The sequence below is a fragment of the Pseudoalteromonas sp. SWN166 genome (genome assembly GCF_015864485.1).
Taxonomy (GTDB): domain Bacteria; phylum Pseudomonadota; class Gammaproteobacteria; order Enterobacterales; family Alteromonadaceae; genus Pseudoalteromonas.
This window is the reverse complement of sequence record NZ_JADYXB010000009.1, coordinates 1-115,343: the sequence shown is the minus strand read 5'-3', so window position 1 is coordinate 115,343 and position 115,343 is coordinate 1. Positions and strand designations below refer to the sequence as shown.

Annotated in this window: 110 protein-coding genes (1 of these 110 running past the window's edge); 57 read left to right on the top strand and 53 right to left on the bottom strand. The window is 39.4% G+C overall.

The annotated features are described in order from the left end of the window. Window positions 1–545: the beginning of a cytochrome-c oxidase, cbb3-type subunit I gene (gene ccoN / locus I6F49_RS07910; protein WP_166420780.1), read on the bottom strand. 889 nt of this gene lie to the left of the window's left edge; 545 of the gene's 1,434 nt are visible here — the first part of the coding sequence; its start codon is at window positions 543–545; the stop codon falls past the left edge of the window. Between the two features lie 340 nt (window positions 546–885). Here ccoN and I6F49_RS07905 point away from each other — a divergent pair, with 340 nt between their 5' ends. The 3 genes from I6F49_RS07905 (at window position 886) to I6F49_RS07895 (ending at window position 6,076) form a co-directional block, all read left to right on the top strand. Next, a complete protein-coding gene (locus I6F49_RS07905; protein WP_197179631.1) occupies window positions 886–1,311 on the top strand; it encodes a hypothetical protein in 426 nt (141 codons plus the stop codon). 617 nt (window positions 1,312–1,928) lie between these two features. Then, on the top strand, window positions 1,929–4,616 hold the full coding sequence (locus tag I6F49_RS07900) for a TonB-dependent receptor (RefSeq protein ID WP_197141469.1): 2,688 nt from the start codon (window positions 1,929–1,931) through the stop codon (window positions 4,614–4,616). Window positions 4,617–4,723: 107 nt separating this feature from the next. Continuing rightward, entirely contained in the window at window positions 4,724–6,076 is a 1,353-nt protein-coding gene (locus I6F49_RS07895) for a hypothetical protein (RefSeq protein ID WP_024599138.1), read from the top strand. A 48-nt stretch (window positions 6,077–6,124) separates the two neighbouring features. Here I6F49_RS07895 and I6F49_RS07890 read toward each other — a convergent pair whose 3' ends face one another. The 8 genes from I6F49_RS07890 to I6F49_RS07855 form a co-directional block, all read right to left on the bottom strand. Continuing rightward, window positions 6,125–6,379: a hypothetical protein gene (locus I6F49_RS07890; RefSeq protein WP_010554066.1), complete on the bottom strand. Its 255-nt coding sequence runs from the start codon at window positions 6,377–6,379 to the stop codon at window positions 6,125–6,127. A 19-nt stretch (window positions 6,380–6,398) separates the two neighbouring features. Beyond that, on the bottom strand, window positions 6,399–7,235 hold the full coding sequence (locus I6F49_RS07885; RefSeq protein WP_197179629.1) for a peptidoglycan binding protein CsiV: 837 nt from the start codon (window positions 7,233–7,235) through the stop codon (window positions 6,399–6,401). Further along, on the bottom strand, window positions 7,235–10,708 hold the full coding sequence (gene mfd / locus I6F49_RS07880; protein ID WP_197179627.1) for a transcription-repair coupling factor: 3,474 nt from the start codon (window positions 10,706–10,708) through the stop codon (window positions 7,235–7,237). Before mfd ends, I6F49_RS07885 begins: the two co-directional genes overlap by 1 nt. Before the next feature lie 71 nt (window positions 10,709–10,779). Then, the gene (locus I6F49_RS07875; RefSeq protein WP_197119469.1) at window positions 10,780–11,673 is read right to left on the bottom strand and encodes a carbon-nitrogen hydrolase; all 894 of its coding nucleotides are present in this window, start codon (window positions 11,671–11,673) and stop codon (window positions 10,780–10,782) included. Then, window positions 11,670–12,725, bottom strand: a complete 1,056-nt coding sequence (locus tag I6F49_RS07870) for an agmatine deiminase family protein (RefSeq protein ID WP_197119470.1) — start codon at window positions 12,723–12,725, stop codon at window positions 11,670–11,672. The genes I6F49_RS07875 and I6F49_RS07870 overlap by 4 nt, the downstream gene beginning before the upstream one ends. A 57-nt stretch (window positions 12,726–12,782) precedes the next feature. Then, window positions 12,783–13,391: a PilZ domain-containing protein gene (locus tag I6F49_RS07865; RefSeq protein WP_197160858.1), complete on the bottom strand. Its 609-nt coding sequence runs from the start codon at window positions 13,389–13,391 to the stop codon at window positions 12,783–12,785. A gap of 240 nt (window positions 13,392–13,631) precedes the next feature. Next, a complete protein-coding gene (locus I6F49_RS07860) occupies window positions 13,632–14,399 on the bottom strand; it encodes a haloacid dehalogenase type II (RefSeq protein WP_197179625.1) in 768 nt (255 codons plus the stop codon). Beyond that, entirely contained in the window at window positions 14,399–15,049 is a 651-nt protein-coding gene (locus I6F49_RS07855; RefSeq protein WP_197179623.1) for a peroxiredoxin-like family protein, read from the bottom strand. The genes I6F49_RS07860 and I6F49_RS07855 overlap by 1 nt, the downstream gene beginning before the upstream one ends. 122 nt (window positions 15,050–15,171) lie before the next feature. On the opposite strand from I6F49_RS07855, the gene I6F49_RS07850 reads away from it, so the two are divergent. After that, window positions 15,172–16,059, top strand: coding sequence for a LysR family transcriptional regulator (locus I6F49_RS07850; protein WP_197179621.1), 888 nt, complete (start codon window positions 15,172–15,174; stop codon window positions 16,057–16,059). On the opposite strand, the gene I6F49_RS07845 is transcribed toward I6F49_RS07850, so the two are convergent. Further along, window positions 16,039–16,554, bottom strand: a complete 516-nt coding sequence (locus tag I6F49_RS07845; RefSeq protein ID WP_197179619.1) for a DUF2937 family protein — start codon at window positions 16,552–16,554, stop codon at window positions 16,039–16,041. The genes I6F49_RS07850 and I6F49_RS07845 overlap by 21 nt on opposite strands. A 120-nt stretch (window positions 16,555–16,674) precedes the next feature. Between I6F49_RS07845 and I6F49_RS07840 the strand changes: the two genes are divergently transcribed. From I6F49_RS07840 to I6F49_RS07830, 3 genes are read left to right on the top strand one after another with little or no spacing between them, the layout of a single operon-like run. Beyond that, the gene (locus I6F49_RS07840; RefSeq protein ID WP_197179617.1) at window positions 16,675–17,241 is read left to right on the top strand and encodes an RNA polymerase sigma factor; all 567 of its coding nucleotides are present in this window, start codon (window positions 16,675–16,677) and stop codon (window positions 17,239–17,241) included. After that, window positions 17,238–18,317, top strand: a complete 1,080-nt coding sequence (locus I6F49_RS07835; protein ID WP_197179615.1) for a FecR family protein — start codon at window positions 17,238–17,240, stop codon at window positions 18,315–18,317. The genes I6F49_RS07840 and I6F49_RS07835 overlap by 4 nt, the downstream gene beginning before the upstream one ends. A 9-nt stretch (window positions 18,318–18,326) precedes the next feature. Then, entirely contained in the window at window positions 18,327–21,362 is a 3,036-nt protein-coding gene (locus tag I6F49_RS07830) for a TonB-dependent receptor plug domain-containing protein (protein ID WP_197179613.1), read from the top strand. Between the two features lie 73 nt (window positions 21,363–21,435). Here I6F49_RS07830 and I6F49_RS07825 read toward each other — a convergent pair whose 3' ends face one another. The 7 genes from I6F49_RS07825 to I6F49_RS07795 form a co-directional block, all read right to left on the bottom strand. Next, window positions 21,436–21,831, bottom strand: coding sequence for an ExbD/TolR family protein (locus tag I6F49_RS07825; protein WP_165739724.1), 396 nt, complete (start codon window positions 21,829–21,831; stop codon window positions 21,436–21,438). 314 nt (window positions 21,832–22,145) lie between these two features. Then, a complete protein-coding gene (locus I6F49_RS07820) occupies window positions 22,146–22,589 on the bottom strand; it encodes a ferritin-like domain-containing protein (RefSeq protein ID WP_197179611.1) in 444 nt (147 codons plus the stop codon). 178 nt (window positions 22,590–22,767) lie between these two features. After that, window positions 22,768–23,706, bottom strand: a complete 939-nt coding sequence (locus I6F49_RS07815) for a LysR family transcriptional regulator (protein WP_166420792.1) — start codon at window positions 23,704–23,706, stop codon at window positions 22,768–22,770. 16 nt (window positions 23,707–23,722) lie between these two features. After that, complete coding sequence (gene aceK / locus I6F49_RS07810) at window positions 23,723–25,441, bottom strand: bifunctional isocitrate dehydrogenase kinase/phosphatase (protein ID WP_197179609.1); 1,719 nt, start codon at window positions 25,439–25,441, stop codon at window positions 23,723–23,725. A 103-nt stretch (window positions 25,442–25,544) separates the two neighbouring features. Then, window positions 25,545–26,024, bottom strand: coding sequence for a DUF4124 domain-containing protein (locus I6F49_RS07805; protein WP_197179607.1), 480 nt, complete (start codon window positions 26,022–26,024; stop codon window positions 25,545–25,547). Between the two features lie 103 nt (window positions 26,025–26,127). After that, window positions 26,128–27,624 carry a DUF3413 domain-containing protein gene (locus tag I6F49_RS07800; RefSeq protein WP_197179605.1) on the bottom strand — a complete coding sequence of 499 codons (1,497 nt, stop codon included), beginning with the start codon at window positions 27,622–27,624 and terminating at the stop codon, window positions 26,128–26,130. A gap of 5 nt (window positions 27,625–27,629) precedes the next feature. Further along, window positions 27,630–27,842: a DUF1414 domain-containing protein gene (locus I6F49_RS07795; protein ID WP_007375276.1), complete on the bottom strand. Its 213-nt coding sequence runs from the start codon at window positions 27,840–27,842 to the stop codon at window positions 27,630–27,632. Between the two features lie 62 nt (window positions 27,843–27,904). On the opposite strand from I6F49_RS07795, the gene yejK reads away from it, so the two are divergent. Further along, window positions 27,905–28,921 (top strand): nucleoid-associated protein YejK, encoded by a 1,017-nt coding sequence (gene yejK / locus I6F49_RS07790; RefSeq protein WP_197179603.1) that lies wholly within the window; start codon window positions 27,905–27,907, stop codon window positions 28,919–28,921. 470 nt (window positions 28,922–29,391) lie between these two features. On the opposite strand, the gene rne is transcribed toward yejK, so the two are convergent. Further along, a complete protein-coding gene (gene rne, locus I6F49_RS07785) occupies window positions 29,392–32,550 on the bottom strand; it encodes a ribonuclease E (protein WP_197179601.1) in 3,159 nt (1,052 codons plus the stop codon). 772 nt (window positions 32,551–33,322) lie between these two features. Between rne and rluC the strand changes: the two genes are divergently transcribed. Together rluC and I6F49_RS07775 are read left to right on the top strand one after the other, a co-directional pair. Further along, a complete protein-coding gene (gene rluC, locus I6F49_RS07780) occupies window positions 33,323–34,282 on the top strand; it encodes a 23S rRNA pseudouridine(955/2504/2580) synthase RluC (protein ID WP_197179599.1) in 960 nt (319 codons plus the stop codon). Then, window positions 34,279–34,941, top strand: a complete 663-nt coding sequence (locus tag I6F49_RS07775; RefSeq protein ID WP_197179597.1) for an HAD-IA family hydrolase — start codon at window positions 34,279–34,281, stop codon at window positions 34,939–34,941. Before rluC ends, I6F49_RS07775 begins: the two co-directional genes overlap by 4 nt. A 9-nt stretch (window positions 34,942–34,950) precedes the next feature. Here the strand turns inward: I6F49_RS07775 and I6F49_RS07770 are convergent, their stop codons facing one another. Beyond that, window positions 34,951–35,550 (bottom strand): Maf family protein, encoded by a 600-nt coding sequence (locus I6F49_RS07770; RefSeq protein ID WP_197179595.1) that lies wholly within the window; start codon window positions 35,548–35,550, stop codon window positions 34,951–34,953. Between the two features lie 131 nt (window positions 35,551–35,681). Between I6F49_RS07770 and yceD the strand changes: the two genes are divergently transcribed. From yceD to I6F49_RS07700, 14 genes are all read left to right on the top strand, one after another. Next, entirely contained in the window at window positions 35,682–36,206 is a 525-nt protein-coding gene (gene yceD, locus I6F49_RS07765; protein WP_197179593.1) for a 23S rRNA accumulation protein YceD, read from the top strand. Window positions 36,207–36,215: 9 nt separating this feature from the next. Further along, on the top strand, window positions 36,216–36,386 hold the full coding sequence (gene rpmF, locus I6F49_RS07760) for a 50S ribosomal protein L32 (protein ID WP_002962381.1): 171 nt from the start codon (window positions 36,216–36,218) through the stop codon (window positions 36,384–36,386). 12 nt (window positions 36,387–36,398) lie between these two features. Continuing rightward, window positions 36,399–37,439 carry a phosphate acyltransferase PlsX gene (plsX, locus tag I6F49_RS07755; RefSeq protein WP_197120176.1) on the top strand — a complete coding sequence of 347 codons (1,041 nt, stop codon included), beginning with the start codon at window positions 36,399–36,401 and terminating at the stop codon, window positions 37,437–37,439. Between the two features lie 52 nt (window positions 37,440–37,491). Further along, window positions 37,492–38,418, top strand: a complete 927-nt coding sequence (gene fabD / locus I6F49_RS07750; RefSeq protein ID WP_197179591.1) for an ACP S-malonyltransferase — start codon at window positions 37,492–37,494, stop codon at window positions 38,416–38,418. Between the two features lie 11 nt (window positions 38,419–38,429). Beyond that, entirely contained in the window at window positions 38,430–39,176 is a 747-nt protein-coding gene (gene fabG, locus I6F49_RS07745; RefSeq protein ID WP_165740127.1) for a 3-oxoacyl-ACP reductase FabG, read from the top strand. 250 nt (window positions 39,177–39,426) lie between these two features. Further along, window positions 39,427–39,663: an acyl carrier protein gene (acpP, locus tag I6F49_RS07740; RefSeq protein ID WP_002962377.1), complete on the top strand. Its 237-nt coding sequence runs from the start codon at window positions 39,427–39,429 to the stop codon at window positions 39,661–39,663. 214 nt (window positions 39,664–39,877) lie between these two features. Beyond that, entirely contained in the window at window positions 39,878–41,116 is a 1,239-nt protein-coding gene (fabF, locus tag I6F49_RS07735) for a beta-ketoacyl-ACP synthase II (RefSeq protein ID WP_165727327.1), read from the top strand. 59 nt (window positions 41,117–41,175) lie between these two features. Next, window positions 41,176–41,991, top strand: a complete 816-nt coding sequence (gene pabC / locus I6F49_RS07730; RefSeq protein ID WP_197179589.1) for an aminodeoxychorismate lyase — start codon at window positions 41,176–41,178, stop codon at window positions 41,989–41,991. Then, entirely contained in the window at window positions 41,985–42,977 is a 993-nt protein-coding gene (gene mltG, locus I6F49_RS07725; protein WP_197179587.1) for an endolytic transglycosylase MltG, read from the top strand. Before pabC ends, mltG begins: the two co-directional genes overlap by 7 nt. 5 nt (window positions 42,978–42,982) lie before the next feature. Next, window positions 42,983–43,609: a dTMP kinase gene (tmk, locus tag I6F49_RS07720; RefSeq protein WP_197179585.1), complete on the top strand. Its 627-nt coding sequence runs from the start codon at window positions 42,983–42,985 to the stop codon at window positions 43,607–43,609. Window position 43,610: 1 nt separating this feature from the next. Further along, a complete protein-coding gene (locus I6F49_RS07715; protein WP_197179583.1) occupies window positions 43,611–44,525 on the top strand; it encodes a DNA polymerase III subunit in 915 nt (304 codons plus the stop codon). 11 nt (window positions 44,526–44,536) lie between these two features. Beyond that, on the top strand, window positions 44,537–44,863 hold the full coding sequence (locus I6F49_RS07710) for a PilZ domain-containing protein (RefSeq protein ID WP_002962367.1): 327 nt from the start codon (window positions 44,537–44,539) through the stop codon (window positions 44,861–44,863). A 115-nt stretch (window positions 44,864–44,978) separates the two neighbouring features. Next, window positions 44,979–45,758, top strand: a complete 780-nt coding sequence (locus tag I6F49_RS07705) for a TatD family hydrolase (RefSeq protein ID WP_197179581.1) — start codon at window positions 44,979–44,981, stop codon at window positions 45,756–45,758. Window positions 45,759–45,762: 4 nt separating this feature from the next. Next, entirely contained in the window at window positions 45,763–47,622 is a 1,860-nt protein-coding gene (locus tag I6F49_RS07700) for an alkaline phosphatase D family protein (RefSeq protein WP_197179580.1), read from the top strand. 304 nt (window positions 47,623–47,926) lie between these two features. Here the strand turns inward: I6F49_RS07700 and rsmF are convergent, their stop codons facing one another. Beyond that, window positions 47,927–49,378, bottom strand: a complete 1,452-nt coding sequence (gene rsmF / locus I6F49_RS07695) for a 16S rRNA (cytosine(1407)-C(5))-methyltransferase RsmF (protein WP_197179578.1) — start codon at window positions 49,376–49,378, stop codon at window positions 47,927–47,929. Between the two features lie 265 nt (window positions 49,379–49,643). On the opposite strand from rsmF, the gene I6F49_RS07690 reads away from it, so the two are divergent. The 8 genes from I6F49_RS07690 (at window position 49,644) to I6F49_RS07655 (ending at window position 63,006) form a co-directional block, all read left to right on the top strand. Continuing rightward, window positions 49,644–50,336, top strand: a complete 693-nt coding sequence (locus tag I6F49_RS07690; protein ID WP_197179576.1) for a GntR family transcriptional regulator — start codon at window positions 49,644–49,646, stop codon at window positions 50,334–50,336. Window positions 50,337–50,445: 109 nt separating this feature from the next. Next, window positions 50,446–51,324, top strand: a complete 879-nt coding sequence (gene prpB, locus I6F49_RS07685; RefSeq protein ID WP_197179574.1) for a methylisocitrate lyase — start codon at window positions 50,446–50,448, stop codon at window positions 51,322–51,324. A gap of 48 nt (window positions 51,325–51,372) precedes the next feature. Then, window positions 51,373–52,500, top strand: coding sequence for a bifunctional 2-methylcitrate synthase/citrate synthase (gene prpC / locus I6F49_RS07680; RefSeq protein WP_197179572.1), 1,128 nt, complete (start codon window positions 51,373–51,375; stop codon window positions 52,498–52,500). A 159-nt stretch (window positions 52,501–52,659) separates the two neighbouring features. Next, on the top strand, window positions 52,660–55,269 hold the full coding sequence (gene acnD / locus I6F49_RS07675) for a Fe/S-dependent 2-methylisocitrate dehydratase AcnD (protein WP_197179570.1): 2,610 nt from the start codon (window positions 52,660–52,662) through the stop codon (window positions 55,267–55,269). A gap of 11 nt (window positions 55,270–55,280) precedes the next feature. Then, window positions 55,281–56,447, top strand: a complete 1,167-nt coding sequence (gene prpF, locus I6F49_RS07670) for a 2-methylaconitate cis-trans isomerase PrpF (RefSeq protein WP_197179568.1) — start codon at window positions 55,281–55,283, stop codon at window positions 56,445–56,447. 482 nt (window positions 56,448–56,929) lie between these two features. Continuing rightward, on the top strand, window positions 56,930–59,962 hold the full coding sequence (locus tag I6F49_RS07665) for a hypothetical protein (protein WP_197179566.1): 3,033 nt from the start codon (window positions 56,930–56,932) through the stop codon (window positions 59,960–59,962). A 62-nt stretch (window positions 59,963–60,024) separates the two neighbouring features. Continuing rightward, window positions 60,025–61,116, top strand: a complete 1,092-nt coding sequence (locus I6F49_RS07660) for a hypothetical protein (RefSeq protein ID WP_197179564.1) — start codon at window positions 60,025–60,027, stop codon at window positions 61,114–61,116. A gap of 9 nt (window positions 61,117–61,125) precedes the next feature. Beyond that, complete coding sequence (locus tag I6F49_RS07655; RefSeq protein ID WP_197179562.1) at window positions 61,126–63,006, top strand: hypothetical protein; 1,881 nt, start codon at window positions 61,126–61,128, stop codon at window positions 63,004–63,006. Between the two features lie 78 nt (window positions 63,007–63,084). On the opposite strand, the gene I6F49_RS07650 is transcribed toward I6F49_RS07655, so the two are convergent. Further along, window positions 63,085–63,726 (bottom strand): CPBP family intramembrane glutamic endopeptidase, encoded by a 642-nt coding sequence (locus tag I6F49_RS07650; RefSeq protein ID WP_197179560.1) that lies wholly within the window; start codon window positions 63,724–63,726, stop codon window positions 63,085–63,087. Between the two features lie 89 nt (window positions 63,727–63,815). Then, complete coding sequence (locus I6F49_RS07645) at window positions 63,816–64,391, bottom strand: inner membrane-spanning protein YciB (protein ID WP_197179558.1); 576 nt, start codon at window positions 64,389–64,391, stop codon at window positions 63,816–63,818. Between the two features lie 191 nt (window positions 64,392–64,582). On the opposite strand from I6F49_RS07645, the gene I6F49_RS07640 reads away from it, so the two are divergent. Both I6F49_RS07640 and I6F49_RS07635 read left to right on the top strand, forming a co-directional pair. Continuing rightward, complete coding sequence (locus I6F49_RS07640) at window positions 64,583–64,852, top strand: HU family DNA-binding protein (protein ID WP_077538106.1); 270 nt, start codon at window positions 64,583–64,585, stop codon at window positions 64,850–64,852. A 926-nt stretch (window positions 64,853–65,778) separates the two neighbouring features. Next, window positions 65,779–66,357, top strand: coding sequence for a type 1 glutamine amidotransferase domain-containing protein (locus I6F49_RS07635; protein ID WP_197179556.1), 579 nt, complete (start codon window positions 65,779–65,781; stop codon window positions 66,355–66,357). A gap of 110 nt (window positions 66,358–66,467) precedes the next feature. Here I6F49_RS07635 and trpA read toward each other — a convergent pair whose 3' ends face one another. The 6 genes from trpA to I6F49_RS07605 are packed head-to-tail and all read right to left on the bottom strand — an operon-like array spanning window position 66,468 to window position 73,056. Then, window positions 66,468–67,289, bottom strand: a complete 822-nt coding sequence (trpA, locus tag I6F49_RS07630) for a tryptophan synthase subunit alpha (RefSeq protein WP_121954218.1) — start codon at window positions 67,287–67,289, stop codon at window positions 66,468–66,470. Beyond that, window positions 67,286–68,470 carry a tryptophan synthase subunit beta gene (trpB, locus tag I6F49_RS07625; RefSeq protein WP_010554212.1) on the bottom strand — a complete coding sequence of 395 codons (1,185 nt, stop codon included), beginning with the start codon at window positions 68,468–68,470 and terminating at the stop codon, window positions 67,286–67,288. The genes trpA and trpB overlap by 4 nt, the downstream gene beginning before the upstream one ends. Before the next feature lie 7 nt (window positions 68,471–68,477). Then, window positions 68,478–69,842 (bottom strand): bifunctional indole-3-glycerol-phosphate synthase TrpC/phosphoribosylanthranilate isomerase TrpF, encoded by a 1,365-nt coding sequence (gene trpCF / locus I6F49_RS07620; RefSeq protein ID WP_197179555.1) that lies wholly within the window; start codon window positions 69,840–69,842, stop codon window positions 68,478–68,480. Further along, window positions 69,835–70,872 carry an anthranilate phosphoribosyltransferase gene (gene trpD, locus I6F49_RS07615; protein ID WP_166421535.1) on the bottom strand — a complete coding sequence of 346 codons (1,038 nt, stop codon included), beginning with the start codon at window positions 70,870–70,872 and terminating at the stop codon, window positions 69,835–69,837. Before trpD ends, trpCF begins: the two co-directional genes overlap by 8 nt. A gap of 11 nt (window positions 70,873–70,883) precedes the next feature. Then, the gene (locus I6F49_RS07610; protein ID WP_166421536.1) at window positions 70,884–71,486 is read right to left on the bottom strand and encodes an aminodeoxychorismate/anthranilate synthase component II; all 603 of its coding nucleotides are present in this window, start codon (window positions 71,484–71,486) and stop codon (window positions 70,884–70,886) included. A gap of 1 nt (window position 71,487) precedes the next feature. Further along, window positions 71,488–73,056: an anthranilate synthase component 1 gene (locus I6F49_RS07605; protein WP_197179552.1), complete on the bottom strand. Its 1,569-nt coding sequence runs from the start codon at window positions 73,054–73,056 to the stop codon at window positions 71,488–71,490. 463 nt (window positions 73,057–73,519) lie between these two features. Between I6F49_RS07605 and rnm the strand changes: the two genes are divergently transcribed. The 5 genes from rnm (at window position 73,520) to I6F49_RS07580 (ending at window position 77,116) form a co-directional block, all read left to right on the top strand. Beyond that, a complete protein-coding gene (gene rnm, locus I6F49_RS07600; RefSeq protein WP_197179550.1) occupies window positions 73,520–74,374 on the top strand; it encodes an RNase RNM in 855 nt (284 codons plus the stop codon). Then, window positions 74,371–74,991 carry an L-threonylcarbamoyladenylate synthase gene (locus I6F49_RS07595; protein ID WP_166421539.1) on the top strand — a complete coding sequence of 207 codons (621 nt, stop codon included), beginning with the start codon at window positions 74,371–74,373 and terminating at the stop codon, window positions 74,989–74,991. Before rnm ends, I6F49_RS07595 begins: the two co-directional genes overlap by 4 nt. Before the next feature lie 6 nt (window positions 74,992–74,997). Then, window positions 74,998–75,834 carry a segregation and condensation protein A gene (locus I6F49_RS07590; protein WP_197179548.1) on the top strand — a complete coding sequence of 279 codons (837 nt, stop codon included), beginning with the start codon at window positions 74,998–75,000 and terminating at the stop codon, window positions 75,832–75,834. A gap of 147 nt (window positions 75,835–75,981) precedes the next feature. Further along, window positions 75,982–76,533, top strand: a complete 552-nt coding sequence (locus I6F49_RS07585) for a cytochrome b (RefSeq protein ID WP_197179547.1) — start codon at window positions 75,982–75,984, stop codon at window positions 76,531–76,533. A 1-nt stretch (window position 76,534) separates the two neighbouring features. After that, window positions 76,535–77,116, top strand: coding sequence for a YceI family protein (locus I6F49_RS07580; RefSeq protein ID WP_197179545.1), 582 nt, complete (start codon window positions 76,535–76,537; stop codon window positions 77,114–77,116). A gap of 76 nt (window positions 77,117–77,192) precedes the next feature. On the opposite strand, the gene I6F49_RS07575 is transcribed toward I6F49_RS07580, so the two are convergent. Next, window positions 77,193–78,044: a TIGR02285 family protein gene (locus I6F49_RS07575; RefSeq protein WP_197179543.1), complete on the bottom strand. Its 852-nt coding sequence runs from the start codon at window positions 78,042–78,044 to the stop codon at window positions 77,193–77,195. 139 nt (window positions 78,045–78,183) lie between these two features. Next, window positions 78,184–78,351 (bottom strand): hypothetical protein, encoded by a 168-nt coding sequence (locus I6F49_RS07570; protein ID WP_002961566.1) that lies wholly within the window; start codon window positions 78,349–78,351, stop codon window positions 78,184–78,186. A 370-nt stretch (window positions 78,352–78,721) separates the two neighbouring features. Between I6F49_RS07570 and I6F49_RS07565 the strand changes: the two genes are divergently transcribed. Then, window positions 78,722–79,273, top strand: a complete 552-nt coding sequence (locus I6F49_RS07565; protein ID WP_197179541.1) for a hypothetical protein — start codon at window positions 78,722–78,724, stop codon at window positions 79,271–79,273. Here the strand turns inward: I6F49_RS07565 and I6F49_RS07560 are convergent. Further along, window positions 79,270–80,073: a M61 family metallopeptidase gene (locus I6F49_RS07560; RefSeq protein ID WP_197179539.1), complete on the bottom strand. Its 804-nt coding sequence runs from the start codon at window positions 80,071–80,073 to the stop codon at window positions 79,270–79,272. The genes I6F49_RS07565 and I6F49_RS07560 overlap by 4 nt on opposite strands. 187 nt (window positions 80,074–80,260) lie before the next feature. On the opposite strand from I6F49_RS07560, the gene icd reads away from it, so the two are divergent. Continuing rightward, entirely contained in the window at window positions 80,261–81,529 is a 1,269-nt protein-coding gene (gene icd / locus I6F49_RS07555; RefSeq protein ID WP_197179538.1) for an NADP-dependent isocitrate dehydrogenase, read from the top strand. A gap of 12 nt (window positions 81,530–81,541) precedes the next feature. Here icd and I6F49_RS07550 read toward each other — a convergent pair whose 3' ends face one another. The 3 genes from I6F49_RS07550 to I6F49_RS07540 all read right to left on the bottom strand — a co-directional run bounded on the left by I6F49_RS07550 (window position 81,542) and on the right by I6F49_RS07540 (window position 83,626). Further along, window positions 81,542–81,973, bottom strand: a complete 432-nt coding sequence (locus I6F49_RS07550) for a hypothetical protein (RefSeq protein WP_197179536.1) — start codon at window positions 81,971–81,973, stop codon at window positions 81,542–81,544. Window positions 81,974–82,397: 424 nt separating this feature from the next. Beyond that, window positions 82,398–82,604, bottom strand: coding sequence for a hypothetical protein (locus I6F49_RS07545; protein ID WP_008169332.1), 207 nt, complete (start codon window positions 82,602–82,604; stop codon window positions 82,398–82,400). 74 nt (window positions 82,605–82,678) lie between these two features. Then, window positions 82,679–83,626, bottom strand: coding sequence for a LysR family transcriptional regulator (locus tag I6F49_RS07540; protein WP_197179534.1), 948 nt, complete (start codon window positions 83,624–83,626; stop codon window positions 82,679–82,681). 381 nt (window positions 83,627–84,007) lie between these two features. Here I6F49_RS07540 and aceK (I6F49_RS07535) point away from each other — a divergent pair, with 381 nt between their 5' ends. The 4 genes from aceK (I6F49_RS07535) (at window position 84,008) to lepB (ending at window position 87,967) form a co-directional block, all read left to right on the top strand. Continuing rightward, window positions 84,008–85,780, top strand: coding sequence for a bifunctional isocitrate dehydrogenase kinase/phosphatase (aceK, locus tag I6F49_RS07535; RefSeq protein WP_197179532.1), 1,773 nt, complete (start codon window positions 84,008–84,010; stop codon window positions 85,778–85,780). 64 nt (window positions 85,781–85,844) lie between these two features. Beyond that, window positions 85,845–86,807 (top strand): zinc-binding dehydrogenase, encoded by a 963-nt coding sequence (locus tag I6F49_RS07530; protein ID WP_197179530.1) that lies wholly within the window; start codon window positions 85,845–85,847, stop codon window positions 86,805–86,807. Window positions 86,808–86,909: 102 nt separating this feature from the next. Continuing rightward, on the top strand, window positions 86,910–87,164 hold the full coding sequence (locus tag I6F49_RS07525; RefSeq protein ID WP_002963210.1) for a DUF2999 family protein: 255 nt from the start codon (window positions 86,910–86,912) through the stop codon (window positions 87,162–87,164). Window positions 87,165–87,316: 152 nt separating this feature from the next. Further along, window positions 87,317–87,967 carry a signal peptidase I gene (lepB, locus tag I6F49_RS07520; protein ID WP_197179528.1) on the top strand — a complete coding sequence of 217 codons (651 nt, stop codon included), beginning with the start codon at window positions 87,317–87,319 and terminating at the stop codon, window positions 87,965–87,967. 80 nt (window positions 87,968–88,047) lie between these two features. Here the strand turns inward: lepB and I6F49_RS07515 are convergent, their stop codons facing one another. Further along, window positions 88,048–88,695 carry a bifunctional 4-hydroxy-2-oxoglutarate aldolase/2-dehydro-3-deoxy-phosphogluconate aldolase gene (locus I6F49_RS07515; RefSeq protein WP_197179526.1) on the bottom strand — a complete coding sequence of 216 codons (648 nt, stop codon included), beginning with the start codon at window positions 88,693–88,695 and terminating at the stop codon, window positions 88,048–88,050. Window positions 88,696–88,824: 129 nt separating this feature from the next. Next, window positions 88,825–90,846 carry a methionine--tRNA ligase gene (metG, locus tag I6F49_RS07510; protein WP_197179524.1) on the bottom strand — a complete coding sequence of 674 codons (2,022 nt, stop codon included), beginning with the start codon at window positions 90,844–90,846 and terminating at the stop codon, window positions 88,825–88,827. 187 nt (window positions 90,847–91,033) lie between these two features. Between metG and apbC the strand changes: the two genes are divergently transcribed. Further along, window positions 91,034–92,110 (top strand): iron-sulfur cluster carrier protein ApbC, encoded by a 1,077-nt coding sequence (gene apbC / locus I6F49_RS07505; RefSeq protein ID WP_197179516.1) that lies wholly within the window; start codon window positions 91,034–91,036, stop codon window positions 92,108–92,110. Between the two features lie 6 nt (window positions 92,111–92,116). After that, entirely contained in the window at window positions 92,117–92,701 is a 585-nt protein-coding gene (dcd, locus tag I6F49_RS07500; protein WP_197179513.1) for a dCTP deaminase, read from the top strand. A gap of 229 nt (window positions 92,702–92,930) precedes the next feature. Here dcd and I6F49_RS07495 read toward each other — a convergent pair whose 3' ends face one another. Continuing rightward, window positions 92,931–93,854, bottom strand: coding sequence for a GlxA family transcriptional regulator (locus I6F49_RS07495; RefSeq protein ID WP_197179511.1), 924 nt, complete (start codon window positions 93,852–93,854; stop codon window positions 92,931–92,933). 99 nt (window positions 93,855–93,953) lie between these two features. Here I6F49_RS07495 and I6F49_RS07490 point away from each other — a divergent pair, with 99 nt between their 5' ends. Continuing rightward, window positions 93,954–94,517, top strand: coding sequence for a cysteine hydrolase family protein (locus I6F49_RS07490; RefSeq protein ID WP_024592527.1), 564 nt, complete (start codon window positions 93,954–93,956; stop codon window positions 94,515–94,517). Between the two features lie 48 nt (window positions 94,518–94,565). Here the strand turns inward: I6F49_RS07490 and I6F49_RS07485 are convergent, their stop codons facing one another. Both I6F49_RS07485 and I6F49_RS07480 read right to left on the bottom strand, forming a co-directional pair. After that, on the bottom strand, window positions 94,566–95,348 hold the full coding sequence (locus I6F49_RS07485) for a CLCA_X family protein (protein ID WP_165727525.1): 783 nt from the start codon (window positions 95,346–95,348) through the stop codon (window positions 94,566–94,568). 24 nt (window positions 95,349–95,372) lie between these two features. Beyond that, window positions 95,373–95,969 carry a tRNA-uridine aminocarboxypropyltransferase gene (locus I6F49_RS07480; protein ID WP_010554237.1) on the bottom strand — a complete coding sequence of 199 codons (597 nt, stop codon included), beginning with the start codon at window positions 95,967–95,969 and terminating at the stop codon, window positions 95,373–95,375. A gap of 137 nt (window positions 95,970–96,106) precedes the next feature. On the opposite strand from I6F49_RS07480, the gene I6F49_RS07475 reads away from it, so the two are divergent. Further along, window positions 96,107–96,451 carry an Hpt domain-containing protein gene (locus I6F49_RS07475; protein WP_007582543.1) on the top strand — a complete coding sequence of 115 codons (345 nt, stop codon included), beginning with the start codon at window positions 96,107–96,109 and terminating at the stop codon, window positions 96,449–96,451. A 105-nt stretch (window positions 96,452–96,556) separates the two neighbouring features. Further along, window positions 96,557–97,774, top strand: coding sequence for a pyridoxal phosphate-dependent aminotransferase (locus I6F49_RS07470; protein ID WP_197179509.1), 1,218 nt, complete (start codon window positions 96,557–96,559; stop codon window positions 97,772–97,774). Between the two features lie 75 nt (window positions 97,775–97,849). Here I6F49_RS07470 and I6F49_RS07465 read toward each other — a convergent pair whose 3' ends face one another. The 4 genes from I6F49_RS07465 to I6F49_RS07450 form a co-directional block, all read right to left on the bottom strand. After that, the gene (locus I6F49_RS07465) at window positions 97,850–98,317 is read right to left on the bottom strand and encodes a glycine zipper 2TM domain-containing protein (protein ID WP_197179507.1); all 468 of its coding nucleotides are present in this window, start codon (window positions 98,315–98,317) and stop codon (window positions 97,850–97,852) included. An 87-nt stretch (window positions 98,318–98,404) separates the two neighbouring features. Next, window positions 98,405–99,025 carry a penicillin-binding protein activator LpoB gene (gene lpoB / locus I6F49_RS07460; RefSeq protein WP_197179505.1) on the bottom strand — a complete coding sequence of 207 codons (621 nt, stop codon included), beginning with the start codon at window positions 99,023–99,025 and terminating at the stop codon, window positions 98,405–98,407. Between the two features lie 11 nt (window positions 99,026–99,036). Continuing rightward, window positions 99,037–99,462, bottom strand: a complete 426-nt coding sequence (locus tag I6F49_RS07455; protein WP_007582549.1) for a YcfL family protein — start codon at window positions 99,460–99,462, stop codon at window positions 99,037–99,039. An 8-nt stretch (window positions 99,463–99,470) separates the two neighbouring features. After that, the gene (locus I6F49_RS07450) at window positions 99,471–100,835 is read right to left on the bottom strand and encodes a COG3014 family protein (protein ID WP_197179504.1); all 1,365 of its coding nucleotides are present in this window, start codon (window positions 100,833–100,835) and stop codon (window positions 99,471–99,473) included. 656 nt (window positions 100,836–101,491) lie between these two features. Here I6F49_RS07450 and I6F49_RS07445 point away from each other — a divergent pair. Further along, complete coding sequence (locus tag I6F49_RS07445) at window positions 101,492–102,361, top strand: DMT family transporter (protein ID WP_197179503.1); 870 nt, start codon at window positions 101,492–101,494, stop codon at window positions 102,359–102,361. 23 nt (window positions 102,362–102,384) lie between these two features. Here the strand turns inward: I6F49_RS07445 and I6F49_RS07440 are convergent, their stop codons facing one another. The 7 genes from I6F49_RS07440 to I6F49_RS07410 all read right to left on the bottom strand — a co-directional run bounded on the left by I6F49_RS07440 (window position 102,385) and on the right by I6F49_RS07410 (window position 109,041). Continuing rightward, a complete protein-coding gene (locus I6F49_RS07440) occupies window positions 102,385–103,071 on the bottom strand; it encodes a M15 family metallopeptidase (protein ID WP_197179502.1) in 687 nt (228 codons plus the stop codon). Further along, on the bottom strand, window positions 103,071–104,201 hold the full coding sequence (gene dapE / locus I6F49_RS07435; RefSeq protein ID WP_197179501.1) for a succinyl-diaminopimelate desuccinylase: 1,131 nt from the start codon (window positions 104,199–104,201) through the stop codon (window positions 103,071–103,073). The genes I6F49_RS07440 and dapE overlap by 1 nt, the downstream gene beginning before the upstream one ends. Then, a complete protein-coding gene (locus I6F49_RS07430; protein WP_166421401.1) occupies window positions 104,201–104,545 on the bottom strand; it encodes an ArsC family reductase in 345 nt (114 codons plus the stop codon). The genes dapE and I6F49_RS07430 overlap by 1 nt, the downstream gene beginning before the upstream one ends. A 4-nt stretch (window positions 104,546–104,549) precedes the next feature. Continuing rightward, the gene (locus I6F49_RS07425; RefSeq protein ID WP_166421400.1) at window positions 104,550–105,047 is read right to left on the bottom strand and encodes a PTS glucose transporter subunit IIA; all 498 of its coding nucleotides are present in this window, start codon (window positions 105,045–105,047) and stop codon (window positions 104,550–104,552) included. A gap of 3 nt (window positions 105,048–105,050) precedes the next feature. Continuing rightward, on the bottom strand, window positions 105,051–105,437 hold the full coding sequence (locus I6F49_RS07420; protein WP_197179500.1) for an ACT domain-containing protein: 387 nt from the start codon (window positions 105,435–105,437) through the stop codon (window positions 105,051–105,053). A gap of 227 nt (window positions 105,438–105,664) precedes the next feature. Beyond that, complete coding sequence (gene pta, locus I6F49_RS07415; protein ID WP_197179498.1) at window positions 105,665–107,824, bottom strand: phosphate acetyltransferase; 2,160 nt, start codon at window positions 107,822–107,824, stop codon at window positions 105,665–105,667. A gap of 2 nt (window positions 107,825–107,826) precedes the next feature. Then, window positions 107,827–109,041, bottom strand: a complete 1,215-nt coding sequence (locus I6F49_RS07410) for an acetate kinase (protein WP_197179496.1) — start codon at window positions 109,039–109,041, stop codon at window positions 107,827–107,829. A gap of 284 nt (window positions 109,042–109,325) precedes the next feature. Here I6F49_RS07410 and yfbV point away from each other — a divergent pair, with 284 nt between their 5' ends. Continuing rightward, window positions 109,326–109,772, top strand: a complete 447-nt coding sequence (gene yfbV / locus I6F49_RS07405) for a terminus macrodomain insulation protein YfbV (RefSeq protein WP_166421415.1) — start codon at window positions 109,326–109,328, stop codon at window positions 109,770–109,772. Here the strand turns inward: yfbV and I6F49_RS07400 are convergent. Genes I6F49_RS07400 through xthA form a run of 3 tightly spaced genes read right to left on the bottom strand, consistent with a single transcriptional unit; the run spans window position 109,756 to window position 112,015 of the window. After that, entirely contained in the window at window positions 109,756–110,559 is an 804-nt protein-coding gene (locus tag I6F49_RS07400; RefSeq protein ID WP_197179494.1) for a putative RNA methyltransferase, read from the bottom strand. The two genes, yfbV and I6F49_RS07400, sit on opposite strands and share 17 nt — an antisense overlap. After that, window positions 110,556–111,203 (bottom strand): energy-coupling factor ABC transporter permease, encoded by a 648-nt coding sequence (locus tag I6F49_RS07395; protein WP_197179492.1) that lies wholly within the window; start codon window positions 111,201–111,203, stop codon window positions 110,556–110,558. Before I6F49_RS07395 ends, I6F49_RS07400 begins: the two co-directional genes overlap by 4 nt. Before the next feature lie 5 nt (window positions 111,204–111,208). Then, a complete protein-coding gene (gene xthA / locus I6F49_RS07390) occupies window positions 111,209–112,015 on the bottom strand; it encodes an exodeoxyribonuclease III (protein ID WP_166421394.1) in 807 nt (268 codons plus the stop codon). 240 nt (window positions 112,016–112,255) lie between these two features. Between xthA and I6F49_RS07385 the strand changes: the two genes are divergently transcribed. The 5 genes from I6F49_RS07385 to I6F49_RS07365 all read left to right on the top strand — a co-directional run. Beyond that, complete coding sequence (locus I6F49_RS07385) at window positions 112,256–112,687, top strand: exonuclease III (RefSeq protein ID WP_197179484.1); 432 nt, start codon at window positions 112,256–112,258, stop codon at window positions 112,685–112,687. A gap of 226 nt (window positions 112,688–112,913) precedes the next feature. Then, window positions 112,914–113,435 (top strand): EF-hand domain-containing protein, encoded by a 522-nt coding sequence (locus tag I6F49_RS07380; RefSeq protein ID WP_165721507.1) that lies wholly within the window; start codon window positions 112,914–112,916, stop codon window positions 113,433–113,435. A 151-nt stretch (window positions 113,436–113,586) separates the two neighbouring features. Further along, complete coding sequence (scpB, locus tag I6F49_RS07375) at window positions 113,587–114,177, top strand: SMC-Scp complex subunit ScpB (protein WP_024590449.1); 591 nt, start codon at window positions 113,587–113,589, stop codon at window positions 114,175–114,177. Beyond that, window positions 114,174–115,046 carry a 23S rRNA pseudouridine(2605) synthase RluB gene (gene rluB, locus I6F49_RS07370; RefSeq protein WP_007582584.1) on the top strand — a complete coding sequence of 291 codons (873 nt, stop codon included), beginning with the start codon at window positions 114,174–114,176 and terminating at the stop codon, window positions 115,044–115,046. The genes scpB and rluB overlap by 4 nt, the downstream gene beginning before the upstream one ends. Window positions 115,047–115,182: 136 nt before the next feature. Beyond that, window positions 115,183–115,343: transposase domain-containing protein (locus tag I6F49_RS07365; protein WP_197179482.1), on the top strand; the 161-nt coding region annotated here is incomplete at its 3' end.

Below are 115,343 nucleotides of genomic sequence, written 5' to 3'. Positions count from 1 at the left end.
ATGCTGTTTACAATATGAAGCACTGCAACAGTAATAATAAAGCCAGCGTAGAACCAGTTAGCAACATAAATGTGCGACACTTTACGCTTAATTAAAGTACCAAAAAATACAACTGCGTAAACAATCCAAACCACAGCGATTAAAATATCGATTGGCCATTCAAGTTCTGCATATTCTTTTGAGCTAGTAATACCTAAAGGTAGCGTTATTACAGCTAATACAATAACTAGCTGCCAACCCCAAAAAGAAAAGGCGGCAAGTTTGTCTGAGAAAAGACGCGTTTGACAAGTACGTTGTACGACGTAATAAGACGTCGCAAAAAGTGCACTAGTACCAAATGCGAAAATTACTGCGTTCGTGTGTAACGGACGTAGTCGAGAGTAAGTTAACCATGGTGTATCAAAGTTAAGTGCTGGCCAAGCTAATTGGGCAGCAATCAGAACCCCAATACTCATGCCAACGATGCCCCAAATCACTGTCATAATAGCGAATTGGCGTACAACCTTATAGTTATACTCAGTTTGTGATGCTACTGTTTGGCTCATTTTCTGGCTTCCGCTGCAATAAATGCGTTTAGAAATGAATTACCCACCTTTAAAAGTGGGGCCTACTATTTTCCCCAAGCGTGTTATCTAAAACTTTCAGTACATGAAAGCTTCAGAAAAAAAACTTGAGAAACCCTTATTTTTTGCGGGTGAAATGATAAATTTTTTGGCCTAAAAAAGATAGATCAATTACATAAAATTATGACATCAATCAAACTTTGTGAGCTTGTTGTTTATTTTTTGATACAGTTTGTGCCTAATTTGGCCTAATAGTAACACTCGCACTTGTTATTTACAGTCACGATTATTAGTATTTGCTTTTATTTAGTGCGAAATTGTTATGCTTATATATAGGTTAAGTTTATTCACTGTGGTATTTTTTTTATTAACAGCGTGTGATTTTTCTAAAAATACAGATGAAAAATTTCTTAAAAACGCCCAATGCGAAGCCAATGAGCCGTGTACTTTTTCAAATGATGTTAAAGTATGGTTAAGCGAGAAAAGCCTTTCCCCCGAAACCCCATTTACTATCTTTAGTGACTTACCTGCAAACGTTACAATTGAAGATGCTAAGCTTAAAGGCATTACTATGTATATGGGCTACATTCCTCAACAATTTAAAAAACATAATGATCTTTGGCAAAGTAATGCAATGGTTGGCATTTGTTCCGAGCAAAATATGCTCTGGAATTTAGAGTTAACCGTTAAAGATAATGCCACCTCAGTAATACAAACTCTCAATTATTCTTTTTACGTAACTTATTAAAGTTGCGGCTGCAAACTCTTGCATACAGCTTACATTTTTGGTGTGAGTTCGTTTCTTATACCGATTATTTGAGTGACAAGATCAATAAAATTGCCTTTTTAGGTTTTGATACTGATAAAGCTTCAATGGTGAATGAGTGCTCTAAAAAAGTTCAACTTTAATTGCGACTGAATAAAAAATCTAATCAAAAAACGTCCTAAAGTAGCTAAATCAGACTATTTAATCGCTAAGCATGCATAAATATGGTTAGTAATTAACATTTAGTTTTGCGGTTTTAATAATGCACTGTGATTAACTTGTTAATTTATCTAAATTTGGTACATCATTCGATTAATTACATTTAATTACAAAGTGGTGCGGTTTGATTTCATCTGTATTGCTTAAATTTTTATTTGAACTCAATGCCTTGATATGGTTATGTATTTATTTGTTAACAATGAAACAAGTTGTAACGTATGTTCCTAATAAAGTTGTTCTATTTTGTTGTTATATATAAAATAAACAGTCGTTAAGTTTTCGTTCAGTTAAAAGCGCCTAAGTTGCCCGCCTAACTCACTATTCTTATAACAAGTGAGCATTACCAATAAAGGTAAATTTTCAACAAGTAGGGTTCTTTCATGAAAAAATCAACTCTTGGCTTAGCTGTAATTACAGCGATACCAATGTTTTCAAGTGTGCAAGTTTTAGCGGCTGACGAAGCAGTAAAATCAATCGAAAAAATTCAAGTGACGGGTTCTCGTATTAAGCGTTCTGACATGGAAACCGCTAGCCCAGTTACACTAATTGGTGCAGATGAGATCAGAGCTTCTGGCGCTACATCGGTTGATAGTGTTCTTCAGCAAATGACCGCTACTGGCGGCGCAATGACTAATCCAGGCGTTAACAATGGTTCTGGCGGTGGTGCATCAATAGATCTACGTGGTTTAGGTTCACAACGTACATTAGTACTTGTAAACGGCCGTCGTATGATCAACTCAGGTACTGGCGCAGCTTCTACAGTTGATTTAAACACTATCCCAGTTTCTATGATCAAGCAGATAGAAGTACTTAAAGATGGCGCATCTGCTGTTTATGGTACTGATGCTGTTGCTGGTGTTGTGAATATCATTCTAAAAAATGATTTTGAAGGCTTAGATTTAAACGTTAACTCAGCAATGACATCAAAGCACGATGCATCTGAAACATCTATCGACTTTACAGTTGGTACTTCATTCGATAAAGGTAATATTGTATTTGGCGCTCAGTACACGAATCGTGGAGAAGCTAGCCAAGGCGATCGTGGTTTTGCTAACTGTCCTTTATTTGAAGGTGAAAACGGTCTTTTCTGTGGTGGTTCATCATTTAGTGAAGGCGGCCATATCTATAACGTAAACACTACAGGTATTACTAATAGTGAAGGCGAAGTAGAGCAAAAAGGTTTAGCAAACGACAGCGGTTTAAGCAACCGTGGTGGTAGTTTACATCGTTTTACTGATGCAGCAGATGCTTACAACTACGCAGAGCAAAGCTACTTATACACGCCAATGGAACGTTTAAACCTTACTGGTATGGGTACTTATGAGTTAAGCGACGATACTAGCTTTTTCAGTGAGTTTACTTACACTAAACGTTGGTCAGAACAGCAATTAGCTCCACAGCCTATTAATTTTGGTTTTAATTATAACGAAAGTATGGGTAATAGTTTATTAGGCCAAACGTATGATAAACGTCAAGTTGCTAATGGTGCATTTGTAGAAGATGCTAATGGTAATTTTGTAACAACACCAACTAACTACGCTTACAATGACAATATTAGCTACCGTCGCCGTATGACTGAAAGTGGTGCACGTGGTTTATCTCAAACAGTAGATACAGTACGTATTGTTGTTGGTGCTGAAGGTGTGATCAGTGATTACTCTTGGGATTTCTCTGCTAACTTTGGTCGTAATGATTCAGTAGATAAATTAAGTAACCTACATAATGTTTCTGCTATTAATACTGCAATTTCAGCAGGTACATTTAATCCATTAAATGAAGCTGATTGGGCTTTATCTAATGTACAAGACTACATTTACACAGAGCAAAACTCAGGTGGGAGTCAGTTATTCATTTTGGCAGCATCACTTTCAGGTGAAATGTTTGAAATGCCAGCAGGTTATGCAGCGTTTGCTGCAGGCGTTGAGCGCCGTCAAGAAAAAGCGTTTTATACACCTGACTCAATTTCTGCACAAGGCTTAGGTAATGATCCTCGTGTTGATGCAACTAGCGGTGGATTTGATGTAAACGAAGCCTACGTTGAATTTGCAATTCCACTACTTGCTGATGCACCTTTTGCTGACGCAGTTGAGCTTAGTGCAGCTATTCGTGCATTTGATTACAGCACGTTTGGTTCAGACGAAACTTGGAAGCTAGGTTTAACATGGCGTGTAAATGACGAACTAATGCTACGTGGTGTTCGTTCAACAGCATTCCGTGCTCCTACAGTTGATGAGCTTTACTCTGGTAACGCTCCATCTTACGAGCAAGTTAGCTACCCAGGCGCAGATAGCCAAGCTGAAGTAACAGTCGGTGGCAACATCAACTTAACTCCAGAAGAAGCAGATACGCTTACTGTTGGTGTTGTTTACGAGCCAGAATGGTTGGATGGCTTCTCAATGACTGTAGATTACTACGACATTGAAATCGAAAACGCTATTTCTACTTACAATAACCAATATGTTGTTGACCAATGTATCGGTAATGCAAACAGCAGTACTAATGCAATTTGTACAAGTACTTCTGCTGTGTTCCAAGCTGATGGCCGTATTGTTTTCAATAACCAATTACGTAATATTGGTTCTGAGAAAACGTCTGGCATCGATTTAAACCTTACTTATGCGTTTGATGCATTAGGTTTAAGCTGGAAAACAGGCTTAGATACAACTTATTTAGATGAGTATGTTGTTGATACAGGCGCAGTAGTAGATTACTCAGGCTTTATCACTGGTGGTGCTGGCGGTTACGCAGATATTAAATCTAACTTTAACTTAAACGTTAAAGGTGACAACTGGGATGCTACATATGAAGCGCGTTATATTGCTGGAATGGACAGCTTTGCATGTATCGGCGATGATACCTGTTTAGCTCCTGAAACACCTTCAATTGTATATCACGATATTAGTGCTTCTTACATGATCAATGATGTGTTAACTGTTTCTGCAGGCGTTAATAACATGTTTGATAAAGAGCCACCGTACTACTCAGGTAATAATGATTCAAACACTGACCCGTACACTTACGACACATTAGGTCGTCGTTTATTTGCTGGTATCAATATTAAACTATAATATCTAGCACATTAACCGTATTAAGGCTCAGTATTTACTGGGCCTTTTTTATTGAACAAAACAAAGGAGACAAGTACACTAAAACGATATTTTAGAAGGAGAACTGATTGTTAAAACAAGATGAAAACTTATCTTTTGTCATTGAGCCAGAACTAACTCCTCGTTCTGAACAGCGCATAGATCTGTATTTTTCTATCCCTAATGAAATGGGGATTAATCCGCAAACGCTTACCGAAGAATCATATTTTAATAACCACTTCAAATCTCATTTAGCGTATAACGCGAATAATATACACTTGCCTTTGGTTCGAAGCCGCTTTGTGAGTAAAAATAAAGGTGAGCAACAAGATTATCGTCAAAATCTTAACTTATTTTGTTATCAAGTACGTTTAGCCCTTGATGCCGATATAAAAGACGCGTTAAAAATTGACGAAGCCGAAGACTTTTATAAACGTGCTAACGAAGTATATGAACAAAGTGAGGGGCTTTTAAAAAAGCTGCGCCGCTATACACCAGATGACGAAAAGCTACTGCCATTTTTTACCAATGCTGATAACTATTTAAGTTGGCATGTTGAGCAATCTTTTTTAAAGCTTTTAGATGAAGGGCCCCGTAGTAGCGATTATGCAAAAGAACGTAACGATTTAATGCAGTTTTGTAAAAACGAAAATGCGTACCGGGCCGACAAAAACTATAATTCTGAAACCACAATGCAAGACGCTAATCGAATAACAAATAAAATGCGCTTGTTACAACGCTTAATTGAGCACGGCGTAATATTACAGCGTCAAACGCGGTTTCTTAATAGCTACCTTAAGCGATTAGTTAAGGGCACTGTAACAGCTGTTATCATGGCCTTTGTGATGGTAGTAATACTTAATGCTCGCTCAACATTTACTGAAGTCACCGCGACGCTTATTTTAATTTTAGGGGTTATTTACGGGCTACGTGAAATATTTAAAGAAGATATTACGCGTATGATTTGGCGAGCTATTGTACAAGGGCGACCTAAGTGGCGATTTAGTTTTAAAAATAGTATTACCAAAGACAAAATAGCGAGTCAGCTAATTTGGCTTGAATACACACGCTTTAAAAAAATCCCTAAAGAAGTAAAGTCTATATTTTCAAAACGTCGACAGCAAAATAAACAAGCTGCGCAGTGGTTACATTTTGCAAGTGAAACGCGTGTAAGTGCAAAAGAATTTTTACCCGGTTACGATACCTTGCAACAAACTCTGCAATTTAGTCTTGCGCCATTTGCGCGTTATTTAAAACGTGGTGAAGGGAAGTTATATCATTTAGACAGTAATAAAATATCTAAACAGGCGGTTGAGCGGCGCTACCAACTTAACATGGTGCTTGTGCTGACTGAGGAAGATAGAACACTTTACCAACGCTATAAAATAACGTTAAATCGCAGTAAAATCGTCAATATTGAGCTTATTTACTCGAAAAAGTAAGCTTATGAATAAAAAAGGGACTGATAAAATCAGTCCTTTTTTTTAAATTTATTTATTAGCTAAACCATGTTTACTATATAAAGTTACTTTGTCTGACACTAGCGTGATCTCGATATTTTTCGCTTCATCGCCCCACACACAATTAGTATGCAGTGTTTTTTCAACACAGTTATCAGCACTGCCTAAAATGGTTTCAACTTCAGTCTTATCCATACCTACTTTAATTTTTTCGTAGCTTTCAAGGCTTACTTTAGAACAAGCCGCAAGGCTTAATGTAGCTGCGATGATAAGGAGTTTTTTCATTGTTATATCCTACTTAGTATTAATGTTTGAATTTTCTGATTTGGACGATCATGCCCATTCGTGGGTGGTCAAAGTAATGTACTTCACCACTTATTACACGTCTAAACTGAGAAAAGCGGGCTGACTCTATATCGCCATTTTCTAGCTTTTGGCTAATATCAAAATTAGCTGTAATGTATAAATAATGTCGCAAGTGTATTTTAAATAAACCGTCTAGTTCCCACTCTGCTTTTGATTGGTCTGGGTCGTTAAATAGTTCAGGTTGTGAATTTAATAAACTTACAAAATCAGGATTTGAATAGCTAGGGGTTACGTTGGAATCACTTTTAAGGTGTTTACCTGCTATTAAATGCATACTTGGTGCACGCGATTTACTTGCGCCTTCAAAGCGCCAACCAGTATGTAGAATAGGTGATAATCCTTTGCGATCTAGCTGTTGGTACTGCGCTTTAAATTGCAGTTGTTCTGGCGCTAATAAATAAGTTTGCTGCATATCATCTTTAGCGGGGGCTAGAGGTGTGACAGGTAGCTCATCATAGCTTTGTATGTAGTCTGTACTGTCACTGCATACACCCGATTGCGGGTTTGAATTAACTAAGGAATCGGTAAAAGAGCGTTTTTGAAAACGCTCATCGCCATCTATACAGGCTTGCATTGCTTGCTCTGTGTAAAGTGGCGTCATTAAATCTAGAGAATTTTTATCCTCAATAGCTTTGTGCTTAAGGGTAAAGTCTTCTTGTAAATATGGAGCAGGGCGCTGTTTAAATACCAGCACCTCAACCTCAAACCAACGCTCTGCAAATGCAGTGCTACTAAATAAGCAGCATAAAATAACAAGCGATTTTTTTAGCAACATTAATGGCTAACCTTTTTTTCGAAATCTGCAATCATTGCAGTGACCATTTTTAAGCGTTCGCGGGCATTAGCCTCACTAATAGCAAAGCGCAGTTTATTCGCGCCATCCATTTTGTACACCTTAGGCGCACTTTGTATCAAACCTATAATGAAGCTAGGGTTAACCTTGGTATCTTGGCTAAACTCAAAGTAACCGCCTTTAGGATTAGCCTCAATTTTTGTAATGCCTAAATTACTGGCTTGCATTTTAAGTTGCTGCAGGCTAAACAAGTTTTTAGCAGCATCTGGCAGTAAACCAAAACGGTCTATCAACTCAACTTGCAGTTCATCCATGTCATCAAGGTTAGCACAACTTGCAACGCGCTTGTACATACCTAAACGTGCATTTACATCGTGTATGTAATCATCAGGTAATAGTGCAGCAAGTTTTAAATCCACTTCGGTTTGCTTTTTAAGTAGGTTTTCAAGTGTTGGTTCTTTACCTTCACGTAGCGCATTTACAGCTTGCTCGAGCATTTCCATGTACAAGCTAAAACCGATAGTTTGCATTTGACCTGATTGATCGTCGCCAAGTAACTCACCCGCACCACGAATTTCTAAATCGTGTGTTGCTAGGGCAAAACCTGCGCCTAAATCTTCTAACGATTCGATTGCTTGTAAGCGTTTACTCGCATCTTTAGAAAGGGCTTTTGGGTCACCAGTCAGTAAATAAGCATAGGCTTGATGATGGCTTCGGCCAACTCGCCCACGTAATTGGTGTAACTGTGCAAGGCCGAGTTTATCTGCTCTATCCATAATAATGGTGTTGGCTGTAGGTACATCGATACCGGTTTCTATAATCGTGGTACATACCAACACGTTGTATTTTTGATGATAGAAGTCAGTCATTATTTGCTCAAGTTCTTGCTCGCGCATTTGACCGTGAGCTGAGGTTACGCTTGCTTCAGGCACCCATTCACTGATCTCTTGTGCAACACGCTCAATAGTTTCTACATTGTTATGTAAAAAGTAAACTTGGCCACCGCGTTTAATTTCACGCAGTACCGCTTCGCGTATTAGTTCTACATCGCGTTGGCGTACAAAGGTTTTAACCGCTAAACGTTTAGCTGGCGGGGTCGCGATAATTGATAAATCACGCATGCCACTCATAGCCATATTAAGTGTACGCGGTATTGGCGTTGCAGTGAGTGTAAGTATGTCTACATCGGCACGTAGTGCTTTAATCTTTTCTTTTTGGCGTACACCAAAGCGATGTTCTTCATCAACAATGAGTAAACCTAAGTCGTTAAACTTAATGTCTTGCTGAATAAGTTTGTGCGTGCCGATAACTATATCGAGCTTACCGTTGGCCATTTTCTCAAGCGTGTCTTTTTGTTCTTTAGTTGAGTTGAAACGCGAAAGTACACCAACTTCAATAGGAAAATCAGCAAAACGGTCTTTAAAGTTTTCAAAGTGTTGTTGAGCCAGCAAAGTGGTAGGCACTAAAATTGCCACTTGTTTATCATCGTTCACCGCTACAAAAGCAGCACGCATGGCTACTTCTGTTTTACCAAAGCCTACGTCACCACACACTAAGCGATCCATCGCTTGCTTTGATTGCATATCACCTAATACGGCTTCTATGGCGCTTCGCTGATCATCAGTTTCCTCAAACGGGAAGCTATCGCTAAATTGACGATATGCAGGGGCATCTAGGGTAAATTTATTACCAGGTTTTGCTTGGCGTTGTGCATAAATGTCGAGTAATTCGGCGGCGACATCGCGGACTTTTTCAGCCGCTCGTTTTTTAGCTTTTTCCCATGCATCTGAACCAAGCTTATGCAGCGGGGCGCTGGCTTCTTCACCACCAGAGTAACGACTCAGCATATGCAATGCAGATACTGGCACGTACAATTTAGCTTCACTTGCGTAAGTAATCGTAACAAACTCAGTAACTACACCTGCAGCATCAATTGTTTGCAAACCTTGGTAACGCCCAACACCATGATCGAGATGCACAACAGGTTGACCTTCCTTAAGCTCGGCTAAGTTACGGATTAGTGCATCTTGGCTGGCTTCGTACTTGTGCTTGCGGCGTCTACGCTGAGATACTTTAATGCCAAGCAGTTCTTGCTCGGTAATAATAGAAAGGCTGGGCTTAGTACCCAGTACCACACTTTGCTCAAGCGGGCTTACTATTAAACCCACATCACTCGCGCTTTTTGTAAATTGTTCGAGTGTTTCAAATTCTTTAAATTTTAAACCGCTTGGTTTTAAAATGCTCAGTAATGATTCGCGACGACCATCCGATTCAACACTGAGTAATATGCGGCCTTTTTTCTTTTTTTGCTCTGCTACATAATTTATAAACGCGCCATAAGGTTCATGCTGTTTATGATCGATTCGAATAGCCGGCAGTTCGTTAACGCTTAAGTTTTTATTACCTGCTTTAGTTCCGAGTTTTGCAAGGGATAAACGAATACGTGCAAAGTTACCTAAATTAGAAAACAGCTCTTCAATAGGCTGATAAAGCGTATTGGGCTCAAGTAATGGGCGAAGTGGGTCAACTCTGCGGTTTTCATAGCGTACATTTACATCATGCCAAAAGTTATCTGCCGCATGCTCTAAATCACCTAGTTGCATAACGGTTGTTGTATCTGGCAGGTAGTCAAAAATAGTGGCTAGCTTTTTAAAAAACAGCGGCATGTAGTATTCAATACCTGCAGGCCAGTTACCTTTACTTACTTGCATGTATACCGAGTCTTGCTGTGAGCTTGCACCAAACTTTTCACGGTAGCTTATTCTAAAGCGCTCAATATCGGCTTCATTTGTAGGAAATTCGTGTGCTGGAAGTAGCTCAATTTTATCTACTTTTTCATCAGAACGCTGCGTTTCTACATCAAATAAACGAATAGTGTCGAGTTCGTCATCAAAAAAGTCGAGTCTGAATGGATGCGGGCTACCCATCGGGTATAAGTCAACGATAGAGCCGCGTATAGCGTATTCGCCGTGCTCCATTACTTGTTGAACATTTAAATAACCGGCTTGCTCTAAATTATCACGAAAGTTATGTGTGTCTAGCTTGTCACCTACTTTAAAGTTGATTGTTGAACCATAAATAAATGAGGCTGGGGCTGTGCGCAACATTAAGGTAGATACAGGTACAATTAACACACTTTGTTGTTCTTTTTTTAAGGTGTTTAAAGTGGCTAAACGGGCTGAAATAATATCTTGATGGGGAGAAAAGTGATCGTATGGCAGAGTTTCCCAATCAGGAAATACCATTACTGGGTTATCGGGTAATAAATATTCTAATTCTGTTTCAAGGCGTAGTGCGCTTGGTGTATCAGGCGTAACAATCAAGACTAAGTTGTCTTGTTGTTTAACGCCTTCAGCAATGGCAATACTTAAACCACTTCCGCTTAGCTGGCCCCATTGAATTTTATCTTTTTGAGATTTTACCCAAGGCAAGGCTGCCCATTGCTCAAACGCCATTTATTACTCCATTTATAGTTGGCTCTTAGCAAGTAAGAGCCATTATATTATTTAACCAGAGCGCAGGTTACTTAGTCTCGGTATATTTTTGTTAGGTCTTTGTAGTGATCAATTCGTCGATCACGTAGGAACGGCCAAATACGTCTTACGTTTTCTGAGCGTTTTTGATCAATTTCTACCACTAAAATTTGCTCATCAGTATTATTAGCCTCGGCTAGTAACTCGCCTTGTGGGCCTGCAATGAACGAATTACCCCAAAACGCAATACCATCGCTTTGTCCGCTTGGGTCACTTTCATGGCCTACGCGGTTACAACTAATTACTGGTACGCCATTGGCAACAGCATGAGCACGCTGGCTAATAACCCAGGCATCTTTTTGACGAGTTTGCTCAGCAACGTCGTCATTTATATCCCAACCGATAGCAGTAGGGTAAATTAATACCTCAGCGCCTGCCATCGCCATTAAACGCGCCGCTTCAGGAAACCATTGATCCCAACATACTAGCACGCCTAATTTACCTACCGAGGTTTGAATCGGCTCAAACCCGATATCACCAGGGGTAAAGTAAAATTTTTCGTAAAAGCCAGGATCATCAGGAATGTGCATTTTGCGGTATTTACCGGCAATGCTACCGTCTTGCTCTAATACAACTGCGGTGTTGTGATAAAGACCCGTTGCGCGTTTTTCAAATAAAGAGGCCACAATTACAATGCTTAGCTCTTTAGCAAGCTCACCTAAGGCATTACTGCTAGGGCCCGGAATGGTTTCAGCTAAATCAAATACGTCAACATTTTCGGTTTGGCAAAAATAGAGGCTTCGATGTAACTCTTGAAGTACAACCAGTTTAGCACCTTTTTGAGCGGCTTCACGAATGGCAGTCATTGATTTTGCCATATTTTGTTCAGCACTATCGCTGTTGCTTTGTTGCACTAATGCAACGGTTAATTTTGCAGGGCTTGTCATTGTGCTGCTCCAGCTAAAAATCCACGAGGTAATTGCATTGTAATACAGTGCAGGCTGCCAAATTGTTCAATTATTGGCTGGCAATTAACGCCAATAATAATGTGTTGTGGGTATGCTATTTGAACTTGCGCTAGAGCACGTTCATCATTGGCATCATTATACGTTGGCACAAGCACCGCATTATTAATAATTAAGTAGTTAGCGTAGGTAGCCGGTAAGCGTGTTTGCTCATCGTCATAAGCGGCTTTTGGCCACGGTAACTTAATTAAGTTATATGGGGTGTTATCGGCTGTTTTAAAGGTTTTTAGTTGTTTTTCCATCGCATCAAGTGCGCTGTAGTGCTCATCAGTTTCATCGTCGCACTTTACATATACAAGGGTATTATTTGGTGCAAAGCGCACTAAGGTATCAATGTGGCTGTCGGTGTCATCGCCCGCTAAATAGCCATGATCAACCCATAAAAAGCTCGTTGCGCCTAAGTGCTCTTTTAAAAGTACTTCTATGTCAGCAGGGTTTAAATCTGGGTTACGATTTTTATTGAGTAAACATTCGCTGGTTGTTAGCAACACACCATGCTCGTTTATTTCAATACCGCCACCTTCAAGCACCATATCGAGCGCTTGATATTGATTTTTTTTGCTACTTAGCTCTTTTACCAATGTACGATTAATTTGATTGTCTAATGCACTTTCAAACTTGTTGCCCCAACCATTAAAAGTAAAATCATAAATTTTTAATTGCTCTGGTGAGTCAATGGCGGCGCAAGTAAGCGGACCATGATCGCGTGCCCACGTATCGTTAGTAGGCGTTACTACAAAATGAACACGATTAAGAGAGATGCTAGCGCTATTTAGCAATGCTGTAATATGCATTTTTAAGGCACTGTTATGCGCCACAATAACAAGCTGTTGCTGCGTTGTTATATGTTTAGCAAGCTCAACATACACAGGTTCTACACGTGCTAAATTATCAGCCCAATCGGTGTCTTTATGAGGCCACGTAAGCATAACAGCGTCTTGCTGGGCCCATTCTGGTAAAAGTCTAAAGTTCATGAATTTTATATACTAATTAAGATGACACTAGTTTAGCATTTTACAAAAAGATGTCAGCTAATTATCGTTGTTTGAATCATCTTGGGCTAGTTCTAATTCTTGACGTTTTTTAAGTTGGCGGGTTTGAGCATGTAAACTCGCTCTAACAATTAGTTCTTGGTCAGTGGTTCTAATAGCGGTGAAAAGCAGGGTGTATTGATAATGTTCGCTATCTTGCTTTTCTACTGCCACAACTTCAGTGTAACAGTACACAGCAGAGGCTTCATGGTGCAAAAATAGCTTAGTTCTGAATGATTGGCCAATTGAGTGTACTTCGGGTGATGTAAAGCGAATACCGCCGCCACCATAACTATCACATTGAATTGCGTTATCTTGGGCTTGTTCTGAGGCCAAAATATGGCTCATTATTAAATCTATTTTACGTGACTGCGCTTGTAAAAATGCAGCTAGCTCTTGTGCTATATCGCCTAAGTTACGCAATGGGCGTAACGAGCTTTGCTCAAGTTCACTTACTTCATTAGCTAATCTAAATAATGGGGGGATGTCGTCTTCAAGCTCAAGCTGCGATTTAGGGACTTGTTCGTTCGATACGGCGAATAAATTCACTCTTATACTTTCATTAATTTGAAAGTACTGCTCAAACTCACCTAATCTTTCACTATTCATTATATTCTCCACCACGTATTTATTTAATAGTAGCGTTGTGAGTACTAAATTGCTAGCAGATAAAATAACTCATAACAGGCTAAATACATTGTTTAAATTCAATTTTTTAAGACTTGAATCTGCCAGATACTAATTATGAAAATAAACACACTAAAATTCTAAATAATTTTAACGGTCATAAAAAAGCGGCCAATGTCATCCTAACATTGGCCGCTTGGGTATTGATTCATCAGCGCATACTTATTTAAGTAGAGCGGCTAATTCATGTAAATCTTTCACAACGTGATCTGGCTTTTTAGCTAATGGGTAAAGTGCTTTACCTGGGCGAGCAATAAACGTAGTTTGTAAGCCTGCCTCTTTTGCGCCTGCAACATCCCAACCATGGGCTGCAACCATCATTGCTTCATTTGGTGCTACGTTTAACTTTTTAAGTACCCACTCATAAGCACGTAAATCAGGTTTATAAATTTTAATATCTTCAATGCTGTAACGCGCATCAAAGTAAGATGTTAAACCTGCGCTTTCAAACTGCGCCTTTACACCCTTGTTTGAAGAATTAGTCAGGCTTACTAATTTATAGCCCTGTGCTCTAAGTTTTGCCAGTCCTTCTTTAACATCAGAATGTGGTGGCAAAGTTAGAAGTGGTGTAACAATCGCTGTTTTGGCTTGTTCACTTGTAATATCAATATTATTGTTTTGCGCAACCATAAGGAGTGATGCCACGCCGATTTGTCCGAAGTCGTGATAACTACCGCTTACAGTATCTACTAGTGAATGGTGCAACATAGTTGAAAACCACAGTGGTAATAAATCTTCACGTCCGCCTAGTGCTTTACCAATAGAGGTACGCATTGACGTTAAATCAAGTAGGGTTTCGTTTACATCAAAAATAAGCACTTTAGGCTTTGTTTGTTCTTTTGCTTCATCAGCGACTGCATAACCTGATACAAGGCTTGTGCCTACAAGTAGTGAAAGAGTCAGTGTTTTTAACGATTTTAAAATAGACATTAGTTATTCTCCGATTCAAGTGCTGCCATAATATCAATAGGTTCTGCGCGTAGGGTGTAGTCTTCGTTTAAAAATGCGTATGTAATAGCACCTTCTTGGTTTATCACATAAGTAGCCGGTAGCGGCAATTTAAAGCTTTTATCGCCGTAGTAGTGTTCAAAATCAATACCAAACTTGGTATATAACGCTTGAATACGCTCATCTAGTGTAAACAATAAGCCAAATTGCTCAGCTACTTTATTGCTAACATCTGAAAGCACGTCAAATTCGAGGTCGTTTTTTTGTGCTGTTGAGAGTGTTTCATCAGGTAACTGCGGTGATATTGCTATTAATTGAGCACTTTGAGTTTTAAATTGCGGTAAGTAATCGTTCAGTGCTTTTAGCTCTAAATTACAATATGGGCACCATCCACCACGATAAAAGCTAATAATTACCGGGCCTTTTTTTAATAAATCTGCAAGCTCAATGTTTTCGCCTTGATGATTGGCTAAGCTGAAGTTTTCTACTTTTTGACCAACTTGCAACGCATTGTCTTTAATATGCTGTGCAATAAGTTCTTCGTTTGTAGTGTTCATTAATGCCAAAACGTCAGCCGGTAATTTGGCATCTTTTTGTACGTTGTAGGCATCTATTTGCGCTTTTAAACTCATGATTGAACCTCAATAATTAGACTATTTGCAATTATAGTGTTTTACATTTTTAAATAAACATTGCAAAACTGAAAGCTTCATTCGAAAATATTAAACATTGAAAAGTGCACAATGGCATCTTTATGTATAATTTAAGCGACTTAGAAACATTTATAGCCGTAGTTGAAAATAAAGGCGTGCTTGCAGCTGCGCGTGAGCAGCGTTTATCGCCAGCAACCGTAAGCCATCGCTTAAGTAAATTAGAGCGAGAGCTGGCTACAGTACTTGTTTTTAGAGACAGCAGACGAGTACGGTTATCTCCAGCCGGAGAAATATTTTACGCACGAGTTGGCGCTATAATTGAAGCACTGCACGATGCTGAGCATAGTATTGGTGCACGAAGCTCATCAGTGAGTGGTTTATTGCGCGTAACCATGCCGCCTTGGATTTTTTCAAAATATGTAATGCCTAGACTTAATGAGCTGGAGCACGCTTATCCAGAGCTAAAACTTGATTTTTTAATAACGGATCATTTTGTAAACGTGGTTGATGATGCACAGGACGTTGCTATTAGAGTAGGGCAATTAAATGACTCAGGGCTGCTTTCTCGTAAAATAGTAAACAATAGCCGCATACTTTGCGCAGCTCCTAGCTACATAAAAAAATATGGCATGCCTGAAAATTTAACGCAATTGAGCGAGCATTATTGGGTATGTTTACCGTGGCAACGACAGTTAAAGCTTTTTGACGAACATAAAAAAATTCATACTTTTAATGCTAAAACCCGTTTTACTATCTCAAACTCCGATAATATGACCCAAGCTGCTATTGCAGGCCATGGTATAGCTATTAAATCTAAAATAGCGATTAATGAAGATCTTAAAAACGGTATTTTGGTTGAGGTTATGCCAGGGGTAATGGCACAAGATGATGCACCAGTGTGGTTTTTACGTCCGCAAAATAGTTTAACTACCCGCAAAACCGATGTTTTTTATGACTTTATGAAATCGTTATTTTTGAGCTGCGAATAAGCGTTTAAATGAGCGCTTTGCTCCAGTTAAAAATAAATAACCAGTAAGTTCTGCTAGTACGGCAATAAAAATAGCTGCAACAATAGCGGCTATAATAGAGTCTTTTTTTAAAATAATTTGACCTTCAAAGCGTTGCCATACTTGTTGCTTTATATCCTTCATGCCACTGATCATAGTAAATATATACGGAGATTGAGCAAACCGATTCACAGCGACTTGTAAGTCTTGTTGTCGATTGTAAAGTGTACTGATATTACTTGCCCCCTTATTCACAATCCCATCATCAATATTTTTATAGTGTTTTATTAGCTTGTATAAATCATTATTAAAATACTTAGCAGCATCGTTTTTAAATGGTGCAATTGCATTATTAGCTTCAATTAATTGGGCTGATAAGGCCTGGCCAAAATCGCTCACAAATGCAGGGATTTGCACCCCAAGTAGTAAACCAAATGCAAAGAAACTAAGGCGGATATAATCTAAAAATTTACTCATTTATCTTCCTATCCATTTAAATAACCCAAAGTTAACATTTGAGCTTGTTTTTATATCAAAAACTCGTAATCTATTGGTAATAAAAATAACAACAAAAATAACAACAGGTGTATGTTAAGGATGACGAAAAAAGTAAAGTTCACGTCAACATTTGTTGATATTTCTAAGCAGCTCAAACGCTTTGTATCGCGCATTGTTCAACCCGACGATGTAGAAGATATTGTGCAAGAAACTTTTGTAAAAAGCTACGAAGCTGATTTAAAGCAAGACATACAGTTTACCCGCAGTTACATGCTTAAAACAGCAAAACACCTAGCACTTAACCATATAGCTAAGTGGGACAATAAATTTAATGATTCGTTAGAAAACGATAACGAATTACCCGTACTACTCAAATCAATGAAGCTCGAAGATGAATATACATCTAAAGAGCGCTTTTTACTTTTTTGTAGAGCTACTGAGCAACTAAGCTCATCGATTCGTAAATGCTTTATATTAAAAAAAGTGTACGGCATGAGCCAAAAAGAGATAGCAGACCAAATGCAGTTAAGCCAAAGCACTGTTGAAAAACACATTGCCAAAGGATTGTTACAAACCATGTTGTACATGCGTGAACATGAGCAAAGCTCTCAAACGCACCCTAAAGCTCAAGCACACCCTATATCAGTTAAGAGGGTCGCAGAATGAGTAATGTTCATCAATTTAATTCAAAAGATTTAATTTTAGAAAAGTCATGTGATTGGATAAGCGCGATTGATCGTGGTTTAACTGATGATGAAAAAGAGCAATTTAAATTATGGATGATGCAAAGCATCGCCCATCAAGACTCTATATACGAGCTTGCTCAGCTTTGGGATGAGCTTTCGGTATTAAATGAATTAAGTCATTTATTTCCTCAGCGTAACAATACTAAAGCATCAAAAAATAAGTGGATGTTTTCTTACTCAATTGCAGCGAGTTTATTTGCAGCACTAATGGTATGCAGCTACTTATTAATTAATTTAGAAAACGGCTATAACCAAGAGCTTGCAAAAGTTAACTACACTAAAATTTACAAAACAAAAGTAGGCGAGCAAGCAACGTATGTATTGCCAGACGGCACCATAGTGCAACTTAATACTAATAGCTTACTAGAAGTTGCGTACAGCAAAGGTCGTAGGCAGTTACTGCTAAGCCGCGGAGAAGGGCGTTTTAATGTAGCAAAAGATGCTACGCGCCCGTTTAGTGTTATGGCCGGCGACAAAAGCTTTACTGCACTCGGTACCGTGTTTAATGTACAGCGTAATACCTCATCAGATTTAGAGCTTGTTGTTACCGAAGGCAAAGTGATGATCACCGACCCTAGTGTAGCGGTTGACGCAAATGACTTTAAAGATTATCAACTTGCAGATAACAGCACGCAAAAAATTCGTCAAATTAATGCCAATATTGTTACCTCAGGCGAAAAAGTAATTATAGAGCAAAGCGTTACAAAACCAATTACCCAGCTTTCAATGAACGACGTACAACGCGATTTGGCATGGCAAAATGGCATGCTTATTTTTAATGGAGAAGAGCTAAGTGATGCGTTAAATGAAGTAAGTCGCTATACCGCCACACGTTTTGAGCTTTCATCAGACGAGCTCGCCAGTATTAAAGTAGCTGGGGTATTTAAAGCAGGTGACGTTGAAGGTTTACTAGAGAGTTTACAGACTAATTTTTCTATTGATCATGAGCGTTTAGGTGAGCATGTAGTAACGCTAAAACACCATACAGAATCATAAGTAGACGTTATGAAAATCAGACTAATGCTAGCTAAAGTTGCACCTATAAAGATTAAACGTAAAAAAAACATTAAAAAAAAGAAACAAAAGCATAGAGGATTTTTGTTTGTCAGCTGTTTATATAAGTTGCGCAGTAACCAAACGCATTTATTGAGTGGATTGAGTGTGCTTGTACCGGCTATTTTTAGCTTGAGTGTACAAGCCGCAACTCAAACCACTGGGCAAATGGTGCAATTTGATATAAAAGCGCAGCGAGCAGACAAAGCCTTAATTGAATATGCTAAACAAACAGAGCAAACCGTGGTGTTTTCTTATGAGTTGGCAAAGCAGTATGATGCAAATTCAGTTTATGGATTTTACACTCAGCTAGATGCCCTAGAGGCATTACTAGGTGGGACTGAGCTCGATGCGGTTGTTGATCAAAATGGTTTACTGAGTATAAAACTCAAACAAATCAACAGGAATGATAACAACATGATGAAGCTTTCAGCGGTCAGTGCAGCAGTATTACCAGCTTTACTTGCAGTAAATTCGCAAGGTGTAAACGCAGCAGAAGAAGTCGCTCAAGAAAAAATTGAAAAAATTGCTATTGTCGGTAGCCGTGTAGCAGGACGTTCAGTTGAAGATTTACCCGTTCCAGTAGATATCTTAAGTGCAGAAGCGCTTGAAAATACAGGCCAAACAGAAGTTGGTCGTATGCTACAGTCTATCGCCCCTTCATTTAACTTTTCAAGCTCTGCAATTAGTGACGGTACTGATGCTTTAAGACCTGCGACACTTCGCGGTTTGGGCCCCGATCAAACATTGGTTTTAATTAACGGCAAACGTCGTCACCAAGCAAGTATTATTCATATTAATGGTTCTGTTGGGCGTGGTACCGCAGGTACTGACATGAATGCAATTCCAGCCTCTGCAATTAAACGCATTGAAGTATTACGTGATGGCGCTGCTGCTCAGTATGGTTCTGATGCAATTGCAGGTGTTATTAATATTGTGCTTAAAGATGGTAGCGAAGGTGGTAAAGCGGCTATTAACTACGGTCAATATTCTGAAGGCGATGGCGAAACCATTAACCTTGATTTTAATAAAGGCTTTGCGCTAGGTGATGACGGTTATTTAAATACAACTATCAATTACCGTGACCGTGCACCGACTAACCGTGCAGGTTTACATGGCTCTTGTCAGTTTTATGGTTGTACAGAACTAAGTGACGGTACTTTACTTGCTGGCGATCCGCGTGAGCTGACAGCCGATCGTGATACTTTTAGAATTGGTGATGCTGATTCGCAGCAGTTTGGTTTAACAATTAATACCGGTTACGAGTTAGGTGATGGCGAGCTTTACGGCTTTATTACTTACTCAACACGCGAAAACGAGTCGGCTGCATTTTTCCGTCATAACGCAAATGCTGGTGGTAACCCTGTACTGCAAGATAACGATGCGACTATACCGCTAGGCTTCTTACCAAAAATTAATACAACTATCGACGATATCTCGTACAACTTTGGTTATAAAACTGAGTTTGATAACGATGCAAGCCTTGATTTATCATACACCTACGGTGAAAACAGCATTGATTACACGACAAGTGACACTATCAATGCCTCATACGCTAACTTTTTACGTTATGACCAAGGTTTAAGTGCTGCTGATATTCGTACAACTATCCCACGTGAAGCGTACGCTTACGGCATGGAATTATCACTGCAAACAATCAATATTGATTTTACGCAAAACTTTGATGATTATTCTTTAGCAATGGGTGCTGAAATCCGTACTGACGAATATCGCATTTTAGAAGGCAATGAGTACGCATACCGCGATTACGATACAACCAACGGTGTAAGTATTTACAACGGCTTAAGTGGTGGTGTTGGCTCTGAAGATGCATCAGGTGGTTCACAAGGGTTTGGTGGTTCAGCTCCTGCATCATCAGTTGATGAATCGCGTGATGTAATTTCATTTTACGTAGATGCAGAAGCTTATGTGATTGAAGATGTAATTTTATCGGGTGCACTTCGCTACGATAACTACAAAGGCTTTGGTGATACAGTAAACTTTAAGCTTGCTGGTAACTGGTCTGTAACCGACGATATTTCACTACGTGGTGCATTAAGCTCAGGTTTTAGAGCGCCTTCAATGCAGCAGCTTTACTTTAATAACGTAAGTACGCAATTTGTTGTTGGTACTAATGGTAATTTAGTTGCAGAAGAGGTTGGTACATTTAGAAATGATTCAACACTTGCGCAAAGCTTAGGTATTCCAAAGCTTAAAGAAGAAAAATCACAAAACCGTAGTTTAGGTATTGTATATAACGTTACAGATAATATTAATGTAACCGTTGATTACTACTCAATTGATATTGACGACCGTATTGTAATTAGTGACCGCTTAGGTAAAGGTTTATCTACAAGCCTTGATGCTGCACTGAATAGTGCGGGTGCTGGCGTAGGTCAGTTCTTCTTAAATGGTGCTGATACAGAAACTCGTGGTGTTGATTTTGTAGCAACGTGGAACACTGAAGGTTTAGGAGGCACGCTTGATTTTACACTTGCAGCTAACTTTACTAAAACAGATGTTGTATCGTTATTTTCGCCTGCTGGCTCAAGCCTTGAGACAGTAAATGTAGACGATATATTTTCAGCTGAAGACATCTCTATTATTGAAGAGTGGCAACCAGAGGATCGTATTAACTTAAGTGCGCTTTATCAACGTGACGATTGGACAGTTAACCTTTCACTTAATCGTTTTGGTGAGTACACAGTAGAAGATGGTGGTCGTCAAACGTATGGGGCAGAGATTTTAACTGACGTTAAAGTTAACTACTTCGTTACTGAAGATTTGTCGGTAAACATTGGTGCAAACAACTTGTTTGACGTTTATCCAGATAAAAACGAAATAGGTAACTCTCGCTCAGGTACTATTGTAGATGCTAGTGGCAACACAGTAATAAGTAGTTCAGGTGTGTTTGACTACTCACGTCGCTCGGCTCCATTTGGTTTTAACGGTGCTTACTACTACGTAGGTGCAGAATACCGTTTTTAATTAATAACACTCCCTTTCGTTATTTAACTCAAAGGGCCGTAAGGCCCTTTTTTTGGTTTTAGCTTGGATTGATTTATTGAGAAATCAAACTTATTGAATAATCATCGTATTGCTTAATATTATTCATTACACTCATTAAAGTATTATGTGTACTGTTTTCGTCTGCGGTTATAAGTACCGTACTTATTTCATATTTAGCCGCGAACATCGCTAAATTAGTCGCAACTTGCTCTAAATCAATTAACCTCCCTGAAAAATATACTCCGTTACTTTCATCAATTCTAAATAAAGCATTTTTAACAGGCTTATCTATTTGAGGGCTGTCGAGTGGCCGGTTTAATTCAATAGCCACAGGTTTTACAAAAGATGTAGTTACAATAAAGAAAATTAGTAATATGAACACTATGTCTAACATCGGGGTCATATCTACATCAGCATTATTTTGCAGTTTAGTTAGTTTACTTTTCATATTAGACCTTATTTTTAATTAAATGCTGCGGCGCCACAGCAAGGTTTTAGGTACCTATTAACAAAATTAGCACAGCAAAAATAAAGCGTAGTTAAATAAATATTCTAATAACATTAAATATTTGTATTCATTATGTATTTAAAATGTGGCGAAATAAGGTTGTGTTTATACCAATTTGCTTATATATGGGGTCTATTTAACATCGTTATAGTGTAATTTAATTCGTTAAATTGCTTAAATATCTATGCAGGTTGGTATTAGAGGCAATAAAAAACCCAGCGCTAGGCTGGGTTCTATTTATGCGTTATGTAAGCTTAATGCTTTTGCATACGGCTCATTTCTGCATGGCAGCTTTGCATTGTTAATAATGTTTTAGCGAGTGCAGCTTCGCAATCAGCCGGTTGTGGTTTATCCATAGCGGCTTTAATTTCTGCAAGCGTTTTATCTTCTACTTCTTCAAGCTCTTTTACATAGGTGCTGTCGTTATGTGAGGTGAATGTAGTAAGTAAGGCTGTATATGCACGTCGTGCTTCAACTGCGAAGGATGAACCATCTTCGCGTTCGCCTTTTTCGTTAATTGCATAGGGCTGCAAGCGCTCAACACTCACTTTTCGGGCATCTATCATACGCTGAAAAAGGGCGCCAATAGCTGGGTCTTCAACTTTTTCCTGTGCTTTTTGATAAAAATCGATGCCGCTGTTCATAACTTGAATGATGTCAGTAATATGATTTACTTCTGATCCTTGATGGGTGTTCATAATGACCTCTTTAATTAAATGAATGTATAGTTAAATTTAATTAAAGCAAGGTGTGTTCCAAGTTAACGCCTTGTTTTAAGTCTTTGCTTTTTAACGTTTTATTTTTTATTTTTGGAGTTGCTAGGTTAACAGATCAAGTATTAACCTAGCAATTTTTACATCATATTGTGTAATAAAGTTATTTTAGCTCTTCAGCTACTTCAGCTACTTTTTGACGTAACCAAATGTGACTCGCATCGCGATGTAACAGTGGGCTCCAAATCATATCAAGCTCAAAAGGAGGAATAGGGAACGGCGGCTCTAAAATTTTAAGCCCCGGATCATCTAAATATATATTTGCGGCTTTTGAAGGAAGGGTCGCAATCAAATTTTTCTCTTTAGCTAAATGAATCGCTACATGGTAGTTACGCGTAAAAGTGGCAATGTTACGATGCTTACCAAAGTGAGCAAGTGCTTCGTCAACCCAACCAAGTTTTTGCACATCTTTAGGGTCCATACCTACACCTACGCCAAAACCTGTTTTACTCACCCATATATGGCGTGCTTTTAAGTAGCTGTCGAGGCTAAAGTTTTCAATAATAGGGTTGTCGGCCTTAACTAAGCAGCAAAAACTGTCTTTCCAAATGCGTTTATGATGAAAAGACTGAGGTAAGTTTTCAAAACGGTTGATTGCCATATCTACTTTACCGTTTTCTACGTCATGAAAGGTTACATCACTTGGGGTAAGTATATCCAAAGTAGTGTCTGGAGCTTCGTCGTGCAATTTACTAAGTAGTTTTGGGGCTAATGTACTTGCCGCGTAATCACTGGCCATGATTCTAAACACACGTTTACTTTGGCTTGCCTCAAATTCTCGATTAGGTGCTAGAGTTTCTTCAAGCGTCATTAATATGCCACGTATTACAGGCTGTAACTCCAAAGCGCGCTCTGTCGGGACCATACCATCGCTGGTACGAACTAAAATAGGGTCGTTAAATAAGTTACGAAGTCGTTTAAGGCCATTACTCATTGCGGGCTGCGTAATGCTCAATTGATTAGCAGCGCGTGTTACGTTGCATTCTCGAAGCAATGTATCGAGGTAAACGAGTAAATTTAAATCTATTTTACTTATATTCATTGTGTGTCCTTTGCGTTTACCAGTGATGGATAAATCGCTGTGCTGTCGGGTAAGGGTAAATATGACTTACCTGCCCATTTTTTATATTTTGTTGCGCCTGCTTCCAAAAGCTAACATCTATAAGCTCCGGGTGAGTGCTGAGAAAAAACTTTTTATACATAGGGTTTGGCATTACAAATGTACATAACTGCTCTGGAAATACGTCTTGCGGCGCAACCGAGTAGCTTTGTTCATCCATTAAATAATCGTCGTAGCTCTTTGCTTTTGGTAATGCTCTAAAGTTCATATCTGTTAGGTACTGAACTTCATCGTAATCGTAAAAAATAATACGTTTGTGCTTACTTACACCAAAGTTTTTTAACAGCATATCGCCAGGAAATATATTAACGGCAATCATTTCTTTTAGGGCCTGCCCGTATTCTTCAATCGCGTCTGCGGCACTTTCTTCATCAGCATTTTCTAAAAATAAATTGAGTGGTGTCATGCGCCGTTCAATATATAAATGTTTGATGATCAACCATTCGCCTTCAATTACCATTGATGAGCCAATTGTTTTATGTAATTGCGCAAGTAAATTACTATCAAAACGCGCTAAAGGAAATACGACGTTAGAATACTCTATGGTATCGGCCATTCTGCCAACGCGATCATGGTTTTTTACTAGTTGATAACGCTTTAACACGGTATCACGACCAAAGGGCTTACTTTCACCAAATTTGTCTTTTATTACTTTAAAAACATAACCAAATGAGGGAAGGGTAAATACCATCATCACCATACCGGGAGTACCCGGTGCAATTGTAAACTCATCACTAGAGTGAGATAAGTGATTTAAAAACTCTCGATAAAACTCAGTTTTACCCTGTTTATGGAAACCCACTGCGTTATAGAGCTCAGCAAGCGTTTTGTTTGGCATAAGCTGATTCAAAAACCGGACAAGTGCTGAAGGTGCGTGAGTCTCGACCATAAAGTAGGCGCGGGCAAAGCCAAAAATAACACGCATTTGAGATGACTTAGTCAAAAGAGCATCTAAATATAACCCGTTATCTTCATCGTGCAATACGGCGATTATAAAAGGCTGAACGCCACTTTTTGAAACAACACGACCAACAATATAAGCTGCTTTATTACGATAAAAAGGTGTGTGCAAAATATCAAAGCGCATTTGCCAAGGTTGGTGATGTGTATCGGGGGCTTGTTTATAAAATGCTTTTACAAGAAGGCGAATATCACGCTCTAAATTTACAAATGGGGCTTTAAAATCAAAATGATTAATAATGCGTTTTATTGTTGGCTTTAGGCCATCAACTACTGGGAAGTACGTTCTATATTCAGCCTCTACAGGCACCGAAGGCGCATCTTTTAAAGTTGCTTCTACAAATATAAAGTCATTATGAAAATAGCGCCTATGGTACAGCCGGCAAAATACAGAGTTATAAAAGGTTTCGGCGAGTTCTGCTTGAGGGTGGAAGCATAAAAAATGTTGATATATTTTTTTAACTTCAAGCCATAGGCTTTCATCAAGCTGTTCTGTTGGGGTTTCTTTTTTTAGGGCTTGTGTGGTTTCGTTAACACGATCATCATAATAGCTGATACGCAAACGGCTGATATCATTAATTGCTTGCCAATCTTTTTTTGCAAAGGCGAGGGGGGCTTTGGCTGTTGTTTTTTGAAATAATTGATAGTGCTTTTTAAAACCCGTTAAAATTAATTCAGCAATATGGCGAGGCTGCATTTGCACTCCTTAATAGTCCCTAGAGCTTATACTCTATAGTGTTAAGGGTATGTTATTTTAAGTTTAAAACCAAGATAAATATTACACGCTATTTAATGAGAAATTATTGGTATTTAGCTATCTTTTTTTCGAGAGTTTTAATCTGCTTAGCGATGGCCGGTGTGTCTTTTTTATACTCTTTATTAATCATTTTTAGTTTTTTAGTAATATCTTTAGTAATACGTTTTTTATCATCAACGGCTAGAATATGATTTAACCGTTCTTGTTGTTTATATTCAGCACGCTGCTTATTACGATCAAGTATTGTGAGTTTGTGGTTATTACTGCGTAACTCTGCCTGTAAGCCTGATAGGAGTCTTTCACGTTCAAGCTCATTTAGTTGTTTAGTGTAATCAACTTTTGGGCCTGAATACTGATTACCCGTCGTGTTAACTTTATAAGTTGTTGCTTCGTCGTCACAGGGAAGTTGAGAAAAGGTAGTGCCTTTTTCTGTTACACATTTATAGTAAGTGGTATCGCTAAAGCTAAAAAAACTGATAAGTAAAAAGCTAGAATAGAGGATATAGCGAAGAGTTTGAAACATGTCTGTCATCCTTGATTTTTATATTTTGGCTAGCAAAACAATATAAAACTATAACCTAGCTTGGCGATATAGCAAGCTAGGTTATTAGACAGCACACCCAAGGTTATTGGGTAAAGGTTTTGAGCTTTTTAATGCTCTGTACTAAAAATGGGATGTCGAGTCTTTGTTCAATAGAAAACCCTTCGGCTGCAGATATGTTTTTAAAGTTACCATCTGAGTCAATCAAAGTAATTCTATCTTTTTTATAGGCTATAACTACGCCTTGTGAATAATTAACGCCCATATCATCTTTTTTCTTGTATAAGTTAACGCCCAGCATTGTTTGCTTAGCAATGGCTTTACAATTTAAATATTGGCCAACACTTGTAGCAATTAAATCGCTAGGTTGAATAAGTCCATCTACTTTAGAAATACGTTTGTCAGAGCTATATAAAGTTGATGTTGTTACTACTTCTTGCTTGTTGTTGACAAGACTAAAAGCAAAAACCTGCGTTTTATCATCTCGTACAGTAGGGGTGTTATTACCTTTAATAACTCTAATTGCGCTAGCACTATGTGCTTGATCATTAATAAAACTAAGTTCTTCCACGCCAGTTACTTCAATGCTACGGCGTTGACTTTGCCATACAGGAAGTGTTTGCTCAGCTAAAATTGCTGCCTTATAAAAGGCGGGCAAACCATATACTAGGCTAAATAGCGTATCGTCGTGATTTGTTGGCTGTAAAAACTGCTCTGTTTTGTGCAAGTTTTTATTACCGTCCACAAATTCAGCAAGTTGTTGCTGGGTTTCAAATACAAAAATATCAACATTGGCTTGTGTGTAGTCTTCGCACTTTTCGAGCGGGCTTGGCATTAGATAATTAATATTTTGATTATTAATTTTTACGTTATGTGCTTGCTCATAGCTTTCTATATCAAGTAAGTCATTTTTAGCCAGTAGGCTTTTAGCTGTTGTAGGATACGAAAGCGGTAATACGTTATCTTGTTTGGTAATATCAAATTTTAAATTAGCATCAGCCCAAATATGAATACTATGACTAAAAGCAAAACAAATAATTAGAAATGAGATAGCGTATCGAGCAAATTTGAACTGTTTCAAGCGTTCAAGGTGGTGCCATGTGTAATTACTCATAAGCAGCTGAAAGCCTAAAATAAGTAAAACAATACCACTGGCTAAAATTGTGGTTAAGGCAGGTGAGCTTGTTAAACGATGCCACAGTAGAGAAATAATCTCAGGTGAAGCAGATATACTTAGATGATAACCCAAATTAACATACACATAAGCATCAAGAGTAAGCAAAGATGCGCCTAGCGTGGCTATAACAGCGGCCATGCCACGTATGTGTCGTGGGTAGGGGAATATTAAACTAAGCGGAAATACCGTCAGCACAAACGCTAAGAAGGCGATAAAACTAGTATGGCTCAGCCATGTAACTAGCATATAGGTAATGCCTAAAAAGCTTGTAGGTGGCGAGTCTGCAAATAAATAGCTTAAGCTAATAAATAGCGCTAAGCCAATGTTGGCAAAGGTAAACCAGTGCCCCCAGCTTAGCAACTGACTCGCTTTTGATGAAAACTGATTGTGCTGCGATAAATTCATAGAGTTTATTTAACCGACTGTGATAGAGCTTTTGCAAAGTTCTCAGTTACGGCTTGTCTTTTCCCTGTTGGTACATGCTCTTTTAAGATATGCGTGATAGAATTTCCTAAACACATAAGGCTTAAATCTACCGGCGCATTGTGTTTAGTTAGCACATCAATAAGCTGATCGACGATTTGTTCTACTTCTTCATTAGAGTATTTTGATAAGATTGGCATCAGTTGGTTCAATAAAATAGTTATATTCTCGTATTTTAACACTAGAGGCGTGAAAAACAAAGATGACAACAGACGTTAAAAAATTAGTCGTTCATTATGTAGACAAAAAAGACGACGATACGCAAATTCACCTTCGAAATGATGAGATGGTAATTAACGATAAAGTAGCCGTTTTTATCGAACAATTACATCATGCATACAATGGTAAGCCAGGTAAAGGTTACTGTGCTTTCAGTGGTGATAAAAACAGTGTTGTAGCATCTGCAATGCAAAGCTACCGTAACGATGAGCTAGGTTTTTGGCATATGACCGAACAAGCCTCAACGGTTTTAAAAGAAGAGCTAGATAAATATGCATTTAGCGAAACAGGCTATTTAGTATTTTGTCATTATCAGTATGTTGCTACCGATTACATGTTAATTGCGATGATTAACATTAAAGAGCATTACTCTATGACTTCAGAGCTAGATTTAGCTGCTTCTCGTCATTTAGATATATCTCGCATGCAACTCGCTGCTCGAATCGATTTAACAGCGTGGGATACGCAAGCAGAAGACAATCGTTATATTTCGTTTATTAAAGGACGTGCGGGTCGTAAAGTTGCTGACTTTTTCTTAGACTTTTTAGGCTGCGAAGAAGGTATTGATTCAAAACAGCAAAGCCAAGTAATGCTTAGCGCAGTAGAGGATTATTTATCAGAGCAACAGTTTGATAAATCAGAGAAAGACGACTTACGTAAACAAGTATTTGATTACTGTAATGACTGCGTAACTACAGGCGAAGATGCAAGTGTGAGTGACATTTCAGCAACGCTTACAAAAGGCGATGACAGCCCGTTTGATAGTTTTTGCAAAGAGCAAAGCTATGACTTGGAAGAAACTTTCCCCGTTGATAAAAAAACAGTAACCAGTATGGTTAAGTTTTCAGGCCTTGGTGGTGGTGTAAGTGTAAGCTTTGAACGTAAACACTTAGGTGAGCGCGTAACGTACAACGAAGCAACCGATACACTAGTGATTAAAGGTATTCCGCCAAACTTAAAAGATCAGCTACAACGTTTTATGGAAAGTGAAAGCGAGTAAATTTAACAAGTTAAGTTAAAAAGCTAATTTAAGAGCGCGATATTTATATCGCGCTTTTTTATTCTTTCTAAAAGCGCTGCGTCTATTAATCTTTTTGTGAAAAATTACTTTTTACGGGCTTTGCCCGTCACGCCAACAAGTTGTGCGTCTACACGTTAATTTTATACACGGTTTTAAATTTTGGCTGTAGGCGTGAAGCATGCTCGCGCGAGAAGTAACGCTTTTATGTGTTTAACCTCTTTGTAAGTCAAACTATTCTTATGGGCTTTACCCGTCACGCCAACAAGTTGTGCGTCTACACGTTAATTTTATACACGGTTTTAAATTTTGGCTGTAGGCGCTAAGCTTGCTTGCGCGAAAAACATCGCTTTTATGTATTTAGTCTTTTGATAAGTCAGGCTTTTAGGCGTTTAAACAAAAAAGCCCCGCTATTAATTAAATAGCGGGGCTTTTTTAATGAGTGTTAGTTATTAATCAACACTCATTGTTTTAGTCGTTGCAGAGCTTGCACGACCAGCAGGTTTGATAGAACCTGCACGTAAACCACTGTCTGGCACTAGTTCACGCTTATCGTGAGCCATTGCTACAGATGTATGTTTTACTTCGCTATCAGCTATAGGAGTAGGCTGTGCCATTGGTGCACTTGCAGACCCTTGAGTTACCGCTGTTTTCACATGCGGTGCTTTAGTCACAACAGGAGTTTCAGCTTTTGCTGGAGCTTCAACTTTAGCTGGCTCTTCAGTTACTACTGGCGCTTCAACTTTAGCTGGTGCTTCAGTTACTACTGGTGCTTCAACTTTAGCTGGTGCTTCAGTTACTACTGGCGCTTCAACTTTAGCTGGTTCTTCAGTTACGACTGGCGCTTCAACTTTAGCTGGCTCTTCAGTTACTACTGGCGCTTCAACTTTAGCTGGCTCTTCAGTTGCTACTGGCGTTTCAACTTTAGCAGGTTCTTCAGTTACTACTGGCGTTTCAACTTTAGCAGGCTCTTCAGTTGCTACTGGCGTTTCAACTTTAGTTGGCTCTTCTACAGCTTCAACTTTTGCTAAGTCTTCAACGGCAACGGCTTGTTCAACTTGTTGCGCTGCATATACAGGTTTTTCTTCAGATTTAGCTTTCAGTTCTGCTTCATATTCTGCAGCGGCTTGATCAGCAACTGGAACAAATGCAGGAGCTTCATCAGATTTAACTTCTGCTTCACCTTCAGGACGTCGACGACGTTGACCAGATGCACGAAGATGACGAGGAGAACGGCGTGAGCGTGTACGTGTTTGCTCTTGCTCATCTTCTGTAGTTGCTGTTTCATCGTTAGAATCAACAGTTTCAATATCAACTTTCTCTTCTTTAATATGCGCTGTTTTTTCTGCCGGAGCTTGTGTTTGCTTTTCTACAACAGGTGCTTGCTCTTGAACTTGTGGAGTGTCAGTCACTACCGCTTGTTCAGGTGTTTGCTCTGTTGAGTTAGCTTGTTCAGCGTTTTCATCTTGCAGACGTACTTTTTTACGTATGTTACGACGTTGACGGCGAACTTTAGGCTTTTGCTCTTTAGGCTCTACAGCTTGAGCTGGCTTAGAATCAGTTTCTACTTCTACTTCTGCTTTTACAGGAGCTTCAGCTTTAACTTGATCTTTGTCTTCGCTTTTATGCTCTGGGCGCTTACGAGAGTTAGGGTTACGACGACGCTTGTTACGGTTCTCGCTTCTCTCTTGAGTCTCAGTACTAGTTGCTGCTGGTGAGTCTGTTTTAACTTCCTCTTCAGCTGCTGGGCGCTCATTGCGTGGTTTATTAGTACGCGGGTTATTATTGCGACGACGTTGGTTGTTATTACGACGACGATTATCGTTACCACGGCGAGCGTTATTACGCGCTTCTTGCTGCTCTTTTTCTACAGCTTCTTTTTTCTCTTCTACTGTTTCGCTTGCAAATAACGATTTAAACCATTTAGTGATTGCTTCAAACAAGCCACCTTCAGTTTTAGTCTCTGTTACTACAGGCTGAGCTACTGGTGCAGGCGCTGCTTGTGGAGCCGGTGTAGAAGGCATTACAACACCTTTTAGCATTGGCTCTTCACGTACTGGTGCACTTGGTGATTTTGACATCTCAAATGCTTCAGGTTCTGGCGCAACAACTTGTCCGTAACTTACCGTTTCAAGTGTTTCGTCTTTACGTAAACGCATAACTTCGTAATGTGGTGTTTCCATATGTTGATTAGGAATAATCACTACGTCACATTTATGATGTTTTTCAATGCGATGAACACTACGACGTTGCTCATTTAATAAATAAGCAGCAACGGCAACAGGCACTTGTGCATTTACTTGTGCTGTGTTGTCTTTAATTGCTTCTTCTTCAATTAAACGAAGAATAGAAAGTGCGATAGATTCGTTTGAACGAATAGTACCTTGTCCACTACAACGTGGGCATGGGCCTTGGCTTGCTTCACCTAATGAAGGACGCAGGCGCTGACGCGACATTTCAAGTAAACCAAAGCGTGAAATTTTACCAATTTGAACACGAGCACGATCTGGACGAGCAGCATCTTTTAAACGATTTTCTACTTCACGTTGATGACGTGGAGGCGTCATATCGATAAAGTCGATAACAATTAAACCACCTAAGTCACGAAGACGTAATTGACGTGCAATTTCATCGGCTGCTTCTAAGTTAGTATTAAGTGCTGTTTCTTCAATATCGCCGCCTTTAGTTGCCTTAGACGAGTTGATATCGATAGATGTAAGTGCTTCAGTTGGGTCAATTACAATTGAACCACCAGAAGGCAGACGTACTTCACGCTGGAACGCAGACTCAATTTGGCTTTCAATTTGGTAATGCGTAAATAAAGGCGTGTCGCCTTGATAAAGCTTAACACGGCTCATAAAGTCAGGACGAAAACGCTCAATGTGCGCTTTAGCTTCTTCAAAAACACGTGGTTTATCAATTAAAATTTCGCCAATATCACGACGTAAATAATCGCGTATTGCACGGAATATTACATTGCTTTCTTGGTGTATTAAAAATGGCGCTTTAGCACTATCGGCTGCTTGTCTAATTGCTTCCCAATGTACTAATAATGCTTTTAAATCGTAGTTTAATTCTTCAAACGATTTACCAACACCGGCAGTACGCACAATTAAGCCCATACCTTTAGGAAGTTCTAAACGACCCAATGCTTCTTTAAGTTCAGTACGTTCATCACCTTCAATGCGGCGAGAAATACCGCCAGCACGTGGGTTGTTAGGCATAAGCACTAAGTAGCTACCAGCAACACTGATAAAAGTAGTTAACGCAGCGCCTTTTTGGCCACGCTCTTCTTTATCAACTTGTACTATAACTTCTTGACCTTCTTTGATCACGTCGCGAATATTAGGGCGACCATGAAAAGTGTAACCTGCAGGGAAGTAAGTACGGGCAATTTCTTTTAAAGGAAGGAAACCATGGCGGTCAGCACCGTAATCAACAAATGCTGCTTCAAGAGATGGTTCAATGCGAGTGATTTTGCCTTTATAAATATTGGCTTTTTTCTGTTCGTGACCTGGGCTTTCGATATCTAAATCATAAAGGCGCTGGCCATCAACCAGTGCTACGCGCATTTCTTCTTGCTGCGTTGCATTGATTAGCATACGTTTCATATTGTTACTCTACTTATTTATGTCGCTGACATGACGATGTTTTTATCGCCTGTTCAGTTGTCCCTATTTTTAGAATGTGCAGCCTCACGACTGGGTCTTTAACGGAACGGCTCTGTATCTCGTATGCAGTATTTTAAATGCTGGCAAACAATAGCAATTATTATCGCTATTAAATTCTTAATGGTGCTAAAACTGTCGGCTTTTCAGCTACGTTTACAAGTTTTACCCAGAAGTCGGCCTGTCATATTAATCTTACTAAATATCATTCATATTAGGCGCGTAGGGCTCATTAAGTTGGTGAGCAATACATACTGATGTATCGCTAATATCCGTTTTAAGAGCAAAAATTGCTGCCGATGTTAATGAACGCTTATTTATTAGATTTTTTTAGTTCTAAATAAGCTGCTGTACGGTACTACAATAATTGAGCTAGTGCTGAACGACGTTTTTTACGTCGTCACTATCAGACAAATTATCTGTTCATTGCTTTCTCTAGCACGTTAAAAATCGTTTCATGTTCAAACTTAACCAGCAATATATTACGCGCATTGCCGTTAATTGATCGCACGTGTTAACTGAGGAGGCATAAAAGCTTTGGAAAACTTAACTCGGATCTGTATGATCGGCTACCCAGAATGTGCATCACGAATGTTTTAATGTGTTAAAAAGCACCGTTGTTATTTGCAAATACTAAATATTTGCGCTGCTGATTATCCCACTATTATTACAGTGTTAGCAACTAAATTATTTTACTTAAATTAGTGATTAGGCAATGTCAGAAAAAAACGACTTACAAGTAACTTATGTCACGATCAACGAAGACCATTTAGGTCAGCGTATTGATAACTTTCTTATTACCCATTTAAAAGGGGTGCCTAAAAGCGCTATTTATAAACTTTTGCGCAAAGGTGAGGTACGCGTTAATAAAAAGCGTATTAAGCCTGTATATAAACTGCAGCTTGACGATGTACTTCGTATTGCCCCTATCAGGGTTGCTGAGCGTGAAGAATTTGTTCCATCAAAATTAGACAAAGTAACGCGCCTTGAAAACGATATTTTATTTGAAGATAAATACCTCATCGTTATCAATAAGCCATCAGGTATGGCTGTTCATGGTGGCAGTGGCTTAAGTTATGGTTTAATTGAAGCACTACGAGCACTTCGCCCAGAAGAGCGCAGCCTTGAACTAGTTCATAGGCTTGACCGTGATACATCGGGTTGTTTACTTATCGCGAAGCGTCGTTCGGTGTTAACCGCATTGCATGAACAACTTCGTGAAAAAACAATGGAAAAAAACTACTGGGCACTTGTAGAAGGACAGTGGGATTCTAAAACTAAAAACGTTACCGAAGGGCTGCGTAAAAACACTCTTAAATCGGGTGAGCGCGTAGTACGCGTAGATAACACTGAGGGTAAACCTTCACATACTCGCTTTAAGGTACTAGAGCGCTTTAATGACTGCTCATTGGTTCAAGCATCGCCTGTAACAGGACGTACGCACCAAATTCGTGTGCACACGCAATGTAAAGGCCACCCAATAGCGTGCGATGATAAATACGGCGATCAGGGTTTTGACGATTCTATGCGTAAAGTTGGTTTAAACCGATTGTTTTTACACGCACACGATTTAACTTTTTATCATCCTAAAAACGAAACAACGATGCGAGTAGAAGCACCGCTGGATAAAACGCTTAAAAATACATTACTAAAATTACGTGATGCAAAACTATGATTAAAGCAGTACCAATTAAAAAATATAAGCTCGTTATTTTTGATTGGGACGGCACTGTTATGGATTCAGTCACTAAAATAGTTAACTGTATTCGAAGTAGTGCTGAGTTACTTAATATTGTGCCGCCAAGCGACTTAGCAATTAAGAATATTATTGGGATGTCGCTTGAAAAAGCAATTGATGTTTTATTTCCCAATAATGCAGCGCAGCATCAAGCGTTAATTTCTGGTTATAAGCATCAATATAGTGTGGATACCACACCTACTCCTGTATTTGACAATGTTGCCAGCGTTTTAGGTACCTTAAAAGAGCAGGGCATTGTTTTAGCCGTTGCTACAGGTAAAGGTAGGGATGGATTAGAGCGTTTACTTGAACAAAGTAAATTGCGCCACTTTTTTAGTGCAACGCGTACTAGCGACGAAGCGCAATCTAAGCCCTCTCCAGATATGTTGTATCAATTACTAGAAGAACTTGGCATAAGCGCTAATGACGCTGTAATGATTGGTGACACTCAAATAGACATGAACATGGCAAAAGCCGCTGGCATGGATAGAATTGGTGTAACTATGGGTGTACACAACGCTCAGCAACTAAATGAGCTTAGCCCTATTGCAACGGTAGATAACTATCTGCAGCTGCAGCAGGTTCTGCTTGGTTAATTTATTTAACTAGAACTTGTCCTGAGCAGTAAGCACATCAATACCAAACTCAGCCAGTAATTGGCTGAGTTTAATTAATGGCAATCCAATTAAACTATTAGGATCGTCACCCGTTAGTTTTTCAAATAAACAAATACCCAACCCTTCGCTTTTAAAACTACCAGCACAGTTATAAGGCTGCTCTGCGTCGCAATAAGCACTAATTTGTGTATCACTAAGTATTTTAAAAGTAACATCAAAGGGTTCAACACACGTTTTTTTAGTGCCAGTTACAATATCGTAAACACAAAGCCCTGTTAAAAATGTTACAGTATTACCGCTAAATAAATTTAGTTGTTTTACGGCATTTTGTTTATTATGCGGTTTACCTAAAATTTGATTATTAAACACAGCTACTTGGTCTGATCCAATAGCTAACCCTTTGTTAAAGTGTTTATTAGCCGCTGAGGCTTTTAATTCACTTAAACGCTTAACCAGTTCAGTAGGTGTTTCGGCTTCAAGTGCTGATTCGTCAACATCCGGTGAAAACGTATCAAATGGTAAATTAAATTTTTGTAATAAAGACTGCCTAAAAGGCGAGCTTGACGCTAAAATGAGTGGGTGCTTCACGGACTGTTTTCCTTCAATAATTCAGATTGAGTTAGGATAAATCAGATCCGAGAGTAAAACACGTTAAAAACCAAGTAAAAATGGTTTTTTACTTTGACTAACAAACTAACTATCTATATGATGCAGCCCCTATGCAAAAGGTGAAAATTCCCATCACTCTTCATCCAGGCAAAGCAGCGCAGCACCGTTTAAAGTATGACGGAATTGTACCGCTTGAAAAACTTACTCGTTTAGAGAAAGTTGTGCAGGAAGAAGTAGGTGAAATAGCGGTAAAAATACATTGCAAAAACGATGATCAAGGTTTCGCTGTGATTAGAGGCAATTTGTCCACACACGTTACTGTCATTTGTCAACGTTGTAATGGTGATTTAGGGTTGGATTTGGTTCAAGACTTTGCATATTCACCAGTAGGTGAAGATACAGAGTTGGATATTTTTCCAGAAGACTACGATGAAGTAACGCTTGATGAAAATGGTGAAATTAACGTTTTTGATTTAATTGAAGACGAGCTAATTTTAGCAGTTCCATTAGTGGCTACCCACAACGAAGCTTCATGCAGTTATTCAGCAAAGCCTGCCAGCTTTGGTGTATTAAAGGCGGAAGATGATAAACCTAATCCATTTGATATTTTGAAACAACTTAAGAAAGATTCTTAGGAGAAGACTATGGCTGTACAAAAAAGCAAAAAGTCTCGTGCAAGACGCGGCATGCGCCGTTCACACGATGCGATCAGTGGTCCAACTTTAACTGTAGATCAAACATCTGGTGAGACTCATCGTCGTCACCATGTGACTGCAGATGGTTACTACAAAGGCGTTCAAGTAATTTCTAAATAAGAGATTACTTATATGCTGAAAGATCTAACCATAGCGTTAGATATGATGGGGGGCGATTACGGCCCCCGTTCATCTATTCCTGCTGCCGTTTGTGCGGTAAATGCTCATGCCAATTTAACTCTCATTTTATGTGGCAATGAACACGTTATATCTAAAGAACTCGAATCCCTCGATTCTCTACCTCATCCTAGACTCATAATTCGTCACTGTAGTGAAATAGTCACTAATGCCTGCGAACCTGCAATTGCTGTGCGTTCAAAAAAAGATTCATCTATGCGTGTTGCCCTTGATTTAGTTAAATCGGGCGAGGCTCAAGCATGTGTCAGCTCCGGTAATACCGGCGCACTATTTTTTATGGCTCACTATGTATTAAAAATGCTGCCAGGTGTTAAACGTGCCGCACTCATTTCATCTGTTCCTACAGAAAGCCAAAACCCAGTATACTTACTCGACTTAGGTGCTAATGTGCATTGTGATGCGCAAATGCTCTATCAGTTTGGCATTATGGGCTCTATTGTTGCTGGGCAAGCACTTGGTTTAGATAATCCTCGCGTTAGTCTATTAAATATTGGCGCTGAGGACATTAAAGGCCACGACGACATTAAACAAGCTGCACAATTAATGCAGCAAAGCCCACATATTAATTATATTGGTTACAGCGAAGGAAGTGATATTTTTTCGGGTAAGGCTGATGTAATTGTATGCGAAGGATTTGTGGGTAACGTGGCACTTAAAACATGTGAAGGCATTGCCAAACTTATTATGAATAAGTTTACAACCGCACTCGAAAAGCACCTTTTATATAAATGTATGGCGTTTATATTGCGCCCAATAATAAAAAAACTCTATAAAAGGGTGAACCCCGACCAGTATAACGGTGCTTCTCTGGTAGGATTGCGCGGTATTGTCGTTAAAAGTCATGGAAATGCGTCAGCTAAAGCATTTCAAGCAGCAATTGATGAAGCGGTAAAAGAGGTTGAACGTCAACTTCCTGATAAAATAGCCGCTATTTTCGAAAAAACACATTCTAAAGACACGGCGGTTAATCAATAATTGATGTGCCGTGTATTTCATTATTTATTTGTTTAATTAAAAAGAGCAAAGTATGGCACAAAAAATTGCACTTCTATTCCCAGGTCAAGGCTCACAAAGCGTTGGTATGTTACAAGAGCTACTAGAGAGTTCTGACATTGTTAAAGCAACATTCGCAGAAGCGTCAAATGCACTGGGTTACGACTTAGCAGAGCTAGTTCTTAATGGCCCAGAAGAAAAATTAAATCAAACCCACCGCACACAACCTGCATTACTAACCGCAAGTGTTGCTATTTACCGTGATTGGTTAGCAGCTAACCCTGATACAGACGTTGTTATGGCGGGTCACAGCTTAGGTGAATACTCAGCGTTAGTATGTAGCGACGTATTAAGCTTGAGCGAAGCTGTAAAGCTTGTAGAAAACCGTGGTTTGTACATGCAAGAAGCTGTACCAGCAGGCGTAGGCTCAATGGCTGCTATCATTGGCTTAGGCGATGAAGAAATTAAAACAGCGTGTGAGCAATCAGCACAAGGTGAAGTTGTATCTCCAGTTAACTACAATTCTCCTGGTCAAGTTGTTATTGCAGGGCATAAAGCGGCAGTAGAGAGAGCATCGCAAGCATGTAAAGATGCAGGTGCTAAACGCGCATTACCACTTTCTGTTAGTGTACCGTCACATTGTGAGTTAATGAAGCCAGCAGCTGACAAGCTAGCAGCAGACTTAGCCGCTTTAACATTTAATACACCTAAGTGTGATGTAATTAATAATGTTGATGTAAAAGCACAAGCGTCGGCTGATGCAATTAAAGATGCACTAGTACGCCAGCTTTACAGCCCAGTTCGCTGGACAGAAACAGTACAAGCCTTGGTTGCACAAGATGTAACACAAAGCTACGAATTTGGTCCTGGTAAAGTATTAACAGGACTAGCTAAACGAATTGATAAAGCAATGGTTTGTGGTTCGGTAAACGACGCCGCTTCAATCGCTGCAGCTAAATAAGAGTATATAAAATGTCTAATTTATTTTCTTTAGAAGGCAAAGTTGTCCTAATTACTGGCGCCAGCCGTGGTATTGGTAAAGCAATTGCAAACACATTAGTTGCACAAGGCGCTAAAGTTGCAGGTACTGCAACAAGTGAGTCAGGCGCTGCTAAAATTAGTGAGTACCTAGGTGAAAACGGTAAAGGTTATGCATTAAACGTGACCGATCCTGCATCAATAGAAGCAACACTTGCTGCAATAAAAGCAGATTTAGGCGATATTGACGTACTTGTAAATAATGCTGGTATTACACGCGATAACTTATTAATGCGTATGAAAGAGACTGAGTGGGACGATATAATCGACACCAACTTAAGCTCAGTTTTCCGTTTATCTAAAGCGGTACTTCGTCCAATGATGAAGAAAAAGAAAGGCCGTATTATTAACATTGGCTCTGTAGTGGGTACTATGGGCAATGCAGGTCAGGCTAATTATGCAGCGGCTAAAGCGGGTGTAATTGGTTTTTCTAAGTCACTAGCGCGCGAAGTTGCATCACGTGGTATTACCGTTAACGTTATCGCACCTGGTTTTATTCAAACAGACATGACTGATAACTTAACTGATGAGCAAAAAGCAGCTACGCTTGCAAATGTTCCAGCAGGGCGTTTAGGTCAACCTGACGAAATTGCGGCTGCAGTATGTTATTTAGCATCTGACGCGGCTGCGTACGTATCAGGCGAAACTTTGCATGTAAATGGCGCGATGTACATGGTTTAATAGCCATTGTACCCACATTGCTACTTGATAAAGTTAAGTAAGTTACCTCAAAAACATTGAATTATTTGTGAACTTGCTTTAAACATACTTGAAATCGCTGCGAAAATAAGCGATAAAAGACAAAACACACACTCAGAGGTTTGACCAGACAATTATTTATGGTCAAATCATTGAATCAGAGAATTATGCGGCGTAAACTACGCCGCAATCTGAAAATAACGCATTGGCGTTTTTAATAAAGGAAAGAAGAATGAGCGATATCCAAGAACGCGTAAAGAAAATTATCATTGAACAACTAGGTGTTAAAGAAGAAGAAGTTAAAAATGAATCTTCTTTCGTAGATGACCTAGGTGCAGATTCTCTTGATACTGTTGAACTAGTAATGGCTCTTGAAGAAGAGTTTGATACTGAGATCCCAGATGAAGAAGCTGAGAAGATCACTACAGTACAAACTGCTATCGATTACGTTACAGCACACGCTGAGTAATTAATCGCACGTTAAAGGCAGCATCCGCTGCCTTTAATTTTTTATATCCAAACCACCTCAAAGTTCGTGATTCAAGACTTAAGACTCAATGCTCAATTTTAGCAAAAAATAATTTTGATTGTGTTATGCGTTTTTAATCTATTTTGGGACTAGCACTTTGAGGTAGCTTGGGTATGACATCCCCTTGTAAAATTCCCCTTATTGGAGGCAAACCGTGGCTAAACGTCGAGTTGTCGTAACTGGCTTAGGAATGTTGACGCCGCTAGGTAATGATGTTCAATCAACCTGGCAAGGCTTATTAGATGGTAAAAGTGGCATTCAAACAATAACGCACTTTGATACATCAAAATTTGGTACTAAATTCGCTGGTTTAATAAATGACTTTGATGCAACTGCATACATGTCAGCGAAAGATACTAAAAAAATGGACTTGTTTATTCAGTACGGTATTGCAGCGGGTGTTCAAGCCTTTAAAGATTCAGGCCTTGAAATTACTGAGCAAAACGCAGCACGCATTGGTGTAGCCGTGGGCTCTGGTATTGGTGGCTTAACACTTATCGAAGAAAATCACATTAAGCTATTAAACAGTGGTCCGCGCAAGTTATCACCATTTTATGTGCCGTCTACCATTATTAATATGATCTCAGGTCATTTATCAATAATGCATGGACTTCGTGGTCCTAATATTTCAATTGTAACTGCTTGTACAACTGGTTTGCATAATATTGGCCATGCAGCGCGCATGATTGCCTACGGCGATGCAGATGCAATGGTTGCTGGCGGTGCAGAAAAAGCCTGTACCCCAATTGGTATGGGTGGCTTTAATGCTGCACGTGCACTTTCAACACGTAACGACGATCCACAAGCGGCTTCTCGCCCTTGGGATAAAGACCGCGATGGCTTTGTGCTTTCTGACGGTGCTGGTGTTGTTGTAGTTGAAGAGTACGAACATGCTAAAGCACGTGGCGCTAAAATTTATGCTGAGCTTGTAGGCTTTGGTATGAGTGGTGATGCGTACCACATGACGTCACCACCAGAAGATGGTGCGGGCGCGGCACTTGCAATGCAAAACGCACTAAATGATGCGCAAGTAAATGCAGAGCAAATTGGTTACATTAACGCACACGGCACATCTACAAATGCAGGCGATAAAGCAGAAACTGCGGCTGTTAAGTCTATTTTTGGTAATGCAGCTAAAGATGTAATGGTAGGCTCGTCTAAATCGATGATGGGTCACTTGTTAGGTGCTGCAGGTTCGGTTGAATCGATTATTTCGATTTTATCGCTGACAGATCAAAAAGTGTCGCCAACTATCAATCTTGATAACCCAGACGAAGGGTGTGACTTAGATTATATCGCTCACACTGCACGTGATGCAAAGTTAGACTTTGCACTGTGTAACTCGTTCGGTTTTGGTGGTACTAATGGCTCGTTGCTATTTAAAAAGGTATAATCTTTTTTAACAACGAATCAAATTATAAGAGCTCAGTTGTTTAACTGGGCTTTTTTTATATGCCAAACAAAATGCAAACAATAATAGCAGCAGATCAAAACAGCACTTTAAGCACGCGTGACAGGGGCTTAAATTACGGTGATGGCTTTTTTACAACGGCTAAGGTTATTGAAGGGCAAGTACAGTATTGGCCTTATCATAAAGCGCGTTTGATTGAATGCGCACAGCGCTTGGGTTTTCCTGAGTTAGACTTTATTAGCCTTGAAAACCAAATTACTCACTACATAAAAAACGCAAAGCTAAATGTGCTTAAAATCCTGGTAACGCGCGGCGAAGGCGGACGTGGTTATGGGCTACCCAGTGAGTGTAATGTCACTATTTTATTGAGTGTATTAGATTACCCTAGTAATTATAGTGCGATTGCTAAAAAGGGTGTGAGCCTAGAAGTAAGCCCGATTAAATTAGCTGCTCAGCCTTATTTAGCAGGCCTCAAAACATTAAACAGGCTAGAACAAGTATTAATTAAAAAAGCAATGCAAACACAAAACTGCGACGATGTGTTAGTGCTCGATTACAACAATAATGTAATAGAAGCTTCAGCCGCTAATATTTTTGCGATTAAAAATAAGTGTGTGTTTACGCCATTGCTTGATGAGTGCGGAATAAAGGGCGTTTATCTACAATCGTTATGTGATAAATTGCCTGTTGAATTTAAACGCGTGAAAGTAGAAGACTTAACCCAAGCAGACGCCGTATTTGTGTGTAATAGCTTAATGGGAGCAGTGCCTGTTAAACGTATTGAGCAACAAGTATTTAATACAGACGACAGCCACGCATTATTAACTAAATTATTAGCCAAGGAGGCTGAGTGTTAAAAGTTATTTTATCGGTACTTTTTTTAGCTGTTATAACCACTGCTATTGGTTATCAGCAATTACAAGCAACAATAAATAGCCCGCTAAAGGTAGCTAAAAACACACAATTTGAAGTTAAGCATGGCACTGGCTTTAATAAGTTATGTCAGCAATGGCAAGCTAATAACTGGGTAGAGAGTTGCTGGCGTTATCAGGTAATTGCCAAATTAGACCCAACACTTACCGATTTAAAAGCGGGGCTTTACGAGCTAACAGCCGATAGCGTTATCAACAACGTAAAAAAAATTAATCAAGGCCAGCAAATCAACTTTAGTTTTACCATAATTGAAGGGCAAAACTTACGTGAAGTGCTAAGTGCTATTAAAAAGGCCAATAATTTACAAAACGATTTAAAAAGTGATGAACTAAGTACACAAATACTGGGTACAAATACGCATCTAGAAGGTTGGTTATTTCCCGACACTTACCATTATCATAATAACGATACCGCAAGCAGTGTATTAAAACGTGCCGCACAAAAAATGCAGCAAACGTTAGACGATTCTTGGCAGCAGCGCGCAGCTGATCTCCCTTACAAAACAGCATACGAAGCACTTATAATGGCCTCAATTATTGAAAAAGAAACAGGTCTTGCTAGCGAACGTCCGCTAATTGCATCAGCGTTTGTTAATAGATTAAACACTAATATGCGCCTACAGACAGACCCAACCGTAATATACGGACTAGGCGCCGATTTTGATGGCGATATTAAATACAAAGATTTGCGCGATTATACGCCTTACAATACATATCGCATTAATGGCTTGCCGCCAACACCAATTGCAATGCCTTCAAAAGCCGCTATTTTAGCAGCAGTTAATCCGCCTCAAAGTGAATACGTTTACTTTGTAGCAAAAGGCGATGGTACCGGTAGCCACCAATTTTCAACCACGTTAAAGCAGCATAATGCGGCAGTTAAAACGTATATATTAAATAAAAAGAATTAAGTTTTATGAAATCAAAATTTATAGTAATAGAAGGGCTAGAAGGCGCGGGTAAATCAACCGCTATTTCGCTATGCCAAGACTTTTTAAACAAACAAAAAATAGACTTCATTAACGTGCGCGAACCTGGCGGCACACCATTGGCTGAATCGCTTCGTACGCTTGTAAAAGCAGAACATGAAGAAGAAATCGCCTTTGAAACCGAGCTGCTTATTATGTACGCAGCTCGTTCGCAGTTAATGCACAATGTTATTACCCCAGCGCTTGATAAAGGCCAATGGGTACTTGCCGATCGTCATGATTTATCGTCTCAGGCTTATCAGGGCGGTGGGCGTGGTATTAGCTCAAATACATTAGCTTCACTTTCTTCAATGGTATTAAAGGGCTTAAAACCCGATTTAACTATTTACCTCGATATTGACCCAGTGATAGGCCTTGAACGTGCAAAAGGGCGTGGTGAGCTTGATCGTATTGAACAAGAAGCTATTGAGTTCTTTCAGCGTACACGTATGCGTTATTTAGAGCTTGCTAATGACGACAACACAATTAAAACGGTCGATGCAAACCAAAGTATTGATAAAGTACATCGTGATATAACCAATGTACTGCATTCATTTTTTGAAGGCTTAAAATAATATGCCATTGCCTTGGCTACATGATACTCAAGCACGTTTAGCACAAAGTTATCGCGCAGAGCGTTTTCATCATGCGCAATTATTTTGTGGGCCTGTTGGCGTAGGTAAATTTGAATTAAGTGATGAGCTTGGTAATGCTTTGCTATGCCAAAATATTGCTAAGCAGGTAGCAGCGCCAAATAGTATGCTAAAACCTTGCGGGCAGTGTAAAAGCTGTTTACTTACTCTTGCGGGTACTCACCCCGATAAGCGTTTAACGCAAGTTGATGGGCAAAGCATAGGCGTAGATGATATACGCGGCATTAGTGATTTTATGAATCACTCAGCTGCGCAAAATGGCAATAAAGTTGCGATAATCGAAAATTGCGAAAAAATGACCACTGCAGCTGCTAACGCATTATTAAAAACACTTGAAGAGCCAACCAATAGCCGCTTTTTAATATTAACTACAAGCCAACCAGCACAGCTCCCTGCAACTATTTTAAGTCGATGTGCTAAAAGTGACGTAAAAATAACTAATACAGCACTTGCTCAGCAATGGCTAGAGACATTAGATATACCTAACTATAGTTGGCTAGCACTTTTTTATAACCAACCGCTGCAAGTAAAGCATTGGCAACAGCAAGACCAGCTAAAAAATATTGATACACTGTATAAGTTTGCAACTGAGTTTAAACAAAGCCATAATTTCAAAGCGTTAGTCGATATAATAAATAAACAGCCTGAACTTGTTCGCATATTTACTTTATTTTTAAGCGTGCAACTAAAGCAGCAATTACTGCAAGGCATGAGTTTTGACGCTTATCAAAGTGCGCAAAATGCATTAGGCGAGTTCTTACAAAATAACACACAAGTACTTGGCCTTAATTTACCGCTTGCTGTATCACGATTAGCATACACATTGCGAAATTCTTAAAAGGATTAATCATGCAAGAACTACTAGTAGACATAGACGATTTAGACGAGTTATACCGTTGTTATATGCCTTACTTAAAAAAAGGCGGCTTATTTGTACGTACTAATATGCGTTACGAAGCAGGGCATTCATTAGCACTTAGAGTGACCTTGCCCGATGCCTTAGAAGATGACGTAGTAACAGGTAAAGTGTCGTGGATCACACCACAAGGCGCACAAAGCTCTAATCCTCCAGGTATTGGTATTAGCTTTTTAGATGATAAAACAAACCTAAACGCTAAAATCGAAAAGCTGCTTGGGACTATGTTAAACTCAGGCGATCAAACATATACCATGTAGTTATAGGGTCGGTTTTTCATTGAGATTAACGCCGCCCTATATTGGGTTCTTTTAATTGCTAACATAATAAATTAAAAGAACAAATTTAAACCCTGAACATAATACAGGCCTTATAGTGATTGTAGATTCTCATTGCCATTTAGATCGTCTTGATTTTGATAAACTAGACTTAAACCTTGACCAAGTTCTTGCTAAAGCGCGTGCAAAGCAAATAGAGCACTTTTTATGTGTAAGCGTAACGCTTGATCAGTTTCCAAGCATGCTTGATAAAATTAAGCATTACGACGATGTATCAGCCTCATGCGGTGTACATCCACTTGATCAAAAAGACGCCCTTAATAAACAACAACTAATCGACTTAGCTTCACATGAAAAAGTTGTAGCTATTGGCGAAACGGGTCTTGATTACTACTACTCAAAAGATACTCACGCAGTGCAGCAAGCTAGCTTTGTTGGGCATATTGAAGTGGCTAACGAATTACAAAAACCGTTAATTATTCATACACGTGATGCCCGCGCCGATACCATTAATTTAATGCGTGAGCACAAAGCCGAAAACTGCGGTGGCGTACTGCATTGTTTTACCGAAGACTGGGATATGGCTAAAAAAGCCATAGACATGGGCTTTTATATTTCTATTTCGGGCATTGTTACCTTTAAAAATGCTATTGAGCTAAAAGAAGTTGTAAAACAAATACCGCTCGATAGATTGCTAATAGAAACCGACTCGCCTTATTTAGCGCCGGTACCGTATCGTGGGCAAACTAATCAGCCAGCATACGTAGAAGATGTTGCTTATTATATTAGTGAGCTTAAAGGCATTAGCTTTAATGAACTTGCTAAAGCCACTACCGAGAACTTTTATTCTTTATTTAAATTAGCAGCTAAAGGCTAAATACATGATTACTCACACGGCTAACCTTCCTATTTTACTAATGGGGTCAATGGTGCGCCGTGCAGAGCAAACTGGAGTCTGTATTCAGTTTGCTACCTCCAAATCTGCTAGCTGCCAAATAAACTTATTAAATATTGAGTGTTATAGCGAACAACAAACAATTGCTTTAGGCCAGCATTTATACCTGCATTTTATTGTTATAAAACCAGTAGAAAATCTGTTTCCTGTAGATAAATTATTAAGTTATGAGCTCATCATTGACGATGCAATAATTGATTTATCGCCTTGGTGCTATAGCAATCAAACAACGCCTGCATTTGTAATCCCCAATAAACTCAGTGATATTTTGCATGGCTCGTGCCGTAATGCACATCACCCAGCAAAAGATAGCTTAGTGTCTGCAAGTCACTGGCAAAATACTCAGCGCGGTAATAATAATCAAGGCGCACAATTGTTATTACTGAGCGGTGATCAGGTTTATGCCGATGACGTAGCTGGGCCCATGTTGTTAGTTATTCATCAGTTAATTAAAGCCTTAGGTATCTATAAAGAGCAACCACTTGCCATTGAGCTACCGGACGATATAAATGAGCAACTTTATAATCGCCATTTGTTCTTACCAAAAACGCCTTGGCAAAAACGCTCAAAGTTAGGTGTGGGCTACTGGCTAAAAAAAGACGAACCGCACTTTTCAAGTGTAAAAGCTTACAATCACCTTATCCACTTTGAAGAATACATAGCACTTTATTTATTAAACTTTAGTGCTGCTGCATGGCAGTGCGTCGATATACAAAACACGCTATACGCTGGAAAAAATCAAAAATATCAGACTATTTTCAGCGCCGAAAAAGCAGCGTTGATTGATTATGCAAAAGGCTTAAGTGAAGTGGAGCGGTTGTTTGCCAATGTATCTACACTAATGATGTTTGACGATCATGATGTAACCGATGATTGGAACCTCACCGCAGGGTGGGAGCAAGCTATAAATGAAAATCCAAGTAGTAAACGAATCATTAATAACGGCTTAATTAGCTATTGGTTGTTCCAAGGTATGGGGAACGATGCACTAAATAAAACGGGCGAGCTCTTAACTGCGTTTAAGCAAAGTAAAAACAACAATAATATTTGGCAGTTTAAAGCATTTGATAAACCACTAAACGATTTTAGTTTTTGGCATTACGAACTTACCACCATACCTAAAGTAGTGGTACTAGATACGCGTACGCACCGCTGGCGAAATGAGCAAAACTTTAACGAGCCCTCAGGTCTACTTGATTGGGAACGTCTCACAGAATTTGAAGAAAGCCTATTAAGCCACGACCAAGTTATTATTGTATCGCCAGCTCCTGTATTTGGAGTTAAATCAATAGAAGCCATACAGGCTGCTTTTAATATATGTGGCCAACCGCTCATGGTCGATGTAGAAAACTGGATGGCGCACGAAGGCTCGGCCAAAAAGCTACTCGATACGTTTAGACGAACCGACACCCCAAACGAAACGCTAATTTTATCGGGTGATGTACATTACTCATTTTGCTTTTCAGTGCAAAAGCGTTTTGGCGATCACCCCAATCGAATTTGGCAACTTACCGCCAGCGGTATTAAAAACGAATTTCCGCGTAAATTAATAAACATACTCGATAAACTAGATTCAATTCTATACGGCCCCAAAAGCCCCTTAAACTTTTTTACCAAACGTTGGCACATGGAAGTAGATAAGCACCAAACCATAGGCGAAGGGCAAAAATACTTAGTAAGCAACTCAGCTATTAGTTTAATAACACTAGAGCAAGGAAACTTAGCCCGCTACCAACTGATTCATGGCGATGGGCATTTAACTGAGTTTGATTTAGAAGAACAGTAAGTTGTTCATCTACAAGTTAACTGTAAATTTGCACGCTTGGTAAAGCGTTTGAGAAAGTAAGAAGTCGTATTGTTTATAAAATAGGCTGTAAATAAAAATGCCCAAAGACTTATAAAAACCTCTGGGCAATAAAATGACTCTAAATTGAGTCTAGCGTTAACTAAAAACTTTCTGGTTCATTAGGGAGAAGAAGAAAGTACTTAAAACTATAGTAAAGCAACTCAATAAAGCATAACTAATTTTGCCACTTAGTTACATTTGGCAATAAAGGATTAGATTAATTATGCATATTCTATACTTTAGTTTAGCTCCAGCTTATTAACTGCGTATTTTGTACTAGATCGCGAGGGAGTGAATTTTTAATCTTATTTTTTTGCCACTTCCCTAAGCCAATAGGGCATCCACACAATGTTAATACCACTTCACCTATTGTTTGGGTTACTTCACTTAAGCGTATATCTTTACCTTGAAAATAATCATTGGCTTGCTCGTTATTTAAAGCAAATACATTGGTTTTACACTCATTGCCAAACACGGTTGCAAACTCATGCGTTAGCCTTACGCCATTTTTATGGATGATGCCAATTTGAATACCTAAACGTGCGTACTTAATTTTATTTTGTACGGCTTCAAACCCCTCAGGAAATAACCACAGTTCTTTATCGCGCTGCATTAAACTGCCAGGTAAGGCCGTTAGGTCAAAGTGTTTTTTAAGCGATTGCATAAACGCAGCACTTTGCTTTTTATCAAACTCGTTAAACGGGAATGCACCTTTTTTTACTGTTTGATTTGGGTTATTGCAACTTGCGTGCTTTTTAAATTTAGCAATAAAAAAGCCTTCGCTGTCGAACGTTTGCGGCCATACATGTAAATAGCCTTCATCGGTAGTAGCCTTGCTTGCACCTTCAAATAAGTCGCTTAGGGATTGCGGTGCTATGTAGTCACCGAATTCACTGAGTAAATAATCGCATACTTGTTGGTTTTCGAGCGGAGTAAGTGTGCAGGTTGAATACACTAATGTGCCACCTGGCTTTAATGCGTAAAAAGCGCTTTTAATTAAGTCTTTTTGTACTTGAGCAATTTGTATGTTTGATTCTATTGACCAATTTTTTAGTGCGTCAGCGTCTTTACGTACAGTGCCTTCGCCAGAGCATGGCGCGTCTAGCAATATGCTATCAAAGCATTCAAACATATAGCTGCCAAATATAACGCCATCAAAATGCGAGAGCGCACAGTTACCAACACCCATGCGTTTTAATGTAGCGCTAAGTACCTTTAAACGAGATGACGATAGCTCGTTTGCAACAAGCACGCCTTGGTTATTCATAAGTGCTGCTAGCTGCGATGTTTTAGAACCTGGCGCTGATGCCATATCAAGTACATAATTGTTTTGAGGGTCTGCTAGTTCAATACTTTGCTTTAAGGCGATAGGCGGCAGCATTGAGCTTGCTTCTTGTACGTACATCGCACCGCTTAAATGTAAGTCGGTATTACCTAGGGCTAGATTTTGCTCTTCATCGCTTGGGCGTTCTAGCCAAAAGCCTTCACTGCACCATGGGATTGGGGTTAGTAACCAATTTTTTTCAGCTGCACGTTTTACAAATTCTTTAATGCTAATTTTTAATGTATTAACGCGGATAGATTTTCTGAGGGGCCTGCGACACGCATTTAAAAAGTCATCTAAGTTTAGATGCGCTGGTAAATAGGTTTTTACGTCGTCAATAAAGTGCTCAGGAATAAAAGTGTTGGCGTTCACGCGTTAGCTCATACTATAAAAAATAAAGCGCGATAATAGCATTTATATAAGGTGTTTTCAGTGCTAAAACCATATTAACTACTTTGAATTTATGTCGACACTTTACTGCGACAGCTTATTTTAAAACCAGTTATATACGACTTTAGATTAATAGTGTCGACAATTCGTGTGTTTTTTAGTCTTTTTATTGGGTTTTAGGGTTGACATGTTTTTTTAATAAGCACATAGTGACAACATGAATTGTCGACAATCTAAAAAATAACTTATGACACACACATTTTTAAACGAAGCGCCTATAACTACCGCATCAGATCAAGTATTTGTAGATATGCGCCGTGAGATTGTTGAAGGCAGTATAGTTCAAGGTAGTAAAATATCAGAGCCAGAACTTGCAAAACGTTATGGCGTAAGCCGTGCAACGCTTAGAGAAGCGTTAAATCGCTTAGAGAGTTGCTACCTTGTTGAGCGTAAAGCTAACGTAGGTTGCCGAGTAGTTGCCCTTACCGCGGATCGTTTGATTGAAGTTTATCAAGTTCGCAGCTCACTTGAAGGCTTGGCATGTAGGTTGGCTGCCGACAATATGGAACCCGAAGAAGTAAAAGGCTTAAAGCAATTACTTAATCAGCACCTACAAACACAGCGTGTTAAAGAGGGCGAGTCTTATTATCAAGAGGCTGGCGATTTAGATTTTCATTACCGTATTATTCAAGGCAGTAAAAACGCGCATTTAATTCATTTGTTGTGTAATGAGCTCTATCAACTAATACGCATGTACCGTGTGCAAATGGGTATGGTGGGGCCGCGTGTATCTAAAGCGTTTGATGAGCATTTAGCTATTATTAACGCGATAGAAAACCACGACGGCGAACTGGCCGAAATGCTAATGAAGCGCCATATCAGTGCATCGCAAGCAAATATTCAAACCAAATTCGACTTATTAGCTAAGCAAAAAGCATAAGCTGCTAAAAGCTAAAAGCTAAAAGTTAAGCAGAATAGTTAAACAGTCACAATTACAGATTAAATATAAGTTACTCCACGTAGCAACCGTTCAAAGTGAGGAGAAAGTAATGTCAGCAGGATTGAAATTTAAACAGGCTATTGCCAATAACCGCCCGTTACAAGTTGTAGGCACTATTAACGCATACACAGCGATGATGGCAGAAAAGATGGGCCACCAAGCTATTTATCTCTCAGGTGCCGGTGTTGCAAACGCCTCGTTTGGTATGCCTGACTTAGGTATGACAAGCCTTGATAACGTGCTTGAAGATATTCGTCGTATTACAGGTGCTAGCGACTTACCACTACTTGTTGATGCCGATACGGGTTGGGGCGGTGCGTTTAACATTGCACGCACAGTAAAAGAAATGACTAAAGCCGGTGCAGCGGGTTTTCATATAGAAGATCAAGTAGCGCAAAAGCGCTGTGGTCACCGTCCTAACAAAGAGATTGTAAGCCAAGGTGAAATGGTTGACCGTATTAAAGCAGCGGTTGATGCAAAAATCGATAGCGATTTTTATATTATGGCGCGTACCGATGCATTTCAAAAAGAAGGTTTAAATGCCGCTATTGACCGTGCAGCTGCCTGTGTTGAAGCCGGCGCTGACGCTATTTTTGCTGAAGCCGTACACGACCTTGCTGATTACCAAGCATTTGCAAAAGCGATTAATGTTCCAATTTTGGCAAACATTACTGAGTTTGGCCAAACACCCATTTACACTAAAGAGCAGTTAAGCGATGTAGGCGTTGAAATGGTGCTTTACCCACTTAGTGCATTTAGAGCCATGAACAAAGCAGCACTCAACGTGTATTCAGCAATTTTAAATGAAGGCTCGCAACAAAGCCAAATTGAAAATATGCAAACGCGTTCAGAGCTTTACGACTTTTTAGATTACCACACGTACGAGAACACACTCGACACACTTTTTTCATCAAAATCTGACAAATAATAATTATTAGAACAGATATCACACACAAATTTAAGATAGGAGAAAATCATGGTAGATAAAGCATTAGGTGGCGCGGGTTTACGCGGACAAGTGGCTGGTCAAACAGCATTGTGTACTGTAGGGCAAAGTGGTTCTGGTTTAACGTATTGTGGTTACGATATTAGTGAACTGGCCGAAAAAGCGCAGTTTGAAGAAGTCTCATTTTTACTTTCTCGTGGTGAGTTACCAACCACTAGCGAACTGGCAGAATATAAAGCAAAGCTAAAAAGCTTACGCGGCTTACCCGATGCACTTAAAACCGTGCTCGAAAATATCCCTAAAGACGCGCATCCAATGGATGTAATGCGCACGGGTTGCTCTATGTTGGGTAACCTTGAAACGGAGCTTGATTTTAGCCAAGCCAATGATGCAATTGATCGTATGGTTGCTGTATTCCCAAGTATTATTTGTTATTGGTATCGGTTTACGCACGATGGTGTACGCATTGAAACACAAACAGATGACGATTCTGTCGGTGCGCATTTTTTAACGCTGCTGCACGATAAAGCACCTAGCGAGTTGTTTGCACAAGTGATGAACGTATCACTAATTTTATACGCAGAGCACGAGTTTAATGCGTCTACCTTTACAGGCCGTGTGTGTGCGTCAACGCTCTCTGATATTCATTCTTGTGTAACAGGCGCGATTGGTACATTGCGTGGTCCACTTCATGGTGGTGCTAACGAAGCAGCTATGGATATGATTCAAGGTTTTTCAAGCGCAGAACATGCCGAGCAAGAAGTAATGGGTATGCTTGAACGTAAAGACAAAATTATGGGCTTTGGCCATGCGATTTATCGCGAATCGGACCCACGTAATGTAATTATTAAAAAGTGGTCTGAAAAGCTAGCTGATGAAGTAGGCGATACTGTGCTTTACCCTGTTTCTGTTCGTTGTGAAGAAATTATGTGGCGCGAGAAAAAACTGTTTTGTAATGCCGATTTTTTCCATGCGTCTGCTTATCACTTTATGGATATTCCGACAAAGTTATTTACGCCAATATTTGTAATGAGCCGTGTTACGGGCTGGACTGCGCATGTAAAAGAGCAACGTGCTAACAACCGTATTATTCGCCCAAGTGCCGATTACACAGGGCCTGATGCACGCAGTTACACACCAATCGAATCAAGAAGTTAATTATTTTTAACTAAGGTGAGCCAATGGCTCACCTTTTACGGCTTTAATGCTTTATATAATAAAAACAACTACAAACCTAAAGCCTTTCTTGAAAAATACCAATTGCACTCTCCATAAAAATTGGTACTACATCCGTCACCAAATTAGCGAACCCTTATTATGACCATAATTAATAATACCCAATACCGTAAAACTCTACCGGGCTCAAATGTCGACTACTACGATACACAAGAAGCCGTTGACGCAATCAAGCCAGGTGCATACGCCACGCTACCTTATTCATCACGTGTATTTGCCGAAAACCTAGTACGCCGATGCGATCCTGCCATGTTAACCGATGCACTTAATCAGCTAATTGAACGCAAGCAAGACTTGGATTTTCCGTGGTATCCGGCGCGTGTAGTGTGCCACGATATTTTAGGGCAAACAGCACTGGTTGATTTAGCAGGACTTCGTGATGCAATTGCAGCTAAAGGCGGCGATCCGGCAAAAGTGAATCCGGTAGTCCCTACGCAGTTAATAGTTGATCATTCGTTAGCGGTAGAGCATGCCGGTTTTGATCCTGATGCATTTGAAAAAAATCGCGCCATTGAAGACAGACGAAATGACGACCGTTTTCACTTTATAAATTGGACTAAAACTGCCTTTAAAAATATTGACGTGATCCCACCGGGTAACGGCATTATGCATCAAATTAATCTTGAAAAAATGTCGCCGGTTATTCAAAACCGAGATGGCATTGCATTCCCAGATACACTAGTAGGTACCGATAGCCACACACCACATGTTGATGCGCTGGGCGTTATTGCTGTGGGCGTAGGCGGGCTTGAAGCTGAAAGCGTAATGCTGGGCCGTGCTTCTTATATTCGCTTACCCGATATAGTTGGTGTTGAGCTAACAGGCAAACGCCAACCTGGTATTACCGCAACCGATATTGTGCTCGCTATTACAGAATTTTTACGCGAGCAACGTGTTGTATCTACTTATTTAGAGTTTTACGGTGAAGGTGCCGACGCGCTTACACTTGGTGACAGAGCAACCATTTCGAACATGACACCAGAATTTGGCGCAACTGCAGCTATGTTTTATATCGATGATAAAACAATAGATTACTTGCGTTTAACCGGTCGCGAAGAAGAGCAAATAGCCCTTGTAGAAAACTACGCTAAAACAGCAGGCCTTTGGAGCGATAGCTTAAAAACCGCAAAATATGAGCGTGTACTTAAGTTTGACTTATCAAGCGTAGGGCGCAATATTGCAGGTCCATCTAATCCGCACCGCCGTGTATCAACCAGCGATTTAGCTAAAGAAGGTATTTCGGGCATTGTTGAAAATGAAGAAGGCTTAATGCCAGACGGCGCGTGTATTATTGCGGCTATTACTAGCTGTACTAATACGAGCAATCCACGCAATGTAATTGCTGCAGCTCTCCTTGCCCGTAACGCAAATGCCAAGGGTTTAATGCGCAAACCTTGGGTTAAAACCTCATTAGCACCGGGCTCAAAAGCGGTGCAATCATACCTTGAAGATGCAAACCTACTAACAGAGCTTGAGCAACTTGGCTTTGGGATTGTTGGTTTTGCGTGTACTACCTGTAATGGTATGAGCGGGGCGCTTGACCCTGTTATTCAAAAAGAAGTCATCGATCGCGATTTATACACTACAGCCGTGCTTTCGGGCAATCGTAACTTTGATGGGCGTATTCATCCTTATGCTAAGCAAGCATTTTTAGCATCACCTCCTTTAGTAGTTGCTTACGCCATTGCAGGTACTATTCGCTTTGATATTGAAAAAGGAATACTAGGGCAAGATCAACAAGGCAACGATATTACGCTTAAAGATTTATGGCCATCTGACGAAGAGATTGATGCGGTTATTAAGCAAAGCGTTAAGCCAGAGCAGTTTAGAAAAGTGTACGAGCCGATGTTTAATTTAACCGTAGATTACGGTGAAGATAACGACCCACTTTACAACTGGCGCCCAGAAAGTACGTATATTCGTCGCCCTCCTTATTGGGAAGGTGCACTTGCGGGTGAGCGCACAATGACCGGTATGCGTGCGCTTGCAGTACTTGGCGACAACATTACAACCGATCACCTATCTCCTTCGAACGCGATTATGGCAAGCAGTGCCGCTGGCGAATACCTAACTAAAATGAACGTACCAGAGGAAGATTACAATTCGTATGCAACGCACCGAGGCGATCATTTAACAGCGCAGCGCGCAACTTTTGCAAACCCAAAACTACTAAACGAAATGGTACTGGACGAAAACGGCGAGGTTAAGCAAGGTTCATACGCACGCTTAGAGCCACAAGGTACTAATACTCGTATGTGGGAAGCAATTGAGGCCTACATGGAGCGTAAACAACCACTTATTATTGTAGCAGGTGCCGATTACGGCCAAGGTTCGTCGCGCGATTGGGCTGCAAAAGGCGTAAGGCTTGCAGGCGTTGAAGTAATAGCAGCTGAGGGCTTTGAGCGTATTCACCGTACTAACTTAATTGGTATGGGTGTTTTACCACTTGAATTTAAAGCAGGCACAACCCGTAAAACGCTAAAGCTTGATGGCAGCGAAACGTACGATGTAGCGGGCGATTTAAAACCAGGTGCTACCGTTAATTTAAGTATTACGCGTAAAAACGGTGAAGTACTTACTGTGCCTATGAAGTGCCGTATCGATACCCAAGAAGAACTTTCTATTTACGCGGCTGGTGGTGTGTTACAGCGCTTTGCTCAAGACTTTTTAGAAGCAACGCAATCTGCATAAGGGCAAACACTATGTTTAAACCGCAAATTAAAGTGCCTGCAACCTATATGCGTGGCGGCACCAGTAAAGGTGTGTTTTTTAATTTAACTGATTTGCCAAAGCCTGCTCAAGTAGCAGGTGAGGCGCGCGATAATTTATTACTGCGCGTTATAGGTAGCCCCGATCCGTATGCTAAGCAAACGGATGGCATGGGCGGCGCTACATCAAGTACCAGTAAAACTGTGATTTTAAGTAAAAGTGAGCAAGCCGATCACGATGTTGACTACTTATTTGGTCAAGTGGCGATAGATAAACCTTTTGTAGATTGGAGCGGTAACTGCGGCAACTTAACGTCAGCAGTCGGTGCCTTTGCTATTAGTAATGGTTTGGTTGATAAAAATCGAGTACCCGATAACGGTGTTGCTATTGTGCGCGTGTGGCAGGCTAATATTAAAAAAAGCATATTAGTGCATGTCCCTATGACCAATGGCGAAGTGCAAGAAACCGGTGACTTTGAGCTCGATGGCGTTACCTTTCCAGCAGCCGAGGTAAAACTTGAGTTTATAGATCCCGCTGATGGCGATGGCGCGTTATTTCCAACAGGTAATGTAGTTGATGACTTAGAGGTGCCAGGTGTTGGTACTTTAAAAGCAACAATGATAAACGCAGGTATTCCTACTGTATTTATTAACGCAGCTGATATTGGCTATACCGGCACAGAGCTGCAAGACGATATAAATAATGATGTTGCCGCGCTTGAAAAGCTCGAAATCATTCGCGCTTATGGCGCCGTTAAAATGGGCTTAATCACTAACATTAATGAAGCGCAAGCTCGCCAACATACGCCAAAAGTTGCGTTTGTTGCAGCGCCTTTAGATTATACAGCGTCTAGCGGTAAGCTTATTGAGGCTGCAAACATTAACTTACTCGTGCGCGCTATGTCGATGGGTAAGCTGCATCATGCCATGATGGGCACAGCCGCTGTAGCTATTGGCACAGCGGCGGCTATTGAAGGCACACTTGTAAATATAGCCGCTGGTGGCGGCGCATTAAGAGAAGTTAACTTTGGTCATCCGTCGGGCACGCTAAAAGTAGGTGCTGAAGCTAAAAATAATGCAGGTAATTGGCAAGTTACTAAAGCAAGTATGAGCCGAAGTGCACGCGTATTAATGGAAGGGGTTGTAAGAGTCCCTCAGTAATTACTAAACATTTACTTTAGGTAAGTAAACAAGTTTTATAAACGTTTGCTTAGCTAAAGTAAAACCTACTAACATTCATTATAAACAATCCTTTTTCATTAATTTTTCTAATTTTCCTCTTTTTTAGCTCTCATCCATCGCATTTACTTGAAGAATATAATTAACAAACTAGATTGTATGTAATATTCATTTAATAAAGTGAATATATTGTATCAATATGTGCTGGTTCTTTATGAGTGTCTATAGGTTATTGAATAATAGAGATGCTGATAAAGAAGTAGCTCATAGAATAAAGATAAATACTTCTATAAAACGTATAAATATGTAGCATAACTATATAGCTTAATGGTATTTTTAATGTTCTGGTAACAAAGGTTATGATTGTGTACTTTTTTAATGATTTTTAAACATAAAAGCTTACACAAGCCACTATCAACTAAACTAATTTCTGATACTCATTCCAGGCTATCAAGGAGAAATAAATGGTAAAGCGTACGATCAAATTTACACCTATTGCAGCTTCAGTTGCACTTACATTAGGCTTAACAGCATGTGGTTCGGACAATGACAGAAACATTCCTGTTACACCGGTAGAATCTTTTACTGCAGCAGGTGATGCACAGTTCAACATTGAAGTAACTGGTAAAGCAGTTAAAGGTTCAATGAAAAATGCAGTAGTAACTGTAATGACTTTAGATGCATCTGGTCAAAGCGTTCCTGTTGCGTTTCGCTCAGCTGCTTCAGCAGAAGCAGAGTCTTTTTCTGAAGAAGCACTATCACAAAGTGCCGCTGATGCAGCAGTAGAAGCAAGTAAAATTGCTGCTAACCCTGAAGTATTAACTGATGAAAGCGGCCGTTACAGCATCTACCTAGACGATGATTTTACTGGACCAGTTTACATTACTGTTAAAACGTCTGCCGAAGGCGATGATAGCTTTTTACGCTGTGATGCTTACGTAGGTTGTGGCGATTACGATACAGCGCCAGAGTCTGATGACGTAAATGATGGCGATACTGCAATTGAATTTGGTGAATGGTACAAAACTGACCTAGAGCTTTCAGTTGTTAAATTTATTCCAGCTGTTGAAGGCGATACATCTGGAGCAAGCGGTTCTGCAGGCGATGCTAATGTAGAAGCTTCTTATAACGCTAATGTTACTTTCTTAACATCGTTAGTGGCGGCTCTTCTTCTTGACTCAGGTTCAAGTGTAGATGAAGACGCTATTGCTGCAGCAAGCTTGAATACTGTTGTACAACTAATGGGTCAAGATACAGCAATTTTACTTTCAGCTATTATCGGTGACTTATCTAATGGCGGCGCTGTAGATTTAAGTGATGTTGATGGCGAAGAAGAACTTACTGACGGTATTTTAGCAATTGCACAATTCTCGTCTTCAATTCAAGGCCTGCCTTCTATTGTTGATGTAATTAACAGCATTAAAGCGGGTATTAAATCAGGCCAGTTTAAAGGCAATACTGATGCTGGCATTGCTGCAATAGCTACAATGTTACAAAAAGCTGTAGCAAGTACTTCAAATGTTTTTGTTGCTATTGCTACTGGCACTGAAGATGATATTAAAACTGCGTTAGAAGCCGCTTTCGCAGCAAAAACCCCAACTCCTACTGCAGGTCAGATCGCTGCGTTTGCTGCTAACTCAGCTGGTATTGCCAAAAAAGCAAAAGAAGCTAAAGATAAAGCGATTAAAAATGGTGCGGCAACTGATGCGAGCCTTGCTGCTGCTGCAGTTAAAATTAAAAAAGCATTAGAAGTAATTGGTTGTACTGGCGCAGAATGTACAGTTGGGGATGATTTTTATACAGCTCTAGCAGCTGCTTTAACAGTAGAAATTACTGCTTCTCAAACTGCACTTACTGCATTAGAAATGAGCATTGAAACAGCTCAAAGTTCACTTGCAGATGTTCAAGCAATGGGCGGCGACGCTCTTACAGCTGATAACGCAGCTGCATTTGTAAGCGCTGTTACATTACTGAAAAATGAAGCTACTACGGCTGATTTAACAGCTAAAGCAGACTCTATTTTTGTTAAATCACAAGGTTATGTAACTGCTGCAAATGCCTTAGTTACTCAAAGTTCTGATTATCAGCAAGTTCTTGATTCTGCATCGTTGTTACAAACTGATGCACTTGATGCTGTAAATGACACCGCTGCATACGACGCGGCACTAGCTGCACTAGTAGCTGAAGCCGAAGCAGCGATTACAACGTTTGATGTGACTCTTGCTGCTGCAAAACTAGTTGCTGAAGACACTGCAGACGTTGCCGATGAGAAAAAATCACTAGCAGACACAGCTGAAGCGGCTTCTACTAGCGCACTTGCTAACGCAGAAAATGCAATGGTAGATACTGTTGCAAACGCTGCTGAAGCAAAAGAGCTTGCGATGACTGCAGTTACTGCTGCGTCTGATTTTGCTGCTGCTGTTGATGCACTTGAAATTGCTATTGAGCAAGCACTTGTTGCTGCTAATGCTTACCTAGAACTTGAAGGCGAAGGCGCACAAGCAATGATTGATGCGCTTACAGCTATGCAAACAGCTGCTGTAGCTCAAGGTGTACTAGCTAGCGAGCAATTTGTAACAGCTTATAATCTACAACTTGCTGCTGAAACTGCAGTTGCAAAACTTGAAGTACTAACTTCTGTTAAAGCTACATCAGAGTCATTATCGACTATGACTGTGCTTACTAACACTGGCGGCCAAGCCGTTGCTGATGCAGCAGACGTTCTTGCTGACGTAATTGATGAATTAGCTGAAATGGGTAATAACTCAGGTACAGGTACTTCAACTCGTAATGCTGATTGGGATTATGCTTATAATTTAGATGATCTTACTCTAATGCTTAGCAATGCGACTACAGGTGAAATGATCAGCGCAGCTGCATCTTATCAAGACAATCAGCTTGTTGTTGCTTGGGGTGCTACGCTAGTAGGTGAAAATGACGTTTCAGTTAAGCTTGTAACGGCTGATACACAAACAGCAGCATTGACAGATTGTGTTGATTTTGCCGCTGGTACAATTGATTCAACTCAAATCGATTCATGTTTAGTATTTACTTTTGATGGCGCAGTGACGGCTGAAAATGTAGATGACGCTGAAATTGTAATGACTGAGATGTCGAACCATGTTGAAATTGTTGATGGCGATTCAGGCTTTGATGGCGTGTTAAGCATTACAGCCGACGATGCAACAGATTCAGGTTCTATTTCATTAGAAGGTGTTTCTGGTGATGTAGACTTTAAAGTAATGGCTACATTTATTGATAGTGATATGGAAGAGACAAGTGCTTTAAATATTACAGTAAATAATGCAATGGGTTATACATTGTCTATTACTGATAATGAAAGTACAGGTTACACTGGTGACGTTATGGCTATGTACAATGAGATGATGATGTCTTTTGGTACTGCAACTAAAACAACAAACGGTCTTTCAATTACTTACATTGATGGTGACGTGGTTGATTACACTGATGTTGATTTAATTGATTCATCTAAGTAATATTTAAACTATAAAAGGGGAAAGCAGTGCTTTTCCCTTTTTTTATAGAAAGCGATTAAATTATGAAAAAAAAAATTCTCTTGTTAGGATTTTCATCAGCTCTTATTTCTCCACTTGCTTCCGCAGATAACCAATTTCAAATATTTACTCATTTTGACGCAGAAATTTATACTGAAGCACAACCAGTACAAGCGTTTGTAGATGATTTTGATGCACCATTAAAATCGGGTGACAGTGCATTTACCTACAATATATTTGAAGTAGGTGTTGGCTACGGTAATTTTAAGGTAGGTTTACAAAGTCGTTACGATTATGTTCTTAACTTTGATCCTGATACAGCCAAATATACTCATACCGAAAAAAATGATCTAGAGTTTGAAGATAGATTTTATACATATTACCTTGATGCTAAACAAGCAACGTCTAACGGTGTATTTGTATCTTATGATTTTAAATTTTTAGACAAAAATGCATTAACAATAACACCTAAACTTTCTGTTTTTGCCAGCTCGCACTATCAAGACGCGACTGTAAATGGTGAAATTTATAGTGATGAAGTTGAAGGCGCTGTAACTGTTGATTACAATTTTTCAAAAGACATATTATTTAAAAAGTTTTCACCTTCACAAAAACCTGAAGGGCTTGGCTATAGCCTAGATATTTTTGCTGATTGGCAAGTAAATGATGAGCTTCAAGTTGGTTTTAGCGTAAAAGATTTACTCTATAAAACAGAGTACGAAGACAGCGGCTCTGTAAAAGGTCAAACTACTGAAATTCCATTTAGCGAAGATGACAACGGCGATATTATTACTCAGCCAACAGTTTCATTAAAAACATCTGCATTTGGAAATACGGTATCTCATGATTTAGAAATGGAAATGCGACTACAAGCATTTGCCGATTACAGAATAAACGACCGATTTTCGACTCAGTTAACTTTAAAACGTTACGACAAAGACACGTTCAGCCAATTAAAAGGCCGTATACACTTTTGGGATCATTGGAAAGTACAGGCAGGCTATGAGACAAAAAGTGAAGCATTTTTAGTTGGTATAGAAAACGAGTATTTTGGTCTTAATTTACAAACTGATAGCCTAGATTTAGATAAAGCCTATTATGCTAATGTGAATTGGTACGTGAACATTAAGTTTTAAGGAATGAAGATGTTAAAACAAATTATACCCTTAGGGGTAGCTATTGCATTGGTAGGTTGTGGTTCTTCATCAGACAGTGACAGTTCAGAATCTGTTGCAGTGAGTGAGATTGCTACATCTTCTTCTGTGAGTTTTTATGTATCTAATTGGCAATCACCACAGGGCACGCTTAATGTTTTAGATAGCGACGGGGTGGTGCAAGAATCAATTGAAGTCGAAAACATCAATACTGCGAGTGTAAGTGTAACTCCACTTACTTTTAATAGTTTTGAGTTTATACCGAGTGATACTGCTCTACCTTGTCCTCGCTTTACAGGTTGTGGCAGAACAGTTCGTGGTGATGTAAATGACTTAAACGCAAACCGTTTAATAGACTACCAAGAATTGACAGCCGTTACTCTTAATTACAAAGCAGATGCATTTAGTGCACCAGGTGTAAATACGGTTTATTTATCGCCATTGAGTAAAGCAATTACAGATGAAGGCTTTAGTGCTACGCAAGCTAGTTTATCAGCCACGCCTTTTTATCATTTAACGCACAGCAATTTAAATGCAAGTGTTGAAGCAGAAATGGTTACTAATGCATTTACTTACGCGGCAATTTTAGCTGGTGTTGCTGATAGTTCGTTTAGTGTTGAAAGTGCTTTTAATGCATTTACTAACTTAGAGACTGACCAGCAAGCATGGCAAGATTATAGCGATTTAGCAGCGCAGTATGTTACAGATAACTTATTTAGCGACCAAGGTAATGCTTTACTGCAAAATGTAGCTGGTCAAGTTAAGCAAACGATTGCAAGTGTAACTACATTTACAAATTGGCAGGCTCGCTCAACAGAAGTTCAAAGCTTAGATTCAAGAGAGTTACTTGTTGATACACGAAATATTATAGGTGCAGCAAGACTTCAAGAAAAAAGCTATTCAGATGAATTAGACGCAAAATTCGCTGAGCTTGAAAGTGCGTTTGATGAAGACACACAAAGAACACTTGATGCACTTACTAATGCTTTAAACGAAGTTATTACAAATTATTCACCACTAGCTGATGGCTCTACACCATCAGGACAATATAAACTTCGTGACTTAGATATTGATTACAGCCAATCACCTTATACTTGGGCTATAACTGGCACATATGATGATTTACCTATAACAATTGATTTATCAATTCCAACATTTAGAGTAAGTGGTGTATTAGGTAATAAAATTGAAGGTGTAATGAGCGCAACAGTCACAAATGGTGCTACGGTTTTAAGTGTAGATGTAAGTGAACTACTGATTCAATTTGACGGCATAGATGCACAAAGTGAATTAAACCCAGAAGCCGATACAGGTATTACACAGGTAACGACCAATGTAATTATCAATAAAGCAGCGGGTAAACTTGAAGGTGACTTGTCACTAAACTTAAATCGTTTTGTTAATTCATTAGGTGAAGAGTCTACGACGTTATCTACTTTTGATTTTAATGGCGATTACGTAAGTGACATTCAGAGCACTGCATTTCATATTACAGCAGTAGAGGCTTCGCCTTTTATTGGTGAAGATAATGACGATTTAGCATTTACTTTTGAATTAGATTTTCCGTTGAGTGGTGCAAGCGATTTTAAGTTTGCTTACGTGGGCGATGTTGAAAACTTATCAGAACTTACCTCTACAGATATATTTGTTAGTATAAAAAACCGTGCGCTAGATTTACGTATTCGTGATGTTAGTGGCAACATTAATCTAATAGCGAAAGGCGAAAATGGACGTTGGTTAGATGTAAAACAAAAGGGCCGTAATTACAGTGGCGGTTTATATTTTGGTGATACTAAACTAGCTGATGTTACTGCAGTACGTGGTATTCCTGGTGTTTTATTTCCAAATGGTGAGTTTGAATCGTTATTTTAACCATTAGTTAAGTGGTTTTAGAAATATTCAAAATCCGATATTAGTTTTCTAGTATCGGATTTTTTAATGCTTGTTATATTAGTTAAATGCGCCTGAATCAAGGTAGCTGCCGATCCCGAGTGTAAACATCCATATCCCCCATAAACTATGCTCAATAACACACACGACGGTTGAGCGGCTTTGCGCATAGGTATAGGCAAACAGTAAGCCACCTAAAAATGCTAAGGCTACTGCAATCCAATTTGCATACACAATATGCGCCAACGCAAATACACTCGCACTAACTACAATACGCACTGCTTTTTTGGGCATGATGCGTTTATAACGATGAAAAAAATACGTTCTGAATATTAACTCTTGAGGAATAACCGACAGTATTGGGTAGAGTAGCAACAGTAAAAGCCAATCATTAAACGAGTTGCGGGGAAGGGTAAACCAGTTTCCCTGATAAATAATCCCGTAAAACATACCTGAGAACAGTGCACCTAAAAAAAAGAAGCTAAACACACGTTTTTTAACAGCAGAAAATTGCCCAAGGCTTGTAAGCCTAAAATGCTTAAAATGAGGATCGCCCAGTAGCAACATACAACACACGCTCATTAAAATAATAAGCGCAGGAATAAGCCAGTTAGCTAAATACTCGCGTAATACAAAACCCAACAAGGGCAGCAATACAAAAATGAGGGTAAATTCAAACCAGCGATATTGATTGGCGTTCAAGGTCGTCTCAACTTGTTTTTTTAATAAGCTATCAAGCTAAGACGACATTTTTATGACGAGATTAGTAATCTACAAAGTGATCTATAAAATTATTTTGCAGGTTCTTCTTCACTAGGGAGGTATTTGTACAAGGCAATAATAGTGGCAAAAATACTCACAAAGGTAATACCCATCAAGCCAAACACTTTAAAGTTAACCCAAAAGTCGAGCGAAAAATTATACGCAATGTATATATTTAGTGCTGCAATACCCGCTGTAATTGCTACCCACATAAGGTTGAGCTTATTCCATAAAGGTTCAGGTACAACAATGGCTTGTTTTGTATCATTAGCATTTTCGAGTATTGAGCTAAGTGCCTTCTTAACTAAATTTTTATTAAGCGCATAACGGCTAATAAGTAACGTTAAGCTTAAACCAGCGTATATCAGTGTTGCTTTCCATTTAATGTATTGCTCATCGTGAAGTACTAGCGTTAGCGTACCAAACACGGCTGCAATACCAAAAAAGATCCACTGACGAGTAGGCACAGAGCCATGTTTAAAGTAGCTATAAGCAACTTGAATGAGCGTAGTGGCCATTAATAAACCGGTAGCCCAGTAAATATCGACAAGCTTAAAAACGGCAAAAAACAGTATGAGCGGAATGTATTCAATTAAAGCGTGCATAGTCTACCTAAATTATACAAAAAAGAATCAAAGGCTTTTTACCACATAAAGCTTAGCAACTACAAGGTTGACTTGTTGCTCTGTAACCCTTAGCCTGCGTGGCTTTATTACCAATTTGGTTTGGTATTTTTTATATCATCATATTCCCACGCTTAACCAACACTGATTTAGCGTGTATTTAGGAGCCTAAAATGAATAAAGCAGAACTCGTTGCTGCCATTGCACACAAAAGTGAATTAACAAAAAAAGATGCTCAAGCAGCGCTTTCCAGCTTGCAAAAAGTGATTACTAAATCGCTTTCTGAGGGCGATCAAGTTCAAATTAATGGCTTTGGTACGTTTGCACTAAGTTACTATCCAGCGCGTACCGGTCGTAATCCACAAACAGGGGCTGCAATTGAAATAGAAGGCGCAAATAAAGCGGTTTTTAAACCTGCTAAAGCGTTAAAAGATCTTCTTTAAATAGTATTACTTAGTTTGGTCGTTTGCAGAGCTTGATTGGAGTTATTAAATATATTATTCAACATACAAATTATGGGCTTTGTCCATCACGCCAACAAGTTGCGCGTCTACAAAAATAAACATAATGCCGAGCATTAGTTGTAGGCGTTGAGCTTGCTCACGCGAGAAGCTGAGCTTCTAATTACTTAACCACCGTTCATAGAAACTGCGTTTATAAACGTCAACAAGTTGTACGTCTACAAGGGTAAACATAATGCTGTGCTTGAGTTGTAGGCGTTGAGCTTGCTCACGCGAGAAGCGAAGCTTCTAATTACTTAATCACCGAACATAAAAACTGCGTTTTTAAACGCCAACAAGTTGTGCGTCTACAAATATAAACATAATGTAGAGCATGAGTTGTAGGCGTTTAGCTTGCTCACACGAGAAGCGCAGCTTCTGTATTTCTTAACCACCGATCATAAAAACTACGTTTTTAAACGCCAACAAGTTGTGCGTCTACAAATATAAACATAATGCCGAGCATGAGTTGTAGTCGCTGAACTTGCTCGCGCGAGAAGTGAAGCTTCAGTATTTAATCATCGAGTACCAAAACTGTGTTGTATCTGCTTTATGTAGATTATTCATATTGTCTAAATGATTTACATAGCCCTATAAACTTCAGTAAAATTAATTTCCTTATTTTCAATGGCTTGTTTTTGGCATGCATCGTGCTTTTTTAACTGTGTGTTTCGAATATATTTTTAATAATACCAATCTGCATATATATATGGGGTCTATTTAACGTTAAGAAAATCACGCTAGAATTAGGCAATAATTTTTGTATCTAGTTGTTCTAAATGAAAGATTTTTAACGACGTTATAGTGCGATTTAATTCGTTAAATTGCTCAAAGATTTATGCAGGTTGGTATCAAATAAGGAGATCTCAATGAGTACATTACAAACAAGCACACGTTTACAGGGCAAAAAAATTGCAATTTTAGCCACTGATGGATTTGAGCAAAGTGAGCTTTTATCTCCACGCAGCGCATTACTTGATGCTGGTGCAAACATCGAAATAGTATCAATTAAAGAAGGCCAAATTACTGGCTGGGATGAAGAAAAGTGGGGCGATAAAGTAACAGTCGATAAACTAGTTACAAACGCGAATCCTGCTGATTACGACGCGCTTATGCTTCCAGGTGGCTTATTTAACCCAGACAGCTTACGCCAAGATAAAGATGCTAAAGCCTTTATCGACGGCTTTTTTGGCGCAGAAAAAAACAAACCCGTTGCTGCTATTTGCCATGCGCCGTGGTTGTTAGCTGAAATTAATAAATTGCGCGATCGTACTATAACTTCTTTTCCTAGTATTAAAAGCGATTTAATTAATGCAGGTGCTAATTGGGTTGATCAAGAAGTATGTGTAGATAAAGGTTTAGTAACCAGCCGAAGTCCCGCTGATTTAGAGGCGTTTAATGCTAAATTTATTGAAGAGATTTTAGAGGGTAAACACCAAGCTCACTAATTTTCTTTTTTAAAACGTTTGGTTATTGATACAGCGTTTGATTCTAAAAAACAAAAAAGGGCATTTTAAATGCCCTTTTTTTAATGCGTATAAAACACGCCCTAGTTAGATTATAGCGATGTAGCTGCTTTCATATCGGCTACAAAAGCTTTTAGATGCGCGGTCATTACAGGTAAATCATTAAGGTTAGCTTCAATAATTTTAACCACGGCAGAACCTGAAATAGCACCGGCTGCTCCTGCATTAAGAGCCGCTTTTACATCATCTGGTGTTGAAATACCAAACCCTAAAAGAGCTGGGGCTGCATGGTATTCTTTTAATTTAGTAACAATATTACCAGCAGGCATTTGTGCTTTAGTATCGGTACCGGTAACACCTGCGCGCGATAGTAAATACGTATAACCACGACCGTAAGAGGCACACTGGCGAAGTGTGTCGTCATCTGCATTTGGTGTTGCAATAAAAATTGGGTCTACACCGTTATCCATTGCTGACTTTCTAAACATTTTAGATTCATGTAAAGGCACATCAGCCACTAAAATTGAGTCTACGCCTACTGCTTTTGCATCTTTATAAAATGCTTCAATACCACGTTTAAACACAAGGTTTGAATACAATAATAAGCCAATTGGAATGTCGGCGTTATACTCACGTATTTCTTTAATAATATCAAAGCAATCTTGTGTGTTAATGTGCACATCGAGGGCGCGAATATTAGCTTTTTGAATTACTGGACCATCTGCAATTGGGTCAGAAAACGGAATACCAAGCTCAAGCGCATCAGCGCCGCCGTCAATTAGACTTTTAATAATCGCAATACTTTGCTCTTTACCTGGGTCGCCAATCGTTACAAATGGTACAAACGCACCTTGTTTTTGCTCGTTAAGCGCTGCAAACATTTTGCCGTAACGATCCGTTTTTACTTGGCTCATAGCTGACCTCTTTCAGTTAGTACATTGTGAACGTGTGCTAAATCTTTATCGCCACGACCACTTAAATTAATCACTATAACACTTTCCTCGGTTAGCTCCTCTGCGTACTTAAGCGCATAAGCTAACGCATGGCTTGATTCAAGCGCCGGAATAATCCCTTCATTTTTAGCAAGCGACTGAAACGCATCAAGCGCTTCTGTATCGGTAATACCCACGTATTGAGCGCGACCAGTTTCGTGTAAAAATGCATGTTGAGGACCAACAGCTGGGTAATCAAGACCCGCTGATACAGAGTAAGACTCTTCAATTTGGCCATCATCATTTTGCATAATGTACGTATAAGTACCGTGCAATATGCCTTTTGTGCCTTTACAAATTGTTGCACCGTGCTCATTTGTATCAAGACCTTTACCAGCAGGCTCAACACCAATTAATTTAACGCCTGGCTCGTCAATAAAGTCGGTAAACATACCAATTGCGTTTGAACCACCACCAACACAGGCAATAACAGCGTCAGGTAAACGACCTTCTGCTTTAAGTACTTGTTGTTTAGCTTCTTCACCAATAATTTTTTGATACTCGCGTACAATTGTTGGGAATGGGTGAGGACCCGCAGCTGTACCTAGTAGGTAGTGCGCGTCTTGGTAATTTGCTGACCAGTCACGCAGCGCTTCATTTACTGCATCTTTTAATGTGCCAGAACCCGCTGTTACCGGAATAACTTCTGCGCCCATTAACTTCATTCTAAATACGTTAGGTTGCTGACGTTCAACGTCTTTTGCGCCCATATAAATACGACATTTTAAACCCAGTAAGGCACATGCAAGCGCTGTTGCAACACCGTGTTGACCGGCACCTGTTTCAGCAATAACTTGTTTTTTACCCATACGCTTAGTAAGTAACGCCTGACCAAGTACTTGGTTGGTTTTATGTGCGCCACCATGTAGTAAATCTTCACGCTTTAGGTACAGTTTTACTTTTGGGTTTTTAACTAAATTACGCGTTAAAGTAAGTGGGGTAGGACGACCCGCATACTCGTTTAATAATTTACTTAGCTCTGCCTGAAACTCAGGGTCTTTTTGTGCTTTGTTAAATTCGTTTTCTAACTGCTTAAGCGCAGGGACAAGTAACTCGGGTACAAACATACCGCCAAACTCGCCAAAATAAGCTGGATTTTGCATTTTAACCTCAATAATTTCTGATGCTTGTAAAAGCATTATGTAATTTGTTAGGGCACTTTTTACCCGCAGATTCTTCAACGCCTGAGTTTAAGTCAAGGCCTAAGGCACCTTGAAAAAGCGCATCTTTAATATTGTCTGGATTTAAGCCTCCAGCGAGCATAAACGGTGTAGTTGCGCCGCTAAGCACCGACCAATCAAATGCTTTACCTGTACCGCCAGCTTGCGTGTCGCTGTGCGTATCGTAAAGGTGTCGGTCAACGCCTTTTACAGGTGTTGGTAATGCATCTTTAATTGCTTGGGCTTTCCAAATTTCACAATTAGTTGGAAGTTGTGTACGCAGCGCAGCAATGTAATCGTCACTTTCTTGTCCATGTAATTGAACTGCCGCTAATTTTAACACACTTGCGTATTGAGCAACTTGCTCAATTGGGGCATCGACAAATACACCCACAAAATTAAGCGGAGCACTTTGGCTTAGCTCTCTTGCGCAATCTAAATCAACATAACGCGGCGATTTAGGGTGAAAAATTAAACCACCGTAAACAGCACCATTTTTATAAGCGGCTTGTGCATCTTGGCTACGTGTTAAACCACATACTTTATTGTCGCCTAAAATAACACGGCGACATGCTTGCTCTAAATCGCGCTCGCTCATAAGCGAGCTGCCAATTAGAAAGCCATCACATAATGGAGCTAAACGTTTTACGTCTTGATGGGTGTAAATACCCGATTCCGAAATAACCACTTTATCTGCTGGGATAAGTTTGCGTAGCTTTTCGGTAGTGGCTAAATCGGTGCTTAAATCGCGTAAATCGCGGTTATTAATACCAATAATTTGTGCATCAAGCGCAAGTGCGCGGTGTACTTCTTCTTCATTGCTTACTTCGGTTAATACCGACATATTCAGAGAATCGGCAACCGCATGCAGTGCCTTATAACTTTCGTCATCAAGTACCGAAAGCATCAGTAATATAGCATCGCCGCCATAAATTCGTGCCATGTACACTTGGTATTCGTCTATAAAAAAGTCTTTACAGATAAGCGGTTGTTCTACTTGGCTGCGTACAAATTCGAGGTAGTCAAAGCTGCCTTGAAAATATTTAGCATCAGTTAGTACGCTCATGCAGGTGGCGTATTTTTTATAAACCGAGGTGATTTCGGTTAAATCAAATGGCTCACGAATAAGCCCTTTTGATGGAGATGCTTTTTTACACTCTAAAATAAACTGTGTGCCAGGCGCTGCAAGCGCTTTATAAAAGCTACGGCTGGTAGGCACTGCAAGGTGCTTAAAGCTTTCAAGCGGGCGCGCGGCTTTACGCTCAATCAGTTCTAATTCTTTATCAGCAACAATTTTGTCTAATACGTTAGCCATGACTTACCTCAATAATTGCATTTAATGTGTTCATGGCCTTGCCTGAACTTAATAATGTGTTTACTTGCTGCGCACCTTCTTTTAAAGATTGTGCTTTACCTGTTAGGTATAACAATGCAGCTACGTTAACCACAATGGCGGCATTGTGAGCTTCAGTGCCTTTACCCTGTAAAATAGCGAGGCTTGCATTTGCGTTGTATTGTGGACCTTCACCAGCGAGCTGTTCAAGTGAATAGTTTGCAAGGTCAAAGTCGCTTGGGTTGAGTGTGTACTGTGTAATTTCACCATTGTTAAGCTCAACAACCGTTGTTGGGCCATGTAGGGCAATTTCGTCAGTTCCCGAGCCATGAACAATCATAGCGCGCTTTGTGCCCAATGTTTTAAGTGTTTGCGCCATTGGCATACATAACGCTTCGTTATATACACCAAGCAATTGCACGTCAGGTGCCGCCGGGTTAGCAAGCGGGCCTAAAATATTAAAAATAGTACGTGTTTTAAGCGCTGTACGTACGCCCATCGCATGGCGTACACCGCTGTGATAATGCGGTGCAAACAAAAAAGTAAAGTTAGTTTGCTCTAGGCACTTTGCTGCTTGCTCTGGGCTCATATCTATATTAATGCCCAGGGCTTTTAGTAAGTCGGCTGAGCCTGAATTACTCGATACACTGCGATTACCATGTTTTACCATGTTAATACCGGCAGCAGCGGCAACAATAGCGGCTGTTGTGCTTATATTAATGGTGTTTGAACCATCACCACCGGTGCCACAGCTATCGGCGAGTTGCGCGCTAGTTGTATTAAAGGCAACGGCGTTTTCACGCATAGAGGCCGCAGCGCCTGCAATTTCGTCGCTTACTTCGCCTTTAATTTTAAGGCTTATAAGTAGGGCAGTTAGCTCAATTTCACTCATATTACCTTGCATTATTTCATCAAACAGTGCTTTGGAGTCGGCGTAGCTTAATGATTGCCCAGTAATTAGTTGCTCAATAGCGTGTTGAACATTGATGGGCTTTTCTGGTTGTGTACTCATAATGTCCTCTTTTATTTAGCGCGTGTTAGGTAAGCGACGCTTTGCTGAAGTAGCATTGCGCCGTTTGGCGTTAGTATAGATTCTGGATGAAACTGGTAACCTAATGCATTGTCATCGTGATGATAAATAGCCATAGGTATATCTTCATATTGAGCAATTACCTCAATGTTGTCAGGCACTTTTGTTGCCATTAATGAATGATAACGTGCAACAGGCATTGTATCTCCCATACCATCAAATACAGGATGTTCGCCTAAATTAATAATTGAAGACTTACCATGTACGGTTTCACCGGCGTGACCGATTACTCCACCGTAGCTTTGTGTTAATGCTTGTTGGCCTAAACAAATGCCTAGCATTGGGAAGTGGCCTTTAGAGAGCTCAATAAGCTCCATTAAACAGCCTGCATCGCTTGGCGTGCCAGGACCTGGCGAAAGTACTAATAGTACTTGACCTTGTTCTTGGCGCATTTTGTTAAAAATAACCTCAGCGCTAATGTTGTTTCTGTAAACAACCAGTTCGCAGCCAAGCATCGTAAGCTCATCAACAAGGTTATATGTAAATGAGTCAAAGTTATCTAAAAAGTAGATTTTGATAGGATTAGCTTCACTCATTTTATACCGCCTTGTACGTAGATTTAATGGCGGTAATAACCGCTTGTGCTTTAGCGCGTGTTTCGTTTGCTTCTGAAATAGGGTCTGAGTCAAACACTACACCGGCACCTGCTTGCACATAGGCTATATTATTTTTAACAAAAGCGGAGCGAATAACAATACAGCTATCCATTGTGCCATCGCCCGTTAAGTAACCTACAGCACCACCATAACTGCCACGGCGTTTGCCTTCTGTTTGACGAACAAGCTCAGCAGCACGCACTTTTGGTGCACCAACAAGTGTGCCCATGTTCATACACGCTTGGTAAGCATGCAGTGCGTCAAGCTCTGGTTTTAAAGTACCTACAACGCGCGACACTAAATGCATTACTTGAGAGTAGCGGTCTACTTTTAATAGCTCTTTAGCAAAACGAGTACCTGCAACACTAATACGGGCTACGTCGTTACGGGCTAAATCGACAAGCATTAAATGCTCGGCGCGCTCTTTTTGATCGTTTCTGAGTTCAAGCTCAATACGGCTATCTAGATCTGGGTTTATTTGCCCATTAGCAAATTTACCACGTGGACGAGTACCCGCTATTGGATATACCTCTACTTGCTGAGATTGCACAGTGTATTTAAGTGCTGACTCGGGAGATGCGCCAAATAATGCAAAGTCTTCATCGCGCATATAAAACATATACGGGCTTGGGTTTTGTTTTTTAAGTTGGCTATACGCATGTAAAGCGTCAGGGCAAGGTAGAGAAAATGTACGCGATGGCACTACCTGAAAAATATCGCCATCAACAATGTTCTTTTTAAGCTTTACTACTTGCTCACAGTACGTTTCGTCGCTTATATCAACGCTTACGTCGCACTCGCCGCTTTGCATATCGGCACTAAATTCAGCAGCGTTATCACACAGTGTATTTAAGCGCTCAAGCTCTTTACCTACTTCAAAGCAATTTGCGTGTACGTCTGGCCCGTTAAATACATTACCAATAAGCTCAGTTGTTTGTTTTTGATGATCAATAACCACTAAGGTTTCGGCTAAATAAAATACGTAATCTGGGCAGGTGTTTTCGCCGTCTGGCACGTCACTTAACTGCTCAAAGTTTGCCACCATATCGTAGGCAAATACACCGCCTAAAAAGACTGAAAAAGGATTGTTAGTAGTACTTTTAATACTGTTAATACAAGTGCGAAGGGCGCTAAATGCATTGTCGGCAACCAGCTTGCTCGCCTCGTCAATATCATTATTAGCGGTTAAGTACTCAAGCGTTAATGTTGTATCGTTTAGCGTGGCTGTACAGCTTTTAACATTAGCGTGTAAGTAGCTAAGTAATTGCTGCCCGTTATTCGACTTTGCTGTAACGGTTACCGTTTTACCTTGGCATACAATGCGCAGGGCACAATCGACTAAAATTAAACTTTTTACACTGTCTTTAGAATCAATCTCAGCCGATTCAAGCAGTAGTGAGTTAGGCTTATCAAGTGCCGCGTATAATGCAAGTGGGCTACTAATATAGTCGCGTACTTGCGTAATGCTTGTTACTTCGCCTGGTGTGGTAGTTATATGACTAAAAATCAAACCTCATTCCCTCAAAAAATTAAACCCCGCAATGCTGTGCAATGCGGGGTTTGAATAACGATATCTAAATTACAAACAGATCATTACCGTCCCGCTATATCAGGCGCCACCACCAACGATGTGTAAGAGTAAGACCGTTATTCATGTTTTTCTGCCTCAAAATTTATTAAATATTTTTAACGTATACGTTTCGTAAAATTTAGTTATAAAAAAACCCGCATAGTTGCGGGTTTTGAATTTTTGTTAGACACGACAATTCATCACCCGAAAATTACGAGTGCCACCACCAAATAGTGTTTAAGTTTGAATTGATCATTATTGTTAATTCTTAATGTGTCTGAAAGTGGCTACAGTAAAACGTATCTTATGCTTTTGTGTCAAGTGTTTATTTAAAACAATTTAGTCAAAAAAGTTGTTATACTTACATAAACACCACTAACCCTTAATTTTAAGCAGTTTTCTTTTGATAAAATATGATTTACATAGCCATACCACACATTCAGACGGGCGTTTAACGGTTGAAGAATTATTGCATCGCGCTGTTGATAAAAATATTGATGTGTTTGCTATTACCGATCATGACACTGTGGCGGCAATTAAGCCTGCGCAGCAATTTATTGAAGCTGAAAACTTACCGCTTTCATTAATAACGGGTACCGAAGTGTCTACCAAATGGGAGAGCTTTGAAATTCATATTGTGGGTTTAAATATTGATATTGATAATATTGACCTCACCTCTTTATTATCGGCTCAGCAGCAAAAGCGAGAAGAACGCGCACTAGAAATTGGTGTTCGCCTTGCAAAAAATGGCTTTGATGGCATATACGAGCAAGCTAAAGAGTTGGCAAAAGACGCGCAAATTACACGTGCGCATTTTGCACGCGCATTAATAGAGCGCGGCGTTGCCAAAAATTTTCCAGGTGTATTTAAAAAGTACTTAGGGCGTGGCAAAACAGGCTACGTACCAAGCTGCTGGTGCACTATGCAAACTGCCATTGAGGCTATTCATGCTGCTGGTGGTGTTGCGGTACTTGCACACCCAAGTAGCTATCAAATGTCAAACAAGTGGCTACGCAAATTATTAGTAGAATTTAAAAGTGTAGGAGGGGACGCAATGGAAGTTGCACAACCTCAACAGGCGCCAAGCGAACGTCAATTTTTAGGTGAACTCAGCCGTGAGTACGAACTACTTTGCTCGCAAGGGTCTGATTTTCATTTTCCGACAAGCTATTTAGAGCTTGGCAAAAACTTATACCTACCTAAAGACTGCCAAGGTGTTTGGCAAGCTTGGGAAGGACAAGAAGGGGCATTATTATGAGTCAATTATTTCACATTCATCCAGATAACCCGCAACCAAGACTGATCAGTCAAGCTGTTGATATTATCAAACAAGGCGGCGTTGTTGTTTACCCAACCGACTCGGGCTACGCCATCGGCTGTAACATTGGTAATAAGCAAGCCAAAGAGCGCATAGAGCGCATTCGCGGTATTGAAAAAAATGATAATTTTACGCTAGTTTGTCGTGACTTATCTGAGCTTGCTACTTATGCACGTGTAGATAACCAGCTATTTAGACTTATTAAAAATAATACACCAGGGCCTTATACCTTTATTTTTAAAGGCACAAAAGAGGTTCCTAAACGTTTATTAAACGACAAGAAAAAAACGATTGGTATGCGTGTAATTGAGCATCCAATAGCGTGCGCATTACTTGCTGAACTTGGCGAGCCGCTCATGTCATGTTCGTTAATTTTACCGGGTCAGCAATTTACAGAATCAGATCCTGATGAAATATTAGAGCGACTAGACAAACACGTTGATTTAATTATTCACGGTGGCTACTTAGCCGAGCAAGCAACCACAGTAATTGATTTATCAGAAGATGAAATTAAAATTTTACGTGTTGGCTGTGGCGATACAAGCCCGTTTGAGTAATAAGTAGTGAGCGAAAGTACTGCTGATACAAAAAGTAGTGAAAAGCCAGTGCAGCAAAAGCTGCCACTGGCTTTTTTGCATGGTAAAGCGGTTGTAGATAAACCCGAAGATTTATACATTCCACCAGATGCGCTCGAAATAATATTAGAAACCTTTGAAGGCCCGCTCGATTTACTGCTGTATTTAATTAAAAAGCATAAGCTTGATGTGCTCGAGCTTTCTATTTTTAGTATTACAGAGCAGTACGTAAGTTATGTAGAAATGATGACCGAGTTTCAACTCGAACTTGCTGGCGAATATTTAGTAATGGCTGCGTTACTTGCGCAAATTAAGTCGCGCTTATTATTACCTGTACACGAAGAGCTTGAAGAGGAAGAAGATCCTCGTGCTGAGCTTATTAAACGTCTGCAAGAGTATGAGTTATTTAAACAAGCCGCCGAAAACCTCGACGATATCCCTCGTGTTGGTCGTGATATTTTTATAGCGCATGCCGCTATGCCAATAAGTGAAGATACAAGTCAAAACCTCCCCGATATTGAACTTAAAGACTTAATGCTGGCGCTGAGTGATGTAATGGCGCGAGCAAAAACGTTTGAGCATCATCAAATTACTGCCGAAGTACTCTCAACCCGAGAGAGAATGAGCCAAATATTACAGCAACTATCGCAAGCAAACTCGGCAGTGGTATTTAATGCGCTTTTTACCCCAAATGAAGGGCGAAGTGGTGTAGTGGTTAGTTTTATAGCTATGCTTGAGCTTATTAAAGAAGGGCTTGTTACCTGTTTGCAAGTAAGCCCTGAGAGCTTAATTTATGTCAGCTTGAGCGAACAATCCACCTTATAAAATTATCTGTTTCCCCCTCCACTTTTGCAAAACTGACTTTAAATAACAAAGTTCTGTGCGTATACGCACGTAAAGTGTTTGTAAATGTTATTTTCATTTACCTCTTTGAACTATATTGTAACGTCATAGCATTATAGGACGTTACACATGTTTAAAAATACACCTTCATCTTACGGACTTGTCGCCATTATTTTACATTGGCTCATGGCGCTAACTATTTTTGGCCTGTTTGGTTTAGGTTTATATATGGTTGAGCTTACTTATTACGATAGCTGGTATAAAGGCTCGCTCGATTTACATAAAAGCATTGGAATTACGCTTGTGGCCGTATTTTTATTTAGAATTTTATGGCGTGCTTTATCTACACAACCTAAACCATTAGGTGAAATTAAAGGCATGAACCAATTAGCGCATACTGCGCATATTGCTATGTATATTATTTTGGCCGTTATTGTTGTTGCAGGGTATTTAATATCAACCGCAGACGGACGTCCAATAGAAGTGTTTACCTTATTTAACGTATCAGCGCTTGATTTTGCTTTTGATGACCAAGCCGATATTGCAGGAAAAGTACATTATTATGGTGCGTGCACATTAATAGGGTTTGCAGTATTGCATGCACTAGGGGCGTTAAAACATCACTTTATCGATAAAGATAAAACCTTAATAAGAATGATCAAACCATTAAAGGATGATTAAAATGAAAAAATTATTAGTAAGCACAGCCGTTTCGGCTGCAATGATGTTATCGGCAACAGCCGCTAATGCAGCTAATTATGTAATTGATACAAAAGGCGGGCACGCCTCTGTTAACTTTAAAATTAAACACTTAGGTTACAGCTGGTTATATGGTCGTTTTAATACTTTTGACGGCACATTTAGCTATGATGCTAAAAACCCTGATGCATCAAAAATTATGGTAAATATTGATACCACTAGCCTTGACTCTAACCATGCAGAGCGTGATAAGCACTTACATGGTAAAGATTTTTTAAATGTAGATAAATACCCAAAAGCGACATTTAAAAGCACAAGTATTAAGTTTGATGAAGACGGTGAAGAGGCCGACGTAACCGGCGAATTTACGCTGCATGGCGTAACCAACACTATTACCTTTGAAATAGATAAAGTGGGCGAAGGTAAAGATCCATGGGGCGGTTACCGCGTAGGTTTTGAGGGCGAAACCACCCTTAAACTTACCGATTACGGTATTGATTACAACTTAGGACCTGCATCTACTCATGTTGATATTATTTTATCAATAGAAGGAGTTCGTCAGTAATAGCATTATTAAATATAAAAACGCCACTTACTGTAGCGTTTTTTTTTGCTTTATAGAAACTTAAATCAAGCAACTTTTAGTCTATTGATTTTGTGCTATTTATACGCGACTTTAATAAAGGCCTTAAATGTTCAGGTAACCAGCGCATAAGTAAATCGTTATAAGCCTGCGTTTTTTTAATTATTTTTAGCTGCTCATTTAGAATCGCGATGTCTTTTTCACCTTGCTCGTTTTTAGTACAGCCAATAAAGCCATAACTTAACGCGGGTGATTCGGTTAATGGACGCTGTGTTAAGTTTTCATCAAAGTGCATTGATTTAGCTAAATAGTAATGCTCACTCGGGTAACCCAGTAAAATATCAATCCGTTTTAAGTTAAGCATATACGTAAGGCTCGCTAAGCTATCGCGAGTGGGTCTTATTACCAAATTAATATTGGGTGTACTGTTTATTAAGGAGTCTATCTCTTGCCCGTAAGAGCGGCTCATAGAGACTCCAAGCGTTAGTTTTTTATCTTGTAATAAATCAAGTAGCGATACTTCACCTGAATCCTCAATATTTAGCGCATCAGCCAATCGTTTATGCAGGGCAATAGAAGGCGAAAGGCCTGTTGTTGAGCTTTCGTCTGTAAAATAAATGTGCTCTTTTCTGTCATCGTTTTTGTAAAGCGATAATGCACACACATTATGCGAATTATTCGAAAGCTCTTGAATTACTTTACCTGAGGGAATGATCATTCTTTTAAATGTAATAGTGGGGAGTTGTTTTTCAAGAAGTGCAATTATGCTTTCGTCACGGCCTTGATATTGGTATTGACCATTTAAAATATAGTAGGGTGCAAAGTCGTGCGCTAACCAAGTAATAGTTCTTGCATTACTGATTGAGCTCAAACAGAAAAAAAGTAAGAAAGTTAAAAATATACGGAGCATTACAACAGCTGCCAGTAATTATTATTGTAAAACTATTGTAACCAATAAAGAGCTAAAAAGTAAAATGCCAGCAACGAGGCTGGCATAATATCTTATCAATAATTGCAATAATAAAAAGGCAATTAAAGTTATGTGTTGCTTAGTTAGCTTTTAGCCACTTAACAAACTGGCGTGCATCACTCGCTTTTTGAAACAATGCATTTTTTAAACCTTGTGTATCACTAAAGATTACACGATGTTTGTTTACTGAAATTGATTGCACTGGATGTGCAATTTGGATCATAGACCCATTATATTTATAAGACATAATAAAACTCACTTTATTCTTGTTATTTATTCTGCGCTATAATTTTATAGCAAATTGCAGTCAATAAATAAACGATGTTGTGTTTAGCTTCATTACAGTGTTGACGATCTTTATGACACTTTTGCGATGATAGTAAAAAATCATCTCGGTATTATTCAAGGGGTTCTCGCCGTACAATAACTTAGCTTTCAAATATACGTTTTGCGGGGCTTACTGGATCAGGGTAAATGGTTAACCGCGGCGGTTTCTTTAAACCAGAGAGGGAAGGTAACTTATATATATATTGTGTGCAAGCTATTTTTGTAAAAATATTTATAATATATCTTATCAACTGCTTACAAAGCCCATTTTTAGTTACCAAAGGATAAGTATGAATTACCTAATAGTGAGTGATATTTACGGTTTAACACCCGCTTTAATGAGGTTGTCAGAAGTGATTAGCGCAAATGTGGCTATTATTGACCCCTACAGCGGTAACTGTCAACCCATTGAAAATGAACAAAATAGTTACGATAACTTTATGCAGCAGTGTGGTCATGATGAATACACTGCTAAAGTTCAAAAATGCTTTGAGGACCTAACCGTACCAACTATCTGTATTGCGTTTAGTGCGGGAGCAAGTGCGGCATGGCGAGCACAGTTATTAACAGGCAATACACACCTTAAAAAGTTAATTGGCTTTTACCCATCGCAAATTAGGCATAATTTAAATTTAAGCGCAAAAGTGCCCTGCGAATTTATATTCCCAGCAAGTGAGAGTCACTTTAATGTTGATGAAATTATTAAAGCTTTAAGCACCAAAGCGGATGTTAAGTGCTATAAAACCAATTTTTTGCATGGTTTTATGAACGAGTACTCAACCAACTTTAACCCACAAGGGCTTGTTGAATATAGTAACTATATAAAACAGAGCCGCTTTTAAAGCGTGTTTAACTGCTCTTTATTAATATCAGGAAAGTCAGTACGAGTATTATATTTTGCATAGAGTGTTGTAAAAACGCTACTACCGGATAGCTTATCTAACTCTTTTATAAATGTTTTAGCATTTGAGCGAGCGGGTCTACAGCATACTTGATACTGTTTTATTATACCCGCGACCGATAACCCTTGTTTTTGTAGCTCTAAATCAGCCTGTGCAAAAAAAGCTGCACCAGTCCAATAAATACGTTGTTGGGCGCGTTGTTCCCACATATCGGCAGAGAGCTTATTAAGTGGCTGTGTTTTAGTTTTGGCTTGCAGGCGGGCACGATCAAATCCTGCATTTAAACGTTGTACAAACTGTGGCTGGGTAATTATACCGCTGTCACGCATTATTACGTTTTGCATATAACTGGCAAAACCTTCACTTAGCCAAAAGCCAGAGTAAGGAAGCAGCGGTAAGTATAAATGCGAAAGTTCATGGTATAGCGTCCAATCTTTAGTGAATGCATTTAAACTGGCGTAGCGATCTATATGTAGCTCAAGCCCATCGGGGTTATTGCGCTTAACTATAGCCCAAGGTACAGGCTCAAAAGCAACGTATTGTGGTTTTAAATAAATAGGCAATGTGGTTTGTTTTAAAGGCCCCAGTGTATTTTGTGTTTTTTCAACACTTTGATTAACCCATGTAGACACTGTTTTTTGAGCATTACTTGAGAGTGAGTTAAGGTTATGTATTACCACTTCAACGGCTAACGCGTTAAAAGAGCTGATTGATAGTAGCAGTACAAAAAAGAATTTCATTAAAGTGCTCCGCTGTAATTAATAACTGGTACGAAAATTCTAATATACAAGACCAACTAAATGGATAAATAATCACGCCTAATTCTTTATTTTTTAAAATGATAGTAACTATAAAAGTACAAATACAGACACTCCTAGCTAAGCATGGTTTAATCAATTAATCGTTATTTTAAGTTAGGTTTTAGCCATGACGTATCAGCATATTCAAGTTCCTGAGCACGGCCAAAATATCACTATTGATGCACAAGGACACTGGCAAATACCGTTAGAACCTATCATTGCCTTTATTGATGGCGATGGCGTGGGCCTAGATGTTATGCCGGTAATGCGCCATGTTGTTGATAGTGCAATTGATCATTGTTATAAAAGTGCACGGAAAATTCATTGGATGCAGGTTTATAATGGCGAGCAGGCCGCAAAGCTGTATGACGGTGACTGGTTTCCACAAGAAACAATTAACGCGGTACGTGCCTGTAAAATCGCCATAAAAGGGCCGTTAACCACACCACTGGGTGGTGGTTTTAGATCGCTTAATGTCGCACTCAGGCAAGAAATGGATTTGTTTGTAAATATGCGCACTATAAAAGGTTTTAGTGCGCTCCCTTCTCCTTTAAAAAATCCATTCTTAACAAACATAACAGTACTTCGTGATAGCAGCGAAGACGTGTACTCAGGTATTGAGTGGCAAGCAGGCAGTGTAGAAAGCGAAAAAATGCTCGACTTTTTATGTGAGGAAATGGGCGTAACCCGCCTAAGATTTTCACAAGAGTGCGGAATTGGTATTAAAAATATATCCAAGGAAGGCTCAGAGCGATTAGTGCGTTATGCCATTAACTATGCAATAAAAAACGATAGTGAATCTTTAACGCTAGTACACAAAGGTAATGTACTTAAATTTACCGATGGGGCATTTAAGCGTTGGGGGTTTGCACTTGCACAAAATGAGTTTAATGCCACTGCACATGAAAATGGGCGTTGGCTGCAAATAGAGCGAGCACACCAAGCGCCCTTAATTATTAAAGAAGTCATAGCCGACAACATGCTGCAGCAATGTTTAATGCACCCAGAGCAATTTGATGTAGTGGTAACTACTAACCAAAATGGCGACTTTTTAGCGGATATGCTCAGCGCGCAGGTTGGTGGTGTTGGTATAATGCCCGCTGCAAATTTAAATAACGATGTCGCATTCTTTGAGCCCACTCACGGCACGTTTGAACGTATAGCAGGGCAAAATAAAGCAAACCCAAGTAGCAGTATTTTAAGTGCAGTATTAATGCTTAAATTTATGGGGTGGGAAGAGGCCGCATTACTCATAGAAAATGCGTTAGAGCAAACATTTAAAAGCGGTGAAGTAACCTTTGATTTAGCGCAAGAGCACACAAATAACTCAAGTATTCATAACTCGACAACCTTAACTTGCACTGGTTTTGCAAAAAAGGTTATCGAGCACTTTTAATCACATCCATTATTAAGCTGCTGAGGCAGTTTTTACTCTGTGCATGCAAGGGCGGTTAGTTAACTGCGCTGCACGATGGTAAATCTCATGTGCTTGGGGTTCATCGCACTGCGTAGCACTAAGCGTATCCATTAACGCTACAACAATAATTGCAGGAACCTGACAGCAATATTCATCTAAAACGGCTTCCGTAGTTTGCGCATCAACATGGCAAAGCGGGTGGTTTTTAAGTTGGTATGCGTTTAATAATGTATCAACTTCTAATACATCATCTGGCTGATGCTTTGTTTTACGGCATTTACAACCAAACTCATCCACTAAAGTAGCTAATGCTTGGTAAGTTTCAGTGGTGTTAGCTTTAGTGCATAACTGCTCTTCAATGAACTGATGCAAGTTAGCATCGATGAATAATCCGTCTTGGCGTGTGAAAGAAGCTGTTGTCATAATAATTACTCTTAGTTTGTTGGCTTAACTTCACTCTAGCGCTAAGTGTATTATTAATGAAATTGTTGTTTTCAATAACTGACATTGATTTTATCAATAGTAAAATTTAATGGTTAATAGAACGCAGAAAACAACCTTAAATAATGCCAATTAATTTGGTGCAAAGTCGTCCAGTCGTGCACAAAAATGGAACAAAGGGAAGAGTTGAGGAATAAAGAAGGATTCTTAGTTGATTGTTTTTATTAGATTTTAATTTTTTAGTGAAGTTGGTACTAAGCTTGCTGATTATACGCTGTAGGTAGATTCCTATATCGACGATTTCCAAAAGCGCCACGGTATTTTCCCAAAGTTGAATACCATGGCGCTTTTTTTATTTTCGCGTGTATTTTATTTAGCCGTAGCAAGAACAATAACAGTAGTAATGTTAAATTTTAATAAAGTAGGGAATAGCCACTAAAATAGCGCCTACAATAAGCAACATACTTACACTGGTCATAAAGTACGGAAACACCAATAACGACAAACCAATACAAAGTGGCACTACGGCTTTTTTTCTTCGCCCGTAAGTAAGGTAGCCAATACCTATGCCGCCAAACAAAACACTCCACGCAATTATTGATGCACTATCCATTTATTCTCCATTTGCAGCTATTGTATAAAACCGAGTATATGTGAAACACATAACACAACATTTCAGCATTTAATTTATCTGTCCGCAATTGTTTTAGCAAATGCTAATAACTCACGTCTTAACCATTGGTGCGCAGGGGCATGGTGCAGCAGTGGGCTCCATATCATTTTTACTTCAATAGGGACTATTTGAAATGGTACAGGACTGATTACTAAATCAGTATGAGAAGTTAATAATTTAGCCTGCCTGCGCGGTAGGGTGGCAATAAGTTGCTCTGATTGGCAAAGTAGGCTTGCAACCATGTAGTGGCGAGTAAAAACACGTATTTTACGGGTTTGTTCGAGTTGCCAAAGCGCTTCGTCTACCCAGCCTAATTTTTGCTTTCCCGATTTATTAGTAACAGCAGCCTCTGGCCCCCAACCTGCACGGTTTACCCAAATATGTTCTTTTTGTAAGTAGTCGTCTAACCCTGAATGTTGTAAAAAAGTATTTTTAGGATGGGTTAAACAACAGTAGTTATCGCGCCATACACTGGCTTGATGAAACGAGCGAGGCAAACCGTTAAAGCGGTTTATGGCTAAATCTATAGTGCCTTTTTCCATGTCTTGTAGGTTTACGTCGCTTGGGCTTAATACATCAAAATTAATACCGGGATTTTTATTAAGCTGCGCAGTTATAAAAGGGGCTATTAAGGTCGACTCTATGTAGTCGTTTGCCATTATTCTAAACGTAACTTCAGCCGTTGCAGGGTTAAATTGCTCACTAGGCTGCGTAATAGCTTCGGCCATTTTTAATAGCGCCTCAACCTCAGGCTTTAATGCAAGTGCTTTAGCTGTTGGCGTCATTGAGCCTGCGGCACGCACAAGTAGCGGATCGTCAAATAAATCGCGCAAACGCTTTAATGCGTTACTCATAGCAGGTTGCGTAAGCGCGAGCTTGTGAGCCGCTTTTGACACACTTTTTTCATCTATTAACACATTTAAATAAACGAGAAGGTTAAGATCGACGTTTCTTATATTCATATGGGCGTGTTGGCCTTTCAGGGTTGAAATTTGTTCAATCTAGGGGCGATTTAATCGCGGCGCGAGGTTTGCCACCTAGTGGGCTAAGTAAAAATCGAGCAACAAAGAGTTAATCGTCCCTAGAAAGAACCCTATGGGCAGTGTGTATTTGGCCTTTATGCAGCGTTAAAGTACATTTATGGGGAGTAACCACACTACATGTACTTTGCCTTGCTTAAAAACCAAATACACGGCTGCAAAATTAACCTCGAAAGGTCAATACGCCCAATAAATTCTATTTATATGCTTTATTAATTATCTAAATTAAAGCCTGCTTGCTAAGGTGTAAACAATTAATAAAAAATAACCGCCATAACTGGCATCAATATAAGTGCTGTATTTATGCAAAATAGGCTAACAAATCAATCTAATAATGCGCTACAACACGTTGTAGCCAGTAAGCTTGCACGATCTATTTTTGCTGGATTTGAGGCGATGTTTTCGCAATTTTTAAATATTACATTGGGTGCACAAAGCCGTTTTGAACAACAAAAATACCATGATGTACAAAGCGCTATGCGTGAGCGTTTACAAGTGTATGAGCGCGAAGTAAAAAATGTGAGTGAAGCAGTGCTAGTTATTGCTTACGCTGAACTTACTTGCCCGCAAACGTGGCAGCTAGCTAAAAATATTTATGGCGATATGGTACAAAATCACGAAAATAAACCTATTGCGCATACCTTTTTTAACTCAACGTTTGGCGCAATTTGGGACGATAAAAAAATTCGTACTGTGCATTTGTTTGTATTAAAAGCAAAGTATCGTAGTGAGCCGCGCTCTTATGAAAGCTTAGTGAGCAGGATATCGCTACAAAACGGGTTTAATAACGCCGTTAAAACGCTTATTACTAATCAAGTGTTTAGATTGCCATTTAGTCAGTTAGCGAGCGATGTAGCCACGTTACAAAGTACATTAATGCAAGGCGCTAAGCAGCAATGCAAACAGGTGTACGAACTTATAAATTTAAACGACGGTTATATTGAATACGCCAACTCATTATTTTTTAGAAACAAAGCCTGTTATTTAATTGGGCGCTGCATTGCTAAAAATGGCGACAACATGCCTTTTGCTATCGCTATTTTAAATACCGATGAGGGACTAAAGCTTGATGCTGTAATGATGGGCGCCGATCAATTAAGTTTATTATTTGGTTTTGCGCGCACGTATTTTATGGTTGATACCGACCAGCCTGCTCGTTATGTAGATTACTTAAGCGTGTTAATGCCGCACAAACAACGCTTTGAATTATTTAACGCGATTGGTTTTATAAAGCACGCCAAAACTGAGTTTTATCGGCACAAAGTTGATACCACTAAAAATAGTCCAGCCAACTTTAAATATGTTACAGCGCCAGGTACTCCGGGCATGGTAATGCTGGTCTTTACTATTGAAGGGCTAGATTACGTATATAAAGTAATAAAAGACAAATTTAGCGCGCCAAAAACAGCTACTAAAGCACAGGTGAAAGAAAAATATAACTTTGTAAAACAAGCAGATAGGGTTGGTCGTTTGGTAGACACACACGAATTTAGATATTTAGCGTTTGATTTAAGTCGTTTTAGCGACGAACTGCTCGAGCAGATGAAAAACCAAATTGGTAGCAGTATGGTTATATCGGGCAAGGCACTTATTTTAAAGCACGTTTATGTTGAGCGTAAAATGACCCCGCTTAATTTGTATATTAACCAATGCGATAACAAAACCTTAGAAAGAGTGATGCATGATTACGGTAAAGCAATAAAGGAGCTTGCCGGCGCTAATATATTTCCGGGCGACATGCTAATGAAAAATTTTGGCGTAACGCGATGGGGACGAGTGGTATTTTACGACTTTGACGAAATTTGCCCACTGACCGATTGCAACTTTAGAGAGGTGCCACAAACCCAAAATGCACTTGAAGAGCTAAGTAGCCACTCGTATTTTGATATAGCCGAAAATGATATATTTCCGAGCCAATTTAAGGTGTTTTTTAGTGCTAACGAACTTGCGTTTAACTATTTTAATAACGAGCACAGTCATTTGTTTTTAGCGACATTTTGGGAAGGCTGCCAGCAACAAATATATAATGGCTATCTACCCGATGTTTATCCTTATAAACAAAGTTGGCGATTTTGAGGTTGTTTGAATCTGTGTTCATCCCCATCTATATGTAATTACAGTTTTTAAACTTGGAGCGACAATGAAATATATTTCTCATGAAGATGGCAATCTTGCATTTAGTGAAACCGAAAAACCGGTTTTAAAGAGCCATGAAGTACTCGTAAAAGTAGAAGCTATAGGTGTGAACCGTGCAGATAGCATGCAGCGTCAAGGAAAATACCCGGCTCCTGCGGGAGATAGCCCAATTTTAGGTTTAGAATGCGCTGGTGTAGTTAGTGATATTGGCGGTAAAGTTGATAGAGTTTGGCTTAATAAACGTGTTTTTACCTTGTGCTCAGGCGGCGCTTATAGTGAATATGTAGCCGTTGATGCAAAGCAGCTTATGGAATTACCCGATGATGTAACAATGGCTGAAGGCGCTGCAATAAGCGAAGTGTACCTAACAGCATTTGGCGCGTTATTTGAGCTTGGTAAATTGCAAAAAGGACAAACAGCACTTATTCATGCAGGTGCGAGTGGCGTAGGCGGTGCTGCAATTCAAATGGCTAAAAGCGCAGGTGCTACCGTTGTTGTTACTGCCGGTACGGATGATAAATGCCAACATGCAAAAGAACTCGGTGCCGATCATGCAATTAACTACAAAACTACCGACTTTGTAGAATACATGAAAGAACATGAGTTAACAGCAAATGCAATTGTAGATCCTGTTTCGGGTAGTTATTTAAATAAAAATGCCGCTATTGCAGCGATGGATTGCCAAATTGTTATGCTTGCATTTTTAGATGGACGTTTTGCAGAAGTGGATTTTGCCGCGCTTTTACGCAAACGTATTTCGTTTCATGCATCAACGCTTAGAAATCGTAGTATTGAGTTTAAACGCCAGGTGCGCGACGACTTTGTAGCGCGTTTTTACAATGATATTGCTACTAAAAAGTACGACTTTAACCTGTATAAAACACTACCATGGGGCGAAGCAAGCGAAGCTCACGCTATTTTAGAGCGTAATGAAAACGCAGGAAAAGTGGTTTTACTTGTAGAATAACCATGAGATGTAACACTGGGACGTGTATTGACGTTGTTAATGCATGGCTCAGCTAATATAATTTAGTAATATAAAATACGTACAAAACACACAAGGTTAAAAATGAACCCAATACTAGCAATACTTAAAGAGCACAATGTAAGCGATGAAAAAGTAAAAGCATTGTTTGAAGCGTTTACTCAAAACCCAATGATGGCAATGGCGCTTGTTCAAGAGCTTGGTATTCCGCCAGAGAAACTACAGCAACTTATGGCAGTCGTGATGACGCAACCGCATCTGATCAAAGAAGCGACTGACGAACTTGGTTTGGATTTTGAAAAAGTAAAAGAAGCAAAAGAAAAACTAAATCAACAATAATTTATAATCTAATTTTCAGATTGATCATATAGCAAGGTAAGCAACTACCTTGCTATACCCGCCGTAAACCTCACACTTTTTGTTACACTCTACATTGAACTGCTCTGTATTTAGTTAGTCATAATAATACTTAATTAACGCAGGGAAATAATATGAAACCGCTTTATAGGTTTTGGAAAAACAACCGCGCTCTTATCGTATTTATAGCACTGATGAGCGTATTTAGAAGCGCTGTAGCTGACTGGTACGAAGTGCCAACAGGCTCAATGAAGCCAACCATTCAAGAAGGCGACAGAATTTTAACGGATAAAATGGCTTACGATATCCGTCTACCATTTACGCATATAAAATTACTTAAACTAGCGGACCCACAAACCGGTGATATTATTGTTTTTGACTCACAAGCTGCCGATAACCGCTTAATTAAACGTGTAATAGGTGTACCAGGAGATACCGTTGCGCTAGAAAACAACGAGCTCATTATTAATGGTAAAAAGCTTAATTATGCAGATCAGCGAAGCAACATAGACTCGCTTGATAAAATTGAAAATTTAAACGGGCTAGAGCATTCGATAAGAGTGGCAAATATTCCTTCACGTTTATCGGGGTTTGATGCAATCACCATTCCGGATGATTATTATTTAGCAATGGGCGACAACCGCGATAATAGCGCTGACTCGCGTGTAATTGGTTTAATTCCGCGTGATGAGTTATTAGGAAAAGCAGAGCGCGTTATAGTGTCACTTGATTACGATAATTATTACCTACCAAGAAAAGAACGTGTATTGAAAAAGCTGAATTAATTAGTAATAGTTAATTTTGTATAGCGCCCAATCAAATTTATGAGCGTACATATAACTATTTTATAAATAAAGTGAACTGCCTATTTAGGCAGTTTACTTATATAGTTTTTTACAAGCTTGGTGAGATCACTACGCTCTTGTTTAGTGTTTAATACCTTACAAAAATCGCCACTGACTGCAGCGCCGCAAGCGCCTGCTTCAAACCATTGTGATAAATTATCTAAATTCACACCACCAACAGGCATTAATTGTGCTTCTGAAAATGGACCCGTTAATGCTTTAAAGTAACCAACGCCCATACTGCCGGCAGGAAATACTTTAATAATATCTGCGTTATATTCAATTGCATTTGCTACATCGGTAGGCGTTAGTGCGCCCATTAATACTGGCAAACCATGCTGGTGGGCAAGTTCGACAACTGATTTGTTGGTATTTGGCGTTACAATAAACTGTGCACCCGCATCAATTGCTTGCTGGGCAAGGGTGGTATTTATTATTGTGCCTGCACCAATAAGTGCGTTTTTATGAGCTGCACGCGCTTTTGCTATTTCTTGCTCAAAGCCAGGTGTGTTTGACGTGATCTCTAATGCGTTTATGCCCGCATTTACTAAACAATCAATTAATGGTGCTACATCGCTTTGTTGTTTTAAGCGCAGTATGGCGACTAACTTGTGTTGCTTTATTTGGCTACTTACTTTTGTTCTGTTGGCATCTAAAATCTGGGTCATAATTACAATTCACTTTATTTAATGCAAAGGCGTTTGTATAAACGGCTAGGCTTAATATACGACTAAACATTGCTTTTGCCCATAAAAAAACCGCTGATACATCAACGGTTTTTTATAGTATGAGTAATATTACATTACGCGCATACCAGGCTCTGAGCCGTCATCTGGGTTAAGAATATAAATTTCTTTTCCGCCAGGGCCTGCTGCTAATACCATGCCTTCAGACATGCCAAAGCGCATTTTACGAGGCTTAAGGTTAGCAACCATAACGGTTAGCTTGCCTTCAAGATCCTCTGGAGCGTAAGCAGATTTAATACCCGCAAACACTTGGCGAGTTTCGCCGCCTAAATCAAGTGTTAGCTTAAGTAGTTTATCTGCGCCTTCTACGTGTTCTGCTTTAGCAATTTTGGCTACGCGTAAATCTACTTTTGCAAAGTCATCAAACTCTATTTCGTCGCTAATTGGCTCTTTTGCAAGTGGGCTGTTAGGGTCAATAGTTACTGTTGGCGCTAAGCTTTCTTTAGATTCTTCAACCATTTTGTTCACTTTATCCATTTCAACACGTTGCATTAACGGCTTAAATTTATTGATAGGGTGGCTTACTAGTGCGTTTTGAACGCCGTCCCATGCAAGGTCGTCATTTAAAAACGCTTGTACGTTATCGGCCATTTCTGGAAGCACTGGTTTTAAATAAGTAATTAAAACGCGGAATAAGTTAAGACCAAGAGAGCACACTTCGTGTGCTTCTTGTTGCTTAGTGTCGTCTTTAATTAACACCCAAGGTGCTGCGCCATCAATAAATTGGTTTGCTTTGTCGGCAAGCGCCATTATTTCGCGAATTGCACGGCTGTAATCGCGGTTCTCATAGTGTGTTGTAATGCTAGGTGCAGCCGCTTGAAACTCTGCTAACAGCTCTGGTTGCATAATAGTGCTGCTTAGCTTGCCATCAAACTTTTTAGTAATAAAGCCAGCACAACGGCTCGCTATGTTTACTACTTTACCTACTAGGTCTGAATTTACTCGTTGTGCAAAGTCTTCTAGGTTTAAATCAAGGTCAACAATACCGCTGCTTAATTTTGCTGCGTAGTAGTAACGTAAGTACTCTGGGTTTAAGTTATCTAAATACGTACGCGCTTTAATAAACGTACCCTTTGATTTAGACATTTTTTCGCCATTTACAGTCACAAATCCGTGAGCGAATACGTTAGTTGGCTTTCTAAAATTAGCGCCTTCTAGCATTGCTGGCCAAAATAAGCTGTGGAAATAAATGATGTCTTTACCAATAAAGTGATAAAGCTCAGCGTCTGAACCTTCAGCCCAAAATTCATCAAAGTTGATGCCTGTTTTGTCACACAGGTTTTTAAAGCTCGCCATGTAACCAATAGGTGCATCTAACCAAACGTAGAAGTATTTGCCTGGTGCATTTGGAATTTCAAAACCAAAGTAAGGCGCATCACGGCTAATATCCCACTGCTGCAAGCCATCGGTAAACCATTCGTCTAGCTTGTTAGCCATTTCTTGTTGAATAGTGCCCGAGTGTAACCACTCTTTTAGCATGCCTTCAAATGCTGGCAGGTCAAAAAAGTAATGTTCAGAATCTTTAAGTACAGGCTCTGCACCTGACATTACAGAACGCGGATTAATGAGTTCGGTAGGGCTGTATGTAGCACCACACGAATCACAACTGTCGCCGTTTTGGTTTTCAGACTTACACGTTGGGCAAGTACCTGTTACAAAACGATCGGGTAAGAAAATACCTTTTTCAGGGTCGAATAATTGCGAAATAGTGTGCTTTTTAATATGACCGGCATCGTTTAGGCGGTTATAAATAAGTTCGCTTAATTCTTTGTTTTCTTGGCTGTGCGTGCTGTGGTAGTTATCAAATTTGATATTAAAGTCAGCGAAGTCGCGTTGGCGCTCTATGCTCACTTGTTTTACCATTTCTTCAGGCGTGATCCCTTGCTTTTGCGCATTAAGCATAATTGGTGTGCCGTGGGCATCGTCTGCGCAAACATAATAAGCTTCGTGGCCCTGTAGTTTTTGAAAACGTGACCAAATATCAGTTTGAATATATTCCAATAAATGACCTAAGTGAGTAGGGCCATTTGCATAAGGTAATGCGCTGGTAATCAGGATCTTTCGCTGCGTCATAATCATTCCGAATTGAGGATAAAACGCCGTTTTTATTATACAAACGGCAATTATCATTAATTTATCTACAAGCTATTTGCTTAGAGTGCACACAGCTTATGGATTTTTATTAATTGACTGGTGTTAATGCCCTGAATGTTACATAATTCCGTGGCACTTTTCATCAAAGAAACGCTATTTAATTGCTATGTTTGGACTGTCGAAACTATTCTCTTCTAAATCGGTGCAAAAACAACCGATTATTACTGCCTTAGCGGCATACCGTAGTGCGGCTTTTGCCGTGGGTATTGACGAAAGCTTCATTGATACTATTACTCAAAATGACGATAAATCACTACACATTAAATTAACCTTACCATTTGCTGGGCAATCAGAAATGCCTTTAGTTGAGCAACACGTAAGTGAAAGCTTAAATGTGGCTGTAACAATTAGCGCCAAGGTTATCATTAAAGAGGCGGCTAAATTTAAAGCGATTAAACATATTGTACTTATTGCCTCAGGCAAAGGAGGAGTAGGTAAGTCGACTACTGCCGTTAACTTGGCGGGCGCCCTTAAAAATGAAGGCGTAAAGGTCGGTATTTTAGATGCTGATATTTATGGGCCGTCGATTCCAATGCTTTTGGGCTTGGTGGGCGCAGAGCCCGTCACTAAAGATAACAAACAGCTACAGCCTTTTGATGCAAACGGCATTAAAGCGCAGTCAATTGGCTTTTTAGTCCCAAGCGATGACGCCACCGTATGGCGCGGACCAATGGCTTCAGGCGCGCTGAGCCAGTTACTTAACGAAACCGATTGGGGCGAGCTTGATTATTTAATTGTAGATATGCCACCGGGCACTGGTGATATTCAACTTACAATGAGTCAAAAAGTACCAGCGAGCGGCACTGTTATTGTCACTACGCCGCAAGACTTAGCCCTTGCCGATGCGCAAAAAGGCATTGCCATGTTTAATAAAGTAAACGTGCCAGTGCTTGGTTTAATTGAAAACATGAGCCACTTCATTTGCAGCCATTGTGGTGAAGCTAATCATGTATTTGGTAAAGACGGCGCACAAAAATTGGCGCACAAGCATGGCGTGCCCGTACTTAGCCATATTCCTCTTGCTATAGATATTCGAGAATACTCTGAGCAGGGCAAACTTATTGCCAATGATAACGACGCCGCAATAAGCAAAACATACAGCGCAGCAGCGAGGCTTATAGCCAGCACGCTCTATTATCAACAGCATCACAATCCGATTGAAATTGTGATTACAGAAGATTAATAAATAATGAGACTTTCAGACACACATATTAATGAATACTTAAACGATGGCCGCATTGTTATTGAGCCTGCACCTACAAGCGATATGATTTCAGGTGTTACTGCCGATTTACGCTTAGGTAATAAATTTAGAACCTTTAATGCGCACAACGCGGCATACGTCGATTTGAGTGGTCCAAAAGTTCAGCTAAATAAAGCCATGGAATCAATCATGAGTGAAGAAATAGTGCTTGATGAAGGTGAAGCATTCTTTTTACACCCAGGTGAACTTGCTCTAGCTATTACACACGAAAAAGTAACTCTGCCAGCAGACATAGTAGGTTGGTTAGATGGACGCTCATCGCTAGCACGTTTAGGTTTAATGGTGCATGTAACTGCGCACCGAATAGATCCAGGATGGAGCGGTAATATTGTGTTAGAGTTTTACAACTCAGGTAAATTACCACTGGCGCTTCGCCCACTGATGAAAATTGGTGCAATGAGCTTTGAAATGTTATCGGGCCCGTGTGAAAACCCATACAATATTCGTAAAGATGCTAAATATAAAGATCAAAACAGTGCAGTTGCAAGTCGTATTAGTGACGATAAGTAATCACCAAATATAGACATTACTCATCTATTTTATGAAGCGCGTAACCCAGTAGTTCAAAGTACTGGTTAAGCGCTTCATTTGCTTTATTAAGCGGATACAACAAGTTTACTAAGTATAAAAGTGAAAGCTTTGTACCTTTAATTCAATAATTAGAATAATAGCCATTTATTTTAATAGTGAAGTGAGAACACAACGGTAATTAATGGCTCTTCTCTTTGGTATTATCTATTTAAACAAACCTTTCTTTAAACGCTGTAGGGCTTAACCCTATTGTTTTAATAAATACTTTGCGAAAACTGTTTACATCATCATAGCCAATATTTAGAGCTACTCGCTCAAAACTGTGAGTGGTCGATTCTAATAGCTCACATGCCTTTTGCACTCTTATTTTTTGAATATACTGTATCGGCTTTAATGTTGTAGCATGGGTAAATTTTCTAAGAAATGTTCGTTCGCTCATACAGGCCAAAGCAGCTAACATGGAGACATTCAGTTTTTTATTATAATTTGCTTGAATGAAGTGCTGAACTTGTAGTATTTGTTTATTCCCGTGATTAAGTTTTGGCGAAAAGCTGCCATAATAGCGTTGTTCTCTTTTACCCGTATCAACGATAAGAAACTTTCCAAGTGTACGCATAACGTGTGGTTTTGTGAATTGAGCCACGATTTCTAGCCCTAGATCAATCCATGACATCAGCCCACCTGCGCTAATAATATCACCGTCATTAATTAGTAAACTTTCAATCTCAAGAGATACTTTAGGGAATGCCTCATGAAATTCATCAGCTAATTGCCAATGTGTTGTAGCAACACGATTATTTAATAAGCCTGTTTTGGCAAGTATAAATGCACCAGCGCAAGCAGAGCATAATATAGTCCCTTTTTGATGAGCCTCGTTGAGGTATTGCAACAACTTGGGTTGAGGCGTGAAGAAATAATCACCATCTAAGTTTGGTGGAAGAATAATAATATCATTTTGGCTCATCCCATCTAAATCTATATCGGGCTGAATGACCTTTACAGAGAACTGAACTTCAAGCTGGCTTTCTATAACTATCCTGTTTGCCAAAAAAAATAACTCTTTAAAGCCTTGTACTGCACTTTGTAGGGCGTTGGGGTAGTCGATAATTGTGATCTGAACATGCTTTGTCATTTTTAAACTGATTTATGGCTATTTCGCCATCGGTGTAATGAGTTGATGTTTTGCATAATAGTCTCAACAGATAACCTAAACAACATAAGAGAGATTATTATGTCTAACATAGCATTACTACTTATTGATTTACAAAACGATTATTACTCTACATTCGAAGGAGCTAAATGGCCTCTGTCTGGAACTGAAAAAGCCTCAGAAAATGCAGCAATACTACTAGCTCAATTTCGTGATAATGGTATGCCTGTAGTTCATGTTCGTCATGAGTTTCCTTCTGACGAGGCTCCGTTCTTTGTGCCTAACTCTGATGGTGCGAAAATCCATCCTACGGTTACTCCAATTGAAGGTGAGCCGGTCGTTTTAAAGCATCAAATAAATAGTTTTCGCGATACAGATTTACAAAGAGTACTAGAAGAGCTCAACGTTGAAAGGTTGATTATTGTTGGTGCTATGAGCCATATGTGTATTGATGCTGTCACTCGTGCTGCAGTAGATTTTGGCTATGAATGTCATGTAGCACATGATGCTTGTGCTACATTAGATCTTGAATTTAATGGGGTGGTAGTATCTGCACATAATGTTCATCATGCATTTATGGCTGCATTGAGCTTTGGTTATTGTAATGTTCAGAGCACAGACAAATTACTAGATTTAGTTCGCTAACCATTAGTACAGGTAATGGTTTAGCTAAGCATCACTTTAAGAGCTGATTTAATCCATTTTATGAAGCGCATAACCCAGTAGTTCAAAGTACTGGTTAAGCGCTTCATTTGCTTTATTAATATGCCCAATATTTGGGTATATTAAATTACTACTTTGTAAGCCCCCCACTAAAAAGCTATTTTTTATATTTGAATGCTGCTCAATACAGGCTTCAAAACACCGTGCTGCAAGCTCTTCTGGCATGCTCATATAATTCATATTGTGGGCTTTATCGTGTTCTATACACGTTTGTACAAAGTTATTTGCATCAACGCCGTGCTCATCTAAAAATACATGTTTATAAAAACTGTTCAAAGCATTATTAAGTGGATGCGATAAATTAGGCGTGTTTGAAAGCCATAATTTTGAGGCAAAACCAAATCGTGGTTTTGCTGCAAATAAATGCTCGCTTATATGATGGTCAAACGCATGAAACCATTCGTGAGCAAGTGCACCACCGCCTGCATTTTTTGCAAGGGCAAGCGTTTGAGAAGCTGCATTATAATGCGCTTGTACACCTTTTTGACCGCCATGCCCAAATGCAAAATTAAGTTTGCCGCGCAGGCCAATCGCTTTAGGCGGTAAATGCAGTATTTGTGCAAGGTCGGCCAGTGCATCGTAAATTAAATTAGCGCTAATGTAGCGCTCTTCTTTAGTTACCCATTTACCGACGACCATTGATCTAAAGCCAAAGGTATCTCTTATATCGCTAAAGTCGACTTGGTCGTCAAAGCGATAGTCGGGGCCTTGGCGAGTAAAGCCACGTTTTAGCCTGTTAGGGTAGTTACGCATTGCAAGTTTCATATAGTAACGAATTTAATCTAAGTAACGTGCTTTTACGTGCTCGGGCATGTGTTGGGTTTGTTTTTGTATTAATTCATCAAGCACATTATAAAGTGGTGCAGGATTTAACTGCTCTATTAAAAACAAACTATGCGCTACGGCTTCAAGTGTGGATAGGCTGTCGGCCCTAGGGGCTTTACGAATAGCATAACGATTTTTAGGTAACTGTTTAAAACTGACCGTTTTGAATTGATTTAGCAATGTGGTGAGCTGCAAAATTTTGTAGGCTTTTTTCCATGTACCATCAACCACGATTAAATGGGTGATGTTTTTTATATTAGATTGCTCAGCGCTATCGTCTAAATTTACAGCGTGTTCGTTAGGGTAGAGCAAAACAGTTGAGCTTACTGGCAGTGATTTAAGAATAGAAAAGTCGTCATTATTTTCGCCTTTGACTATTTGGCAATCAGTTAGACACAAATTGAGTAGTTTAGCGGTATTTTTTGCTATTTTTTCTTCGCTTGGGTGCTGTAGAATAATAACCTTAACTTTGTTGTTTATATTTGTAATTGCGCTGCAAATACAGGTGTTAAGTGCAAAGTTACAATGATTACAAAGTGTGCGTGCCATTTAATAAACTTTTTGTTGCCAGTATGATCCTCACAATTATACATTTATAAGGTAATTAAGTTGGTTTTTTTTACGCATCAATATAAAGTAGTACTATTAAACTGTAATTTACATGGATTGTTTTAAGGGCTTAAAATATGACAGAAATAAATATTGATACATCAGCATTAGAGAGTATGGAATCGTTATTGGGTGAGCAGTTTGCTGATACACTTGATTTTTGCTGCTCGGAGTTTGAGCGTTTAGGCTCTGAAGTTTTAGCAACCATTGGAAAAGACAGAGAAGCGGCGATTCGTCACTCTCACAGCTTAAAATCTAACGCGGCGCAGTTTGGGGCTTCAAGCCTTGCTGAAGTGTCTCGCGTTATTGAACAAAATTTAAACCTAGATAACTTAGCTGAAGCCATCGACGCATCTAATAGTTTAATGGCTCAAGTAACAGGCTCTCAAGCTAAGCTAAATGAATGGTTAGCATCTCGTTAATTATTGAAACTGAAACGTGAATTTATTTCAGTATTAAGCGCTTAAATACACTGGCATTTTATGCCTTTACTAGGTTAGTCTAAAGATTCACTAGTCGAGGTAAAAATGTCTGATATTAAAAAGAGTCACAAATTAGAAGGTGTATGTTATGACATTCGTGGGCCGGTTTTAGCACAAGCTAAAAAAATGGAAGACGAAGGTCAAAAAGTATTAAAATTGAATATAGGTAATCCGGCTGCTTTTGGTTTTGATATGCCAGAAGATATGCACCGAGATATTATCCGCAACTTATATTCAGCCCAAGGTTACTGTGACTCTAAAGGCCTCTATTCAGCCCGCGTGGCTATTTATCAGCACTACCAACAACGTGGATTACATAATTTAGATGTAGATAACATTTATATTGGTAATGGCGTAAGCGAACTTATTCAGATGATCACCCAAGCGCTATTAAATAATGGTGACGAAGTGCTTATTCCTGCTCCAGATTATCCACTTTGGACTGCTTCGGTCACGTTATCGGGTGGTAATCCGGTACATTATTTATGTGATGAAGAGCAAGATTGGTTTCCGGACATTGCCGATATAAAAAGTAAAATCACGTCTAAAACTAAAGCTCTGGTATTAATTAATCCTAATAATCCTACTGGTGCGGTTTACAGTGATGATTTGTTAATGCAATTAATTGATATAGCGCGTGAACATAAACTGCTGTTATTGAGCGATGAAATTTACGAAAAGATTTTATACGATGGTATAACGCATACTTCAATCGGCTCACTTTGCGACGATGTGCCTATTATTACTTTTAATGGTTTAGCTAAAACCTACCGTGCAGCGGGGCTGAGAATGGGGTGGATGGTTCTAAGTGGTCGTACCTCGGTAATGGATGATTTACGCAAAGGCCTAGAAATACTTTCATCTATGCGTTTGTGCGCAAATGTACCTGCACAGTATGCGATTCAACAGGCTTTGGGCGGCGTGCAATCAATTGATAGTCTAATAAACCCGGGTGGGCGCTTATATGAGCAGCGTGATATTGCATGGCGTGGATTAAATGATATTGAAGGCATTAGTTGTAAAAAACCTAAAGGCGCGCTCTATGCATTTGCCAAAGTAGATATAGCACTTTTTAACGTCAAAGATGATGAAAAGATGATGTACGATTTACTAAAAGCCGAAAAAATATTACTTGTGCATGGCAGGGCGTTTAATTGGCCAGAGCCTGATCACTTTAGATTAGTATTTTTACCAAGCAAAGATGATTTATCCGATGCGATGTTAAAAATGAAACGCTTTTTTAAAGATTACCGACAAGTATAATTACTTAAATGCATAAAAAAACGAGCCAAATTTGGCTCGTTTTTACTTTAGTCATGAATATACTAGATATATTGGCTAGTACGCTTTATCTACACGCACTGTATTGTCGTTCAAGTACACTAACCTTACGTTATCGCCTTTGCTAAAACGCATAGATTGGTCCTGATCTTGAACAACCATAAACTGGTCGCCATTTTCAACTTGTATTAGTAGTTCAACAAAGTGATTTTGCTGATAATGACTTTGCTGTTGCCTGTTGTGTGCAACACTGCCGCCGATTACCGAGCCTAACATTGTTGCTACAGTACGGCCGCTACCTCCACCAAATTGGTTGCCTACTACGCCACCGAGTAATGCACCGCCAAAGGTTTTCCAACCGTTGTTTTTATCTTGAATGATTTCTTGCTCGGTAATATTGCGTACCGACTTCACGTCACCAAATAAAACTTGCTGCACAGGGACTGCTTTATTGCGCTCGTATTTAGCAAACGTAGGTGCACTAATTGTAAGTAAAGCGCACATTATTACAGTAATTGCTTTCATAACTTGCTCCTTTTATACCAACCTGCATAAATCTTTGATCAATTTAATTCGTTAAATAGACCTCATATATAAGCAGATTGGTATTAGCTACCAGCCAAAGGTTGATTTTTCTTTCGTTTTACGAATTTCAGTTTCGTCTGCCCACTCAACTAGGCCGCTTTCCATATCCATTAAACGCATTGTAAATTTGTAGTATACGTCTGATTTATCGGCATTTGATTTAACTATGCTCGATAAATTTCCATATAACATATATTGCGCGCCAATTTGTTTACCAAATGCAACGGCTGTTGCAGGGTTAACAAGGGCATCTTCGTTTTGAAACGTTAATTGTTCACGTACTGATTCAACACGGGTCATATCTACAAAGCGAAATTTACCGCTGCGCAGCATTTGTGTTGAGATTGAATCGGTGATTGACTCTGTATCAATGTGCTCGCTGGTTTTATTTTTAATACGCTCAACAAATACTACAGGGCGTTTATTAGCGGTCATTGTGCCAACCACAGGTGAGCTTAGTAATGAGTCGGTCATTTGGCTCGCTACTTTTTGTAAGTCGGTAGAACCAAAGTTAATATCTGTTGTTTCTACTGCTTGTGCATCGCCATAACTTACTACGGCTTTATTAGCACAGCCGCTGAGTACTAAAGCGCTTAAGCCAACTAAAGCGTAAGTTGATGCTGTTTTAAGTTTTTTACTGATGATCATAATTGTTTCCTTTAATCTTTAAATTCTTGTGATTCGGTAGACACTTCTCTTACTGCTAAAGAAAAGGTAACTGCATCAGAGCTAGGTGCTAAGCCCGGTAGTTGTGTTTTTGCAAAACCAAATAAGGTAAGAGCTTGCCAAGGCGAGTGGTTGCCTTTAATCACAAAGCCGTCTTTATCAAACCAATTAAATTGATACTGTAAATACTGTGACTTTTTATACTGGCTCGAAAGTGTCACTACCACGTCGGTTAACTGGTTAGTTTGACGTGTTTTAACATCAGTAATGGCCAGCTTTTTACCGAGTTCTGGGTTATCTACACGTAATTGCTCATTGAACTGATTTTTATTTTGTTCAACAGAAATACCCGATGTAACCGGTTTGCTGGAACATGCACTGAGCATTAAGACTGCTAATAATGGCGCTATGTATTTCATGATGGCTCCTAAAGTTGAACTACGTGGTAATTAAAGTAGTTATTAATAGAGGTTAAGTAAATTAACGTTAACCCTTGCTTACTAATGGTGAAATTTATAGGTGCTTGTGTGCCTATATTAAGGGAATGCTCACCTGTATTTAGGCTTTGCCTTGCAACGCTTATTTGATTTGGAAGTGTAAGCCAGCTACGTGTATCGGCTTGCTCAGACGCCAAATTATAAATGTTAGCGAGTATGTTACCTACATCACCTGCGCTGCGTGCAAGCTCTGCACGCACCTTCTCTTTTGCAACAAGCCTAAGTACTTGGCGAGCGACTTTTGCAGGTATTTGATCTTCTAACGTTTTAGCTGCAAGTGCTTCAAGATGTACCAGTGGGCTAAGTTCTAAACTTTGTGCATCTATATTTATGTTGTTAAGACGACGCACATAGGCGTTATCTTTGTACACTGGCATTGCTAAGCTGTAAAAGCGTGCATCGCCACCTGATGAATAAATTGGTAAACGTAGCTTAAATTCATCTTGTTTTGGTACTAAGCCTTGTTCAAATAAAACAATTACTTCGCCTTGTGTTGCAGAAATAGTAGGTGCATCACTAAAACGCTTTTTAAATTCACTTAGGTCTTGATCAAACCCTTGTTTTTTAGCAAGGCGCATTACGTCTTGCTGTAAATAAACATTGTTAGGTTGTATAGCCAGTGCTTTTTTGTAATCAATGTACGCGTCGTCGTATTGTTTAGCACTTTGGTAAAGCAAAGCAGATAAGTAAAATGTGTAGGCATTTTGAAAGCCATTTTTTACATCTCTGGTCACATTACCCATGCTAGGGTAGTGCTGCTGCGCTTCTTTAACTGTTGAGTCGACTTCTGCTTCATTTTCGCTAAGTGCATCAACTTGTACTTTATTAGCACGACGAATTTCGACTAAAGCACCTTCTACATCATTTTTATATACATAGTTAAGTGCTTTATAACTGTGTAGCATGCTCATTTCGTAAGCTGGTGGTACATAGGTTATTGCTGAGTCGTTAGTAAATAATGCATTACTTTGTTCAAGCCCTGCACTTACTTGTATTTTGGCACCTTCGCGTTTTTTTTGCATTTGGGTATACACGTTTTCAAACTTACTTTGTGCACCCTCTGGTGTGTTGGCTAAGTCGTTTAAGCGAGCTTGCTCAAGTTGATTGAGTAAGTAGCTACTGTGCATGGCGCTATTATTAGCAATAAGAGATTGGGCTTCTTCGATATTATTTTTTTCGACCGCATTTCTTATTGGTGTCATTTGCGTGGCATAGTCATTAAATAGGTCATTAAAGCCCATTGTGCTACACCCACTTAAAATCCAACAAAAGCTTAAAATTATACTTAGGCGCACTGCGCACTCCTCTTAATTTACCTGTATACATTAACATATTATTTTTAGCTAAATGTGTGAAATATTGTAAAAAATCGTAGAGTAATACTGACTGTTAGCATTCAAATATAAGATGATATTAGGGCGTGTTGATCTTTGGTGGTTGATTTTGCAGCAGCATGTTTGGTATTTAAGTAAGGCAGAGCCTATGAAGTGTGGTTATTCCCCATAAATAGGCGATAACGCAGCATAAATGCCAAACAGGCGCTGCCCAAAGGGTTCTTTCTAGGGGCGATTAACTCTTTGTTGCTCGGTTTTGACTTAGCCCACTAGGTTACAAACCTCGCGCCGCGATTAAATCTCCCCTAGATTGAACAAATTTCAATCCACAAAGGTCCACACGCCCTAGTCAACAAAGTGTGAATTTTTCTTGTTGAGTAACAATAGTGAAATGCTTAAGCTACTTTATTGGTCTTATTAAATACAATGATCCCTAAAGCGTAGATGATCTAATTTATTAAACTAAATACTCTCTTTGCACAGTTATACCAATCCTGTTTAAATGTGCTGCTCAGTAAGCGGTTTTATAGATGCTTATGATAATGTTTTGAGCTTAGTAGGTTAATTAATTAATTGAAATAACGCTGTAATTCGCTTTTATTGCTAAGGAATTTTTTTTGAAAGCTACGTTGTACACATTAATTGCTTTAATTGCGTTTGCCGCAAATTCTCTTTTTTGCAGAATGGCCTTAGCCGAGGGCTATATAGATGCTTGGAACTTTACTGTAATCCGTTTACTTAGTGGTGCGGCGTGTTTAGGTATTATAATGGCTATTTATACTCATAATTTAAAACGAAAAGGCACATTTAATACCGCTATTTTAAGTGACAAAGGAAGCTGGCGAAGCAGTATTAGCCTTTTAGTTTATGCGCTTTGTTTTTCGATTGCCTATGTAGAGCTAGATACAGGCACTGGCGCACTTATTTTATTCTCCGCTGTGCAACTCACTATGATTGGTTGGGGTATCTATAAAAAAGAGCAGTTGAGTGTGCTTCAGTGGTGCGCGTTTATAGTGGCATTAGGTGGATTTGTATATTTAATGCTGCCTTCTGCTGCGGTGCCTTCTTTATTAGGTGCATCGCTTATGGCACTCAGTGGTGTTGCATGGGGTATTTACAGTATTCGCGGTAAAGTGTGTGTATCGCCACTGCGTACTACTGGATTTAACTTTATTAGAAGCTTAGTGGCTATTCCTGTTTTATTACTTGTAGGTATGAGTTATTTAAAAAATATGAGTATTGAAGGGGTGTTACTTGCATGTGCCTCGGGTGCGATAGCTTCTGGAATTGGTTACAGTGTTTGGTATGTGGCTATGCCACTGCTTAAAAGTACACAAGCTGCTGTTGTGCAGCTTTGTGTACCTGTACTTGCAGCCATTGCTGGTGTCTTGTTTTTATCAGAGCAGGTAACAATGGAGTTTGTAATAGCAAGCTCGTTAATATTAGGCGCGGTGCTGGTATTTATCTTAAATAAAAAGAAGGCTTAATATTATTTAAGTTAATCTTCTTTTTAAGGGGGACTCACGTTTGTTACAAAGCGTGTATAAATAGCGGGTAAGTTATCAAGTATTGCCTGCTTGCCCTGTAGTTTACTATTTTTTATGCATTCAAAAAGTACTTGCTCGCTAAGCGTATTCACTAACAATTGTGATTGCTTAATATGGCTTATATGCCAAAGCTCGGGTGCTACGCCGCCTAAATCATGCTGGTAAGGACGATAAAAACCAAATTTAGCTAGGTGTGTATCAAGCCAATTACTTAAAGGCGCAAACGGACCACCTTGCTGGTACTCATCAGGTGTTAGCTGTAGTTTATAGTCATCACTCACTGCTGCTTTATCAAACACATCTAAATCGGTCCCTAAGTGATGCCTACTTGCCCCTGGTAATGCAGAGTAGAGCATGATCGCTATACACTTATCACTATCGCTTAGCTTAGTTAAATCGACAATCTCTTGCTGTTTATTAAAAACAGGGCGAATACCTAAAAACTTATTATCCCAAATAATTGATTGACGATTAAAATCACGAAAACTTGAGGCAATAGTAAGCTCAAATCCTGCTTTTTTGGCTGCACTTTGTAGTGCTAAAAAGTCGCTGATAATAGCGCTGTGCAAGCGATGATTTTGTATATCAGCTAAATGTGTATCACTTTGGCCAGTAATACACATTATTGGTGTTGGTTGAGTGACATCCATTATGTTAAAAGTTGCTCTAATATTTGCTCGTAAATGTCGGTAAGGGTTATTAAATCATCGGTACTTACGCATTCATCTACTTTATGAATAGTGGCGTTACGCGGGCCAAGTTCAATTACTTTAGCGCCTGTTTGTGCAATAAAGCGACCATCTGATGTACCGCCAGTGGTTTCTAGGTTGGTGGTTAAACCGGTTACTGATTTAATTGCTTTAACTGTGGCATCAACAAGCGGGCCATGCTCGGTAATAAAAGGCAAGCCATTTACTATCCAGCTTAATTCATAATTTAAGTCATGCTTTTGTAGAATGTCATTTACACGTTGCTGTAATTGCTCATGCGTTACTTGCGTGCTAAATCTAAAGTTAAACTGTACTTCAAGCTCACCCGGAATAACATTACCCGCACCCGTACCACCATTAATATTTGAAATTTGAAAGCTGGTGGCGGGGAAGTATTCGTTGCCGTTATCCCATACCGTTTGGCTAAGCTCAGTAAGTGCTGGCGTCGCTAAGTGAATTGGGTTTTGTGCTAAATGCGGGTAGGCCACATGACCTTGTATACCTTTAACGGTTAAAAAAGCGGTAAGTGAACCTCTGCGACCATTTTTAACCACATCACCGAGTACATCGCGTGATGATGGCTCGCCTACAAGGCACATATCAATTTTTTCACCGCGTGCTTCTAATGTATCAATTACGCGAGTAGTCCCGTTTACAAACGGGCCTTCTTCGTCAGAAGTAATTAAAAAAGAAATCGAACCTTTATGATCAGGATTCTTAGTAACAAAGCGCTCGGTTGCTACAAGCATTGCAGCTAATGAGCCTTTCATATCGGCAGCGCCACGCCCATGCAATAGGCCATCTTTTATTAATCCTGAAAACGGCGGATGTTGCCAATTTTTTTCAGGACCTGTGGGCACAACATCAGTATGGCCAGCAAAACAAAAATGTGGTGATTGAGTGCCTTTTCGAGCCCATGTATTTAGTGTGTCGGTAAAAAATAATGACTCTATATTAAAGCCAACCACAGCAAGGCGATCGTTCATCATTTGTTGGCAGCCAGCATCTTCGGGTGTTACCGATTCACGTTGGATTAGCGCTTGGGCGAGTTTAATTACGTCACTAGTCATTATTTAAAAATCTCGTCATATTGCGCTGCTTTAAAACCTAAATGATAACTGCCATTACTTACAAGTACTGGGCGTTTGATCATGGCAGGTTGCTCAACTAACAATGGGATAGCACTTTCTTTAGTTAGGCTCTGTTTTTGCTCATCGGATAATGCGCGATAAGTTGTGCCTCTTTTATTAACGAGTTGCTCCCAATCAAGCTTATCTGCAAAATCATTCACCATTTGCTCGTTTACGCCATCTTTGCGGTAATCATGAAACGTAAATTCGATATTGTTGTCGGCTAAGTATTTTTTTGCTTTTTTTATCGTATCGCAATTACTAATACCGTATAAAGTGATCATAAATTTAGTTCTTCTTAATAATAGTTAATAGGGTGTCTACACCCGCGTTTACATGCGAATGTGAGTAATGAAATGTGCCAAGATTATGGCCATTAAGTAAAATTAAACTTGCTAGCATAGGTGTATCTAATTCGCGTAAATCAAAATAAGCAAGGCGCTGACCTTTACTTATTTCACTGCCATTTAGTTGTGCTATGTGTGTGTGCGTAATTGATTGCGAATCAGGAATTGTTAAGTTTATTAAGACTTTTAAGCCATTTTTAGCTTGTAAAATAAACTCAGCACCTGCGTTTTTTACTTGTAATAATGTACCGTCAAAGGGCGCTAAAATTTTGTGACTACTGAGCGTCACCGTAATACCGGGTCCAAGAATACCAAATCTAAAAATAGGTTCGGGGTGTTCTTTCAGCGACATTACTTTACCTGTAAATGGACTTGTAATAAGAATGGCATTACGAGGTGTTTTATTGAGTGCTAAATACTCTATTGTTTGTGCTTTCATAAGCTATTCGGCCACCACGTTGTAACCCTCTTTTTTTAATGCAGTAAGCGCTTGTGACGCCGTTTGTTTTTTTACTAAAATATAATCGGTATCGTAGGTTGAGATTGAAAAAATAGAAATTTTAGCACGCGCTAATACCCCCGATATATTGGCCATTATTCCCGTTAACGAAAAGCCAAGTGGGCCTACTACTTCAAGTGCTTGCCAATCAGACTCGGTATCTAGGGAGTGTATTTCAAAGCTACTAGGGCAAACAATGGATAGTTCATCATGAGTTTTAGATATAAAAAATAAAGGAAGCTTTAGGAGTGCCGCAGGTATATCGGCGTCTACATCTAAACTGTGTATAGATAAAACTGTGCTGTGTAATAGTAATGTTTGTTTTGACATTAAACGCCTGCGATACAGCATTATTAATAGCTTTATAGTATAGATTATTGGCTTTAAATTAAAGGTGTAACAGCGACTAAAGTAAGCGTTAGTAAATCGATTTTAATGGAGATTAAAAACTTACCCACAATTTCTGTGGATAAGTATGGGGGTTGCAGGGTATAAATAGCCTAACTAGTTAATTATTAAATAAATAATAGCTAGGCTATAAAAAACACATGTTAAGCTTAATGCATAATTAGTGCTTCTGCTTGAGCTGCTTGAATGGCAGTTAAGGCAATTGTATACACAATATCATCCACTAATGCTCCCCGACTCAAATCGTTTACAGGTTTACGCATACCTTGCAGCATAGGCCCAATACTTATTAAGTCAGCACTTCTTTGTACTGCTTTATAGGTGGTATTACCCGTATTTAAATCAGGAAATATAAATACAGTGGCTTTACCTGCAACAGGGCTATTAGGTGCTTTTTTAAGTGCGACATTTTCCATAATAGCGGCATCGTATTGTAGTGGACCGTCAATAATTAAGTCTGGACGTTTTTGCTGCGCAATTTTCGTTGCTTCGCGTACTTTTTCAACATCGGCACCTGTACCCGAAGTACCTGTGCTGTAGCTGATCATTGCTACTCGTGGCTCTATGCCAAATGCGGCAGCAGAATCGGCAGATTGAATGGCTATATCTGCAAGTTGTTCAGCATTAGGGTCTGGATTAATAGCGCAGTCACCATAAACTAATACTTGATCTGGAAGTAGCATAAAAAATACGGATGATACTAACGATGAACCCGGTGCAGTTTTAATGAGCTGAAGTGCAGGGCGAATCGTATTGGCGGTGGTGTTTACTGCGCCCGACACCAAACCATCTACTTTACCTTGTTCAAGCATCATTGTGCCAAGCACCACGTTATCTTGTAGTTGCTCTTGTGCTACTACAGCAGTTAGGCCTTTGCTTTTACGAATTTCGACCATAGGTGCAATATAATCATTTATAATACTTTTTGGCTCGATAATACTTACATGTTCGTTTAGCTCAATACCTTGTTGCTCGGCAATACGCATTATTTCTTCGCGATCGCCCAGTAGTATAGTTTTAGCAATTCCGCGTTGTCCGCAAATAGCCGCTGCTTTTATAGTGCGAGGTTCATTTCCCTCTGGCAATACCACGGTTTTACCTGCTTTACGCGCTTTATTAGTCAGTAAGTAACGAAATGCGGGTGGTGATAGTTTACGTGTTTTGCCCACACTTTTTGCAAGTGTGTCGAGCCAATTTGAATTGATATGCTCTGCGTTATGATTTTTTACTTTTTCAATTCGTTGGTCATCATCACTCGGTACTTCCATATTAAAGTTATGTAGTAGTAGTGATGTACGCCATGTGTCGGCATCGGTTGCAAGTATTGGTAAACCGGTTTGCATGGCTTGCTCACACAAGGCCATAATTCTCGGCTCAGGCTTATACCCTCCGGTTAACAATATAGCGCCAAGTTTTGTGCCATTCATTGCCGATAGGCATGCTGCAACAAGTATGTCTGAGCGATCGCCAGGGGTAACTAATAAAGCACCTGGCGTAAAGTAGTTTAAAATGTTTGATACCGTACGCGCGCAAAAAGTAATACGGCGCAGACGGCGATGAAGCATGTCGCCTTCGTTAATAATGGTGGCTTTTAAATAGGCGCTTAAATCTTTTACGCGCGGTGCTACCAAGTCAAAATCCCACGGGATTGCACCAAGCAACATAAACGGGTTTTTTCTAAAAATAGGTAAAGACGCTAAACGATTTAATTCGTTTTCAAGCTCTTCAGGTTTATAGGCGTCGACTAAATCGGCACGGGCGCGGCCTTCTTCATCAAGTGGTGCATTTACTTTATTAAAAATACAGCCTAGTACGCGAGGATGATCAATGCCCCCATAGTTACCTGCTGCAATTTCAAGGCGGTCTTCTATTTGTGTAATGGTGTAATTACCAGGGGTAAGTACAAATACAATTTCGGCGCCGAGTGTTTGTGCAATTTCGCGGTTTACACGCCCAGCATAAGGTTGGCGACGAGTGGTTACCATACCTTCAATAATAGCGACTTCATCATCGTTAATTTTACTCTCAAAACGTTCAACAATCTCCTCTAATAGGTCATCACCTTTACCGTCAGCAATCATTTGCTCAGCATAATCAAGTGCAAAAGGCAGAGGTGGATTAATAGGTGAACCTTGAGTCACTATTTGTGTTGATTTTTCAGGACCTGTTTCGCCTGAACGAGGCTGAGCGATGGGTTTGAAAAAGTTAACTTTAACTGTTTTTTGTTCAAGTGCACGCACTAAACCAACCGATACAGATGTTAAACCCACACCGGTAGATACAGGAATTAACATAATACGACGTGCCATAATTAAAGCTCCTTTACTATACTTGCGGCATCGTTTGCTATTACCCACTCTTCGTTTGTAGGTATAACGATAACTTTAATTTTTGTTTTTTTAGTGCTAATAATCCCTTGTTGTCCAAATCGGGCTTTAAGGTTAGCTTCCTCATCGCAATCAATGTTTAAAAAGGCAAGTTGAGAGATTACTTTTTTACGAATAAGATCTGAATTTTCGCCAATACCGCCAGTAAAAATTACAGCGTCTAGGCGCTGTAATGGCACCATGTAGGCTGCAATTTGTTTGGCAAGCCGGTAGCAAAACATATCGATTGCTAGAGTTGCTCTTTGATTCCCAGAAAGCGAAGCCTCTTCAATTGTACGGCAATCGTTAGAAAGCCCACTTATGCCCAGTAAACCGCTTTCTTGATTTAGTAAATCGTCAATTTGCTGCGCGCTATAGTTTAGTTGTGTAGTTAAAAAGTTAAATAAACCGGGATCGATATCACCACTACGCATACCCATAATTAAGCCTGCAAGGGGAGTTAAGCCCATACTTGTATCAACACTTTTACCATTTTTTATTGCACATACAGAGCAGCCATTACCTAAATGAGCACTAATAAAATTACTTTCTTCAAGGGATTGATTTAATAGCTGAGCGGCTTGACCTGCAACATAGCAGTGGCTTGTACCATGAAAACCATAACGCCTTACGCCAAAGTCGGTATATAACTTATAAGGAAGAGCATAAAGATAAGCGACTTCATCCATAGTTTGATGAAACGCGGTGTCAAATACCGCGACTTGGGGTAATCCTTTAAACGATTTTTTTGCAGATGAAATACCTAATAAATTAGCATGCCCGTGCAGTGGAGCAAGTGTAGCAGCTTGTGTAATTCCCGAAATAACATCTTCGTCGATAAGTATTGATTGTATAAAATGTTCACCACCGTGAACAACACGGTGACCTACCGCTATCAAATGCTTATCTAATTTATATGATTTAATTAATGCCACTAGGGTATTGATTGCCTCAGCGTGAGCTTCGTTAGCTTTCAAATTAATAGCGGTCTTAGCCCCATTATATTTATATTTTATTGAAGGTGCTTCGCTTCCCAAGCGCTCAGCCAAACCAGAGATAACCTCGTGACCATTATTTGGATCTATAATGGCAAACTTTAAGCTAGAGCTGCCGCTATTTAGCACTAAAACGTGTTGTGACTTAGGAGAGCTTGTTGGCATAAATTCAATTTCCATAAACAAATTTAGTAAGTGAACATTAATACGTAATAGTTACACTTACGGTATTAAATAAAGCAAAAACAATTGAGTGATCAAATGCAAAGCAGTTAACGTAATGTTAAATACTTTACCTTAATTAGTGGGTTTTAGTTAGAACTGTATGCTATTTAATAGTAAATTTAAGCTCTTTAGCGCAGACAGTGTAACTCCTTCATTTTGTGTTACACTTTAGGTATAGCTCGTATTTGTATTGTATTTAAAAGCAGTATCTGTGAGGAGTCATGATGCAAAAAAGTGTGATGTCACAACTACAAACTGGCCGTTTGTATGGTAAAAAATGGCCAATGCGCAAAGAGCTTGCGCCTTTATTTTTAGAGTTTAGAGTAATTAGAGCAACTGATCTGGCTATTACAGTAATGCCAATTTTAGCCATGTTTACTTTGTTTTTTCAGCTAAATTACTTGGGGCCTGATTTTTTACCACAAGCCATAGCGAGCGCATTATTTTTTATATCATTGCCGTTACAAGGTTTATTTTGGTTAGGTAAGCGAGCACAAACGCCTTTAGAGCCCGCTATGCACAAATGGTATAACGAGCTTTATACTAAAATGGTAGCTAATGGATATCAGATGCAGTTAAGTGAAAACAAGCCCCGTTACATGGAGCTTGCTAATTTACTTAAAGATATGTTTGATAAAATGGATAAGGCGTTTACTAAAGAGCAGTTTTAGTAAATTGAGTTATGTAAAACGATAAGGTGACAGTGTGCTCACCTTTTTCTTCGAGTGCTGCCCAGTGCTCGGGTCTAAATTTCCACGCGAATGGCGTCATCATTATTAAGTTTTTAATATCAGCAAAGCCAAGCATTACTTGCTCTGTTAGAAGAATCTGTTCTGATTTTTGAAATCCATTTGGAGTCGTAATTTCAGTATGTTCGTTTACTTCTGAATATATATACGATTTCAATTCTTTTAAATGACAAGGGCCAGGGCTTGCAACCACTAATGTTGCGTTTTGATTTGCAAGACGTTCAAGTTCTTCTTCAAACAAAGGTGCAAATACACTTACAAGTACATCAGCAAATTGGTTTTTAAAGGGCGCTTGGCTGATTGATGCCACACTAAATTGGCAATTAGGGTAGCGCTTTGCAGCATACTTAACTGCAGATTTTGAAATATCAACACCGTATACAATAGCGTTTGTTTTACTCGCTATTGCTTGGGTATAAAACCCTTCACCGCATCCTAAGTCAATAACAGTGTTTGCACTTATATTACTCACTATATCACTAAGGCTTTGCTGTAAAAAACGATAATAACCACGCTCTAAAAATGCGCGTCTTGCTTGTACCATTTCAAGTGAGTCACCCGGTTGTTTTGAGTTTTTTTGCTGCACAGGCAGTAAATTAACGTAGCCTTCTTTGGCAAAATCAAAGCTGTGGTTGTTAGCACAGCGAAGCGTTGAATCAGCTTTTAAAAGTGCTAGGTTACACAGCGGGCATTGATATTCAAGACTCATGAGTCTAGGTAGTCCTTATCGTAAAAAGTTTTTACCCAATGAGGGCGATAAATGATCATAATTGTTATAGCCATGCCATTGAGCATAGCTTCAGGAAACCAAATAATAGCACTTAAGTAAACGTAGTTATCTGCAAGTTCTTGCCAATTATATTGCCCTATAGCCAAATAAAATAAAGCACCTATGCCTATTTTTATACAGGCTATAAATCCTGCGGTTATAAACGCGCAAACAAATATATAAACAAAAAAATGACGAGGCAAATATTGGTAACTAATTATAAAGCCAAGGTAGCTTAATAAAATAGGAATAAACGCACCAATAAGCAGTTGAACAGGTAATAGCTCAACTTCAATTTGGCCAAATACAGCGAGTAAGGCTGTGGCAAGTAGGCTACTTAAAATCGTTAATCGCCAGCCTAAAATTAATGTAGCGGCAGTAACACCTAGTATGTGTAAATCAAGGCCCGTTAAAATGCCTGCCTTTATTCGCCAAAGCACTGCAAACACTAACGCACACGCAAGCACACCCGTTTGTTGAGCTGATGTGCTATAAAGCGATTTATATGTTTTTTTATCAAAGCTTAAAATAGCAATGATAATTACAAGGGACCAAAGTAGTCCCTGTATTGTTATGCTGAGCATCGTAATTACTTAAATGTTGACCATATTGGGGCATGATCTGACGGTTTTTCAATACCGCGAAGTTCATAATCAATACCAGTATCTATACAGCGTGCAGCAAGTTCATTAGTTGCAAGAACAACGTCAATACGAAGTCCACGGTTATCTACAAACCCTTTTGAGCGGTAGTCAAACCACGAGTATTGGTCGTCTGTTTCAGGGTTTTGCTCTCTAAAGGTGTCTTTAAAGCCCCAATTAAGTAATGTTGCAAGCCATTCACGCTCTACCGGTTGGAAAGAACATTTACCTGTTTTTAACCAACGTTTTGCATTTACGTCGCCAATACCAATATCTAAGTCAGTAGGTGATATGTTTATATCGCCCATAACTATTACGTCCTGATCGGGTGTGTGGTTGGTTTCAAGGTGGGTCATTAAATCTTTGTAAAATTGACGTTTATAAGGGAATTTAGTTTCGTGATTAATATTATCACCTTGTGGAAAATAGCCGTTCATTACTGTTAAATCTCGACCGTTATCTTGCTCAACAGTGACGCTTATCATGCGTTTTTGAGATTCATCTGTATCGGTGGCAAAGCCTTTTAATACCGATTTAGGCTCCTTTTTGCATAACATAGCTACGCCATAATGTGCTTTTTGACCATGAAAGTAGACGTGATATCCCATTTTTTGTACATCTTCTAAAGGGAACGCTTCGTCATGAACTTTAATCTCTTGCAAGCCAATAACGTCTGGTTGATGTTTGTCGATAATTGCTTGTAATTGATGAAGACGAGCACGCAGACCATTGATATTGAAAGAAATCACTTTCATAAAATTTACCTTAAAATTGGTTCTATTTAATGGCTCAAATTGTATCAGTAAATACGCGTACATAACATGACTGAATTGAGATAATAGCTGCACAAATGTTGATCAATTGGTGGCTAAAGTTTAAACATTGTAAATGCATTATTAATTTATTAAATAAATAAAAAATTCAATTGAACTCATTTTTATTGAATATATAATGCGCGAAATTCACTTGTTTAGCTCGTTCAAATAGGATCTCTCATGAAAACACAACTACTTTTAGCTACTGCCTTATTAGTATCTGCAACTGCGTCTGCACAAAGCAATACTTACTTCAGTCAAGATAACAAAATTGAATCTAAGTTATGTGTACTAAGCGCAAATGAAGGCTTTAGTGCTGCTCGTAAAGAAGCTGCCCAGCACGGTGTTTACTTGTCTCGTTTTTCTAAAAGCATTTTATGTAATGGCGAAGATATTCGCGATATAGCTAAAAAAACGACGCGAAGCACAGCATCTGCTGAAAAAATAGAAGTGTTTGCTAAAGACGCTCAACAAGAAACTCAATTATGTATGACGGCTTTAAAACAAGGCTTAGCACCGGTTCGTCAAAAAATTGGTAACCTAAACTCATTAAAATGTAATGGTCAAAACGTTACTGAGTTTGTTAAACGCTATCAAAACGCAGCAATCTAATTATTAGCTTAACTATATAACTAAAATTGAGATATCTGGTTTTTACCGGATATTTTTTTGCAAAAATTACAAGGGTGTTTGCAAAGCTTGCAAGCTTAACTTATTGAAAGTGTTTAATAAATATACCGATCGAGATTAAGTTATTGATTATTATAAGTTAACTATTATTGGCATTGGATTTGTATTAGTTAAAGTGACATTTAATTAATTACGAAGGATACGTCTTATGAAAAAGTTAACATTAGCAGCCACTATTTTAGCATCATTAAGCTTAGCGGCTTGTTCATCTAATCAAGGTCTTGAAAGAATAGACAGTGACTTTGCAAGTTTAGATAATGATAGCGATGGCTACATCTCAAAAGTTGAAGCTGATGACGATAGCATTTGGGGCCATTTTTCAAATATTGATACCAATATGGATAACGAAATTAGCCGCAAAGAATTTAACACTTATATGAAGCTTAATAATGGCAAAGTAGCCACTGATTCTGAAGTAAGTGAGTCGGCATTTAAAGCTGAAATTGCTAAATTCGATAAAATTGAAAGCAGCTTTGCAAGTCTAGATAACGACAGCAATGGCTATATCTCGGTAGTTGAAGGTAACGATGATGATATTTCAAATCATTTTGGTTACATGGATAAAAACCAAGATAAGCGCATCAGTAAAAGCGAGTTTATGGGTTACATTAAAAAATACGGTAACGCAGTAGCTGAAGATGATGCATTAGAAGCTTTTAAAAGTAACTAATAGTTACCATTTTAGTAAGTAAGATTAAAGCCAGTGCTAGGCACTGGCTTTTTTGTGTTTTAAATTTAGTTATTTGATAGATATATTTTCCTAGTTTGGTGTTGTTCTGTCATAATAGATGGCTGTGTATTTTTATTTGTTAAGAGTGTGTATGGCGGGTCGGCGAATTAGTGATGAACAACTAGTTGAGATCATTGAAGCAGCTATTTTTGTTGCAGATAAGCCTGTTAGTAAACGCCACCTTAAAGACATCGTATTAATAGATTTAGCTATTTCTATGGCACGAATAAATGACGCAATAGATACAATACAAGAGCATTTTCAAACTCGTGGTATTCGCTTAGTTGAAGTTGGTAGTGGGTATCGGTTTCAGGCATGCAGTAGTTTAAGCCCTTGGTTAAATAACTTGTGGCAAGAACGCGCACCAAAATACTCGCGTGCTTTACTGGAAACATTATCACTTATTGCATACAGGCAGCCCATTACACGCGGCGAAATTGAGCAAGTAAGGGGTGTTACTACGGGTTCGAATATTATTAAAACCTTACTCGAAAGAGAGTGGGTTAAAGTGGTAGGGCATAAAGAGGTTCCGGGAAAGCCGGCTTTATATGCAACTACTAAGCAATTTTTAGATTATTTTTCGTTAACTGGACTTGAAAATTTACCTGCGTTGCCAACAGAGCAGCAAAGTAAAATTAACCAGTTATTGAGCGATCCTTCTGTGAGAGAACCATCCGAATGAGTATTATACAAGGTGAAAAGTTACAAAAAGTCTTAGCCCGTGCAGGCGTAGGCTCACGCCGTGAAATGGAAAAATACATTGACGCAAACCGCGTTAGTGTAAACGGTAAAGTGGCAAAGTTAGGTGACCGTGTTGAAGAAACCGATTTGATTCGTGTTGACGGACACAGTGTAAAAATCGAAGAAAAAGCAGACCGAATCTGTCGTGTGATTATGTATAACAAACCAGAAGGTGAGTTAAGCACACGTAAAGATCCTGAAGGGCGTCGTACTGTATTTGACCGACTTCCTCGTATTGATGGCGATCGCTGGATTGCGGTTGGTCGACTAGACGTTAATACATCGGGTTTAATGCTTTTTACAAACGATGGTGAACTGGCAAACCGTTTAATGCACCCAAGCTATGAAGTAGAGCGTGAATACTCTGCACGTGTATTTGGTGAAGTAACCAACGAGACGGTTAAAAACTTACTACGTGGTGTTGAGCTTGAAGATGGTCCAGCCAAATTCACGACTGTAACCCCTATGGGTGGCGAAGGCGTTAACCGTTGGTTTAACGTAACGTTAAATGAAGGGCGTAACCGTGAAGTTCGTCGTTTATGGCAGTCTCAAGATGCGGAAGTATCTCGTCTTATTCGTATTCGTTACGGTAAACTAGAGCTTGATAAGCGCGTGCCACAAGGTGGTTGGATGGAGTATGATTTAGAAACAGTAAACTACTTGCGTAAAACCGTTAAATTAGGCCGCGAAACACAAACTAAGCTTTCTGTTATGCCTGAAAAACGCAAAGATAAACGCGCTAAAATCAACCAAATTCGTAAAGCAGTTAAAAAACACAATCAGCGTGTTAAGCCGACTAAACGTAAATAATCAATTAGTTATTTATTGAACACAAAAAAGCCGCTAATTGCTAACACCGATCAGTTAAGGCATTTTTTGATCAGTTGACCGATCTTTTGGTTGCTTCACAATACCCTTATCATCTTTTGATTATGAGGGTATTTTTATGCTTAGTCATTGGCTACTTGATACAGATATATTCGCCTCTCCTGACTCTTTATCTACATTTCAGAAACATATCCCTCTTGAGTGGATTTCTAATGTGCTCGAGCAGACCGATAAAGCAAGTATTCGCAAACGTAAGTTACCTGCTGAGCTTGTCGTCTG

Bases quoted from the DNA above. Each gene is read 5' to 3' on its own strand.
- mfd (WP_197179627.1), bottom strand. From the start codon at position 10,708: ATGGCGTTTGAGCAATGGGCAGCCTTGCCTTGGGTAAAATCTCAAAAA.
- I6F49_RS07655 (WP_197179562.1), top strand. From the start codon at position 61,126: ATGTTAAAACAAATTATACCCTTAGGGGTAGCTATTGCATTGGTAGGT.
- icd (WP_197179538.1), top strand. From the start codon at position 80,261: ATGACGTATCAGCATATTCAAGTTCCTGAGCACGGCCAAAATATCACT.
- I6F49_RS07385 (WP_197179484.1), top strand. From the start codon at position 112,256: ATGAAAACACAACTACTTTTAGCTACTGCCTTATTAGTATCTGCAACT.
- I6F49_RS07805 (WP_197179607.1), bottom strand. From the start codon at position 26,024: ATGTTTCAAACTCTTCGCTATATCCTCTATTCTAGCTTTTTACTTATC.
- I6F49_RS07820 (WP_197179611.1), bottom strand. From the start codon at position 22,589: ATGAACACCCATCAAGGATCAGAAGTAAATCATATTACTGACATCATT.
- I6F49_RS07875 (WP_197119469.1), bottom strand. From the start codon at position 11,673: ATGACAAGCCCTGCAAAATTAACCGTTGCATTAGTGCAACAAAGCAAC.
- I6F49_RS07380 (WP_165721507.1), top strand. From the start codon at position 112,914: ATGAAAAAGTTAACATTAGCAGCCACTATTTTAGCATCATTAAGCTTA.
- metG (WP_197179524.1), bottom strand. From the start codon at position 90,846: ATGACGCAGCGAAAGATCCTGATTACCAGCGCATTACCTTATGCAAAT.
- I6F49_RS07490 (WP_024592527.1), top strand. From the start codon at position 93,954: ATGTCTAACATAGCATTACTACTTATTGATTTACAAAACGATTATTAC.
- I6F49_RS07545 (WP_008169332.1), bottom strand. From the start codon at position 82,604: ATGGATAGTGCATCAATAATTGCGTGGAGTGTTTTGTTTGGCGGCATA.
- prpF (WP_197179568.1), top strand. From the start codon at position 55,281: ATGTTTAAACCGCAAATTAAAGTGCCTGCAACCTATATGCGTGGCGGC.
- I6F49_RS07775 (WP_197179597.1), top strand. From the start codon at position 34,279: ATGATTAAAGCAGTACCAATTAAAAAATATAAGCTCGTTATTTTTGAT.
- I6F49_RS07585 (WP_197179547.1), top strand. From the start codon at position 75,982: ATGTTTAAAAATACACCTTCATCTTACGGACTTGTCGCCATTATTTTA.
- I6F49_RS07905 (WP_197179631.1), top strand. From the start codon at position 886: ATGCTTATATATAGGTTAAGTTTATTCACTGTGGTATTTTTTTTATTA.
- fabG (WP_165740127.1), top strand. From the start codon at position 38,430: ATGTCTAATTTATTTTCTTTAGAAGGCAAAGTTGTCCTAATTACTGGC.
- I6F49_RS07865 (WP_197160858.1), bottom strand. From the start codon at position 13,391: ATGAATAGTGAAAGATTAGGTGAGTTTGAGCAGTACTTTCAAATTAAT.
- apbC (WP_197179516.1), top strand. From the start codon at position 91,034: ATGTTTGGACTGTCGAAACTATTCTCTTCTAAATCGGTGCAAAAACAA.
- I6F49_RS07815 (WP_166420792.1), bottom strand. From the start codon at position 23,706: ATGAATATAAGTAAAATAGATTTAAATTTACTCGTTTACCTCGATACA.
- I6F49_RS07430 (WP_166421401.1), bottom strand. From the start codon at position 104,545: ATGATCACTTTATACGGTATTAGTAATTGCGATACGATAAAAAAAGCA.
- I6F49_RS07665 (WP_197179566.1), top strand. From the start codon at position 56,930: ATGGTAAAGCGTACGATCAAATTTACACCTATTGCAGCTTCAGTTGCA.
- rluC (WP_197179599.1), top strand. From the start codon at position 33,323: ATGTCAGAAAAAAACGACTTACAAGTAACTTATGTCACGATCAACGAA.
- I6F49_RS07425 (WP_166421400.1), bottom strand. From the start codon at position 105,047: ATGAAAGCACAAACAATAGAGTATTTAGCACTCAATAAAACACCTCGT.
- I6F49_RS07715 (WP_197179583.1), top strand. From the start codon at position 43,611: ATGCCATTGCCTTGGCTACATGATACTCAAGCACGTTTAGCACAAAGT.
- I6F49_RS07530 (WP_197179530.1), top strand. From the start codon at position 85,845: ATGAAATATATTTCTCATGAAGATGGCAATCTTGCATTTAGTGAAACC.
- rne (WP_197179601.1), bottom strand. From the start codon at position 32,550: ATGAAACGTATGCTAATCAATGCAACGCAGCAAGAAGAAATGCGCGTA.
- I6F49_RS07440 (WP_197179502.1), bottom strand. From the start codon at position 103,071: ATGGATGTCACTCAACCAACACCAATAATGTGTATTACTGGCCAAAGT.
- trpB (WP_010554212.1), bottom strand. From the start codon at position 68,470: ATGCAAAATCCAGCTTATTTTGGCGAGTTTGGCGGTATGTTTGTACCC.
- yfbV (WP_166421415.1), top strand. From the start codon at position 109,326: ATGCAAAAAAGTGTGATGTCACAACTACAAACTGGCCGTTTGTATGGT.
- I6F49_RS07795 (WP_007375276.1), bottom strand. From the start codon at position 27,842: ATGCCAATCTTATCAAAATACTCTAATGAAGAAGTAGAACAAATCGTC.
- I6F49_RS07660 (WP_197179564.1), top strand. From the start codon at position 60,025: ATGAAAAAAAAAATTCTCTTGTTAGGATTTTCATCAGCTCTTATTTCT.
- I6F49_RS07495 (WP_197179511.1), bottom strand. From the start codon at position 93,854: ATGACAAAGCATGTTCAGATCACAATTATCGACTACCCCAACGCCCTA.
- dapE (WP_197179501.1), bottom strand. From the start codon at position 104,201: ATGACTAGTGACGTAATTAAACTCGCCCAAGCGCTAATCCAACGTGAA.
- I6F49_RS07455 (WP_007582549.1), bottom strand. From the start codon at position 99,462: ATGAAATACATAGCGCCATTATTAGCAGTCTTAATGCTCAGTGCATGT.
- yejK (WP_197179603.1), top strand. From the start codon at position 27,905: ATGACAACAGACGTTAAAAAATTAGTCGTTCATTATGTAGACAAAAAA.
- I6F49_RS07525 (WP_002963210.1), top strand. From the start codon at position 86,910: ATGAACCCAATACTAGCAATACTTAAAGAGCACAATGTAAGCGATGAA.
- I6F49_RS07855 (WP_197179623.1), bottom strand. From the start codon at position 15,049: ATGAGTTTAAAAGCGCAAATAGATGCCTACAACGTACAAAAAGATGCC.
- I6F49_RS07420 (WP_197179500.1), bottom strand. From the start codon at position 105,437: ATGTCAAAACAAACATTACTATTACACAGCACAGTTTTATCTATACAC.
- I6F49_RS07635 (WP_197179556.1), top strand. From the start codon at position 65,779: ATGAGTACATTACAAACAAGCACACGTTTACAGGGCAAAAAAATTGCA.
- trpCF (WP_197179555.1), bottom strand. From the start codon at position 69,842: ATGGCTAACGTATTAGACAAAATTGTTGCTGATAAAGAATTAGAACTG.
- I6F49_RS07400 (WP_197179494.1), bottom strand. From the start codon at position 110,559: ATGAGTCTTGAATATCAATGCCCGCTGTGTAACCTAGCACTTTTAAAA.
- I6F49_RS07835 (WP_197179615.1), top strand. From the start codon at position 17,238: ATGAGTAATGTTCATCAATTTAATTCAAAAGATTTAATTTTAGAAAAG.
- I6F49_RS07825 (WP_165739724.1), bottom strand. From the start codon at position 21,831: ATGAAAAGTAAACTAACTAAACTGCAAAATAATGCTGATGTAGATATG.
- acpP (WP_002962377.1), top strand. From the start codon at position 39,427: ATGAGCGATATCCAAGAACGCGTAAAGAAAATTATCATTGAACAACTA.
- yceD (WP_197179593.1), top strand. From the start codon at position 35,682: ATGCAAAAGGTGAAAATTCCCATCACTCTTCATCCAGGCAAAGCAGCG.
- I6F49_RS07710 (WP_002962367.1), top strand. From the start codon at position 44,537: ATGCAAGAACTACTAGTAGACATAGACGATTTAGACGAGTTATACCGT.
- I6F49_RS07900 (WP_197141469.1), top strand. From the start codon at position 1,929: ATGAAAAAATCAACTCTTGGCTTAGCTGTAATTACAGCGATACCAATG.
- prpC (WP_197179572.1), top strand. From the start codon at position 51,373: ATGGTAGATAAAGCATTAGGTGGCGCGGGTTTACGCGGACAAGTGGCT.
- pta (WP_197179498.1), bottom strand. From the start codon at position 107,824: ATGGCACGTCGTATTATGTTAATTCCTGTATCTACCGGTGTGGGTTTA.
- I6F49_RS07595 (WP_166421539.1), top strand. From the start codon at position 74,371: ATGAGTCAATTATTTCACATTCATCCAGATAACCCGCAACCAAGACTG.
- I6F49_RS07395 (WP_197179492.1), bottom strand. From the start codon at position 111,203: ATGCTCAGCATAACAATACAGGGACTACTTTGGTCCCTTGTAATTATC.
- I6F49_RS07640 (WP_077538106.1), top strand. From the start codon at position 64,583: ATGAATAAAGCAGAACTCGTTGCTGCCATTGCACACAAAAGTGAATTA.
- I6F49_RS07465 (WP_197179507.1), bottom strand. From the start codon at position 98,317: ATGAAAGCAATTACTGTAATAATGTGCGCTTTACTTACAATTAGTGCA.
- I6F49_RS07480 (WP_010554237.1), bottom strand. From the start codon at position 95,969: ATGGCACGCACACTTTGTAATCATTGTAACTTTGCACTTAACACCTGT.
- I6F49_RS07860 (WP_197179625.1), bottom strand. From the start codon at position 14,399: ATGTCTATTTTAAAATCGTTAAAAACACTGACTCTTTCACTACTTGTA.
- prpB (WP_197179574.1), top strand. From the start codon at position 50,446: ATGTCAGCAGGATTGAAATTTAAACAGGCTATTGCCAATAACCGCCCG.
- dcd (WP_197179513.1), top strand. From the start codon at position 92,117: ATGAGACTTTCAGACACACATATTAATGAATACTTAAACGATGGCCGC.
- I6F49_RS07570 (WP_002961566.1), bottom strand. From the start codon at position 78,351: ATGTCTTATAAATATAATGGGTCTATGATCCAAATTGCACATCCAGTG.
- I6F49_RS07470 (WP_197179509.1), top strand. From the start codon at position 96,557: ATGTCTGATATTAAAAAGAGTCACAAATTAGAAGGTGTATGTTATGAC.
- rpmF (WP_002962381.1), top strand. From the start codon at position 36,216: ATGGCTGTACAAAAAAGCAAAAAGTCTCGTGCAAGACGCGGCATGCGC.
- I6F49_RS07850 (WP_197179621.1), top strand. From the start codon at position 15,172: ATGTATAATTTAAGCGACTTAGAAACATTTATAGCCGTAGTTGAAAAT.
- I6F49_RS07580 (WP_197179545.1), top strand. From the start codon at position 76,535: ATGAAAAAATTATTAGTAAGCACAGCCGTTTCGGCTGCAATGATGTTA.
- scpB (WP_024590449.1), top strand. From the start codon at position 113,587: ATGGCGGGTCGGCGAATTAGTGATGAACAACTAGTTGAGATCATTGAA.
- I6F49_RS07800 (WP_197179605.1), bottom strand. From the start codon at position 27,624: ATGAATTTATCGCAGCACAATCAGTTTTCATCAAAAGCGAGTCAGTTG.
- lpoB (WP_197179505.1), bottom strand. From the start codon at position 99,025: ATGATCATCAGTAAAAAACTTAAAACAGCATCAACTTACGCTTTAGTT.
- plsX (WP_197120176.1), top strand. From the start codon at position 36,399: ATGCTGAAAGATCTAACCATAGCGTTAGATATGATGGGGGGCGATTAC.
- I6F49_RS07560 (WP_197179539.1), bottom strand. From the start codon at position 80,073: ATGAAATTCTTTTTTGTACTGCTACTATCAATCAGCTCTTTTAACGCG.
- trpD (WP_166421535.1), bottom strand. From the start codon at position 70,872: ATGAGTACACAACCAGAAAAGCCCATCAATGTTCAACACGCTATTGAG.
- I6F49_RS07700 (WP_197179580.1), top strand. From the start codon at position 45,763: ATGATTACTCACACGGCTAACCTTCCTATTTTACTAATGGGGTCAATG.
- I6F49_RS07830 (WP_197179613.1), top strand. From the start codon at position 18,327: ATGAAAATCAGACTAATGCTAGCTAAAGTTGCACCTATAAAGATTAAA.
- acnD (WP_197179570.1), top strand. From the start codon at position 52,660: ATGACCATAATTAATAATACCCAATACCGTAAAACTCTACCGGGCTCA.
- I6F49_RS07475 (WP_007582543.1), top strand. From the start codon at position 96,107: ATGACAGAAATAAATATTGATACATCAGCATTAGAGAGTATGGAATCG.
- I6F49_RS07540 (WP_197179534.1), bottom strand. From the start codon at position 83,626: ATGAATATAAGAAACGTCGATCTTAACCTTCTCGTTTATTTAAATGTG.
- pabC (WP_197179589.1), top strand. From the start codon at position 41,176: ATGCCAAACAAAATGCAAACAATAATAGCAGCAGATCAAAACAGCACT.
- I6F49_RS07690 (WP_197179576.1), top strand. From the start codon at position 49,644: ATGACACACACATTTTTAAACGAAGCGCCTATAACTACCGCATCAGAT.
- I6F49_RS07890 (WP_010554066.1), bottom strand. From the start codon at position 6,379: ATGAAAAAACTCCTTATCATCGCAGCTACATTAAGCCTTGCGGCTTGT.
- I6F49_RS07485 (WP_165727525.1), bottom strand. From the start codon at position 95,348: ATGCGTAACTACCCTAACAGGCTAAAACGTGGCTTTACTCGCCAAGGC.
- I6F49_RS07565 (WP_197179541.1), top strand. From the start codon at position 78,722: ATGAATTACCTAATAGTGAGTGATATTTACGGTTTAACACCCGCTTTA.
- I6F49_RS07550 (WP_197179536.1), bottom strand. From the start codon at position 81,973: ATGACAACAGCTTCTTTCACACGCCAAGACGGATTATTCATCGATGCT.
- xthA (WP_166421394.1), bottom strand. From the start codon at position 112,015: ATGAAAGTGATTTCTTTCAATATCAATGGTCTGCGTGCTCGTCTTCAT.
- rluB (WP_007582584.1), top strand. From the start codon at position 114,174: ATGAGTATTATACAAGGTGAAAAGTTACAAAAAGTCTTAGCCCGTGCA.
- I6F49_RS07575 (WP_197179543.1), bottom strand. From the start codon at position 78,044: ATGCTCCGTATATTTTTAACTTTCTTACTTTTTTTCTGTTTGAGCTCA.
- trpA (WP_121954218.1), bottom strand. From the start codon at position 67,289: ATGAGCCAAGTAAAAACGGATCGTTACGGCAAAATGTTTGCAGCGCTT.
- fabD (WP_197179591.1), top strand. From the start codon at position 37,492: ATGGCACAAAAAATTGCACTTCTATTCCCAGGTCAAGGCTCACAAAGC.
- I6F49_RS07845 (WP_197179619.1), bottom strand. From the start codon at position 16,554: ATGAGTAAATTTTTAGATTATATCCGCCTTAGTTTCTTTGCATTTGGT.
- aceK (WP_197179532.1), top strand. From the start codon at position 84,008: ATGCAAAATAGGCTAACAAATCAATCTAATAATGCGCTACAACACGTT.
- I6F49_RS07515 (WP_197179526.1), bottom strand. From the start codon at position 88,695: ATGACCCAGATTTTAGATGCCAACAGAACAAAAGTAAGTAGCCAAATA.
- I6F49_RS07410 (WP_197179496.1), bottom strand. From the start codon at position 109,041: ATGCCAACAAGCTCTCCTAAGTCACAACACGTTTTAGTGCTAAATAGC.
- I6F49_RS07645 (WP_197179558.1), bottom strand. From the start codon at position 64,391: ATGCACGCTTTAATTGAATACATTCCGCTCATACTGTTTTTTGCCGTT.
- tmk (WP_197179585.1), top strand. From the start codon at position 42,983: ATGAAATCAAAATTTATAGTAATAGAAGGGCTAGAAGGCGCGGGTAAA.
- I6F49_RS07840 (WP_197179617.1), top strand. From the start codon at position 16,675: ATGACGAAAAAAGTAAAGTTCACGTCAACATTTGTTGATATTTCTAAG.
- I6F49_RS07885 (WP_197179629.1), bottom strand. From the start codon at position 7,235: ATGTTGCTAAAAAAATCGCTTGTTATTTTATGCTGCTTATTTAGTAGC.
- aceK (WP_197179609.1), bottom strand. From the start codon at position 25,441: ATGCAGCCTCGCCATATTGCTGAATTAATTTTAACGGGTTTTAAAAAG.
- I6F49_RS07870 (WP_197119470.1), bottom strand. From the start codon at position 12,725: ATGAACTTTAGACTTTTACCAGAATGGGCCCAGCAAGACGCTGTTATG.
- I6F49_RS07610 (WP_166421536.1), bottom strand. From the start codon at position 71,486: ATGAGTGAAGCTAATCCTATCAAAATCTACTTTTTAGATAACTTTGAC.
- lepB (WP_197179528.1), top strand. From the start codon at position 87,317: ATGAAACCGCTTTATAGGTTTTGGAAAAACAACCGCGCTCTTATCGTA.